The sequence below is a fragment of the Pseudomonas sp. FSL R10-2189 genome, from assembly GCF_009600325.1.
Classification (GTDB): Bacteria; Pseudomonadota; Gammaproteobacteria; order Pseudomonadales; family Pseudomonadaceae; genus Aquipseudomonas; species Aquipseudomonas helleri.
In genome coordinates this window covers 112,944-227,687 of the sequence record NZ_WIVZ01000004.1, presented here as the reverse complement: position 1 = coordinate 227,687, position 114,744 = coordinate 112,944, and the positions used below count along the sequence as shown (strand labels likewise).

Genomic DNA, 114,744 nt, shown 5'->3' with positions numbered 1-114,744 from the left:
CCGCACAAATGCTGTCGGCCTTTCTGACCTTCGGTATCGCCTTTCTCGCTCGCCCGCTGGGCTCATTCCTGTTTGGCCACTTTGGGGACCGGGTCGGGCGCAAATCCACGCTGGTGGCGTCCCTGCTGCTGATGGGCGTGTGTACCACTTTGATCGGCGTGTTGCCGGGCTACGCCACCATTGGCGCCTGGGCCCCGATCCTGCTGTGCGTGCTGCGCTTCGGCCAAGGCCTGGGGTTAGGCGGCGAATGGGGCGGCGCGGCCTTGCTGGCTACCGAAAACGCGCCAAAAGGCAAGCGCGCCTGGTTCGGCATGTTCCCGCAATTAGGCCCGTCGATTGGCTTTCTGGCCGCTAACGGCCTGTTCCTGATACTGGCCATGTCCCTCAGCGACGAGCAGTTCCGCTCGTGGGGCTGGCGGATTCCGTTCCTGTTGAGCGCCGCACTGGTGATGGTCGGCCTGTATGTGCGCCTGAAGCTGGAAGAAACCCCGGTGTTCGCCAAAGCCGTGGCGCAACACGAACGGGTGAAAATGCCGATCGTCGAGCTCTTTGCGCAGTATTGGGCACCGATGCTGCTGGGCGCCGCCTCGATGGTGGTGTGTTATGCGCTGTTTTACATCTCCACGGTGTTTTCGCTGAGCTATGGCGTGGCAACCCTGGGCTACACCCGCGAAACGTTCCTGGGCCTGCTGTGCTTTGCCGTGCTGTTTATGGCCGCCGCGACGCCGCTGTCGGCCTGGGCCAGCGATCGTTACGGGCGCAAGCCGGTGTTGGTGGTCGGTGGCGTGCTGGCGATTCTGTCCGGCTTTTTGATGGAACCGCTGCTCACCCACGGCACTACGTGGGGCGTGGCGCTGTTCTTGTGCATTGAGCTGTTTTTGATGGGCGTGACCTTTGCTCCCATGGGCGCCCTGCTTCCGGAACTGTTTCCGACCCGCGTGCGTTACACCGGCGCATCTGCGGCCTATAACCTTGGCGGGATTGTCGGCGCATCGGCCGCACCGTTCTTCGCCCAGAAGCTGGTGGCGATGGGCGGTTTGAGCTGGGTGGGCGGGTATGTCTCGGGCGCAGCGGTGCTCAGCTTGATCGCTGTGCTGTGCCTGAAGGAAACCAGAGAAGCGGACCTGAACAAGGTCGCATAACGACTGTAGGAGCGAGCTTGCCTCGCGATCTTTTAAAGCTCAAAAGATCGCGAGACGAGCTCGCTCCTACAGGTCGGGTTACAGCTCTACAACAACCGCTTGGGCGGCGCGGGTGGCTTTGGCGCGGGCCGCTTCAATCGACTCGTCACGGGCCAGGGCAACGCCCATGCGGCGCTGGCCATTGACTTGCGGCTTGCCAAACAAACGCAGCGCGGTGTCCGGCTCGCTCAGGGCGGCGCCGAGGTTGGCGAATGCGGTCTGGGTCGACTGGCCTTCTACCAGAATCACGGCCGACGCCGATGGGCCGAATTGACGGATCAACGGAATCGGCAAGCCCAGAATGGCGCGGGCGTGCAGTGCAAACTGCGACAAGTCTTGCGAGATCAGGGTCACCAGACCGGTGTCATGGGGGCGCGGCGACACTTCGCTGAACCACACCTGATCGCCTTTGATAAACAGCTCAACGCCAAACAGACCACGCCCGCCCAGTGCTTCAGTCACCGCTTTGGCGACGCGCTCGGACTCAGCCAGAGCGATCGGGCTCATGGCCTGTGGCTGCCAGGATTCCTGATAATCGCCCTTCTCTTGACGATGGCCGACCGGCGCACAGAAAGTTGTGCCGCCTACGTGACGCACGGTAAGCAAGGTGATTTCGTAATCGAAGTCGATGAAGCCTTCGATAATGACCCGGCCTTTGCCCGCCCGACCGCCTTCTTGCGCGTAGTCCCAGGCCTTTTGCACGTCGTCAGCGCTGCGCAGCAGGCTTTGGCCTTTGCCCGACGAACTCATCACCGGTTTGACAACGCACGGGAAGCCCAAGTCTTCGACCGCTTTGCTGTAGTCCTCGAAGGTGTCAGCGAAGTGGTACGGCGAGGTAGGCAAGTCCAGCTCTTCAGCGGCCAGGCGGCGGATGCCTTCGCGGTTCATGGTCAGCGAGGTGGCACGCGCGGTTGGGATCACGGTAAAGCCTTCGGCTTCCAGCTCGACCAGCGTCGCAGTGGCGATGGCTTCGATTTCCGGAACGATGAAGTGCGGCTTTTCCAGCTCGATGACGGCACGCAGCGCGGCGCCGTCGAGCATGTTGATCACGTGGCTGCGGTGCGCAACCTGCATGGCCGGGGCATTGGCATAGCGATCAACGGCGATCACTTCAACGCCCAAGCGCTGCAATTCGATGACGACTTCTTTACCCAGCTCGCCGCAGCCACACAGCAATACGCGGGTCGCGGTCGGCGACAGTGGAGTTCCGATACGGGTCATTTCAGGTCCTCAAGGAAGCAAATCATCGAAGGCGCGTGCAACGCTCGCGCCTGCCGGGAAGAAAGGCCAGCATTTTACATGATCCAGCGTGTCAGGCTTTAGCTTGGTTGGCTTTGCGCAACCGCCAGGCCATGGCCAGCCAGACACAGGTCACACCGGCAAATTTTGAAGCCATCGCGGTGATGATCACGCCGGGGGTAAAGGCGTCGATCATGCCGAAGAAGATAAAGGTATCAATCGGGATGCTCAGCGCCGAGCTGATCCACAGGCGATCATGCAGCGGGCGCTTGGTGATGCTGAACACCAGCCAGTCTATGCATTCGGACACCGCAAAGGCGGTGGCACTGGCCAGGGCAATCGAGGGATCGGAGGTGATATAGGACAACACCAGCGCGACCAGCATGGCTATCAACGCGCCATGACCGAAGCGCGTTTGCACCATGTCGCGCAACACAAAGACCAGCCCACCCCAGGCTGACCAGATGATGTCCAGGTGCGGCGCCGAGGAGAACGCGTAGTTGATCAGCACAACGCTGGCGATGTAAGCGATTAGAAACAGCATGGTTGCGGGTGGCACCTCAAATTAAGGCGCACAGGGTACTTGAGTCATGCATTTTTTTGTAGGAGCGAGCTTGCCTCGCGATCTTTTAGACGATCAAAAGATCGCGAGGCAAGCTCGCTCCTACACGTTCAGGATTGGTTGCCCAACACCCACATCACGCCGCTGGATTTGGCCCGCTCATGACACAAGGCCAGCACTTCGCGGCGCTCGGGGTTGGTCATGCGGCTCCAACGGGTGATTTCAGCCACGGTGCGCTGGCAGCCGGTGCAGATGTCATCGTCGTCCAGTGCGCAAATGCTCACGCACGGTGAGGCGACCGGGCGCTCGGCGTCACTCATCGTCTTGCACCGCCAGGTCGCGGGCATAGCGCTGGCCGTTTTTCACATAGCTGGCCGCGCTGGCTTCGAGCATTTTTTTCTGTTCTTCGGTCAGCTCACGCACCACTTTGCCCGGTGAGCCCATGACCAGCGAACCGTCCGGGATCTCCTTGCCCTCGCCGATCAGCGAGTTGGCGCCGATGATGCAGTGTTTGCCGATTTTAGCGCCGTTGAGGATGACCGCATTAATGCCAATCAGGCTGTAATCGCCCACGGTGCAGCCGTGCAACATGGCGTTATGGCCAATGGTCACGCCGGTGCCCAAGGTCAGCGGGTAGCCCATGTCGGTGTGCATCACCGCGCCGTCCTGCACGTTGCTGTGCTTGCCAATCAGGATGAGTTCGTTATCGCCGCGCAACACAGCGTTAAACCAGACACTGGCGCCCTCTTCCAGACGGACCTTGCCGATCAGGGTGGCATTGGGGGCCGCCCAACTGTCGGGATGTGTGTCGACACGGGAATCGCCCAAGCGATATTTCATACTGATGTCCTCAAGGCAGGCGTGGCTGTCTGCAGACAGCTCTATACATTGATAAAACGTTCAGGCGGGGTGTGCAGACTGATGTTGACGTCGTCGTACAGCAGGTTCATCAACTCAACGATCATGATCGCCGACAGGCCCCAGATCTTGTAAACACCAAAACGGTAACTGGGCACATACCAACTGCGCCCCTGGTAATCGATACGGTGGGTGTGCTCGCGCGGGTCCTGGCGGAAGAAATCCAGCGGCACGCTGAACACCGCCGCGATTTCGGCATCGTTAGCCAGATACTCGACGTAATCCGGGACCAGCCCCACATAAGGCGTGACACGGATACCGTGCAATGAGACCAAAGGGCTGAGAGGCCCGACGACCTCGACCAGCCCCGGCGGCAAACCGATTTCTTCTTCGGCTTCACGCAGGGCAGTAAACACCAGGTCCGGGTCTTCGGTGTCGCGGCGCCCACCCGGAAAAGCCACTTCACCGCCGTGAGTCGACAACCCGCTGGCACGCAGGGTCAAAATCAGTTCAGGCTTGTCACTGCGCGTCACCGGCAACAGTACCGCGGCCTCCGGAAAGCTGCGGTCTGTTTCCAGCGTCCGTGGGGTGTAGCGACTCATACGGCTAAGTAGCTCATCCAGCATAGGTCATCTCGATCCGTCACTTATCGGGCATCATGCACCAAATTGCCCAAGGCACCCAAGCCCCAGACTGTCGCAGGGCACAAAGTGGGGCTTGCCGTAAATTCGTCTCAGCCCCAAGATAGGCGCCACAGCGCGAGAGCACAGCATGAAATTTTGCAGTCAGTGCGGCAACTCTGTCAGCCAACATATCCCGCAGGGCGATTCGCGCCTGCGTTATGTCTGCGACCACTGCCACACGATTCATTACCAGAACCCGAATATTGTCGCCGGCTGCCTGCCCACCTGGGGCACGCAAGTGCTGCTGTGCCGTCGCGCCATCGAACCGCGCAAAGGCTTCTGGACACTGCCCGCAGGCTTTATGGAAAACGGCGAAACAGTCGAACAGGCCGCCCGCCGCGAAACCCTCGAAGAAGCGTGCGCCCAGGTTCAGCAGTTGGCGATCTACACGCTGATTGATGTACCCCACATTAATCAGGTGCATATTTTCTACCGCGCCCAATTGCAAAGCCCCGACTTTGCCGCCGGTGAAGAAAGCCTCGAAGTGCGGCTGTTTGATGAGGCCGATATCCCTTGGTCCGAGTTAGCTTTTCGCACTGTGAGCCGTACCCTAGAATGCTTTTTTTCTGATCGCCCGACACAGGCTTACCCTGTGCGCAGCGAGGCGGTACCGCCGCTGCCAGAGTTGATAACACCCCCACAATAATGATGTTCGCCTTGTACCTCAGGAATACCTCCCTAATGCGCTGGTTGCTTGCTGCACTTTGCCTGTCGTTTGCCGTTACTTGCCAAGCCGCTGTAGTCATGACTATCAACGGTAAGCCCGTCGACAAAGAACAGGTGCTTAAACCACCCCAAGCGTCACAACGGACCAGTGCCAGCAAATCGGTCGACAAGATCCTGGTGATCAAGTCTGCGCGCAGACTCGAGCTGATCAGCGATGGAAAAGTGATCAGAAGCTATCGCATCTCGTTGGGCAAACAGCCGAAAGGGCCAAAATTACAGGAAGGCGACAAGCGCACCCCCGAAGGGCTGTACTGGGTGGATTGGCGCAAGCGCAGCGACAAGTTCAACCTGGCCATGCACATCAACTACCCCAACATCAGCGATGCCGCCAAGGCTCGGCGTGAAGGGGTGAATCCGGGTTCGATGATCATGATTCACGGCACGCCAGACTCGGAAGACAACCCCGAAGAGCTGTTCCACACGCTGGACTGGACCGATGGCTGCATCGCCATGAAAAACTACGAAATGCGCGAAGTCTGGAACATGGTCAAAGACGGCACGATGGTTGAGATACGCCCTTAACCTGCAAAAACGCCGCGCACTAAAAAGCCCGCTGCCCCCCATAAGGGCCAGCGGGCTTTTTACTGCAGCGCCGGGTTAGATATCAGCCAGGCGCCACACGTCGTATGCAGGTGTTTCATACGGGTGGCTGTGCTTGAGCGCAGCCACCACGGCTTGAATCAACTCATCTGCCACGACCAGCTCAACTTTCCATTCGCCGACATACTCGACCTGACCGGTTTGCCCGATAAACGGCTGACTGCCGTCCAGCGCTCGAAACTGGCCCTGCCCCATGGTCTGCCAGGCGCAGTGGTCATAGCTGCCGATGCGACCGCCACCGGCGGCGAATACGGCATCTTTGACCACGTCAACATGGCTTGGCGGAACGAAAAAGCTGAGCTTGTACATAAGCGAACACTCTGTTGAACATGCCTGGAAACCTGTGGGAGCCTGGCTTGCCAGCGATGTAGTCAACACGGTTTCTGTTAAACCGCGTCGATGCCATCGCGAGCAAGCCCGCTCCCACAAGGGATATGCGTCTAGCGGGCATTGAACTTCAAAATGCCTTAATCGACCCAGACGCGAGCGTTACGGAACATGCGCAACCATGGCGCATCTTCGTTCCACTCTTCAGGACGCCACGAGTTCTGTACGGCGCGGAACACACGCTCAGGGTGCGGCATCATGATCGTCACACGGCCATCACGGCTGGTGAGGCCGGTAATACCGCGCGGCGAGCCGTTCGGGTTGGCCGGGTAGTTCTCGGTGACCTTGCCGTGGTTGTCGACGAAACGCAGGGCAACGGTGCCCGACAGATCGGCTTGCAACAGCGCTTCAGGGCTGGCGAACTCCGCGTGGCCTTCACCGTGAGCGATGGCGATTGGCATGCGCGAACCGGCCATGCCCTGCAGGAAGATCGAGTTCGACTCTTGCACTTGAACCATGGCAACACGGGCTTCGAACTGCTCGGAGCGGTTACGCACGAAGTGCGGCCACAACTCGCTGCCCGGAATCAGTTCGCTGAGGTTGGACATCATCTGGCAACCGTTGCACACACCCAGGCTGAAGCTGTCGGTACGCTCGAAGAAGCCCTGGAACGCATCACGTGCGCGGGCGTTGAACAAGGCCGACTTGGCCCAGCCTTCGCCGGCACCCAGTACGTCGCCGTAAGAGAAACCACCGCACGCTACCAGACCCTTGAACTCGTTCAGGTCGACACGGCCGGCCAGAATGTCGCTCATGTGCACGTCGATCGCGTTGAAACCGGCACGGTCAAACGCCGCTGCCATTTCAACCTGACCGTTAACGCCCTGCTCACGCAGAACGGCAACTTGTGGGCGAATGCCTTTTTTGATGTACGGCGCGCTGATGTTGGCGTTGACGTCAAAGCTCAACTGAGCGGTCAGGCCCGGGTTGTCTTCTTCCAGCAGCACGTCGAATTCTTGCTGTGCGCAGTCTGCGTTGTCACGCATACGCTGGATCTGGAAGCTGGTTTCAGCCCACTGGCGCTGCAATTCTCCGCGCTGGCCAACAAACACTTTGTCACCGTGGAAGCTGATGGTGACTTCGCTGTTATTCAGCGGCTGACCAATCACGTCCACGCATTCACCCAGACCGGCCGCGCTGAACTGTGCGAGCACGTCAGCGGTAGCGTCCTGGCGAACCTGGATCACGGCACCCAGCTCTTCGTTGAACAGCACGGCCGGCAATTGACCAACGCTGTCGGCCAGGCAATCGAGGATCAGGTTCAGACCGCAGTGACCGGCAAACGCCATTTCCATCACAGTGGTCAGCAAACCACCGTCAGAACGGTCGTGGTAAGCCAGCAGGTGGCCATCAGCGTTCAGACCTTGAATTACGGCGAAGAAGGCCTTGAGGTCTTCTGCGTCATCAACGTCCGGGGCCTGCTTACCAAGCTTGCCGTAGGTCTGGGCCAGGATCGAAGCGCCCATACGGTTTTGGCCACGGCCCAGGTCGATCAGGATCAGATCGGTCAGGCCTTTGTCCATGCGCAGTTCTGGGGTCAGGGTGCGGCGAACATCGAGCACCGGGGCGAAACCGGTGACGATCAGCGACAGCGGCGAGGTCACGCTCTTGTCGGTGCCTTCATCGTTCCAGCGGGTTTGCATCGACATCGAGTCTTTGCCCACCGGAATGGTGATGCCCAGCTCAGGGCACAGCTCCATGCCAACCGCTTTCACGGTGTCGTACAGACGCGCGTCTTCACCTGGGTGGCCAGCCGCCGACATCCAGTTAGCGGACAGTTTGATGTCAGAGATTTTGCCAATTCGCGAGGCCGCGATGTTGGTCAGGGTTTCACCGATGGCCATGCGGCCCGATGCCGGAGCATCCAGCAGTGCCAGCGGAGTCCGCTCGCCCATGGCCATGGCTTCGCCGGTGTACACGTCAAAGCTGGTCGCGGTAACGGCAACGTCTGCCACCGGCACCTGCCACGGGCCGACCATTTGATCACGGGCAACCAGGCCGGTGATGGTACGGTCACCGATGGTGATCAGGAAGCTCTTGCTGGCGACTGCCGGGTGGTGCAGAACGCGCTCGATGCACTCGCCCACGTTCAGCGCCGCCGGATCGAAGTCATCGCCCAGTTCAGCTTCACGTACCACCGAACGGTGCATGCGTGGCGCCTTGCCCAGCAACACTTCCAGTGGCATGTCTACCGGGCTGTTGCCGAAATGGCTGTCGGTAACGGTCAGTTGTGGTTCGGCAGTTGCCTCGCCCACCACGGCAAACGGGCAACGCTCACGCTCGCAGATGGCCTGGAAGCGCTCGAAGTCTTCAGCGCTGACTGCCAGAACGTAACGTTCCTGGGATTCGTTACTCCAGATTTCGTGCGGGGCCATGCCCGGCTCGTCGTTTGGAATGTTGCGCAGTTCGAAACGGCCACCACGGTCGCCGTCGTTGACCAGCTCAGGGAAGGCGTTGGACAAACCGCCCGCACCCACGTCGTGGATGAAGCTGATCGGGTTTTTGTCACCCAGTTGCCAGCAACGGTCGATCACTTCCTGGCAGCGGCGTTCCATTTCCGGGTTTTCGCGCTGTACCGAAGCGAAGTCCAGGTCGGCCGAGCTTGCGCCAGTAGCCATAGACGAGGCAGCACCGCCGCCCAGGCCGATCAACATGGCCGGGCCACCCAGCACGATCAGCTTGGCGCCAACGGTGATTTCGGCTTTTTGTACGTGTTCGGCGCGGATGTTGCCCATACCGCCCGCCAACATGATCGGCTTGTGGTAACCGCGCACTTCATCACCGTGCGGGGTGGTGATGGACTGCTCGAAGGTACGGAAGTAACCGGTCAGGGCCGGACGGCCGAACTCGTTGTTGAACGCCGCGCCACCCAGCGGGCCTTCAATCATGATGTCCAGCGCCGTCACGATGCGCTCTGGCTTGCCATACGGCACTTCCCACGGCTGGGTAAAGCCCGGGATTTGCAGGTTGGACACAGTAAAGCCGGTCAGGCCTGCCTTTGGCTTGGCACCACGGCCGGTTGCACCTTCGTCACGAATTTCGCCACCGGAACCGGTCGCTGCACCCGGGAACGGGGCAATGGCGGTTGGGTGGTTGTGCGTTTCAACCTTCATCAGGATGTGCACAGGCTCCTGCACCGCGCCGTACTGGCGGGTTTCAGGGTTCGGGAAGAAACGCCCGCCAACGCTACCGACGATCACCGATGCGTTGTCTTTATAAGCCGACAGAACGCCTTCGCTGTGCATCACGTAGGTGTTTTTGATCATGCCAAACAGGCTTTTTTCCTGGCTTTGGCCGTCGATGTCCCAGCTGGCGTTGAAGATCTTGTGGCGGCAATGCTCGGAGTTCGCCTGGGCAAACATCATCAGTTCGATGTCGTGCGGGTTGCGGCCCAGACCATTGAACGCATTGACCAGGTAGTCGATTTCGTCTTCAGCCAGCGCCAGGCCCAACTCGACGTTGGCTTTTTCCAGCGCGGCGCGACCGCCACCCAGCACATCAATGGCGGTCAGCGGCTTTGGCTCGGCATGGCTGAACAGACCGGCGGCCTGCTCCAGGTCGCCCAGTACGATTTGGGTCATGCGGTCATGCAGAACCGATGCAATCAGCTCGGCATCGGCGTCGCTGAACTGACCGGCCACATAGAAAGCAATACCGCGTTCCAGGCGCTGGATTTTCGCCAGGCCACAGTTACGGGCAATATCGCTGGCCTTGCTCGACCAAGGAGAAATGGTGCCAAACCGCGGCAACACCAAAAACAGTCGGCCATTTGGCTCTTGGACCGGCACGCTTGGGCCGTACTTCAGGAGACGAGCCAGTACCTGCTGTTCATCGCTGGTCAGATCACCGGTGACATCGGCAAAGTGGGCGAACTCAGCATACAAACCACTGACAGCCGGAACCTTGAGGCTCAGTTGTGCAAGGAGTTTGCTGTGGCGAAAGGCAGAAAGGGCAGGAGCGCCGCGCAGGATCAACATCTTCGGGACAGCCTCGGGAGGGGTGTGCTTTGAGGCCCGGCATTCTAGCCTAAACCTTCGGTCACGGCACCCGAAACGGCACACTAGACGTACGCCAAACGTCGTTAATCGACCAAATCCTTATTCTTTATGGCTATCAGTGGCTAAACAGATGGTCGGTAATGATCTTTAAACCCTGGCGCAACCCCCATTCCATAAGGGTTGCAGCGTTTTTGAAGGCTGTTATCAGAATGCCCACAGATTGTCGAGATATGGCACCCGTGCCGCTTTGCGTATACTGCGCGCATGTTTTCTCTAACTGCATTCCGCCAGCGTGGGGCCAAGTGGCTGCTCGTAACCGGACTCTTCCTGATGCTCGGTGCCTGCGTTGAAAAACCCAGCACCCTTGAGCGCGTAAAGGAGGATGGGGTACTGCGGGTGATCACCCGTAACAGCCCGGCCACCTATTTTGAAGATCGGAACGGTGAAACCGGCTTTGAATACGAGCTGGTCAAACGCTTTGCCGACGATCTGGGCGTCAAGCTGGAAATCGAAACGGCTGACAACCTCGATGACCTTTTCAACAAGCTGGGCCAACCTGACGGCCCGGTTTTAGCTGCTGCCGGTCTGGTCAGCAGCGATAACCGCCTCGCACAAGCCAAGTTTTCTCACCCGTACCTCGAAGTCACGCCGCAGATCATTTACCGCAACGGGCAATCACGCCCTACCACGGCGGCCGATCTGGTCGGCAAGCGCATTACCGTACTCAAGGGCAGTTCCCACGCCGAACAGCTTGCCGAACTTAAGAAGCAATATCCCGGTATCGAATATGACGAGTCCGACGCCGTTGAAGTCGTCGACTTGCTGCGCATGGTCGATGAAGGGCAAATCGACCTGACCCTGGTCGACTCCAACGAAATGGCCATGAACCAGGTGTACTTCCCCAACGTGCGCGTAGCCTTTGATTTGGGCGATGCCCGCAACCAGCGCTGGGCCGTAGTCGCAGGCGAAGACAACAGCTTGCTCAACGAGATCAACACCTACCTGGACAAGGTCGAGAAAAACGGCACCCTGCAGCGCCTTAAAGACCGCTACTACGGGCACGTTGATGTATTGGGCTATGTGGGCGCCTACACCTTTGCCCAGCACTTGCAACAGCGCTTGCCCAAGTACGAAGTGTTCTTCAAGGATGCCGCGAAAAAAGAGCAGATTGACTGGCGCCTGCTGGCAGCCATGGGCTATCAGGAATCCTTATGGCAAGCCGCCGTGACCTCTAAAACCGGGGTTCGCGGGCTGATGATGCTGACCCAAAACACCGCGCAGGCCATGGGCGTGTCCAACCGGCTGGACCCCAAGCAAAGCATTATGGGGGGCGCCAAGTACCTGGCTTATATCAAGGACCAACTGGACAGTGATATCGCCGAGCCAGACCGCACCTGGTTTGCACTGGCGGCCTACAACGTGGGCACCGGGCATCTGGATGACGCACGCAAGTTAGCAGCCAAAGAAGGCCTGAACCCGAACAAGTGGCTGGACGTGAAGAAAATCCTGCCTCGCCTGGCGCAGAAGCAGTGGTACAGCAAAACCAAATATGGCTACGCCCGTGGCGGCGAGCCTGTGCACTTCGTGGCCAACATCCGTCGTTACTACGACATCCTCACCTGGGCCACACAGCCACAGCTTGAAGGCGACCAGGTGGCCGACGGCAAACTGCACATCCCCGGCATCGACAAGACCAAGCCCAAAGAAGAACCACAGCTGTAAAACACACTATCGCGTAGGACCAGATCACACTGTAGGAGCGAGCTTGCTCGCGATCTGTTGATCTTGATCTAAGAGGCCCCGTTAAACCACGCTGGCCGAACGCAGGTTTTGCGCAGAGGGTAACCCGGCAGGACGCCGGGTTAGCCGCGACACGGCCAGGGATGGCCGATCGCGGCGGGCCCACGTAGCAAGGCCTGTGGTGAGGGCATGCCGAGCCACAGCGAGGCACCGAGGGGTTGGGGCAAAAAGCGTTTGGCCACTTTGCGCTTTTCAAAGTGGCACGGCGTAAGGCCGGAACCCTAAGTGGCCGTTGCCGCAGCAACGGATATGTACAAAAAATCAAGAGCCCCTCACCCTAGCCCTCTCCCGGAGGGAGAGGGAACTAATTGGGGGATGCTGACGATTATCGGCGGCCTGTTTGCTTCGCGACAGCGCGGCGTCGAAGACAGGGAGGCCCCTCCTACAGGTTTTGAATAAGTCTTAGGCTTTTGAGGCAGCCAGAATCAAGGCTTTCATCTCGGAAACGGCCGATTTGAAGCCCACGAACAGTGCATGGGCAACCAATGCATGGCCAATGTTCAGTTCGTTGATGCCCTTGATCGCCGCCACGGCTTCAACGTTGTGGTAGTGCAGACCATGGCCGGCGTTCACAATCAGCCCCTGCCCCAGGCCAAAGGCCACGCCATCAGCCACACGCTGCAGTTCTTCAGCCACGTCAGTCGGGGTCTGGGCATCGGCATAACGACCGGTATGCAGCTCAATGGCGGGAGCGCCCACACGGCGCGACGCTTCGATCTGGCGCTCGTCTGCATCAATGAACAGCGAAACTTCACTGCCAATCTTGCTCAGGCGCTCAACGGCAGCCTTGATCCGCGCTTCTTGCCCGGCAACGTCCAGACCGCCTTCGGTGGTCAGTTCTTGACGGGTTTCAGGGACGAGGCAGATATGCGCCGGGCGAATGCGCTCGGCAAACGCCATCATCTCTTCGGTCACGCCCATTTCGAAGTTCATGCGCGTTTGCAGCACATCCTTGAGCAGCAACACATCGCGCTCTTGAATGTGACGACGGTCTTCACGCAGATGCACGGTGATGCCGTCGGCGCCCGCCTCTTCCGCGTCCAGAGCCGCTTTGACCGGGTCCGGGTAACGCGTGCCTCGCGCCTGACGCAGCGTAGCTACGTGGTCGATGTTCACGCCAAGAAGAATGCGATTGCTTGTGGTCACGAGGGCTCTCCTGAAGAGTTGAAGATTCGGCGCACAGCATACCGATCTATTCAGGGCTTGCGAAACAACTCACGACTGGCCAAGGGCTTACCGGCCAAATGAACGGCCAATGCCTGACGCATCAGGCGCTTGGCCGCTGACAAGGCGCCCGTTGCAGTCCAGTCGGCTTGCGCCATGGCCAGCAGCTCAACGCCGTTAAACAACCCCGGCTGCAACAACCAGACACGCTCAAGCCCGGCGTCCACTTGCAGGCGATACAGGCCGTCGGCCTCAATAGCACCGCCGTGGATATCTTCAGTCAGCGAGAAGCTGTAACCCAGGTCATCCAGCAGCCGCCATTCGAACGCCCGCAGCAAAGGCTCCAACGGTCGTCCTTCAGCCAAGGCCAGCAAGGTAGCAGCGTAGTGATCGAATACTGCGGGGTGCGGGTCTTCGGCAGGGAGCAGACGCACCAGCAGTTCATTGAGATAGAGCCCGCTGAACAGGGCTTCACCATTGAGCCAGGTCGAAACGCCTGCGCTTTCCATGCGCCCGACATTTTTCAGCTCGCCGCGACCATGGAACTCGATTTCCAGCGGTACAAACGGCCGGGCCAAGGTGCCCGCCTTGCCCCGCGCATTACGCAGCACGGCACGCAGACGACCTTGCGGCGTGATGAAATCCACCAGCGCACTGGTTTCACGATAAGGGCGACTGTGCAGGACGTAAGCGAGTTGAGGGACGATGGATTTGCTGGACATTGCACAAGGATCCCAAAAGATCAAAAACGCCCTCACCATGACCCTCTCCCGGAGGGTCAGGGAACCGACCGAGTCGATGAGGGGTTCCACAAAGTACTTTCAGGGTGAAGCACATTGCCGACATCCCCCGATCAGCCCCCTCTCCCTCCGGGAGAGGGTTGGGGTGAGGGCTGTTTGTTACTGGTCGCCATAGCCTAGCGAACGCAGGGCGCGTTCGTCGTCGGACCAGCCGCCTTTGACCTTGACCCACAAGTTGAGCATGACTTTGGAGTCAAACAGCAGCTCCATGTCTTTGCGTGCCTCAGTGCCGATACGCTTGATGCGCTCGCCCTTGTCGCCAATGATGATTTTTTTCTGCCCGTCACGCTCAACCAGAATCAAGGCATGAATGTGCAAGGTCTTGCCCTGCTGCTTGAATTCTTCGATCTCAACAGTGATCTGGTACGGCAGCTCTGCACCCAGCTGACGCATGATCTTTTCACGCACCAGTTCAGCGGCCAGGAAACGGCTGCTGCGGTCAGTGATCTGGTCTTCCGGGAAGAAGTGGTCGTTTTCCGGCAGATGATCAGCAATCACACGCTCAAGGGCATCGAGGTTGTGGCCGTTTTGAGCCGAGATCGGCACGATCTGGGCATTCGGCAATTGCTCCTGAAGCCAGGTCAGGTGCGGCATCAATTCGGTTTTGTCTTCGATTCGGTCAGTCTTGTTCAACGCAACAATCACCGGGCCGGTCACGTACTGGACGCGTTCAAGAACCATTTGGTCTTCTTCAGTCCACTTGGTGCGATCCACCACAAAGATCACCACATCGACGTCTTTCAACGCAGCCGACGCAGTTTTGTTCATGTAGCGGTTCAGGGCCTTTTCGCCGCCCTTGTGCATGCCCGGCGTGTCAACGTAGATGGCTTGAATATCGCCTTCGGTCTTGATGCCCAGCATGTTGTGACGGGTGGTCTGCGGCTTGCGCGAGGTGATCGCCAGCTTTTGACCGAGGATGTGGTTCAGCAGTGTGGATTTACCCACGTTTGGTCGACCAACGATGGCGACATAGCCACAGCGAGTTGCAGTTGAATCAGTCATGGCCATTCTCCACGCCAAGGGCAATCAGTGCTGCTGCGGCCGCTACCTGTTCGGCAATACGACGGCTCACACCCTGACCTCGGCTTTTTTCATTCAATAGGGCAATTTCGCACTCAACAAAGAAAGTGCGGCAATGCGGTTCGCCTTGAATATCTACCACTTCGTAGCGTGGCAGTTCACAGGCGCGCGACTGCAAGTACTCTTGCAGGCGTGTTTTTGGATCTTTATTGGTGTCGACCAGGGTCAGCGTCTCGAACTCGCCAGCCAGCCAGGCCAATACGCGATCACGGGCGGTTTCCATGCCCGCGTCGAGGTAGATGGCGCCAATCAGCGCTTCAAGGGCATCTGCCAAAATCGACTCGCGACGAAAACCGCCGCTTTTCAGTTCGCCCGAACCCAGGCGCAGGTACTCGCCCAACTCAAAGCCGCGCGCCAGTACGGCCAGGGTTTCGCCTTTGACCAAACGCGCGCGCAGGCGCGACAGCTGCCCTTCACGGGCCAACGGGAAGCGATCAAACAACGCTTCACCGGCGACAAAGTTGAGGATTGCATCGCCCAGGAACTCAAGGCGCTCGTTATTGCGCCCCGCGAAACTGCGGTGTGTCAGGGCCAGGATCATCAGTTCCTGGTCCTTGAAGGTGTAGCCGAGCTGACGCTCTAAACGACTTAAAGAAAAACTCACGATTTACCCACGCTGAGTTCGTGGCCGAATGTCACCACCGGACCGATATTAGGGATCAGTGATGCTCGTTTATCGCATAGCAAATGGACAGGGAACAGGCTGTTCGCCGCCGTCACACTTAACGCTTTGTTCAAATCCACATCCTGAATACTGTTGACCGCCCTGCCTGAGACGGCAGGCGGTCGTAAGAACCGTCAGGCGCCCGATTTATCAGGACGCCTGAAAAGCATTCGGCGCTGTTATTAACAGCGCCGTCTTGGCTACTTGATCAGCCCCACCCGCGAGAAGTTCGGCAGATGGCTCATCTTGGGTTCCGGCCAACTCATCCAAACAGCGAAGGCCTTGCCGACAATGTTCTGGTCGGGAACCATGCCCAGCTCATCTTTGGGAATGTTCGGATCATCCCAGTAACGGCTGTCGTTCGAATTGTCGCGGTTGTCGCCCATCATGAAGTAGTGCCCGGCCGGAACCGTCCACTCGTTATCAGGTGGCGCGCGATAGCGGCTCATTTCCTTGCGGATCATGTGCTCGACTTCGCCCAGCTTCTCTTTGTACAACTCGGCACTGCCCAATGTGCCCGGCTCGACACCTACCAGTTGCTCAGCAACCAGTTGGCCATTGACGTACAAATGCTTGTCGCTGGTGTAGCGAACGGTGTCGCCCGGCAGGCCCACTACACGCTTGATGTAGTTGACCGACGGATCGCTTGGGTAGCGAAACACCATCACATCCCCGCGCTGTGGATCACCCACTTCGATGATTTTCTTGTCGATCACCGGCAAGCGGATCCCGTAAGAAAATTTGTTCACCAAAATGAAGTCGCCCACATCCAGTGTCGGCTTCATCGAGCCCGACGGAATCTGGAACGGCTCAACCAGAAACGAACGCAGCACCAGCACGATGAACAACACCGGGAAGAACGACTTGCCGTACTCGACCAGCAACGGTTCCTTGTTGAGCTTCTCGATGACCTGCATATCAGCCGGCTGAACAGTGGCCTGATAGTTGGCAATGGCCTTGCGCCGGCGAGGAGCCAGGAAGACCAGATCGAGCAGCGCCAGCAAACCGCAGACGGCGACAGCAATAACCAGCAACAGCGGGAAATTTAGTGACATAGGACCTAGCTATCCAACCTGAGCACCGCAAGGAAGGCTTCTTGTGGAATTTCCACGTTACCCACTTGCTTCATGCGTTTTTTACCGGCCTTTTGCTTTTCCAACAGCTTGCGCTTACGGCTAACGTCACCACCGTAGCATTTGGCCAGTACGTTCTTTCTGAGAGCCTTGACAGTGGTTCGCGCCACAATCTGCCCGCCAATGGCGGCCTGGATTGCAACATCGAACATCTGACGCGGAATCAGTTCTTTCATTTTTTCGGTTAGCGCACGCCCTTTGTAGTGGGCGTTGTCACGGTGAACGATCAATGCCAGGGCATCGACTTTTTCGCCGTTGATCAATACATCCAGCTTCACCAGATTAGCCGACTGGTAACGGTCGAAATGGTAATCGAGCGAAGCATAGCCGCGACTGGTGGATTTGAGACGGTCGAAGAAGTCCAGAACCACTTCGTTCATCGGCAAATCGTAGGTCACTTGTACCTGAGTACCCAGGAACAACATGTCGTGTTGAACGCCACGTTTTTCGATACACAGGGTTATGACGTTGCCCAAGTGCTCTTGAGGCACAAGAATGTTGGCACGCACGATCGGCTCGCGCATGTCCTCGATGGCAGACAAGTCTGGCAGCTTGGACGGGTTATCGACGTAAATCGTTTCACCGTTCTTGAGCAGCAGCTCGAAAATTACCGTCGGCGCCGTGGTAATCAGATCCAGGTCGTATTCGCGCTCCAGGCGCTCCTGGATGATTTCCATATGCAGCATGCCCAGGAAGCCGCAACGGAAGCCGAAGCCCAGTGCGTCAGAGCTTTCTGGCGTGTATTGCAGCGAAGAGTCGTTCAGCGTCAGCTTTTGCAGCGCATCACGGAAGTCTTCGAAGTCATCGGAGCTAACCGGGAACAGGCCGGCGTACACCTGCGGCTGAATGCGTTTGAAACCTGGCAGCACTTCAACATCAGGGGTCGAGCTCAGGGTCAGGGTGTCACCTACCGGCGCACCGTGAATGTCCTTGATACCGGCGATGATGAAGCCTACTTCACCGGCCTTGAGGTCGGCAGTGGCAGTGTGTTTTGGGTTGAACACACCGACGCTGTCTACCAGATGGACCTTGCCGGTGGATTTAACCAGGATCTTGTCGCCCTTCTTCACCCGGCCATGGCGTACGCGTACCAGGGATACAACCCCCAGGTAGTTGTCGAACCAGGAGTCGATGATCAACGCTTGCAGCGGATCTTCGATATTGCCGGTAGGCGCAGGAATGGTGTGCACCAGACGCTCAAGCACTTCGTCCACGCCCAGGCCGGTTTTGGCACTGCAGGTCACGGCGTCAGTGGCATCGATGCCGATGATTTTTTCGATTTCTTCCTTCACGCGGTCAGGATCGGCCTGCGGCAGGTCGATCTTGTTCAAGACCGGCATCACCTCAAGACCCTGCTCGATAGCGGTGTAGCAGTTGGCAACGGACTGGGCTTCTACACCCTGACCCGCGTCGACAACCAGCAGCGCACCTTCACAGGCCGCCAGAGACCGGCTGACTTCATAGGTGAAGTCAACGTGGCCCGGGGTGTCAATGAAGTTCAACTGATAGGTAATGCCGTCTTTGGCCGTGTAGTACAGGGTAACGCTGTGGGCCTTGATGGTAATCCCACGCTCACGCTCCAGGTCCATGGAGTCCAGTACCTGGGCTTCCATTTCGCGGGCAGTCAGACCACCGCACATCTGAATGAAACGATCGGCCAGCGTCGACTTGCCATGGTCAATGTGGGCGATGATGGAGAAATTGCGGATATGACTCAAATCACTCACGGGTCAACACTCAAAAAAAGTCGCAGGCAGACTGCCCGCCGAAAAATAGCCGGGAATTGTACCTGATCCCTGAGCCAAGCGTCACGTTCACAAAAAAGCCCCTATCTGGCGATAGAGGCTTTTTGATCAACCCAAGGGGTATTGATCAACCGGCCCTGCGCAACAACCAGAAACCGGCCAGCGCACAAATACCGGCTGGCAACAGCACCGCGAACAGCGGCGAGAAGCCAAACACCAGACTGGCTGGCCCCAGCAGGTCTTGCGCAATCTTGAACGCAAAGCCGATCAATACACCGGTGAACACGCGCTGCCCCAAAGTAACAGAACGCAGCGGGCCGAAGATGAAAGAAATGGCCATCAATACCAGCGCAGCCGTGACAAATGGCTGCAATACCTTGACCCAAAACGCCAGCCAGTAACGGCCGTTGTTCAGACCCTGGTCTTTCAAGTAGTGGATGTAGCCCCACAGCCCGGAAATCGACAACGCATCCGGGGCCATGACCACGGTATTGAGCAGCTCGGGGCTCAGGGAAACGTCCCAGCGCTCTTCAGGCGTGTTAACGACTTCAGTGTTGCGCTCGTGGAAGACCGTGGTCGCCACATCGCTCAGTTGCCAGTGGTCCTGCGTGAAGTTGGCCTTTTTGGCGAAACTGGCCGACAGCAGGTGGTGTTCTTTATCAAAACGATAACGTGTCACGCCCAACAGCATGCCATCGGGTTGAACCGCGTTGATGTGGATGAACTCATCCCCCTCGCGGTGCCACATACCATGCTTGGAGCTTTGCGCATCACCACTGCCCTGGGCCAGTGCCCGGTTGGCCTGGGCCACCGACTCGGTCGCGGGCGCCAGGTACTCGCCAATCAGGATACCGGCCAGCATCAACACCAGCATCGGCTTCATGACCGCCCAGACAATACGACCGGTGGACACACCCGCCGCCCGCATGATGGTCAGCTCGCTGTTGCTCGCCAGGCTGCCCAGACCAATCAGACAGCCGATCAGGGCCGCCACCGGCAGCATGTCGTACAGACGACGCGGCGCTGTCAGCACCACAAAGCTGAACACATCAGCCATGGTGTAAGAGTTGGAGAGGTTCTTGACCTCATCAATGAAGGCAAACAGCGACGCCAACCCGACGATGATCCCCGACACCGCGAGGATTGCCAGCAACACACTTTTACCAATGTAGCGATCGAGCTTAACCATGAGCCAGCTCCTTCGCGCTGCGACGAGTCGCCAATTTCAAGCGCAACGGCTCCCAATAGAACAACAACAGACCAATGATCAAGAACAGACCGTGCACCCACCACAAGCCCAGCGTGGGTGAAATGTTGCCTTTTTCGAGGGCGCCACGGACCAGAATCAAGGCGGTCACGTAGCCCATATACAGAAGGATGGCTGGCAACAGCTTGAGGAAGCGGCCCTGGCGCGGGTTGACTCGCGACAGCGGAACGGCAATCAGGGTCACGATGAAGACCAGCAGCGGCATGGAAATACGCCACTGCAGCTCAGCAATCGCCTTTACGTCAGGGTTGCCGATAAGGCTGCTGGTAGGCATCGCATCGCGATCGGTGACTTCATTGCTGACATCGGGCTTGGGAAGCAGTACGCCGTAGGTGTCGTATTTGATGGCGCGGTAATCGGCCAAGCCAGGGTTGCCGTCATAACGATAGCCGTCGTCCAGAATCAACCAGCGGCTGCCATCCGGGCGCACTTCCTGGCGGCCCTTTTGCGCGACCAAAATGGAAATGCTGCGATCCTTGGCGTCCTGACCGAGGTTCTTCTGGGTGATAAACACGCCCCCCAGATTCGTCCGGTCATTGGTCAGTTGTTCGGTGTAGGTCACCCGGGAGCCATCGTTCAAGGTCTGAAAGCGGCCCGGTTCCAGGGTATCGAACTCGGTCAGGGCATCTTGCTTGTTGAGCAGCAGCTGAAACTGCGTAGCGCCCTGAGGCGCCAGGCTCAAGCTCAACCAGGCAACGATCAGCGCCACGATGGTGGCCGGCACCATACTGATGGCCAACAGGCGTTGCTGGCTCATGCCGGTGGCCGACAGGACCGTCATCTCGCTCTCGAGGTACATGCGCCCGTAAGCCAGAAGAAAGCCCAGAAACAGGCCCAGCGGCAAGATCAGCTGCAAGAAGCCAGGCAGACGAACGCCCATGATCAAGAACAACGAACTGGGGTCCATGGCGCCCGAGGCAGCCTGGGCCAGGTATTTAATGAAGCGACCGCTCATGATGATGACCAGCAGCACAGCGCTGACAGCGCTCAATGTAAGCAGGACTTCGCGGGACAGATAACGGAAGACGATCAAACCAGACACTCCAGGGGTCGTCAGGCTAAGGCGGCCAAACAAGCGGCATAGCGAATCGACACTAGCTCATATAGATGAGCCTAGTCGTTTAAAAAGATGGCGCATTATCCTGTGAATGGCCGCGCCTGTCACTGCGCATGCTCAGCCAAGGCTTTAAAGCGCTGATTTGCCTGCATTCGAGGGTTGTCAGGCGCAGCCGACGAGGTTCAAACTGCCTGCCTTGACGCCCGCCCGAAGCACAGGTGAGGCGCTGTATCTTTCAAGCACGCGAACCGCACCGTTTGTGCGCACGTTGACCATTTGATTCAGGGACCCGGACATGGAACTGGTTGTAAAAAGCGTCAGCCCAGAAACGTTGAAAACGGCCACTCTCGTGGTCGCCATCAGCGAAGGCCGCAAGCTCGGCCCTACCGCTAAAGCCATCGACGAACTCACCGGTGGTGCCATCAGCGCCGTGGTAAAGCGTGGCGACATCGCTGGCAAAACCGGCCAGAGCCTGTTGCTGCACAGCCTGCCAAACCTCAAGGCCGAGCGCGTATTGCTGCTGGGCACTGGCAAAGACGAAGCACTGGGCGACCGCCCTTTTCGCAAAATCATCAGCGGCGCGCTGAGCGTTCTTAAAGGCCTGGGCGGCAGCGATGCGGTGTTCGCACTCGACGAACTGGTGGTCAAGGGCCGTGACAGCTACAGCAAAACCCGCCTGCTGGCCGAAACCCTGCTCGACGGCGAATACATCTTCGACCGTTTCAAAAGCCAGAAAGCCGAACCTCGCGCCCTGAAAAAAATCACCCTGCTGACCATCAAGGCCGCACAGGCTGAAGTGCAGCGCGCAGTCACCCACGCGCAGGCCATTGCCAGCGGCATGTCGTTTACCCGCGACCTGGGCAACCTGCCACCGAACATTTGCCACCCGATTTTCCTGGCCGAACAAGCCAAAGACCTGGGCAAAGAATTCAAAGGCCTGAAAGTCGAGATCCTTGACGAGAAGAAAATCAAGGATTTGGGCATGGGCGCGTTCTATGCGGTCGGCCAGGGCAGCGACCAGCCGCCACGCCTGATCGTGATGAACTACGCAGGCGGGAAAAAATCCGAGAAGCCTTTTGTGCTGGTCGGCAAAGGCATCACGTTCGACACCGGCGGCATCAGCCTCAAGCCAGGTGCGGGCATGGACGAAATGAAGTACGACATGGGCGGCGCTGCCAGCGTGTTCGGTACCCTGCGGGCCGTGCTTGAGCTGAAACTGCCGATCAACCTGGTGTGCATCCTGGCCTGCGCCGAGAACATGCCAAGCGGCGGCGCTGCACGTCCGGGCGACATCGTGACGACCATGAGCGGCCAGACTGTTGAAATCCTCAACACCGACGCCGAAGGCCGTCTGGTGCTGTGCGACGCCCTGACCTACGCCGAACGCTTCAAGCCCCAGGCGGTGATCGATATCGCCACCCTGACCGGCGCGTGCATGGTGGCCTTGGGTGCTCACACCTCGGGCCTGATGGGTAACAACGACGAGTTGATCGGCCAATTGCTGGAAGCCGGCAAACAAGCCGACGACCGCGCCTGGCAGCTGCCGCTGTTCGACGAATACCAGGAGCAACTGGACAGCCCGTTTGCCGACATGGCCAACATTGGCGGCCCTAAAGGCGGTGCCATCACCGCGGGCTGCTTCCTGTCGCGCTTTGCCAAGGCCTACCACTGGGCTCACCTGGACATCGCTGGCACCGCATGGGTCAGCGGCGGCAAGGACAAAGGCGCCAGCGGCCGCCCTGTGCCTTTGCTGACGCAATACCTGCTGGATCGCGCCAACGCTTGAAGCTGACAATCGACGGTTGCGCCGCCTGATGCCGGCGCAACCTCGATTCAGGAACCGCAATGACCTCAGAACCCGATACAGAGCTGACCAAGGTCGACTTTTATATCCTGCCCAGCGCCGAACCTTCAGCGCGGCTGGATTTTGCCTGCAAACTCACTGAAAAAGCCTGGCGCCTTGGCCACCGGGTGTATCTGCATTGCAGCGACGGCGCTCAACGCCAGGACCTGGACGAGCGCCTGTGGCGCTTCAAGGGCGAAAGCTTCGTGCCCCACAGCAACACCGAAGACCAACCTGACGGCACGATTGTCATGGGCCTCACCGAAGCCCCCGCCAGCCATCAGGATTTATTGATCAACCTGGACCTCAAAGTCCCTGAATTCTTCAAACGTTTCGCCCGCGTCGCTGAAGTCGTGGTCGAAGACCCCGCAGTTCGCCTGGCTGCACGGGAGAGTTTTCGCTTCTACCGTGAACACGGCTATCCTCTGCAAGACCACAAGCTACAACGACTCTGAGCACACGATGGACACCTCCAATTCGCCGAAAAAAGCTGCACACCTGCTCGACGATCTTGAATCCATTCGCCAGTTGCTGGGCGATGACGGCCTGCAACCGCCGCTGCTGACGGAACTGGTCGGCCATGGCGGCGAGCAAATACCGTTGCTGTCGGATGTCATCGACGACACGGTCGCCCCCGAGCCAGACCCGGAGCCTGAGTCGGCGCAAATACCGTTGGTCGGCATCGCTGAAGCGCCCAAGGCCGAAAAAGCCCCGGACGCATTGCTCGTGCACCTGGACAAAGAACTGCGCACAGCGGCGCAGGCGATCATGCACGACGTCATCAACGACTTCGCCCCGCACATCGAAACCGAAATCAAACGCCGCCTCGATGCGCACATGGAGCGCTTGCTGGCGCAGCATCAGAACTGACGACACACGCAAATCCCGTAGGAGCGAGCTTGCCTCGCGATCTTTTGATCTTTGAAAGATCGCGAGGCAAGCTCGCTCCTACGTAGTTTCTCCCTCATGCAGCGCACACCTCGCCCTCAGCGTCCCGCCCCGCTATACTTGCCGGCTTTCCTGAATTAATGCCAATAGGGTCCCGCCGCGCATGGATAAGACCTACCAGCCGCACGCCATTGAAACTTCCTGGTACAAAACCTGGGAAGAAGAAAATTATTTTGCCCCGCAAGGCGCGGGCGACCCGTACACCATCATGATCCCGCCGCCGAACGTCACCGGCAGCCTGCACATGGGTCACGGTTTTAACAACGCGATCATGGACGCCCTGATCCGTTTCCGTCGCATGCAAGGTCGCAACACCTTGTGGCAGCCGGGCACCGACCACGCGGGTATCGCAACCCAGATGCTGGTTGAGCGTCAGATCGAAGCACAAGGTCTGAACCGCCACGACCTGGGCCGCGAGAAGTTCCTGGAAAAAGTCTGGGAATGGAAAGATCAATCCGGTGGCAACATCAGCCGTCAGATCCGTCGCCTGGGCTCGTCTGTAGACTGGAGCCGCGAGCGTTTCACCATGGACGACGGCCTGTCGGAAGCGGTGAAAGAAGCCTTTGTACGCCTGCACGAAGACGGCCTGATCTATCGCGGCAAGCGCCTGGTCAACTGGGACACCAAGCTGCACACGGCGATCTCCGACCTTGAAGTGGAAAACCACGACGAGAAAGGTTTCCTGTGGAACCTGCGCTACCCGCTGGCTGACGGCGCCAAGACCGCAGAAGGCCTGGACTACCTGGTCGTCGCCACCACCCGCCCGGAAACCATGCTCGGCGACTCGGCGGTTGCGGTAAACCCGGAAGACGAACGCTATAAAGCCCTGATCGGTAAATTCGTTGAGCTGCCGCTGGTTGGCCGCCGCATCCCGATCATCGCCGACGACTACTGCGATCCAGAGTTCGGCACCGGCTGCGTGAAAATCACCCCGGCCCACGATTTCAACGACTATGAAGTCGGCAAGCGCCACAACCTGCCGCTGCTGAACATCTTCGACAAAAACGCAGCCGTTCTGCCTGCTGTTCAGGTGTTCAACCTCGACGGCACGCTGAACGACTCCATCGACGGCACCCTGCCAGCCAAATACGTTGGCCTGGACCGTTTCGAGGCGCGCAAGCAAATCGTTGCCGACTTCGACGAAGCCGGCCTGCTGGTCAGCGTCGACGATCACGCCCTGAAAGTGCCGAAAGGCGACCGTTCGGGCACCGTTATCGAACCGTGGCTGACCGACCAGTGGTACGTTTCGACCAAGCCATTGGCAGAACCTGCCATCGCCGCTGTTGAAGACGGGCGCATCGCGTTCGTGCCTAAACAGTACGAAAACATGTACTTCTCGTGGATGCGTGACATCCAGGACTGGTGCATCAGCCGTCAGTTGTGGTGGGGCCACCGTATCCCGGCCTGGTACGACGAGTCGGGCAAAGTCTACGTAGGCCGCGACGAAGCCGAAGTGCGTGCCAAGCACAACCTCGGCCCGGACGTTGCGCTGCAACAGGACAACGACGTACTCGACACCTGGTTCAGTTCGGGCCTGTGGACGTTCTCCACCCTGGGCTGGCCTGAGCAGACCGACTTCCTGAAAACCTTCCACCCGACCGACGTGCTGGTCACCGGCTTCGACATCATTTTCTTCTGGGTTGCCCGGATGATCATGCTCACCATGCATTTGGTGAAGAACGAAGACGGCACCCCGCAGGTTCCGTTCAAGACTGTGTATGTACACGGCCTGGTCCGTGACGGTCAGGGCCAGAAGATGTCCAAGTCCAAAGGCAACGTCCTGGACCCGCTGGACATCATCGACGGTATCGCTCTCGAAGACCTGGTGGCCAAGCGCACCACCGGCCTGATGCAGCCAAAACTGCTGAAGAAGATCGAGAAGCAGACCCGTGACGAGTTCGCTGACGGCATCGCCAGCTACGGCACCGACGCCCTGCGCTTCACGTTCTGCTCGCTGGCCTCCACCGGTCGCGACATCAAGTTCGACATGGGCCGCGTTGAAGGCTATCGCAACTTCTGCAACAAGATCTGGAACGCCGCGCGTTACGTGCTGGACAAGGGCGAAGACTGCGGCCAGAACGGCGAAGCCTACGAACTGTCGCTGGCTGACCGCTGGATCATCTCGCAGTTGCAGCGCACCGAAGCCGAAGTGACCCGTCACCTCGACCAGTTCCGTTTCGACCTGGCCGCTCAAGCCTTGTACGAGTTCATCTGGAACCAGTATTGCGACTGGTACCTGGAACTCTCCAAGCCTGTGCTGTGGGACGAAAACGCCCCGGTTGAGCGTCAGCGCGGCACTCGCCGTACGCTGGTTCGGGTTCTGGAAGTGGCCTTGCGTCTGGCGCACCCGTTCATGCCGTTCATCACCGAAGAAATCTGGCAGCGCATCGCGCCGCTGGCGGGCGCGCAAGGCAAAACCATCATGCTGCAACCTTGGCCAGTGGCCAACGAAGCACGCATCGACCAGGCTGCCGAAGACGACATCGAATGGCTCAAGGGCTTGATGCTCGGCACGCGTAACATCCGTGGCGAAATGAACATCGGCCCGGGCAAACCGCTGCAGCTGTACCTGAAAAACGTCAGCAGCGAAGACCAGCGCCGTTTGACCGAGAACGATGCCTTGCTGAAAAAGCTGGCTAAACTCGAGTCGATCACCGTGCTGCAAGACGGTGCCGAAGCGCCTCTGTCTGCCACCGCGTTGGTGGGCGAGATGGAAGTGCTGGTGCCGATGGCCGGTCTGATCGACAAAGATGCCGAGCTGGCGCGCCTGGACAAAGAAATCCAGCGCTTGCACGGCGAAGTGGCCCGCGTTGGCGGAAAACTGTCGAATGCGGCCTTCGTTGACAAGGCTCCGGCCGAAGTCATTGACAAGGAACGCGCCAAATTGGCCGAGGCTGAACAAGCCTTGAGCAAGTTGGCAGACCAGCACGCGCGGATTTCCAGCCTGTAACAGCGCTGCGCACCTGATCGCGGGCAAGGACGCTCCCGCAGGGTTAACCCCTGCCGGGGCGGCCTTGCCCGCGATTGCTTTTGTGGAACCCAATGAACATGACCACCCCACGCACCTCCAAAGCCACACGCCACAAGCCCAAGGCTACGGGTGAGAACAAACCGGCTGCACCTCGGGTAAAGCCCAGCCTGCACCCGCGCAACCGCCACCAGGGCCACTACGACTTTGCGCAACTGATCAAGATCTGCCCGGAACTGGGCGCGTTTGTGATCATCAACCCGTACGGCAAAGAGAGCATCGACTTCGCCAACCCGAGCGCAGTGCGGGTGTTCAACCGTGCGTTGCTCAAGTCCTTCTACGGCATTGCCCACTGGGACATTCCCGCTGACTACCTGTGCCCTCCGGTGCCGGGCCGCGCCGATTACGTGCACTTTCTCGCGGACTTGCTGGCCAGCGTCAACGATGGCCAGATCCCGCAGGGCGCCAATGTGCGCGTACTGGACATCGGCACCGGCGCCAACTGCGTCTACCCGCTGATCGGCCACTGCGAATACCGCTGGCAGTTCCTCGGCACCGACGTTGATGCCACGGCGGTCAAGACCGCCAAGGCGATTGTGCAGTCCAACAGTCTGAACAAAGCCATCAGCCTGCGCCTGCAGCCAGATCCGCAGAAGATCCTGCTGGACCTTCTGGACAGCAACGAGCGTTTCGACCTGACCATGTGCAACCCGCCGTTCCACGCCTCGCTGGACGAAGCCACGCGTGGCAGCGAGCGTAAATGGCGAGCACTGGGCAAGGCAGACCCCAAGCGCAAACTGCCAGTGCTGAACTTTGGTGGCCAGGCGGCCGAATTGTGGTGCGAAGGTGGCGAGCAACGCTTTGTGACCCAACTGATCCGCGAAAGCGTGCACGTGGGCCGTCAGGTGCTGTGGTTCAGCGTGCTGGTGTCCAAGGCTTCGAACCTGCCAGCGGTTCAGACCGCGCTGAAAAAAGCCGGCGCGCGTGAAAGCCAGGTGGTTGAAATGTCCCAAGGCAACAAGCAAAGCCGCTTTGTAGCCTGGACCTTCCACGACAAAGACCAGCAGCAAGTGTGGCGCGAGAAGAACTGGAAGTAAGCCTTCCCCCACTGTAGGAGCGAGCTTGCCTCGCGATCTTTTGATCTTCTAAAAGATCGCGAGGCAAGCTCGCTCCTACACAAGATTCTCGCCCATAAAAAAACCGCGCTTCGGATCACTCCCAAGCGCGGTTTTTTAATGCGTTCTTACTTGTTAACAGCGTCAGTCAGGCCTTTAGCCACAACGAGCTTGATAACTTTCTTGGCAGCGATTTCGATGGCAGCGCCAGTCGAAGGGTTACGGCCAGTACGGGCAGGACGCTCGGTCACTTTCAGTTTGCCAATACCTGGCAGAGTGATTTCGCCGCCATTTTCCAGCTGATCAGCAACGATTTGACCCAGTTGGTCCAGCAGAGCACGCACGGTAGTTTTCGGTGCGTCTACAGCTTCAGCCAGATCAGCGATCAGTTGGTCTTTAGTAATAGCCATTGAGATGTTCCTTCCCTATCAAATTCATTTGGTTTGCAAAGTGCAAGGTCAGCTATCGAGCCAGAAATCGAGGGTCTGGCACGCCCGTTTGCTTTCACGACGAATCGCGGATGTAGAGTGCTAAAACGGAGTTTGGTTCGACCTGACACAGGCTGAATGCATGCTTTGCGCCGTTACACAGCGCAAGACCGGGCAAAACTAGCACAGAGACGGTTAAATATCCGCCTCTACCTCGCCATTTGGTCAGCTTTATCGCCTTAAAAGCGTAAAAAAACCGCTCTACACCGTCCATCCCCTCCCTAAAGGCGGTACGAAGGCTGCCCAGTGGCTCAGGTGCGGTACACTTAGCGCCTTTCCGGGCGCATGCCCTCCCCGCTCATTATTCGCCGAGAAGCCCATGCCGATCCGTCATTGCATCGTTCATTTGATTGAGAAAAAACCCGACGGTACGCCCGCTGTTCTCCACGCCCGCGACTCTGAATTGGCCGAGTCCCAGGCCATCGAGAACATGCTCGCAGACCTCAACGAAAGCTATAACGCCAAGCAAGGCAAAGCCTGGGGCTTTTTTCATGCTGAATCCGGGGCGCATCCGTTCAGCGGCTGGCTCAAGGAGTACATGGAGGGCGGTCAGGACTTCACCGCGTTTAGCCGTGTGGCCGTCGAGCACCTGCAAAAGCTGATGGAAGAATCCAACCTGTCGGTGGGCGGCCACGTGCTGTTTGCCCATTACCAGCAAGGCATGACCGACTACCTGGCCATCGCCCTGTTGCACCACAGCGACGGCGTGGCGGTGAACTCGGAACTGGACGTGACCCCGTCACGCCATCTGGACCTGGGCCAGTTGCACCTGGCCGCGCGAATCAATATTTCCGAGTGGCAGAACAACAAACAGTCCAAGCAGTACATTTCCTTCATCAAAGGCAAAAACGGCAAAAAAGTTTCTGAGTATTTCCGCGACTTTATCGGTTGCCAGGAAGGCGTCGACGGCCCCGGCGAAACCCGCACGCTGCTCAAGGCGTTCAGTGATTTCGTTGAAAGCGAAGACCTGCCCGAAGAGTCCGCCCGTGAAAAAACCAAGACCCTGGTGGACTACGCCAGCAGCCAGGCCAAAATCGGTGAACCGATGGGCCTCGAAGAGTTGTCGGAGTTGATCGACGAAGAGCGCCCAAAGGCGTTTTACGACCACATCCGCAACAAGGACTACGGCCTGTCGCCGGAAATTCCGGCAGACAAACGCACCCTGAACCAGTTCCGCCGCTTCACCGGGCGCGCTGAGGGCTTGTCTATCAGCTTTGAAGCCCACTTGCTGGGCTCCAAGGTCGAATTCGATGAAGAAGCCGGCACACTCGTTATCAAGGGCCTGCCGACCCAACTGCTCGACCAGCTCAAGCGCAACAAGTGATGTTGAACGGCATCCTCAAGAAAGTCCTGTTTGTGCTGGTGGTGGTCGTGATCTTTCAGAACTGGGGCAAGATCGAGCGGGTACTCAACCCCTCCGGTGTTGTTCCGGAACACACCCGGGCCAGCGCCCGGGTGGTGCTGTACGCCACCGAGTGGTGCGGCTACTGCAAGGCCACGCGGCGCTTTCTGGATCAGAAAGGCATCCCGTACACAGAGTTTGATATCGACAAGGATGCCGCCGCGCGCCAGACCTACGAAGCACTGGGCGGACGCGGGATTCCGATTCTGGACGTCAATGGCACCTTGCTCAGGGACTTCAACCCGGACGCAATCCTCGCGGCGTTGAAATAACCAAAAATCTGTAGGAGCGAGCTTGCCTCGCGATCTTTTGATCGTTTAAAAGATCGCGAGACAAGCTCGCTCTTACAGTGCCAACTGACTTTGCACCAGGCACTCTTTGGCGCTTTTCTTGAGCTTTTTAATCAGCCGTTCCTGACGCAAGGCTTCGCCTTTGTCTGGCCACGATTCGACATACACCAGGGCCACCGCAGGGCTTGAGGCAAAAAAGCGCGCGCCTTTACCGGTCTGATGCTGCACGAAGCGGCGCGCCGGATCATCGCTGACCCCGCAGTACAACGAACCATTGGCCGCACGCACCAAATACACAAACCAAGGTTTGGAACTCACCTTTAACGTCCGGCTTGATACGCTTTGAGGCCTTTTTTCGCTTGAGCGCGAATGGCGTTTTTCACCAGCGGTGTCCAGCCCAGCAAAACGCCCTTGGCCCCCAACGCCTGTCGCGACCAGCGCCACAGGTCAAAGTGGTCATGGTGCTCGCAGATTTTGCCGTCGCGAAACACAAACCGGGCCTGAATATCGTTAACCACCGTATTGCCGGTCTGGCTGAACAGATACGTCGCCACCCAATGTGCACTGCCACGTTGCGCATCGGCCTGAACCTGATCGAAGGTCAGGCTGAAATCCTTGGCCCGCGTGGTCAGCATGCGCCACATATCGGTGGCGTTGTGACCGCGCAGTTCACCAAAGACCGGGTCGCTGAACACTACGTCGTCGGTGTAGCACTCGCCCATCGCTTGCGCATCAAGCTGTGCAAACGCTTGGTAAAAACGCGTGATTAACGCTTGATGGTCTTGGCTCATGGCTGGGTCCGTGCAGGTAGGAATCTGTGCACGATAATCTGCAATGAGCCGAAACACTACGGGCTTTGAATTTTCTCGCTCTGCACGTTGACGTACAGCGCGCGCCCGGCCCCCAGGCCCGCGACGATGGCACACAGGCCAATCACGGCAAAAATCCAGCCCAATGCATCCCAACCACCGGTCACTTCATGCACCACGCCCACTGCCAGCGGGCCCAGTGACGCCAGGGTGTAACCCACGCCCTGGGCCATGCCCGACAGGTTGGCGGCTACATGGGAATCGCGAGAACGCAGCACAATCAAGGTCAACGCCAGGCTGAACGTCCCGCCCTGCCCCAGGCCCAGCACAACAGCCCAACTCCACAAGCTGTCCATCGGCGCATACAGACAGCCAAACAGCCCGGCCAGGGTCAGGCCCATGACCAGCACGATCGCTAGACGCTGATCCTTGCCCCGCGTCGCCAGCCAGGGCGCTGTCAGTGCTGTGGCCAACTGCACGATCACTGAACCTGACATCACCAGACCGGCATCGGTCGGGGTCAGCCCACGGCCGATCAAAATCGATGGCAACCAACCAAACACGATGTAGGACAACGACGATTGCAGGCCCATGTAGAGCGTCACTTGCCATGCCAGCGGATCGCGTAAAAGCCCCTGCACCCGGTAAGCCACGTTGTGCGCGCCTTGTCGCTTACCCACCTGCGGCAACCAGAAAATAGCCGCCAACAAGGCCGGCAAGGCCCAAAAGCCCAGACCCATTGCCCAGCTGTCGCCCAGGTAATGACTCAGCGGCACCGTTGCCCCGGCCGCCAGTGCTGCGCCGAGGCACAACGCCATGGTGTAGACCCCGGTCATGGTCCCGGCATGCCCGGCAAAATCGCGTTTGATAATCCCCGGCAGCAATACGCCGATCACACCGATACTGGCGCCTGCCAGAATGCTCCCGGCAAACAGCCCGACCTCCCCCAGGCAACTGCGCAGCACGATCCCGCCGCCCAACGTCAGAAGAATCCCGAGCACCACCCGCTCAGTGCCAAAACGCCGCGCCAGAATCGGCGCCAAGGGCGCAAATACGCCCAGACACAGCACGGGCAAGGTGGTCAATAAACCGGCCTGCGCGGCCGACAAGCCCAGGCTGTCCGACACAATACCCAGCAAGGGCGCCACGCTCGACAGCGCCGGACGCAAATTCAGCGCCACCAGCACCAGCCCCAACAGCAACAACCACGGGCGCAGCACCACCGGCGGCGTCTGTTGCAGTTGCTCGTCATCAACTTCGGCGTCGATCAGTAATTCTTCCAGTTCGTCCAGATGACGAACGGCTTCGCTGCTGGCTGACGAGGGATGGTTCATGGCCTTCTCCGGTTCAGGGTTCATTGATCAACGTCCGGCAAAGCGCCATAGCCCGTTGTGGGTCTTGTTGTTTGACGGCCTCCAACAGTTCGACATGCAGGTCGAACACCGATTGGCGGCGCGGGTAAATATCCAGCGTCTTGCGCAACTGGCTGGAAACAATGCTTGAGGTGTAGCGGTACAACTCCGTCAACGCCGGGTTATGCGCGGCATCGATCACATGCTGATGGAACTGCAAGTCACAGCAAATGTAGGTGTCGAGTTCGCCGTGATAGTGCTGGCCACTGAGATCGAGCGCTTGCTGCATCAGCCGCAAGTCCTCATCGGTACGGCGTACGGCCGCAAGGCCAACGGCCTCAACTTCAAGGATGTGGCGCATCTCGCGCACCTGGTCCATCGAACAGGCCGACAACGTGCGCAAGGTGTCCATGGGATCGACCCGCCCGCGCAAATAACTGCCGTCGCCCTGGCGGATCTCAATCAGCCCGGCAAAGGCCAGCACGCGCATGGCTTCGCGCACCGTATTGCGGCTTATGCCCAACTCCGCCGCCAATTCCGGCTCCGTCGGCAAGCGTTGGCCGACCTCCCAGGCGCCGTTGTTTATCCGCGCGCGCAGCTGTTCAAGGGCCTGATCGACCAGGGAGCGTTTTATCAGTGGGGAAGCGTATGTCATGTATTCCGTCCTTTCATCCAATCATAGGATGAATTTTCCTACATGCTAGTCAGCGCCTTCCATAAGAGCAATCAACTACAGATTACAGGGCCGCTTAATTTGAACATTAATCGTTGAATAAAAAACCCTTAAAGGGTAGTTTTGAGCGCATTGAGGCACTCTCTTATGGAAAAGAAGACACCCCACTACACCCTTCAGTACATAAAAGGCGACGTAAAACGGCTGGGAGCCGTGGCGTTTACCAAAAGTGCGCTGGATGGTGGGCGCATGCTGGGGCTAACACTTGCCCAGATGCTATGGGTGATCGCGTCTCTGGAGCGCAGGCTCTTGTACAAATCAATGTCGACTTACGCAGACCCCAAAGTCTGGCAAGACGTCTACCACGCTCAAGCCTACGGCTTGGCCCTGTATATCAAGGTGACCTATCGTCCCGGTGGAGGGCCGCCCGTCATTGCCTTCAAGGAAAAAGACTGATGAGCAAGCATGATTGCTACACCTGTGGCGCACCCAACGCGATGCACCCGTTCAAGGGCCGCGATTTCACAGTGACGTTCAAACAATTAACCCGCCACGTGCCCAATCTGGCAGGCGAGCAATGCAGTGAATGTGCTGAGGTCGAGTTCGATGCGCCCAGCGCAGAGCGTTATGCCCTGGCAGGTGATGAACTGATCGAGGATGCCAAGCGGGTCGTGGCAGACGAGATGAAACGCATCCGCCGTAAATTGCACTTCACCCAAAAAAGCGCGGTGCAGTTACTGTCCGGCGGCGGCCACAATGCCTTCAGCCGCTATGAACGGGCCGAAGTCGAGCCGCCCAAACCGCTGTTTGTGTTGATGCGCCTGCTCGATCGCCACCCGGAACTGGTCAAGGAGCTGCACGCGATCTACGAATGCGCGGATATCAATGCGCTGTTGGAGCAAAAGCAGCAACAGCGCGAAAAAACACGTTAACCCCTCGGTCGCCGCGTTTGCATCAATGCAGAATTTGATTCAGGAACAGTTTGGTCCGGTCGTTCTGCGGGTTGTCGAAGAAGTCATTCGGCGCGGCCTGCTCGACGATTTCCCCCTTGTCCATAAAGATCACCCGATTGGCCACAGTCCGGGCAAAGCCCATTTCGTGGGTCACACAGAGCATGGTCATGCCGTCTTCGGCCAGGCCGATCATGGTGTCGAGTACTTCCTTGACCATTTCCGGATCGAGCGCTGAAGTCGGTTCGTCGAACAACATGATTTTGGGCTTCATGCACAGCGCACGGGCAATCGCCACCCGCTGCTGCTGACCACCGGACAACTGCCCCGGAAACTTGTGGGCCTGCTCCGGAATACGCACGCGCTGCAAGTAATGCATGGCAATTTCTTCGGCCTGGCGCTTGGGCATTTTGCGCACCCACATCGGCGCCAACGTGCAGTTTTGCAGGATGGTCAGATGCGGGAACAAGTTGAAGTGCTGGAACACCATGCCGACTTCACGGCGCACGGTTTCGATCTGCTTGATGTCGTTGGTCAGCTCAACTCCATCCACCACAATGCGCCCTTGCTGGTGTTCTTCAAGGCGATTGAGGCAGCGAATGGTGGTCGACTTGCCCGAACCCGAAGGCCCGCACAACACGATTCGTTCACCCGGCTGCACGTTCAGGTTAATGTCTTTGAGCACGTGAAACTGGCCGTACCACTTGTTAACGTCCTGCATCTGAATAATGCCTTCAGGGCTAGCAGGCTTTTTAATTGCTTCACTCATATCCAACTCCTACTAACGCTTGTGGCCAGTGTCCAGCTTGCGCTCCAGATGTATGGAGTAGCGGGACATACCGAAACAGAAAATCCAGAACACCAGGGCGGCAAACACATAACCCTCGGTCGCCATACCCAGCCAAGTCGGGTCGGCGGCGGCTTGTTTGACGCTGTTGAGCAGGTCAAACAGGCCGATGATGATCACCAGGCTGGTGTCCTTGAACAGGGCAATAAAGGTGTTCACGATGCCGGGAATAACCAGCTTCAGGGCTTGCGGCAAGATCACCAGGCCCATGCTGCGCCAATAACCCAGGCCCATGGCTGCCGACGCTTCGTACTGACCTTTGGGAATGGCCTGCAGGCCGCCGCGCACCACTTCGGCCACGTACGCCGACTGGAACAGGATCACCCCGATCAGCGCCCGCAGCAGCTTGTCGAAGTTCATGCCTTCAGGCAGAAACAACGGCAGCATCACCGATGACATGAACAGCACGGTGATCAACGGCACGCCACGCCAGAACTCGATGAACGTCACGCACACCACGCGAATCGCCGGCATGTCCGAGCGACGGCCCAACGCCAGTAAAATGCCCAATGGCAGTGCCCCGGCAATGCCCACGGTGGCAATTACCAGCGTAAGCATCAGACCGCCCCATTGGCTGGTGGCAACGGTGGTCAGGCCCCAATGCCCACCGTGCAGCAGGCTGTAGGCGAGGATCGGGTAGATCACCAAAAAGCTCAGCCCGTAAACCGCCTTGTGCTTGAAGCGCGAAATAAACAACGGCGCAGCACCAAAGATGGCCAACAACACCGTCGTATCGACGCGCCAGCGCAACGCGGCCGGGTAATAGCCATACATGAACTGGCTAAAACGCTGCTCGATAAACACCCAGCAGGCACCGCTTTTGGTGCAATCAGCCCGGGTCGTGCCCACCCAATTGGCGTCAAAGAGCGTCCAGCTCAGCAACGGCGGCACTATCAACCAGACCAGGTAGAGCGCAAACAGCGTAAGCAAGGTGTTGAGCCAACTGGAAAACAGGTTCGCCCGTGCCCAAGCAACCACGCCAATCCGGTTGCCCGGTGGCGGCATATCAGGTTTGAAAACATGCGTCGTCATGGTCGCGCCCTCACCGTTCGATCAGCGCAATGCGCGTGTTGTACCAGTTCATCAGGAGCGAAATGCTGATGCTGATCGCCAGATAAACGCTCATGGTGATGGCAATCACTTCAATCGCTTGCCCGGTCTGGTTCAGCACCGTACCGGCAAACAGCGAAACCATTTCCGGGTAGCCGATACCTGCCGCCAACGATGAGTTTTTCACCAGGTTGAGGTATTGACTGGTCAGCGGCGGAATGATCACTCGCAGCGCCTGCGGGATGATCACCTTGCGCAGCGTCGGCCCGGGGCGCAAGCCCAGCGAGGCCGCAGCTTCGGTCTGGCCATGGCTGACTGATTTGATGCCCGAACGCACGATCTCGGCAATAAAGGCTGCGGTGTACACCGTGAGGGCGATGGTCAGCGCCAGCAGTTCCGGGATCAGCACCCAGCCACCGACAAAATTGAAGCCCTTGAGCTCGGGCATTTCCCAATGCACCGGCGCGCCTATGACCAGCGCGCTCAGCCCTGGAATCACCAGTAACAGGCCCAGCGCGGCCCAAAAGGTGTGAAACGCAACGCCGGTGGCTTCAAAGCGTTTTTTCGCCCAGCGCAGCATCACCACCACGGCCACAATCGCCAGCAGCACACTGATCACAAACGGCCAGAACGCGGGTGTCGCAATGGCGGCCGGCATGTTCAGGCCACGGCTGCTCATGTAAAACGTGTCGGCAAAATTGTGGCTGTTACGCGGCCCCGGCATGGTCAAAAAGACCGCGAAGTACCAGAACAGGATTTGTAGCAACGGCGGGATATTGCGAAAAACCTCGACGTAGACCGTCGCCAGCTTGTTGATCATCCAGTTCGGAGACAAACGCGCGACGCCGACAATAAAGCCCAGAATGGTCGCCAGGACCACGCCGATCACCGACACCAGCAGCGTATTCAGCAAGCCGATCACAAAGACCCGGGCGTAGCTGTCGGACTCGGTGTAATCAATTAAATGCTGCGCAATACCAAACCCGGCACTGCGTTCCAAAAAGTCGAAACCCGAGGTAATCCCTCGGTGTTGCAGGTTGGTCTGAGTGTTGTTGAACAAGTACCAACCCATGAAGACCACCAACGCAACGGTGATGATCTGAAATACCCACGCACGCACACGTGGATCGCCAAGGCTGAGCCTGGGCTTGGGTGCGCCGACTTTTGTCTGCATGAAATGCCCCAGTAAAAAATGGATCAAAAACAACACCCGGTGGTTGGCCCACCGGGTGACAGGGCTTATCAGCGCACAGGCGGTGCGTATTGAATGCCGCCGTTGTTCCACAAGGCGTTCAGCCCGCGGTCGATGGCCAGAGGGGTGCTTTTACCGAGGTTTTTCTCGAACACTTCGCCGTAGTTACCGACCTGGCTGACGATCTGTACAACCCAGTCCTTCGGCAGTTTCAGGTCTTTGCCGTATTCGCCATCCGCACCCAGCAAACGGGCAACGTCCGGGTTTTTGGTCGACTTGGCTTCAGCCACGACGTTTTTAGAGGTGATGCCGGCTTCTTCAGCGTTGAGCATGGCAAACAGGGTCCAACGCACGATGCTGAACCAGTCTTCATCACCCTTGCGCACGACCGGGCCCAATGGCTCCTTGGAAATGGTTTCTGGCAAGACGATGTAGTCGTTCGGGTTGGCCAGCTTGCTGCGCTGTGCATACAGCTGGGATTTGTCCGAAGTCAGCACGTCGCAACGGCCGCTCTCGAGGGACTTGGCGCTTTCGTCAGAGGTATCGAAGGTGATCGGGGTGTATTTCAGGTTATTCGCCCGGAAGTAATCCGACACGTTGAGCTCAGTGGTGGTCCCGGCCTGAATGCAGATGGTCGCACCGTCCAGCTCTTTGGCACTTTTCACGCCCAGCTTGTTGTTGACCAAAAAGCCAACGCCGTCGTAATAGGTTACGCCGGTAAACAGCATGCCCATGCCCGCATCACGGGAACTGGTCCAGGTGGTGTTGCGCGACAGCACATCCACTTCGCCCGATTGCAGGGCAGTGAAGCGCTCCTTGGCGTTCAACTGGCTGAATTTGACCTTGGTGGCGTCGCCAAATACCGCAGCAGCGACGGCGCGGCAGACATCGGCATCGATCCCCAGAATCTTGCCGTCTTTGTCAGGCACCGAGAAACCCGGCAAACCGTCGCTGACACCGCATTGCACGAAGCCTTTCTTTTTAACGCCATCCAGTGTTGCGCCGGCATGAGCGAAACCCGTGACACTCAACACCACAGCGGCGGTGGCCAGGGCCAGGGTGGATTTCAACTGCTTCATTCAAACCTCCAGTCTTGCTTTGTTGTGTTTGAACAAGACCCGCCGCCCCCTTGTGAGGCATTGTTGACCCGTGTTGGCTTTTTATGGGGCCAAGCGGCATAAGCCTTGAGCGATGGATATATCGCACTCGCCTTCAAACTGAAGCGCTCACTTGAGCCGTTGAATTCCTTGTCTAACTTCACCCGTCAGGAGTTTTGCTGCCCCACCCTCGCCTGTAGCCTGTTAGTGTTACCCGCGAAGATGCTTCAGCTAACGTCCCTGTGCTCATAGCAAGGCCCGTACCACTGTGGAGATTTATGCATCTCGATATGTTTCTTTAGGTAAAACGTTCAAGCAGGCGACATCTTCTTTAAATTTGAATCGAACACGCACTCTTCTTGCGCACGCTTTTTGCGCGAGCGCCCAATAATGGAGCAGCCATGACCGAACCTCTGATCCTTCAACCGCAAAAGCCCGCAGACGCTTGTGTGATCTGGCTTCACGGCCTAGGTGCCGACCGCTACGACTTCCTCCCGGTGGCCGAAGCACTGCAAGAAACGCTGCTGACCACGCGGTTTGTTTTGCCACAGGCGCCGACCCGTGCAGTGACGATCAATGGCGGATATGCCATGCCCAGCTGGTACGACATCAAGGCCATGAGCCCGGCCCGTTCGATCAGTGAGCAAGAACTGAACGAATCGGCAGACACTGTGGTTGCGCTGATCGAAGCACAGAAAAGTGCCGGAATAGACGCCAGCCGAATTTTCCTCGCCGGTTTTTCCCAAGGCGGCGCCGTGGTCTTCCATACCGCCTATCTAAAATGGCAGGGCGCATTGGGTGGCGTACTTGCCCTCTCCACCTATGCCCCAACCTTCAGTAATGAGATGGAACTGTCCGCCAGCCAGCAACGCACGCCGGCTTTGTGCCTGCATGGCCAATATGACGAGGTCGTCCAGAATTCCATGGGCCGTACCGCGTATGAACACTTGAAGCGTTTGGGTGTGAGCGTTACATGGCAGGAGTACCCGATGGGGCACGAAGTGTTACCAGAAGAAATTCGCGACATCGGTGCCTGGCTGACCGAGCGCCTGCGCTAAAAACGAAACATCCAGTCGTTTACTACGCCGAGCACGCGACTTGCATTACACTGCCCGGCGTACACTCCTTAACCAACTGATGAGATGACCGTGCTCAAAGCACTCAAAAAAATATTCGGCAAAAGCGAGGCTGAGCCGCTCGCGCCAGCGTCCATGACTCCCCCCAGCAGCCCCAGCCCGCGAACCGACGCGCAACAGCCTGGCCGTTCTGCACCTGCACCCGCCGCGGTGTCCACGCCCGCAGCCACGCCCGCACCTGAACCTGCGCGCACAGAAAAACCCAAAGCGGCCAAACCACGGCGTACACCGGCGCCAAAGCCTGTGGTCATCCCGTGGAAACTCGAAGACTTCGTGGTTGAGCCACAAGAAGGCAAAACCCGCTTTCATGACTTCAAACTCACCCCTGAACTGATGCACGCCATCCAGGACCTGGGTTTCCCGTACTGCACGCCGATCCAGGCGCAAGTGCTGGGCTACACCTTGAGTGGCCGCGACGCCATTGGCCGCGCCCAGACCGGCACCGGCAAAACCGCAGCGTTTCTGGTCTCGATCATCAGCCAACTGACCCAGACCCCGCCGCCCAAAGAGCGTTACATGGGCGAGCCGCGCGCGCTGATCATTGCGCCGACCCGCGAACTGGTCGTGCAAATCGCTAAAGACGCCGCCGACCTGACCAAATACACCAACCTCAACGTCATGAGTTTCGTGGGCGGCATGGACTTCGACAAACAGCTCAAGCAGCTGGAAGCCCGTCACTGCGACATTCTGGTGGCCACACCGGGCCGTCTGCTGGACTTCAACCAGCGCGGCGAAGTGCACCTGGACATGGTTGAGGTCATGGTGCTCGATGAAGCTGACCGCATGCTCGACATGGGCTTCATCCCGCAAGTACGCCAGATCATTCGCCAGACGCCGCCGAAGGCTGAGCGTCAGACCTTGCTGTTCTCCGCGACCTTCACCGAAGACGTGATGAACCTGGCCAAACAGTGGACCACCGACCCTGCGATCGTTGAAATCGAAGCGCAGAACGTGGCCAACGAATTGGTTGAGCAACACGTGTACGCGGTGGCGGGTGCTGACAAATACAAACTGTTATTCAACCTGGTGAACGACAACGGCTGGGAACGCGTGATCGTATTTGCCAACCGCAAAGACGAAGTGCGACGCATCGAAGAACGCCTGGTGCGCGACGGCATCAATGCTGCGCAACTGTCGGGTGACGTGCCCCAGCACAAACGCATCAAGACCCTCGAAGGCTTTCGCGAAGGCAAAATCCGCGTCTTGGTGGCCACCGACGTCGCGGGTCGCGGCATCCACATCGACGGCATCAGCCACGTGATCAACTTTACCCTGCCCGAAGTGCCGGACGACTACGTGCACCGTATTGGCCGTACAGGTCGTGCGGGTGCAGCGGGTGTCTCCATCAGCTTTGCCGGTGAAGACGACTCGTACCAGTTGCCGTCCATCGAAGAAAAGCTGGGCCGCAAAATCAGCTGCGAAACACCGCCGACTGAACTGCTGCGCCCTGTGGTCAGAGCGGTGCGCAAGCCGCATGATCCGAGTGAAACGGCTTAAAACGTCAGCCCCGACGTCTGCATAGGGGGCGGGTTTTCGCGATCTTTTAAGCCAAAAGATCGCGAGGCGAGCTCGCTCCTACAGTGGTTTTTTGAGCATTTCGCACTGCGGGCACACTGATTTGCCTTCGCTCAACGCCAGCATTTGCGTTGAAGGCGCTAGCGACACGCCTTGCATGGGCGCCACTTCCCCCGGCAACAATGGCACCGCAGGCAGGCCCGGCACGGGCAAGCCGCCCAGCAATATCGGGCAACTGGCGTAGATGCCCGCCGCACCAATCAATACATGCTGCCCGCCCGCCATCAGGGTGATGTTGGCCCCGGCCTGCAGGACTACCCGCGCCCCGGCCTTGATATGCACTTGCATCCCTGCTTCAGCCACTAGCGCGCCGCCCACCACGGTGTGGCTGCTGACGGCCACGGCCAGGTGATCGTTGGCCTTGAGCTGGACCTTGCGATCCAGGCTGACGGTGCGCTGTTCTTGCGCCTTGAGCACCGAAACGCTGTTGCCGGTGACGGTTTCTTCGCGCTTGCCCTCGATCTGCAAGCGGCTGTCGTTTTTGATGTGTTGTTGCAGATCGCGCTGGGCGTGGAGGTAGATATGTTCCAGGCCTTTGCGGTCTTCGATGCGCAGTTCGTTGTAGCCGCTCCCGCCTGGAGTGCTGCGGCTGCGTAATACGCTTTGAGTTTTGTTGGCGGGCAGTGCGAGCGGGGTCGGGTTGAGGCTGTTGGCCAGGCAACCGTTGATGATGGGCTGGTCCGGGTCACCATTGAGGTAACCCACCAGCACTTCCATGCCCACACGCGGGATGGTCACCGCGCCGTGGTTGTCCCCCGCCCAACTCGACGAGACGCGCAACCAGCAGCTGCTTTGGTCGTCATCCGCAGCGCTGCGGTCCCAATGAAATTTAACCCGCACCCGGCCGTACTCATCGCAATGGATCTCTTCCCCCACCGGCCCGGTGACGCGAGCCGTTTGGCTGCCGATCAGGCGTGGCTTGGGGAAGACGGTTTGCGGGCGGTAGGTCACCGCCTCTGGCGTCGCCTGGAAGGTGTTGCGATAGCCTTGGCTAAAGCCGCCTGCGTCGGCCTGCGCCGTGTTGGCGCCATACTCTTCCAGCACTTGCGGCTGCTTGCCTTCGTGCTGAACGCCAATCAACAGCCAGCCGCTATTGAACGTCGCATTGGGGTGCCCGGTCATCGGCAAAAAGTGCCCCGTGCTCAGGCTCGGTTGATTGCTGCTGCCGCTGGCCTGGCAGTAGCCGGTTTGATGATGCTCAAGTGTGCGCTGGCTTTGCAGTTGGCCTAGGGCCGTTTCAGTGAAGCGCCCCGGATAGCTGTAGTTTTCAAGGGCGCGCTCGTTATGTTCAGCGCTGCTGCCTGCCTCCAGCGTGCGGCTGGCCTGCTGAAAGTCATAATCGCGGCGAAACGTACGGTTGGTGCTGGCCTGCAAGCGCAGTCCAAAGTGATCGATGGACGGCTGCGAAGCAACCATGCCCGCACGGTGTACGTAGGGCGTCGGTTGGTTGAGCGAGGTAAACGCTTGCTGCTTGTCGCCGAACACCAGGTGATGGCCGTCTGGCGAGTGCCGAAAGTGGTAGTGGAAGCCCTCTTCGAAACACAGACGCTGAATAAAGCGCAAATCGGACTCGCCGTATTGCACGCAATAATCCCGTGGCGTGTAAGACGAGAACGAATTGAAGGTGTAGGCGTTGCCGAGAATGCCGTGCTCTTCGAGCAGGGTCTCGATGATTTGCTGCACGGTTAAATGCTGAAAAATACGGTGGTTGGTGCGATGGGCCAGGTAGGCCAGTTGCGGTTCCAGTGTCAGGCGATAGTGCGTCAAGCGCGTGCCGGGGCTGCTGCGACCCATGCTGGAAATATGCCCGTGGATCCCCAGCCCTTGGCCGTCAAATGCGAGGAACGCAGGCTGATGCAGCCATGCCTCGAGGTCCAGGTCAGCGCGTGCGCTGACCAGTTCAAGTTCAAAGGCATAAGGCGTGCTGATGGCTCCATTGCCCGTGAAGGCCAACACCTGAAGCTCATGGTCGACGCCCTTGATGCTCAGGTTAAAACGGTTGTTACGGGCTGAAATGGCCATCCGTGAATCCTTCCCGACAGAGAGGCAGGCACGCTAACGGATGAACAGGAATCGACGCTGTAGGAGACTTCTGAAAAAAATAAAAGAAATCACGCTGTGTCCTGGCTGCGATATTTTGTTCCCTAAAAGATCGCAGCCTTCGTGCCTCGCCAGCTCCTACAATTCGGAGGATGAACGCTGCCAGCGCTTAGCGGCGGCGTCGTCGCTGGACCGGCCTTCGACCCAGCGCGGGCCGTCGGCGGTGTGTTCTTTCTTCCAGAAGGGTGCGCGGGTTTTCAGGTAGTCCATCACGAACGCGCAGGCATCAAAAGCCGCCTGACGATGGGCGCTGGCCACGCCGACAAAAACGATGGGCTCACCCGGCTCCAGCGCCCCCACCCGGTGCAGCACTTCGAGGCTGAGCAGCGGCCAGCGCTGTTGCGCTTCGACCACGATTTTGGCCAAGGCCTTTTCGGTCATGCCGGGGTAATGCTCGAGAAACATCCCCGCTACATCGCGCCCGTCATTGAAGTCGCGCACGTACCCCACAAAACTCACCACCGCGCCCACACCCAGGTTGGCCGCGTGCAGTGCGTTGACTTCTGCGCCCGGATCAAAGGCAGCTGCTTGCACCCGAATGGCCATGGCTCAGCCTCCGGTCACGGGCGGGAAAAAAGCCACGGTGTCGCCGTCTGTCAGCGGCTCGTCGAGCTTGCACAGTTCTTCATCGCGCGCACACATCAGGTTGGCTTCGGCCAAGACCTGCCACGCATCGCCCTGTTGCAGCAGGTGCTGGCGCAATTGATCAACAGAGGTGAATTGGCCTTCGACTGAGACGTTGTCCAACCCCAGCGCTTCACGGTAGCGGGCAAAGAAATGCACGTGGAATGTCATGACGCGTCTGCCTGAAAGTGGCCGCTCTTGCCGCCGAGCTTTTCGAGCACGCGCACATTTTCGATGGTCATGCCACGGTCGACTGCCTTGCACATGTCATAAATGGTCAGGGCTGCCACGCTGGCAGCGGTGAGGGCTTCCATCTCAACCCCGGTCTGCCCGGACAGTTTGCAGCGCGCGACGATCAACACCGCGTCGGTGCCCTGGGCGCTGAGTTCAACCTTGACGCTGGTGAGCATCAACGGATGGCACAGCGGGATTAAATCCGAGGTTTTCTTCGCCGCTTGAATCCCGGCAATTCGCGCCACGGCGAACACGTCGCCTTTGGGGTGGCCGCCGTTGACGATCATGTCCAGGGTTTCAGCACGCATGCGTACCACGGCTTGTGCCACCGCCTCACGGGACGTCACCGCTTTATCGGTGACATCAACCATATTGGCGCGGCCTTGGGCATCTAAATGAGTCAGCACAGGGAGTTCTCCAGACAAGAGCTGCCAGTGTAAGCCCGAGGTTGCGTTTTGCCCACGTATGCGAGGGCCATCGACCTCGCGAATACCGCGCATCCGAACATCGAATTGGCCGCCTGGCGGGTTTGCACGTACAACATGCACATCGTTCAGAGAGGTCAAATCCATGCCATTTTTTATAGCCATTGCCCTGAGTTTACTGGCCGGCGCCGCTGTGCCGATGCAAGCCGGCAGCAACGCCCGACTCGGTGCCGTGCTCGGTCACCCGTTCTGGGCCACGGTCATTTCCCTGATGGTCAGCGGCGCCGCAATCGCCGTGGTGATGCTGCTGGTCAAAGTGCCCCGCCCCAACCTTGGCGCACTGCTGGGCGGCCCTTGGTGGATGTGGCTCGGAGGCCTGGCCGGGGTTTTTTACATCACCGTGGCGCTGATTACCGTGCCGCGTCTGGGCGCGCTCAACTTCATCATGGCGGTGGTGGTGGGCCAGTTGATCATCTCGCTGGCGATTGATTACTTCGGCTTGCTTGGGCTACCAAAAAACACCCCCAGTCTGCAAAAACTGTTGGGTGTGAGTGTGGTGCTGGCTGGATTTTTGATCGCTTCGCGCGGCTGATTATGTGTGTAGGAGCGAGCTTGCCTCGCGATCTTTTGATTTTTTAAAAGATCGCGAGACAAGCTCGCTCCTACAGTGAAACCTGGCGAAGCACACCCCGCAGCCAGCGATGCCCCGGATCGTCGCTGAAACGCTGATGCCAGACCTGCACGTAGTTAAACGGCGCCACATTTAAAGGCGGCGGCAATCTGACCAGTGAATCGGCCAATGGCAGGCTGCCCAGGGTGCGGGTGGCAACCGTCAGAATCAGGTCCGTATCGCCAATCACGCTTGGGGCTGCGCTCCAATGAGGCACGTTCACCGCGACATGGCGCTGCAAGCCCTGGGCGCGCAATACGTTGTCGACTTCGCCCTGGGTGTTGCCGTCCATCGACACCAGCACGTGGGGCCGTTGCAGATAGGTATCGAGGTCCAGCACGCCATTCTCGGGCAGGACGTTGCGGTTGAGCAGGCAGGTAAAGGTTTCTTCGAACAACACCTCGCTGCAGAGGAACTCGGGCAGCGTGGCAAAAACACCCAGCGCGAGGTCTATCTTGCCGTGTTCGAGTTGTTCGAGCATGCCCAGGCGGCTGTCCTGGACCACCACCAGCGAGATGCCGGGCGCCAGCTCGCGCAATTGCTCCACCAACTTGGGCAACACGATGGCCGCGCCGTAATCGGACATCGCCACGCGGAATGTGCGTTGCGATTCCCCCGGCACAAAGTCGACCGACTGACCGAGCAAGGTTTCGATCTGCCCCAAAATCACCTTGAGCGGCGCCTGAATGTTTTGCGCCAGCGTACTGAGCACCACTTCGTTGCCCTGCCGAATCAGCAGCGGGTCATTGAGCAATAACCGCAGCTTGCTCAGCGAATGGCTGATGGCCGGCTGGCTCAAGTGCAAACGCACACCGGTGCGGGTCACGTGCTTTTCCGTGAGCAGCGCATCAAGCACCACCAGTAGGTTCAAATCGATAGTGCGCAGTAACACCTTGGCAGCTCCTGATTAAACATGGCTGGCGCCACAACGAAACCGGGCGGCTCTAGGCCGCCCGGATCAAGGTTATGTCAGAAGTGTTAGAGATGCGACTCTGCGTACTCGGCCAGGATCGAACGAGGGACGCCTTGCAGGGCGATGTGCACACCGTTGGGGAAGTCTTTGAAACGCTCCGTCAGGTAGGTCAGCCCCGAACTGGTGGCCGACAGGTAAGGCGTATCGATCTGCGCCAGGTTGCCCAGGCACACCACTTTAGAGCCCGCGCCCGCCCGGGTGATGATGGTTTTCATCTGGTGCGGCGTGAGGTTCTGGCACTCGTCAATCAAGATCAGGCTTTGCTGGAAACTACGCCCCCGGATGTAGTTAAGCGATTTGAACTGCAAAGGCACTTTGCTGAGGATGTAATCCACGCTGCCGTGGGTGTTTTCGTCATCCATGTGCAGGGCTTCAAGGTTGTCGGTGATGGCCCCCAGCCACGGCTCCATCTTCTCGGCCTCGGTGCCCGGCAGGAAGCCGATTTCCTGATCCAGCCCTTGCACGCTGCGGGTACAGATAATGCGCCGGTAGCGCTTGCTGACCATGGTTTGTTCAATGGCGGCCGCCAGCGCCAGAATGGTTTTGCCCGAACCCGCCGCACCCGACAGGTTAACCAGATGAATATCCGGATCGAGCAAGGCGAACAGCGCCAGCCCCTGGTAAATATCCCGCGGTTTCAAGCCCCAGGCTTCCTGGTGCAGCAACGGTTCCTGGTGCATGTCGAGAATCAGCAGGTGGTCCTTGCGCACCTCTTTGATCCAGCCCACAAACCCTTGCTCATCAATGATGAATTCGTTGATGTGCACCGATGGCAGGTTTTCGTTCATTTGCACCTGATGCCAGGTGCGGCCGTGCCCTTGACGGGTTTCGACCTTGCTCACGCGGTCCCAGAACGAACCGGTCATGGTGTGGTAGCCGCGTGACAGCATCGACACGTCGTCAACCAGTTGGTCAGTGCTGTAGTCCTCGGACTCGACCCCACAGGCGCGAGCCTTGAGCCGCATGTTGATGTCTTTGGTCACCAGCACCACGTGCAGGTTCGGTTCACGGGCGTGCAGGTCAATCAGTTGATTGATGATGATGTTGTCGTTGAGGTTTTCGGGGAGCAGCGCATTAGGCTCTCTGCGCTTGTTCATCAGGATTGACAGAAAGCCCTTGGGCCCGCTTTTGCCTCGCTGGATCGGCACGCCCTTTTCAACGTCTTCTGGCGAAGCCACGCCCAGGGTCTGATCGATCAAACGAATTGCCTGGCGACACTCCGCTGCCACCAATAGCTTGCCGGTTTTGAGTTTGTCGAGCTCTTCAAGCACCGTCATCGGGATAGCGACGTGGTGTTCCTCGAAGTTGAGCAAAGCATTTGGATCGTGAATCAGAACATTGGTATCGAGTACATAAAGGATTGGCTGGTTGGAAGAAGGAGTGCGTCCGTGATCATCCATACTCGGTCACCTTTGTGGGAGCCATTCGACGCAATACCGCAACAGTGCTGCGCCTCGAGTGACTGCCGAATTCATCTGTTTCTGTCAGATGAATGCCCTGCCCGATGGGTCTTGGAAGACGCCACCTGTGTTGCAGGTTTCGGCGGTCTGTCTTGGTAATACTCCAAATCATGTGACAAAAAAAAGTATTTTTACTGTTTGGCAGTTTTATTTTTCTGACTGACGAATAGCCTTGGCGACCTGCAAAATTGCTACTAGGCTCAGTAGTTACCTGACACAACCTGCGGCATTTAATCCAGTATTCGCCTGCTTCGGCGCGCCGAAAATACCGCCTCGAAATCTCTCCCCACAAGGCCGGACGGCTCTTACAAAACGCCGGGATGCCCCCTACTCGTCTTTCTCTTTGGCAGCACTAAGCTTCGTGACGCACCGGTTCATTAAGGCCTGCGCTCACATTTTTTATGCCAAAGGAATCCGTATGACCCCTATTTCCAAAACCCTGGAGCAAATGCTGCTCGAGATTTACCAGGACGGCAGCGTGTCTGTTACTGAATACCGCCAGCTGCGCGACAACGCTGACGAACGCATGGCGGCGGTCATCAATGAGTTTGGCCAGCACAACAACATCACCGCTTTTCAAAAAGCCATGGACGTTGCCATGCAACTGCTACAGCTGTCGGTCATTGATGCAAAAAAAGCCCAACTGACGGATACCGGGGAAGCCATCGTCAAAGATGCCGTGGTCTCGCAAGTTGAATACCTTCGTGTCGGTGCCGACCTGGCCTTGCGCCTTTTGTAAGGGCTACAGCAAAGCGCTCGCCCAATCGGGCGGGCGCCCAGATTACTGCGCCCCCAAGGCTTCGCACTCCTCCCAGCCCAACCCGCTCTGCACCGTCGCCTTGAGCAGCCAGGGCAATGCGCTGCGGACTTTGTCCTGGGTGTCATGGAAGGCAATCAGGCCATGGCGCCACAACAGCATCAAGGTCAATACGCGGTGTGCCGACTGCTCGGCCGTGAGGCTGCCGGCCAGGTCTTGCGAGTCAATGTTCCACAACGCCACCTGCAAGCCCTGGGAGTCAAAAAACGCCCCGCTATCAGCCCTGCGCTGGCCGTAAGGCGGCCGGAACAACGGCACGTAGTGTTGCGGCAACACCTGTTTCACCAGCGCGGTACTGCGCAGCACCGAGTCCTGCCAGTTTTGCCAATGACTGTGGGCCCGATATTCCCACCCTTGCACGCCTACACATTGACCTTTGTACAGCGCCCTCAGGGCCTGATCGGAGCTTTTGTCGAGGCGAGCTTTCAAGCTGTTGCCCAAGACAAAAAACGTCGCGCTCATGGACTGTTTGCGCAGATAGTCAGTAAGCCAGTCGGTGGTGCCGCCGATGACCGTCGGGCCGCTGTCGAAGGTCAGCATGAACAGCCGGTCGTGCATGTTTTCACCATTGAACTCCTGATCGCCCAGCAGAGCGATTTCGCTGCTGATTTGTGGCGACAGCGCGGCCAGGCGCAACTGTTCATCCAGGTAACGACGGTGAAATCCGGCACTCGGTTCGGCCCATTTCACGTAGAAAGAATCATCGGCCACTTCGAACTTGCCCGCCTGTTCACGCAGGCTGGCCATGTCTTCGACGTAATAACAGAACGAAGCATCCTGATCACAGCTTTGCTGGGCAAAGGTGTAATTGGCCAACAGGCGTTGCCACAGGCGCTGACGGACTTTATCAATCGCATCCATATTGATGACCTTGAGGCCCAGTCGCTCTTTAAGGCCGTTCTCATCCAGCCCTTCGCTGACCAGCAAGGCATGGGCGAACGTCAGGATCTCGGCACGCGAGGCGACATCAAACAGGACCGGACTGCTCAATGGCTCTGGCCAGGTCGTACGGTCCAGCGTCGCCGGATCATTGGGCGCCGCCACTGCCCCCAGACACACCAGCCAGGCCGACAAAAAAAGAGCAATGCGCACAGAGCCATCTCCGTCTAAAAACTGCCAGCACTATAACCGCTAACCCATTCCCCCGTAGGAGCGAGCTTGCCTCGCGATCTTTTGATCTGCCCCCTATCGCAGCCTTCGTGCCTCGTCAGCGACTACAAACGCCTTGTTTTTCGGGGCCTATCACCACCATAGGTGGAGTCAAACCGCTCAACCCCCTAGAATCGTCCGGACGCTAACAGGAGACGACCTCATGCTGATGGTGATTTCACCCGCTAAAACCCTCGACTACGAGACGCCGCCAGCCACTGCGCGTTTCACCTTGCCGCAATACCTGGATCACTCCCAGGAGTTGATCGAACAACTGCGCACATTAAGCCCGCAACAGATTGGCGAGCTGATGCATTTGTCCGACAAACTCTCGGGCCTCAACGCGGCCCGTTTCGGCAGCTGGACCCCCGACTTCACCCCTGACAACGCTAAACAGGCGCTGCTGGCGTTTAAAGGCGATGTGTATACCGGCCTGAACGCGGTGGACTTCAGCGAGGCCGATTTCGACTACGCTCAAGCGCATCTGCGCATGCTCTCCGGACTTTACGGTTTGTTGCGCCCGCTGGACTTGATGCAACCTTACCGCCTGGAAATGGGCACCAAGCTGGCCAATGCCCGGGGCAAGGATTTGTACGCGTTCTGGGGCACCCGTATCAGTGAATGGCTGAATGAGGCGCTGGCTGAGCAAGGCGATGATGTGTTGCTGAATCTGGCCTCCAACGAGTACTTCTCGGCGGTAAAAAAGTCAGCCCTGAACGCTCGCATCATCAATACTGAATTCAAGGACCTGAAAAACGGTCAGCACAAAATCATCAGCTTCTACGCTAAAAAAGCGCGCGGCATGATGAGCCGTTTTGTGATCAAGGAACGCATTAACAACCCGGCCGATCTCAAGCAGTTTGACGCTCAGGGCTATCGTTACAGCGCTGAACAGTCAAAGCCCGATCTGCTGGTTTTCTTGCGCGACGAAGCTCCCGAGTAGAGGCGTAGCCATGTTTGTCGGCGTTTTACTCATCATTGCCTGGCTCGTACTGTTGCTGCGCTACCCGCGCAAGGCGTTTCCGGTGTCGCTGGCAGCGCTGGTCGGGTTGGCGATAGTGGCTGCCTGCGTGGCCTGGCAAGACAGCCGGGAGGCCGATCAATTGGCCCGGCTGGATCTGCGCATTGTCTACGACCCGGCACAATGCCCCGCAGACCGCCCGCTGCAGTTAACCCTGACCAACAGCAATGACGTGCCGCTGAGCGAGCTGTCCTGGCGGATCGCGGCGTACGCGCCGGGTGACACGGTCAACCTCGCTGACAACCAGTACACAGCCCCGCATTATCGTGGCCCCGGTGAGTTGCAGGCAGGCGCCTCGTGGCAAGACTGTTTGCCAATGCCGCCGTTGCGCACCGGGTATCGCGCGCCAAGCCTGGAATTTCGCGCTGAGCGCCTGCAAGGCAGCTTCTCCAATTAAGGATATTTCGATGCGCCGTGTTTTGATTACCGGGTGCTCCAGCGGCATCGGCCGCGCCATGGCCGATGCGTTCAAGGCAGCCGGCCATGAAGTGTGGGCCAGCGCCCGCAAACCGCACGATGTCGAGCACTTGGCAGCCGCCGGATTTATCGCTCTGCAACTGGACGTCAATGATCCGGCAGCGCTGGCGCAACTGGCTGAGCGTCTGAGCCAGGAGACCGACGGGCTGGATGTACTGATCAACAACGCTGGCTACGGCGCCATGGGCCCGGTGCTCGACGGGGGTGTTGACGGCCTGCAGCAGCAGTTTGAAACCAATGTGTTTTCAGTGGTTGGCGTCACCCGCGCATTGTTTGCCCAACTGCGTCGCAAGCAAGGGCTGGTGGTGAACATCGGCAGCGTGTCCGGTGTACTCGTCACCCCGTTCGCCGGGGCGTACTGCGCCTCGAAAGCAGCGGTCCATGCACTGAGCGACGCCTTGCGCATGGAGTTGGCGCCGTTCGGTATCCGCGTGCTGGAAGTCCAGCCTGGCGCCATCAACACCCAGTTTGCGAAAAATGCCAGCGATCAGGCTGAGCACTTGATCAGCGAAAACTCCCCGTGGTGGCCGATGCGTGAAGGCATTCGTGCACGGGCCAAAGCTTCGCAAGACAACCCCACCCCCGCCACCGCGTTCGCCACAGCCGTACTTAACGCCGTAGACCGCCCAAAACCACCCCACCTGCTGAGGTACGGTAATGGCAGCCGCGCACTGCCGCTGCTAGCCGCGCTGGTGCCGGCCGGGCTGCTGCAAAATATTCTGATGAAGCGATTTGGCTTGAATCGTTAACAGTCGCCCAACACATCAAAGTGCCGGAATTTATAGGGCTTATATCGAAAGAGCATGAAGCCCTATGACGGCTGGCGCGCGTTTTAAACCCACGTTAAACATCCACTTAAACAACGCCCTCTCCCGCTCACGCACAGCCGACAAGTTCTTTATTGACGGCTTATTCAATAAAACAAAATTGTTTGAATCGACACTTCAGAAGTGATATTAAATCGCCAATAGACTATGTTCAGTCTCGATCAGTATTCATATTGCTGCACGCGGCAGTCGATACCGCGTACGACACAAGGAGTCAGAAAATGCCTGATAAAACAACGCGCCTCACCATTCTTATTGACTCTTCGACCAAGCAAAAGCTGGAGATCCTGTCTGAAGAAACAGACCTGACCATCTCGCAAGTCATCAGAAAGCTAATAAGAGACCACCTTCATCAGTATGAGAACAAAACGATTAACTTGCCGAGCAATCGAGAAAAATTAGATTCGTCAACCCATGCTTAATATATAAATAGGACTAATACTTTAGCATTAACTCATTAATACTCTTTACACGGGTTAATAGTATTACTTATTTAAAAGACTGTTTTACCGATTGAACCAGGAATGCCCCATATCATTGGGGCACCCGTGGTCACAGTACGATTCCCTACCGCTCACGCAGCGCCTCGCGCGCGCGATTCATTGGCTTGATCAAGTAGTCGAGCACGGTTTTTCGCCCGGTCTTGATATCAACCGAGGCGATCATCCCCGGCACGATCGAGAACGTTTTCCCGGCCTTGTTCTTCAACACATCGGCATCGGTACGGATAAACACGCGGTAGTAGAAGACCTCGGGTTTGGCTTCGTCCTGAATCGTGTCCGGGGAGATGGTCACGACTTTGCCGTCCATCCCGCCGTAGATCGAGTAGTCGTAGGCGGTGATTTTGACCTTGGCCACTTGGTCCGGATGGATAAAGGCGATGTCCCGTGGCGAGATGCGCGCTTCGATGAGTAGCTGTTCATCCATCGGCACGATTTGCATCAGGCGGCCGTTGGGCGGGATGACGCCGCCGATGGTCGTTACCTCGATGTCTTTGACGATGCCGCGGACCGGCGAGCGCAAGGTCAGGCGGGTCACGGAGTCGGAGCGCCCGCGCATTACCGACGACAGGGTCTCGACGTCGGCGTTGGCTTTGGCCATCTCCTCTCCGGCGTGCACCATGTATTCAGAGCGCGCCTGGGTCAGTTTTAACTCCAGCTCGGCCTTCTGACGCTTCAGGCGCAGCACTTCGACGTTGCTGGCCGCGCCAACCTTGGCCAGGTTCTCGGTAATTTCAAGCTCGCTGCGCACCAGCGCCAACGAAGAGCGCACCCCCGCCAGCGATTCATCCAGGCCCTTGCGCCGCGTGGTGTACAAGTCGGTTTCGGCACGGATCAAGGCCGGGTAGCCCTGCAATTCATCGGGGAACACCAGCGGTTTGTTGTTCACCTCGGCCTGCAAGCGCACCACGCTGGCCAGGGCTGCCCGGTACTTGGCCGCACTTTCATCGAAGTTGGATTCACTTTTGGTCGGGTCGAGCTTGGCCAGGGTTTGCCCGCTCGCCACGATATCGCCCTCGCTGACGTTCAATTCGGTGACGATCCCGCCTTCCAGTGACTGAATAATCTGCTCGCGGGAGGTCGGAATGACTTTGCCGGTGCCGTTCGACACTTCGTCGACTTCAAAAAAGTAAGCCCACACGCCAAACGCGATCAACATGAGGCACACGTAACCGACCACCCGTGTCGCCCGCACCACGGTGCTGTCATCGACGCCATCGTGATACGGCCGGGTGCTGTCGTCTTCGCTGGCCAGCAGCGGGATTTTCTTCGGCACTTTTGGCCCGTGGGACGTTTTATTGTTCATGTGAAGGTCCTTGAGCGCGACGCTATCCGTGGCTGCGGGTTCATTGCGCGGCTTTCTGTGGTTTGGACAGTCGCGCTATCGCGTTGTCTTTGCTGTCATCAACGACGATCCGCCCGTTGTCCACGACAATGATCCGGTTGACCAGGCTCAAGACGCTCATGCGATGGGTGGCAATGATCAAGGTGCGATGACCGGCCCACTTGCTCAGGTTCTGGATCAGGTTGCGCTCGCTCGCTTCATCCAATGACGCCGTGGGTTCGTCCAGCAGGACGATATGCGGCTGGCGAATAAACAGACGCGACAGCAACAAGGCCTGGCGCTGCCCGCCTGAAAGTCCCAAGCCGCCCTCAAGGATCAAGTGGTCCATGCCATCGGCAAATTTGCTGACGAACTCTGCGGCGCCGGTGAGCGCCAGCGCGTTGAGGATTTCGCTGTCGGTGGCGTGAGGCGCGCCGAGGATCAAGTTGTCGCGCAGGGTGCCGTGAAACAGCCGGGAATTTTGTGTGAGCAGCCCGACGTCGCGACGCACGTCCGCCGGGTCAATGTGCCCGAGGGCAACGCCGTCCAGGCTGATGCTGCCCTCCTTCAGATCGAGCATCCCGGCCAGGGCCTGAAGCAATGTCGATTTGCCCGCACCATTGCGCCCCAGCACGGCGATACGTTCACCCGGCTGGATCTTCAGGTCCTCCACAGTCAACGCGGGTGCAGGAGAATCGCTGGAGTACTGGAACGCCGCCTGATTGAGCGCGTAATCGCCGCGCACCACGGGCAAATGCACCCGCTTGCTGCCATCGGCATGATCCACCGGCAACTGCATGATCTGGTTGAGGCTTTGCAGGGCAACTTTGGCTTGCTGCCAGCGCGTCAGTACGTGGGTGAGCTGCGCCATAGGCGCCATCATGCGGGACGACAGAATCGACGCGGCCACCAGGCTACCGGTGGTCATGTCACTGGCCATGACCATCGGCGCACCGAACACCACGACCACGGCAAACACCGAACCCTGGACCGTGTTGCTCCAGGACACCAAAGAGTTGGTCAGCATGCGCAACCGCAGGTTGGCGTCGGCACAACTGGCGTTGTAGTGGTTCCACTGCTGCTGGAAGCGCTGCTCGGCTTGCAGCGACTTGATATCGTCCAGCCCCTGAATCGTCTCTACCAGCATGGCGCTGCGCAACGAGCTTTCGCGCATCGACTCGTTGGCCATGCGCGCCAGTTTCTTTTGTGACATCAGGCCCGGCACCACCATCAACACCACCGCGAGGATGGGGATCGCCACCAAGGGCCCGGCGATAAACCAGAAGATCACCAAAAACAGCAAAAAGAACGGTAAATCTGCCAACGCCGTGGCGGTGCTGGAGGTGATCAGGTCGCGCACCTGTTCCAGTTCTTTGATCTGCGAAATAAACGAGCCAGTGGATTTGGGCCGCACGCTGTTACGCAAGCGGATGGCGTGGCCGAACACCAAATCAGACACGCGCAGGTCGGCGCGTTTGCCGAGCATGTCGGTGATGCGTACGCGGGTCAGGCGCATCATCAAATCGAACACCAGCGCCAGCACCACGCCGCCAAACAGCACGTACAAGGTGGGCATCGACTCGGCCGGAATCACCCGGTCGTACACCTGCATCGAGAACAGCACCCCGGCCAGCCCCAGCACGCTGGTGACCAGCGACGCCAACATCACGTAGCTGTACGGGCGCAAGTCCCTCAGCACGATGTTTCGGAACCAGTCCTTCTCGTAGGTTTTTATATAGTCATCGATCCGCGCATCGCGCACCGCACGCATGGGGCGCAGCACCACGATTTTGCTGGCGTGTTCGATCAGTTCCTGACGCGAGATACGGCTTTGCAGGCCCGCATCACCGCTGTAGGTGATGCCCAAATCGTCATCGTCACCCAGGGTTTGCAGGACCCCGACCTGCCCATCATCAAACTGCAGCACCAACGGCATTTGCCGCTGCATGAGGGTGGTTGCGGTGAAGTCGACAATCACACAGTTGAGCCCCGCCTGGCGTGCCATCAGCCGCACCACCTCCTCGACGGTCTTGCCTTCGGTCCATTGCACGGCGAGGCGCACGCTTTGTGCGGAACACTCCAGACGGTAGTGCCGGGCAACGAGCAAAACCGCATCCAGCCACACTTCATAATCCAGCGGGGCGGAGTGGTTCGGCGCCGTTTCAGCGGGTTGTTCGGCAGCTTGCGTGTCGGCCTCAAGCATCACGGTATCGTTCATGGTCGGATCTCCACGCCTTGGATCGAGCTGTTATCCAGATGGAAGGCTGTGCGCAATCCGCCGGTGTTGTAGAGGCAATCAATCTTCAGGCGGCGCAGGTCGGACGCGGTGTTTTCACGATCCATGCGCGCCTGGTGGATTTCCTGCTCGGCATTGAGTAAATCAAGCAGCGGCCGGGTCCCCAGTTCCAGGTATTGCTGGCGATACAGGTCGCGGGTTTCAGAGATGCTGCGCTCACGAAAATCCAGAGTCGAAAGACGCTGGGTGAGGCTGGAGATTTGATCCCGCGCCTCCAGCAGCCCTTGGCGCACTGAAAGCCGTGCGGCGTCGTTTGCGTATTGCGCCGTGCGCAGGGCTTGTTCGGCAGAGGCTTTGCGGGCGTTGATCGCACCGCCCTGATAGATCGGCATTTTCACGTTCAGAAACACCCCGTAGCGTGTTCTGTCGCGGCCGTTTTGAACGTTGTTGTCGTTGCTGTCCAGGTACTGGGTCAGCTCCGGGTCCAAAGACAACGTGGGCAGCGCTTCGGCCCGCGCATTGGCGATTTGCGCCACGGCATCGACCTGCTGCGCCTGGGCGATCAACAACGAAGGGGTGACGGCTTCATCGGGCACCACGCCTTGGCAAGAGTGCTCCAGGCTGTCAGGAAAGCCCGGCGTGACGCTGACTGGCGCCTGCGAGCCAAGCAAGCTGCTCAATGCTCCGCGCCAGCGGTTCAATTGCGCCGTGAATTGCAGTTGAGTCGCCATCGCCGCTTCGACCCGTGAGCGCGCCTGAATCAAGTCAGAACGCGTACTGGCGCCCATGTCGCTGCGTTTTTTGGCCAGGTCGGCAATCGCCGCCAGGCCATCCACTTGTTCGCGGGCCAGCCTCTGCAAGGTTTGCGCGCGCTGCAACTCAATCACCGAGAACGAGGTTTCCCGGGTCACCTGATCGACCGCCAGCAACACCGCGGCCTGGCTGCCGTTGACACGGGCAAGGGCGCTGTCGACAGTGCTCGACACCTTGCCGAAGTCATACAGCATCTGTGACATCGACAAGGTAAACGCCTGGCTTTCGCCGCTGCCGTTCAAGCCACTGTCGTAACCCGAGCGCAACCCGCCGCTGATTTGCGGGTAGTAACCGGAGCGAGCAATGGTCACGTTCTGTTGTTGCTGATACAGCTTGCCGATCGACTCGGCGATAGCCGGGTGCCACGCCACGACCATTTGTACCGCGCGGGTCAGGTCGAGGGTGCCCGGTATGACGCGTTGCGGGGGGGCCGACGCACTGACGCCCATTGGCCCTCCCGGTAAATTCGTGCCCAATTGACTCGGGCTGATAGTACTGACGCTTTCGGCGTCGTCATACATCGATTTGGCCATGACCCGTTCAAGCAACAGCGGGGTTAACGCAACGGCACAAACCACAACCGACAACTGTTTAACCAGCGTTCTATGCCTCAAATCCAGCCCCCAGATGAGTGTTGACCTGTAATAAAGGCGCACTCAGCGAAACAGCATTGGGGTATCACATGCACGCCCTGGCTCAGGTGTGCACGCAACAATGGATCGTTACTCGCAGCCCGCAACGATCCATCATTGCAATACCGTTAGTACACAAAACCGGGCCTTTGAAGGCCCGGCGCAAACGTTGTGGGTTAAACCACGCTGATTCCGTTCTGCACCCACAGTTGGTGGGTTTTATCTTCCTCGCTAGTGTAGATCACGTATTCAAGACCGTTCTCAACCTGAGCCACTCCCGATGACCAATTGCCGGTCAAATGCACACTGTCGTGGTCATCGCCCTGAATCACCAACCGGTCCCCTTCAGGCCCGGTGATAGACACCAGATCTTCGAGGCTCAGTGTCAGGTCAACAGCGCTGACGTGGTTGAGGTCGATGGCATCGATGCCGCTGACCTTGCCAATCAGGCTCGCCAGATTGATCGCGGCATCGCCCCCTTCCCACAGCAACCCATCAATCCCGGCAACGTTGTCGACGTGGGTGAAATCGGTGTCGGCAACGACGGCATGATCCCCGTGTTCACCCGTGGCATGCCCCTCGGTTGCAGCCACGTGGTCGACGGCGGCGACATGCTCCTCCACGGCCAGTGCGGCGAACGACGTGGCGGTCTTGGCCGGTGCGCCCGGGTTGGCATCGTCCCAGACCTGAGGACGGTCTGGAGAGTCGAGACGGATGTACAGCTCAGCCGTGTCGGAATTACCTGTTGGCGAGGTGAGTTTGTAGGTGAAGTGATCCACCTGCCCCACGTTGCTCGCCGTCAGACCGGCATTCGGCGTGTAGGTGTATTTACCATCGGCGAACAGGGTCAACGTTCCGTATGCCCCCGCAACCACCTTGCCCTCGCCCCCGGCATTCACGAACACACCCTTGTCCAGCACACTTATTACCGTGAGCACAGAACCCAGCTTGTCGGGGCCGGTCAAGGTACTGGACAGCACATTGCCGGTGGCCGGAGTGACCGTGCCCACAACAAACTTGTCCAGGTAAGTGGGCGTAAGTTTTTGGTCGATGGTCACTTTACTGCCCAGTGAGAGCAAGACAGAGGTCGACGCGGTTACCCGATAAGTGCCCTCACCCAGGTCTCTAAAGGTATGGGAAATCGCTGAGAAGCTCTGTTCTGGTACTGCAGTCCACGCCCCGTTGATGAATTTTTCCAGGGTCAAGGTTGTGCCACCCAGCCCCTGTGCTCCCGATGAGAATGTCGCAGAGACAGCTAGATCGCCCTTGGTATTGGCAGCAATTGTGATGCCTGCCCCCGAATTGGATCCTGTGCCAGTGATAAGGCCTTTCAGATCATACGTAAAGACCCCAGCCGAAACCTGTGGCCCGACTTCAGGTGACAACCGTATCGCTGCAGAACCCACATCATCATTCGCAACCGGAACGATAACGCCGGATGCCGAAGGGTCGGTCGTGCTCCACGTGAAATTGGAGTCTGCACTGTCAATGCGCACATACAGGTTGGCTGTTGAGGAACCCGCCGCATTGACCAGGTGATACTCAAACGAATCAACCTTGCCAAGATTGGCCGCATTGCCATTTGCCACGTACGAGTAATTGCCGTTGGCAAAGATCGTCAGTTGACCATATTGGCCCTGCAACACGGTCCCAGGCCCGGTCGGGATGTCCGCATCGACAAGCTTGCCGTCGACCATAACCTGTACCTTCGCAGGCCCGGCTGTGCCCGTAACGTCGGTTTTGCCATCAAAGCCCAGGTCGGTGATCACGTTACCTTTGACCGCTGGCCCGGCGTCAGCCGTGAAATCGGTCAGGCTTTCTTGGGTAACGCTCAACTTGGCCGTTGCACTGGACAACACCTTGACCAACGCCAGATCAAGCTCGAACGTGAAGCGATAATTTCCAGCAGACAGGCCTGTAACTTTCCCGCTGCCACTGGACCCGAATATCCCTAGCAAATCGAGTAAACCGCTCCCCAGGGAACCCTGCTGTACCGGCAGCCATCCGCCCTTGCCGTCACTCACCTCAAGCGTCGCCTTAACCCCGCCCCCCAGCAATTTCAGGAAGTCAGCAGAACCCGAACTCAAGTTCAAGGTTCCGGTCGTACCACTGGCAACAGTAAAGAGCTGCGTATCTTTGACGACACCGCCAATGATAATTCCGCCTACGCTGAGTAGCGTATTGACCGTCATGTCCTTCAACCCGGTGTTGGTCGTCACCGGCTTGATCACTATCTCAGCAGTTGCCAGGTCGTTGGAGGCTTTAGGGGTCAGTGTTCCCGGCAGGCCGGGGTCAATCGCCAGATAGGTTGCCGGCTGAGAGACGTTCTGCGCGGCATCCTTGAGGGTGACGTTGAGGGTTTCACCGGTGCTGCGTGGCTGATTCAGGATCACCGTGAAGTTACCCTGCCCGTTGACAGTGCCCGTCCCGATGGTCTGCCCCAGGTAGTCTTTAACCGTCACCTGGCTACCCGCTTCACCCTTGCCGCTGAACGTCACGCCATCTGCGTTCAATGCAAGGTCGGTCGCAATGGCCGGTGGCGTGGTGTCGCCTGCAAGCACTGGCGCAGGCACCGAAACGTTGCCGGCCTTGTCGGTCAGGGTGACGGTGAGGCTTTCACCGTTTTTATGCGGCCCAACCAACAGCGCTGTAAACGAGCCATCAGCCGCGACAAGGCCGGTACCGATTTGCACACCGGCCGCGTTTTTCACGGTAACGATGCTGCCCACCTCGCCTTTACCGGTGAGCGTCAAACCATCGAGGCTGACTTTAAGCTCAGTCGGCGCTGCCGGTGCCGTGGTATCGCCCGCCAACACCGGGGTCGGCAGCGAGACGTTGCCAGCCTTGTCGGTGAGGGTGACGTTGAGGCTTTCACCATTCTTTTGTGCAGGGCTGAGGGTCGCGGTAAACGAACCGTCAGCGCCAACAAGGCCGGTGCCCACCGCCACGCCCGCCGCGTTTTTCACGGTGACGGTACTGCCCGCCTCGCCTTTACCCGTCAGGGTCAGACCATTGACGCTGACGACCAGGTTGGTTGGCGCCACTGGTGCAGTGGTGTCCCCGGCAACCACTGGCGCGGCCACAGACACGTTGCCTGCCTTGTCCGTCAGGGTGACGTTGAGGGTCTCGCCATTTTTTTGCGGTGTTAAGAGGACGGCGGCAAAGTTGCCGTCGATGCCAACCACTACGGTGCTGATTTGCTGGCCTGCGGCGTTTTTCACGATGACTGTGCTACCCGCCTCACCTTTACCCGTCAGCAACAAGCCATCGAGGCTGACTTTAAGGTCTGTCGCAGCAGCCGGTGCGGTGGTGTCACCCGCCACAACCGGAGTCGGCAGCGAGACGTTGCCTGCCTTGTCCGTCAGGGTGACGTTGAGGCTTTCGCCATTCTTTTGTGCAGGGCTGAGGGTCGCAGTAAACGAGCCATCCGCCGCGACGACACCGGTGCCGATTTGCGTACCGGCGGCGTTTTTCACGACAACCGTGCTGCCCGCTTCGCCTTTACCCGTGAGCGACAGACCATCGGCGCTCACAGCCAGGGTGTTCGGAGCCGCAGGCGCCGTGGTGTCGCCCGCCGTCACAGTACCCGGCAAGGACACGTTGCCCGCCTTATCGGTCAGCGTGACGTTGAGGCTCTCGCCATTTTTTTGCGGTGTTAACAGGACGGCGGCAAAGTTGCCGTCGATGCCAACCACAACAGTGCCGATTTGCTGGCCCGCCGCGTTTTTCACGATAACCGTGCTGCCCGCCTCGCCTTTACCCGTCAGCAACAAGCCATCGAGGCTGACTTTAAGGTCAGTCGGTGCCGCTGGAGCCGTGGTGTCACCCGCCGTCACGGTGCCCGGCAAGGACACGTTGCCCGCCTTGTCGGTCAGGGTGACGTTGAGGCTTTCGCCATTTTTTTGTGCAGGGCTGAGGGTCGCAGTAAACGAACCATCCGCCCCGACGACGCCGGTGCCGATTTGCGTACCGGCGGCATTTTTCACGACGACCGTGCTGCCCGCTTCACCTTTGCCTGTGAGCGACAGACCATCGGCGCTCACAGCCAGGGTGTTCGGAGTCGCCGGCGCCGTGGTGTCGCCCGCCGTCACAGTACCCGGCAAGGACACGTTACCCGCCTTGTCGGTGAGGGTGACGTTAAGGGTCTCGCCATTTTTTTGCGGTGTTAACAGGACGGCGGCAAAGTTGCCGTCGATCCCGACCACAACGGTACTGATTTGCTTGCCTGCGGCGTTTTTCACGATGACCGTGCTGCCTGCCTCGCCTTTACCCGTCAGCAACAAGCCATCGAGGCTGACTTTAAGCTCAGTCGGTGCCGCCGGTGCCGTGGTATCACCCGCCGTCACATCACCCGCCACCGACACGTTGCCTGCCTTGTCGGCCAGGGTCACGTTGAGGTTTTCGCCATTTTTCTGTGGAGGGTTCAGGACCGCGGTAAACGAGCCATCAACCCCGACAACACCGGTGCCCACTTGCGCACCTGCGGCGTTTTTCACGGTGACAATGCTGCCTGCTTCACCTTTACCCGTCAGCGCCAGGCCATCGAGGCTGACTTTAAGTTCAGTCGGCGCCGCCGGTGCCGTGGTGTCGCCTGCAATCACTGGCGTGGCCACCGACACGTTGCCTGCCTTGTCGGTCAGGGTAACGTTGAGGGTCTCGCCATTTTTTTGTGGCGAGGTGAGCACAGCGTTAAACGAGCCATCCAGCCCGACGATGCCAGTGCCAATCTGCACACCTGCGGCGTTTTTCACCGTGACGATGCTACCCGCTTCGCCTTTACCGGTGAGTGCCAGACCATTGAGGCTCACTGCCAGATCGGTCGGCGCGGCCGGTGCGGTGGTATCGCCCGCCACCACCGGTGCCGCCACCGACACGTTGCCCGCCACATCGGTCTGGGTGACGCTGAGGGTTTCGCCATTTTTTTGTGGCAGCGTGAGGACTGCGGCAAACGAGCCATCCAGCCCGACAAGACCGCCACCGATCACCACACCCGCCGCATTTTTGACCGTTACCGTTGAGCCTGGCTCGCCTTTACCGTTAAGCACCAGACCATCGACGCTCACAGACAGGTTGGTTGGCGCCGCTGGCGCCGTGGTATCACCCGCCAGCACAGGGGCTGGCAGCGAGACGTTACCGGCCTTGTCGGTCAGAGTGACGTTAAGCAACTCGCCATTTTTTTGCGGCGTGTTGAGCGTCGCATTGAACGAACCATCCGCCCCGACAACGCCAGTACCAATGGCCACGCCCGCCGCGTTTTTCACGGTGACGGTGCTGCCCGCTTCGCCCTTGCCGGTCAGCGCCAAACCATCAGCGCTGACTTTAAGCTCAGTCGGGGCTGCCGGTGCCGTGGTGTCGCCCGCCACAACCGGGGTGACCACCGAGACGTTGCCTGCCTTGTCGGTGAGGGTAACGTTAAGGGTCTCGCCATTTTTTTGCGCTGGCGTGAGGACGGCGGCAAACGAGCCATCTATCCCTACCACAACGGTGCTGATTTGCTGGCCTGCAGCATTTTTTACGATGACCGTACTGCCCGCCTCGCCTTTACCGGTCAGCAACAAGCCATCCAGGCTGACTTTAAGCTCGGTAGGTGCCGCCGGTGCCGTGGTGTCGCCCGCCACAACCGGGGTTGGCAGCGAGACGTTGCCCGCCTTGTCGGTGAGGGTGACGTTGAGGCTTTCGCCATTTTTTTGTGCTGGGCTGAGGGTCGCAGTCAGCAAGCCTTCAGCCCCCACGGTGCCGGTACCGACTTGCACACCCGCCGCGTTTTTAACCGTGACGGTGCTGCCAGCTTCGCCTTTGCCGGTCAGGGTCAAGCCATCTGCGCTGACGTTAAGCTCAGTTGGCGCCGCCGGTGCCGTGGTGTCACCCGCAACAACCGGGGTGGCCACCGAGACGTTGCCCGCCTTGTCGGTGAGGGTGACGTTGAGGGTTTCGCCATTTGTTTGCGGGGTATCGAGGATCGCGCTGAACGCGCCATCAATACCCACCACGCCCGTACCAATGGTCACACCGGCCGCGTTTTTCACGGTGACGATGCTGCCTGCTTCACCTTTACCGGTCAGCAACAAGCCATCAAGGCTGACCGCCAGACCGGTTGGCGCTGCAGGTGCCGTGGTGTCGCCCGCCACCACGCTGACAGACGGAGATGAAAGGTCCAGGCTATTGGTCAAGGTGACGCCAAGGGTTTCACCGTTCTTTTGCGCAGTGTCGAGGGTGACGGCAAAGTTGCCGTCCACACCCACGTTGCCCGTACCGATCACCGCGCCCGCAGCGTTTTTGATCGTCACCGACAACCCTGCTTCGCCCTTGCCACTCAAGGTCAGGCCATCCGGGCTCACCACCAGATCGGTTGGCGCTTCCGGTGCCAGCGCGCCCCCCACAATCACAGTGCCAATCGGAGATTCGTTACCCGCAGCATCCTTGAGTTGGACATCCAGGGTTTGGCCATTGCCTTGAGCCGGGACCAGCACAATCGCAAAACCGCCATCAGCTCCGACAAACCCTGTACCGACGGTTACCCCACCAAGACCTTTAACGGTCACGGCAGCACCAGGCTCGCCTTTACCCGTCAGCACCAGACCGCCAAGGCTGACTGCCAGGTTAGTCGGGGCATCCGGATTGGTGGTGTCACCGGCAGTGACCGGGGCCGCCAGCGACACGTTGCCGGCCTTGTCGGTCAGGGTGACGTTAAGCAGCTCGCCATTTTTTTGCGGCGATGTGAGTACCGCACTAAACGAGCCATCTTCACCCACGGTGCCAGCACCCACTTGCACACCCGCAGCGTTTTTAACGATAACCGTGCTGCCCGCCTCACCTTTACCGGTCAGCGACAAGCCATCAACACTGACTTTAAGCTCGGTAGGCGCCGCCGGTGCGGTGGTATCACCCGCTACTACCGGAGTGCTCACGGACACGTTGCCCGCCTTGTCGGTGAGGGTAACGTTGAGGCTCTCGCCATTTTTTTGTGCCGGGGCCAGGACCGCGATAAACGAGCCATCCAGCCCAACGATGCCGGTGCCGACTTGCACACCTGCGGCGTTTTTCACGATGACGGTGCTGCCCGCTTCGCCTTTACCGGTCAGCGCCAGACTATCGAGGCTGACTTTAAGCTCGGTCGGCGCCGCTGGAGCCGTGGTATCACCCGCTGCCACCACACCCGGCAAGGACACGTTGCCCGCCTTGTCGGTCAAAGTGACGTTGAGGATTTCGCCATTTTTTTGCGGCGTATCGAGCGTTGCGGTTAACACGCCGTTAGCGTCAACAGTGCCGCTACCCACTTGCACGCCCAGGGCGTTTTTCACAATGACCGTGCTGCCCGCCTCGCCTTTACCGGTGAGCGACAAGCCATCAGCGCTCACTTTAAGCTCGGTCGGCGCCGCCGGTGCGGTGGTATCACCCGCTGTCACAATACCCGCCAAGGACACGTTGCCCGACTTGTCGGTCAGGGTGACGTTGAGGGTTTCGCCATTGTTTTGTGCCGGGGCCAGGATCACGGTAAACGAGCCATCAAGGCCCACGATGCCGGTGCCGACTTGCACACCTGCCGCGTTTTTCACGGTAACCGTGCTGCCCACTTCGCCTTTGCCCGTCAGCGCCAGGCCATCGACACGTACTTCAAGGTCAGTCGGCGCCGCCGGTGCCGTGGTGTCGCCCGCCACAACCGGGGTCGGCAGCGAGACGTTGCCCGCCTTGTCCGTCAGGGTGACGCTAAGCAGCTCACCATTTTTCTGCGGCGTATCGAGCACTGCGCTAAACGAGCCATCAGCACCAACGGTGCCGGTGCCGACTTGCACACCCAGGGCGTTTTTCACAATGACGGTGCTGCCCGCTTCACCTTTACCGGTCAGCGACAGGCCATCAACACTCACTTTAAGCTCAGTCGGCGCTGCCGGTGCCGTGGTGTCACCCGCAATCACCGGAGTGACCGCCGACACGTTGCCCGACTTATCGGTCAAGGTGACGTTGAGGGTTTCGCCATTTTTCTGCGGGGTATCAAGGACGGCGGTAAACGAGCCATCAGCGCCAACGATACCGGTGCCGATTTGCACACCCGCGGCGTTTTTCACGATGACGATGCTGCCCGCTTCGCCTTTGCCCGTCAGCGCCAGGCCATCGACACTCACTTTAAGCTCAGTCGGCGCCGCTGGTGCGGTGGTGTCACCGGCAATCACTGGCGTAACTGCCGACACGTTGCCCGACTTATCGGTCAAGGTGACATTGAGGGTTTCGCCATTTTTCTGCGGGGTATCAAGAACGGCAGTAAACGAGCCGTCCGGGCCAACGGTGCCGGTGCCGACCTGCACACCCAGGGCGTTTTTCACGGTGACCGTGCTGCCCGCTTCACCTTTGCCCGTCAGCGCCAGGCCATCGACACTCACTTTAAGGTCCGTCGGCGCCGCCGGTGCGGTGGTATCACCCGCAATCACTGGCGTGACCGCCGACACGTTGCCCGCCTTGTCGGTCAGGGTGACGTTGAGGGTTTCGCCATTTTTCTGCGGGGTATCGAGGATCGCGGTAAACGAACCGTCAGGCCCAACGATAGCCGTGCCGATTTGCACGCCCGCGGCGTTTTTCACGGTGACGACGCTGCCCGCTTCGCCTTTGCCCGTCAGTTCCAGACCATCGACGCTGACTTTAAGCTCAGTCAGCGCTGCCGGTGCCGTGGTGTCGCCCGCAATCACTGGCGTGACTGCCGATACGTTGCCGGCCTTGTCGGTCAGGGTGACGTTGAGGGTTTCGCCATTGGTTTGCGCAGTATCGAGGGTAATGTCGAAACTGCCATCAGCGCCCACAGGCCCGCTACCTATCACTGTGCCCGCAGCGTCTTTGACCGTCACTGTGCTGCCGACTTCGCCTTTACCGCTCAAGGTCAGGCCATCAACGCTCACTTTAAGCTCAGTCGGGGCTGCCGGTGCCGTCGTGTCTCCGGCTATCACAGGGGCGGCCGCTGACACGTTGCCTGCCTTGTCAGTCAGGGTAACGTTGAGAGTCTCGCCATTTTTCTGCGGGGTATCGAGGATCGCGGTGAACGAGCCGTCAGGGCCAACAATACCGGCACCGATTTGCACACCCGCCGCGTTTTTCACGGTGACCACACTGCCCGCTTCGCCTTTACCGGTCAGTTCCAAGCCATCGAGGCTCACTTTAAGCTCAGTCGGCGCGTCGGGTGCCGTGGTATCACCCGCTATTACCGGGGTCGCCGTCGACACGTTGCCCGCCTTGTCGGTCAGGGTAACGCTGAGGGTCTCGCCATTTTTTTGCGCCGTGTTGAGGGTGACGGCAAAAGTACCGTCAGCGCTGACGACACCCGTGCCGATTTGCACACCCAAGGCGTTTTTAACGGTCACCGTGCTGCCCGCCTCACCTTTACCGTCCAGGGTCAGGCCATCAGCGCTGACTTTAAGCTCGGTCGGGGCTGCAGGTGCCGTGGTGTCGCCCGCTGTCACTGGGGCAGACGCCGACACGTTACCGGCCTTGTCAGTCAGGGTGACGTTGAGGGTCTCGCCATTTTTTTGCGGGGTATCGAGGATCGCCGTAAACGCGCCGTCAGCGTCAACGAGGCCAGTACCGATTTGCTCACCGGCGGCATTTTTCACAATAACAGTGCTGCCTGCTTCACCTTTACCGCTCAGGGTCAGGCCATCCGCGCTGACCGCCAGTTCAGTCGGTGCCTCTGGCGCGGTGGTATCGCCGGCGATAACAGGCGTCACCACCGACACGTTGCCGGCTTTGTCTGTCAGCGTGACGTTAAGGGTTTCGCCATTGGTTTGTGCCGTGTTGAGGGCGATGGCAAAGGAGCCATCCAGCGCCACAGGTCCGCTGCCGATCACAGCGCCGGCGGCATTTTTAACGGTGACGGTTGAGCCCGGCTCACCTTTACCATTCAAGGTCAGGCCATCAACGCTGACGGCCAGCTCGGTCGGGGCATCAGGCGCCGTTGTATCGCCCGCCACCACGCTGACGGACGGTGAGGTCAACCCACCGACGCTGCTCAGGGTGACGCCCAGGGTTTCGCCGTTGGTTTGAGGGGTGTCCAGCGCCACGCTGAAGTTACCGTCAAGGCCCACGACACCGCTGCCGATCACCACACCCGCTGCCGTTTTGACGGTGATGATGGCGCCAGGCTCGCCTTTGCCATCCAGTACCAGACCATCAAGGCTCACGCTCAGGTCGGTAGGCGCATCCGGCGCGACGGCATCACCGACCACCACAGGGCTGGCGGTCGAAATGTTGCCGGCCTTGTCGGTCAGGGTGACTTGAAGCGTAGAGCCATTGCTTTGGCCCGGGTCAAGAGCCACCTCAAAATTGCCACCCGCACCGACGACGCCCGTACCGACTTGCACGCCCGCTGCGTCTTTGACGATCACGGTGCTGCCAACTTCGCCTTTACCGGTCAGGATCAGACCATTGCCGCTCACCGCCAGGTTGGTCGGTGCATCAGGCGCCGTGGTGTCGCCGGCAATCACTGGAGTGGCCACGGACACATTGCCCGCCTTGTCGGTCAGGGTGACGTTAAGGGCCTCGCCATTCTTTTGCGCGCTGTCGAGGGTGATAGTGAAGCTGCCGTCAGCCGCAACCGGCCCGGTACCAATCACCGCGCCCAACGCATCTTTGACCGTGACTGTGCTGCCCGCTTCGCCTTTACCGGTCAGGGTCAGGCCATCAACGCTCACTTTAAGCTCTGTCGGGGCATCAGGTGCGGTGGTATCACCCGCGGTCACTGGCGTGGCCGCCGAGATGTTGCCTGCCTTGTCAGTCAGCGTGACGTTGAGGGTCTCGCCGTTGGTTTGAGCCTTATCGAGGGTGATGGTAAAGGTACCGTCAGCCTCTACCGGCCCGGTGCCAATCACTGCGCCCGCTGCATCTTTGACAGTGACCGTGCTGCCGACTTCACCTTTACCGCTCAGGGTCAGGCCATCAACGCTCACCGCAAGCTCTGTCGGTGCATCAGGCGCGGTGGTGTCGCCCGCGATCACTGGCGTGACCGCCGACACGTTGCCCGCCTTGTCGGTCAGCGTGACGTTAAGGGTTTCGCCATTTTTTTGCGCCGAATCGAGGGTGATGGTGAAGCTGCCATCAGCCGCTACCGGCCCGGTGCCAATCACCGCGCCCAACGCATCTTTGACAGTGACGGTGCTGCCCGCTTCGCCTTTACCGGTCAGAGACAGGCCATCTGCGCTGACTTTAAGCTCTGTCGGGGCATCAGGTGCGGTGGTATCGCCCGCAACCACTGGCGTAACCGCCGAGATGTTGCCTGCCTTGTCAGTCAGCGTGACGTTAAGGGTTTCGCCATTGGTTTGAGCCGTGTCGAGGGCGATGGTGAAGGTGCCGTCAGCCTCTACAGGCCCGAAACCAATCACTGCGCCCGCTGCGTCTTTAACAGTGACCGTGCTGCCGACTTCACCTTTACCGCTCAGGGTCAGGCCATCAACGCTCACCGCAAGCTCTGTCGGTGCATCAGGCGCGGTGGTGTCGCCCGCGATCACTGGCGTGACCGCCGAGATATTGCCCGCCTTGTCGGTCAGGGTGACGTTAAGGGTTTCGCCATTTTTTTGCGCCGAATCGAGGGTGATGGTGAAGCTGCCATCAGCCGCTACCGGCCCGGTGCCGATCACCGCGCCCGCTGCGTCTTTCACAGTCACCGTGCTGCCCGCCTCGCCTTTACCGGTCAGCGCCAGACCATCCGCGCTCACCACCAGGTCCGTCGGGGCATCAGGCGCCGTCGTGTCGCCCGCCACCACACTGTTCGATGGCGAAGTCAGGCCTCCGGCATTGGTCAAAGTGACGCCTAAGGTTTCGCCGTTGGTTTGCGCGGTGCCCAGAGCGACCGAGAAATTACCGTCAGCATCTACGACCCCGGTGCCAATCACGTTGCCCGCCGGGCCTTTCACCGTCACGGTGCTGCCAATCTCGCCTTTACCGGTCACTGTCAGACCATCTGCGCTCACCACCAGACCGGTTGGCGCCTCAGGTGCTACCGCATCACCGACCAGCACAGGCGTCGGGTCAGACACGTTGCCAGCCTTGTCGGTCAAGGTGACTTCCAGGACGGTGCCATTACCTTGCGCGGTGTCTAGGGTGACTTCAAAACTGCCGTCAGCGCCAACAACCGCCGTACCCACGGGGTCACCGGCCGCATTTTTAACGGTGACCGTGCTGCCCGCCTCGCCTTTACCGGTGAGGATCAGGCCGTCCGCGCTCACCGCGATATTGGTCGGCGCATCAGGAGCCGTGGTGTCGCCCGCCACCACGCTGCCAACTTGCGAAACGTTGCCCGCCGCGTCGGTCAGAGTAACGTTGAGGGTTTCACCGTTGGTTTGCGCGCTGTCGAGGGTGATCGAGAAATTGCCATCAGCGTCCACAACCCCCACGCCGATTTGCCCACCGACTGCGTTCTTGACGATGACCGTGCTGTTGATTTCACCTTTACCGGTGAGGGTCAGGCCATCAGCACTGACAGCCAAATCCGTTGGCGCGGCAGGTGCCGTGGTATCGCCCGCAATCACAGGCGTAGCTGCCGAGACGTTGCCCGCCTTATCGGTCAGGGTGACGTCGAGGGTTTGGCCATTGGTCTGCGCCGCATCCAGGGTGATTTCGAAGTTACCATCAGCCCCGACAGGCCCGGAGCCAATCACCGTGCCCTCTGCGTTTTTGACCGTAACAGTGCTGCCCACTTCGCCTTTACCCGTCAGGGTCAAGCCATCCGCGTTAAGGACCAAGCCGGTTGGCGCGTCAGGTGCAGTGGTGTCGCCGGCAACCACGCTGCCCACTTGCGAGACGTTGCCCGCTTTGTCGGTCAGGGTGACGTTAAGGGTTTCGCCGTTGGTTTGAGCAGCATCCAGGATGATTTCGAAGCTGCCATCAGCCCCGACAACCCCAGCGCCGATTTGTAAGCCTTCTGCATCTTTGACGATAACGGTGCTGCCGATTTCGCCTTTACCGGTGAGGGTCAGGCCATCAGCGCTTACCGCCAGCTCAGTTGGAGCCGCCGGCGCTGTGGTGTCACCTGCAACCACACTGCCACCCGCAGAGATATTGCCTGCCGCATCGGTTTGGGTAACCGCCAGTGTTTGGCCGTTGGTTTGTGCTGGGGCAAGAGTGATTTCGAAGCTGCCGTCAGCGCCCACAGGGCCGGAGCCGATCACATTGCCTGCTGCATCCTTCACGGTGACGGTGCTGCCCACTTCGCCTTTACCGCTCAGGGTCAAGCCATCTGCGCTAACACCCAAGCCGGTCGGGGCTTCAGGGGCAGTGGTGTCGCCTGCTATCACGCTGCCAACTTGCGAGATATTGCCCGCTTTGTCGGTCAGGGTGACGTTAATGGTTTGCCCGTTGGTTTGCGCGCTGTCGAGGATGATCGAGAAATCACCCTCAGCGTCCACAACGCCTGCGCCAATTTGCAAGCCAGCCGCGTCTTTGACGATAACCGTGCTGCCAGCCTCACCTTTACCCGTCAATGCCAGACCATCATCGCTCACAGCCAGATTGGTCGGAGCGTCAGGGGCAGTCGTGTCGCCTGCGATCACGCTGATCGATGGCGAAGTCAGGCCACCGGCATTGGTCAAAGTGACGCCCAGGGTTTCACCGTTGGTTTGCGCTTTATCGAGCGTTATTTCGAAGCTGCCATCAGCACCGACAATCCCTGTGCCGATTGGCAAGCCAGCCGCATCTTTGACAGTAACGGTGGAGCCCGGCTCGCCTTTACCGGTCACCGACAGGCCATCAGCGCTGACAACCAGACCGGTAGGCGCCTCAGGCGCAACAGCTTCGCCGACAACCACTGGCGTCGCCGTCGAGATGTTGCCGGCCTTGTCAGTCAAGGTCACTTCAAGGGTGGTGCCATTGCCTTGAGCGGCATCCAGGGTGACTTCGAAACTGCCATCAGCCCCCACAACCGCCGTACCGACTTGCTCCCCGTCAGCGTTTTTAACGATAACCGTGCTGCCCGCTTCACCTTTACCGGTGAGAATCATGCCATCGGCGCTGACTGCGATATTGGTTGGCGCATCGGGGGCCGTGGTGTCGCCTGCTACCACGCTACCGACTTGCGAGATGTTGCCCGCTTTGTCGGTCAGGGTGACGCCCAGGGTTTCGCCGTTGGTTTGTGCTTTGTCGAGAATGATGGAGAAATTGCCTTCCGCATCCACAACGCCGTTGCCGATCTCCAAACCTGCCGCGTCTTTGACGATAACGGTGCTACCGATTTCGCCTTTACCGGTCAAGGTCAGGCCATCTGCGCTTACCGTCAGGTCAGTTGGAGCCGCTGGCGCGGTGGTATCGCCTGCAACCACGCTGCCACCCTCAGAGACATTGCCAGCCGCATCGGTTTGAGTGACAGCCAGTGTTTCGCCGTTGGTTTGTGCTGGCGCAAGAGTGATTTCGAAGCTGCCGTCAGCGCCCACAGGGCCGGAGCCGATCACATTACCTGCCGCATCCTTCACGGTGACGGTGCTGCCCACTTCGCCTTTACCGCTCAGGGTCAAGCCATCTGCGCTAACACCCAAGCCGGTCGGGGCTTCAGGGGCAGTGGTGTCGCCTGCTACCACGCTACCGACTTGCGAGATGTTGCCCGCTTTATCGGTCAGGGTGACGTTGAGGGTTTCGCCGTTGGTTTGTGCTGTTTCGAGGGTGATCGAGAAGGTGCCATCTGCACCGACTGTCCCCGTGCCAATCACGTTGCCCGCTGGATCTTTGATAGTGACGGTGGAACCCGGCTCGCCTTTACCCGTCAGCGCCAGACCATCGTCGCTAACGGCCAAATTAGTTGGTGCTTCAGGAGCGGTGGTGTCGCCTGCTACTACGCTGATCGATGGCGAAGTCAGGCCACCAGGGCTGGTGAGGGTCACGCCCAGGGTTTCGCCGTTGGTTTGTGCGGTGCCCAGGGTGACGTCAAAGTTGCCGTCATTTCCAACAGTGCCGGTGCCGATCACATTGCCCGCAGAGTCTTTGATCGTCACGGTAGAACCAGGCTCGCCTTTACCCGTCACCGACAGGCCATCAGCGCTAACAACCAGACCGGTTGGCGCCTCAGGCGCAACCGCTTCACCCACAACTACCGGCGTCGCCGTCGATACGTTGCCGGCCTTGTCAGTCAGGGTCACTTCAAGGGTGGTGCCATTGCCTTGAGCGGCGTCGAGGGTGACTTCAAAACTGCCGTCAGCCCCAACAACCGTTGTACCGACTTGCTCACCGTCGGCGTTTTTAACAATAACCGTGCTGCCCGCCTCGCCTTTACCGGTGAGGGTCAGGCCATCGGGGCTCACAGCCAGATTGGTTGGCGCATCAGGCGCTGTGATGTCGGTGTACACAACGCTGCTGACGGGCGATACCTGGCCTTTGCTGTCAGTTAACGTGACATCTACGCTGGCGCCGCTGATCAGGGCCGTGTCGAAGGACAGGTTGAAATTGCCATCGGCATCCACCGTCCCGCTGCCGATAATATTGCCCGCCGCATCCTTGACCGTAATCTTGTTATTGGCCTGCCCCTTGCCGCTGATCGAGAGGCCGTTCTGGCTGACGACCAAGTCAGTGGCCGCGAGCGGTTGGCCTCCTGAGCCCAAATCGGTGTCAGTCACAATAAATTTGCCTGGCAACGATTCGTTCTGAGCCGCGTCAGTCAGTGTGGTGTTCAACTGCTGACCCACGCTTTGCGGTGAGGTCAGTGTGATCAAGAAATTACCGTCGGCACCGACTGTGCCGCTGCCCACCACATTGTTGGCGGAGTCTTTGACCGTGACGTGGGAGCCCGGCTCACCTTTACCGCTGAATGTCACACCGTCTGTGGCCAAAAACAGGCTGGTGGGTGCATCAGGAGCGGTGGTGTCAGGCGCCACCACGCTGCCGACCGGCGACTGATTGCCCGCCGGGTCGGTCAAGGTGACGTCGAGGTTTTGGCCGTTGTTTTGCGGGGTGCCGAGGGTAATGTCGAAGTTGCCATCAGCCCCTACGGTGCCCGAGCCGATCACATTGCCCGCAGAATCTTTAACCGTCACCGTCGAGCCAGGCTCGCCCTTGCCGCTGATGGTTTGGCCATCCGGGCTGACCGTGAGGCCGGTCGGGGTTTCTGGGGCGGTGGTGTCTGGCGCCACCACGCTACCGGCCGGCGACTGGTTGCCTGACGGGTCAGTCAAGGTCACATCGAGTTTTTCGCCGTTGGTCTTGGAAGAGTCCAAAGGCACCTTGAAGTTGCCATCAGCCCCGACCGTGCCGGTGCCGACCACGTTGCCGGCCGCATCCTTGACCGTCACTTTGGAACCGGCCTCGCCCTTGCCGATGACGCTCAGGCCGTCGTTGCTCACCGAAATACCGGTTGGGGCACCGGGCGCGGTGGTATCGCCATCACCGCCATGATGGCCGCCGCCACCGCCGCCACCGCTCAACGCAGCCGCCGCGCCACCCACAGCCAGAAGGCCAAGGCCCCACAGGACCCAATTAGGGATGTCTGCACTGCCGCCGGCCGCAGCCAGTGTCAGGTCGTCAAGGCTGGAAATCTGGGTGAAAGTAAAGCCGGAGTAAGGTGAAGAATACTGACCCAGAAGCAGCGTTCCATTACTGCCCTCCAGCACCAGTTGGTTAGTGGCTCCGTCGATGCCCGTCACAAAGAAGTTCTGGATCGTAACGATCTCACCGGACTTGAGTGTAATAACCAGATTATTGCCGGACTGTTGATAAGACTGAACACTCTCTTGGCCGAAGGGCAGTTTTACAATGCTCGTGCCTTTAAGGCTGAGCGAACCCAACGCCTGTTCCGACTTAGCCCCTGATGCCTTGTCAACAATCACAATATTCTTCATCTCACACCTACTTTATTCATCCGATAAATAAAGGGACTCGCCACTGCACTAAATGCAGGGCGCAAGTATCCCCGGCGGCGCAATTAACAACCGTTATTCGATAATGGGGTCGTGCTATTGAACGACTGTTTGGCGTAAGGCTTCAGCCCACGCCTGTTTCGTCACGTCCGTTCAGACGCCTTGCTCTGCCACTGCCAAACACCGCCAGCGGGCGATGAAACGCTGAGTCCAAGGCTGAAAAGGTCTGTGAAATACGAAGGGAAACTACAGGGCAAACGCGGGCGACCGGGCTTTGTGCCGGGCCGGGCTGGCCACGAGAAGGCAGGTTCTCGATTGACAACAGCTGGACATACGCTCTACGAATCCATTCGTTAACCATGGTGAACACACCCAGACAACGCGTAATGACTAAAACCGTCAGGTGGACGACTTCCAAGTTCTATGCCGATACAGCTCTGGCAATGCAGGGACAATACTAGCCATACAGCCGACAATTTCAAAACAGGCTAATTCCCCCTTTTGCACCCGATAAGTGCACGCACACTTAACGCACATTAAAACACCCGCCAGTGACAACTCCTGTCACATCAACGCACACAGCATGATAATAAAACGCACACAGGGTTATAACGGGACACACACTCAATGCGTTATTCAGACTTATTTATTTTTTTATAAAAAAAATAAAAACAATGGAGTTATAACTTTAGTATGAATAGGCCGCATTATCCGTGAGTCTTCATAAAATCAATAAACACGCGAACTTTCAGGGGCAGATGACGGGTGTCGGGGTACAGCGCATAGATGCCCTGGCGCGTGAGTTGCCAGCCGGGCAGCAGATGCACCAGCCTGCCGGCCTGCAAATCATCTTCGATCAGCCAGTCCGGCAAAATCGCCACGCCTTGCCCGGTCAAGGCAAACGCCTGCAGCACCGATGAATTGTCGGCTTTGATCCGCGCATTCGCCGGGTTGGGTTGATAAGGTCGAACGCTGCCGCTGCTCAACTCGGTAATGCTCAACTCACCGACCCGCCCATGTTCCAGCCAGGGAGCTTGCTCAAGGGCCTGGACGCAGTTGATCGGCTCCAGACTGGCAACAAAGCCCGGCGAGGCCACCGGCAGAATTTCAAAGGTGCGTAACTGCACGGCGCGGTGGCTGGAATCGAACACGCGGCCCAGCCGCAGGGCGACGTCAAAACGCTCTGAGATCAGGTCTGCATGGGTCGAAGAGGTGGATAGATGCACGTTCAGTTCCGGGTGCCGGGCGCGAAACAGCTCCAGCGCAGGCACCACTTTGGCCAACGCGTACTCCACTGTGGTGGTGATGCGCAGCGTGCCCTTGAGTTCGGTGTGCTCACTGCGCGCCTCGTCAATCGCCAGCCGCGCTTCTTCGAGCATGCTCAGGCAGCGCACATAGAAACGTTCGCCCGCCACGGTCAGCGCCAGCCGCCGGGTGTTGCGGATGAGCAACGTCACCCCGAGTTCAGCCTCCAGACGTTTGATGTTGAAGCTGACCACGGCCCGGGTCTGGCCCAGCAAATCAGCGGCTGCGGTCAATGAGCCAGCTTCGACCACGGCTTTGAAGGTGTCGAATCGATCGAGGCTGACCATGTTTAAACCCGCTGACTGTCAAAATATTTTTGACAATCTAGCAGGGCGCAGGCCGTTTCTCTAAAGGAAAAAGCGACTTACTGTGCAGGCTCTTTCAAGGAGCCCCACATGGCTTATCGCAACAAACTCGCGCTGATCTATGTGCTCGGCTTTGCCCTGGACCTGGTCAACATGTTCGCCGCATCGATTGCCTACCCGCAGATAGGCCAGATGCTGCACGCCTCGGTCAATCAACTGGCCTGGATCGGCAATGCCTACATGCTCGGCCTCACGTTGATCATTTTGCCCAGCGTGTGGCTGGCCTCGGTGTTTGGCGAGAAACGCCTGATCCTCGCCTCGCTGCTGGTGTTCAGTGTCGCGTCGTGGTGTGTCGCTCAAGCCGGTTCAATCGAGGCACTGATCGGCTGGCGCTTGCTCCAGGGCCTGGGCGGCGGGTTGTTGATCCCGGTCGGTCAGGCCATGGTCTACCGACATTTTCCGGTGCGTGAGCGGGCGCGCCTGACGTCGGTGATTCTGATGGTCGCGCTGCTGGTACCGGCGCTGTCACCGGCACTGGGGGGTTGGGTGGTGGAGTACGGGTCATGGCGCGGAGTGTTCTACGCCAACCTGCCGCTGGCACTGCTGGCCCTGGTGCTGGCGGGTGTATGGATCAAAGCCGAACCCCGCCCCACCGAGTTCCCGGCACTCAACCTCAACGGCCTGGCAACCGGCGCCCGCAGCATGGGCGGCTTGCTGAAAAGCCCGCTGTTGCGCGTCGCCATGCTGATGTACCTGTGTGTGGCGGGGATTTTTATCGGCACCCAACTGGTGAGTATTTTGTATTTGCACCAGTTGGGCTTGAGCCCTGCGCAGACCGGCGCCTTGATGCTGCCGTGGGCGCTGGCTTCAGCACTGGGCATTATGTTGAGCCGTTATCAATTCAACCAACTGGGGCCCAAACCCTTAATGCTGCTGGGCATGGGTGCCCAAGCGCTGGGCATTGGTTTGTTGATTCAAGTGGACAGTTCACAGCTGTGGCTGGCGATACCCCTGTACGCACTGATGGGGTTTGGCGGCAGCCTGTGCAGCAGCACCGCGCAAAACACCGCGTTTATCGACATCAGGCCCGAACGCATGGGGCACGCCAGCGCGCTGTGGAATATCAACCGTCAGTTGAGTTTTTTGCTTGGCCCGGCGCTGATGATGGCGTTGTTCGCCGCCTTGAGCACAATCACCTCGACGCCCCACGCCTTTGCCCTATGCTTTGCCATCGGTTGCGTATTAACCCTGGCGCCGCTTATCCCCGTGTTACGCCTCAATACACCCCACGTGCTGGCCTTGCTGGCGCCCTGACCTGGAAACCGTGATGACTGATTATTCAAGCTACTTCGACCTTGTAACCGAAACCCACGTTGAGATTGAAGGCTGGTTTTCCGGCCTGGGACCGGGCGTGTTGCCGGTGCTGCTCGCCCGCTTCTCAGCACAGTTTTCGATGATCACCCCGACCGGCAAAGTGCTGGATGCAAACGGTGTCGAAGCGCTGTTTGAGCAACTGCGCGGGGCCCGCCCGGGGTTAAAAATCACCCTCAGCGAATTCCAGGGCATCGCCTTGCACGCAGAAGGCGCGGTGGTCAGCTACCGGGAGCTGCAAGAAGAACACAACGGCACCCGCACCGACCGCCGGGCCACCGTGGTGTTTGAGCGCGACGCCAGTGGCAAGGTGCTGTGGCGTCATTTGCATGAGACGTTCGCCGCAAACCTGTAGCCGCTGACGAGGGACGAGGCTGCGATGCGGGCCGCAGGACCGCCGTCCGGAGTCAAGTAGAGACATGTGGGAGCGGGCTTGCTCGCGATGCCGTCAACACGGTCTACCCGTACAACCTTGTTGATCCAATCGCGAGCAAGCCCGCTCCCACAGTTGTTCAGGTTATTTATCCGTTTGATCAACAATCACGGTGCAGGTGGTGCCCGCCGCCAGCAAGAAACCGTCCGGGATTTCGTCGATGTGGATGCGCACTGGCACACGCTGGGCCAGACGCACCCAGTTGAAGGTCGGGTTGACGTCTGCCACCAGTTCGCGGCTCTCGGGGTTGTCGCGGTCGTAGATACCGCGCGAGATGCTTTCTACGTGGCCTTTCAACACTTCGCCGCTCATCATTTGCAGTTCTGCGGTGTCGCCAACGCGAATGTGCGGCAGTTTGGTTTCTTCGAAGAAGCCGTAGACCCAGAACGAATCTTTATCGATCACGGCCATTTTCGGATCGCCGACCCGTGCGTAGTCACCCGGGTGCACGTTGAGGTTGGTCACGTAGCCATCAACGGTGGCCACGACTTTGGTGCGTTTAAGGTTGAGCTTGGCCGCGTCCAGTTGCGCCTGTGCGTGCTGGTAATCAGCCAGGGCTGAATCGGCAATGTTACCGGCGTCGTCACGGTTTTCGCGGGAGATCACCAGGTTGTCCATGTCGGCCCGGCGACGGGCGTTCTGTTTGCGCATCTCCCAGGTGGCCTTGCGTGAAGCCACCAGCGACTCGGCTTGTTTGACGGCAATTTCGTAGTGCTCCGGGTCGATTTCCAGCAGCACATCGCCCTTTTTCACCAACTGGTTGTCTTTGACCGGCACGTTGACCACGTAGCCGTTGACGTCTGCGGCAACGTTGATGATGTCGGCGCGGACCCGCCCGTCGCGGGTCCACGGGGTGTTCATGTAATGCTCCCAGAGGGTGCGGCCGATCCATATCGCAAGGGCCAGAACCAGCAAGGTGGCAAGCAGGCTGAAGAACTTTTTCATCGGATCAGTCTCAACGGTAAACAGTGAGCGCCATGGCGCCAAAAAGACAAATGAACAGGCTCAGGCGCAGCAGCGCCGGGTGCCAGAAGAAGCGGTACAGGTCGTAGCCGGAAAACAGTCGGTCAAAGCCCCATGCCAACCCCGCCGCGATAAAAAACATCAGGGTCATGGTGGGCATGTAGACGCCGTGGAAGGCGATTTCACGAGGCATGTTCAAGTCCTTGCGGCTGGGCAAAATGAGCCAGCGGCGATTGCGGGTCGAGCAGGGAGGTACGAATAAAGTGCAGGTAGCTTTGCACCCGGACCAGCGCCGAGGTGTCGAAATTGCGTGCGAAGGGTTCGTCGGCGGCCTGCACCCGGCTGATGGCGTGATCGACCGCAATCAGCGCGCGCTCAAGGTTGTTTTCGCTGGGGGCAATAAACAAACGCACCAGCGAACGGCCCATCACGCGGATGGCTTGGCGCCAGGGCTGCGATTCGGCATACGCCGGGTGAATCGGCAAAATCGCCTGTTCTTTACGCAGTTCGATAATCGCGTGGCCCACTTCCAGCACCACAAACATCCAGCGCAGCAGTTCGCGTTGCACTTTGGGCTGACCGGCTGCCAGGCCATACGCCTGGTGCATCAGGTCGCGGGTACGGCTTTCGAGGCTGGAGCTCAAACCGCGCAACTTGGCGCTGATGGCATACACCACTTGTTCACGCAGGTCTTGTTCCAGACGGCTCCACAACCAGTGGCTGTTGGGCGGCAGAATGATTGCCCCGGCCGCCGCGCACACCAGCATGCCCATGACCATGGCGATGTAGTCGTTGATGAACTGGTACGGGTTGTAGATCGTCAGGTTGTCAGGGACCGAACCGGTGCTGAAAAAGATCAGCAAGCCAAGCCCGACGCCCACGTAGTTGGCCCGCGAGGTGAGGAACGAGCCGAACACAATCACCGGGGTCAAGACCAGGCACAGCAGCGGGAAGCCGTCGATGTGCGGCAGCACAAAGAACATCTCGACAAAGCCCACTATCGCGCCGATAAAGGTCCCGCAGGCCATTTGAAAGGCCATGCGTTTGGGGTTGGGCGTGGCCGCTGACAAGCCGACCGTGGCGGCGGCAATCAGGGTCATCATCGCCCCGCTCGGCCAGGCCGTCAGCACCCAGTAAGTGCCCAGTACCACCAGGATAAAGGCCGCGCGGATCCCGGAAGCGGCCGCCGACCACCAGTTGGTTTGCGAGATAAAGGGTTGGTCCCAACGCTCGCGTTCGTGGGTGTGGTCGGCCAGCGACGCATGGGTCAGCGCGTAGTTGTGCAAATCATCGACAAAGCGAAACAGCAGTTCGAAGGCGGTGTTGAAATCGAGAAACTCGGTGTCGCTGGGCTGGTTTTCCAGAAAGCTCACCCGCAGTGCGCGGACCTGGGCCGGCAAGCGAGTCTTGAACTCGGCCAATTGCTCGGCCAGCACCACGGCGTCTTTGTCGGTCAGGGAGCGGCCCGAATAGGCCTCCAGCAACTGCGCGAGCAATTCCATCTCGGGCTCGACCACCGAAATCACCGAGCCCACGCCCCGCGAGCGCAACCGCGCCAGCAGTTGATGCAAGGCGTTGAAGCGCGTGGTCACGGCCATGAATTCGCTGTTGAGGCGGCTCAAACGGCCGCTGCGCCGACGCATGTGCGGGTCTTCGAAGACCGTCACGCTGCGCATGCCTTCCAGGCCCACGCTCTCGCCGATAAAACGCACGTTGCTGGCTTCATAAGCTTCTTGGGTCGACTGGCCGCGCAGGCCTTCAGCGACAAACCCGGCAAACACACCAAAGCGCTTGTACAGCGCGTCATGCATCGCCGCCCCGGCGGTTTTCGGCAGGATCGCGGCGCTGACCACGGTTGAGCACAAAATGCCCAGCGAGATTTCCAGCACCCGCCACACGGCGGCCATAAACGCACCGTCCGGGTGCGCCAGGGCGGGCAGCCCCACCATCGCGGCGGTGTAACCGGCCAGGACGAAGCCATAGGCGCGGAAGTTACGGCAACGCGCCGCACCGGCCGAGCAGATACCCACCCAAATCGCCAGCGAACCGAGAAACAGCACGGTGTTTTGCGCAAACAACGCGATCAGCGCCACCATCACTGCCGACCCGGTCAGGGTGCCTAAAAACCGGTAAAAGCTTTTGGCGAACACTTGGCCGCTTTGCGGCTGCATCACGATAAACACGGTGATCATCGCGGTGCGCGGTTGTGGCAACTCCAGACGCATGGCCAACCACAGGGTCAGAAATGCGGCTACCAACACTTTGAAGATATGCACCCAGGTCACGCCATCGCTGCGTGCCCAGTCAAAAAAGCCTCGGCGCCATTCCAGCGAATACAGCCAGCGTACCGGGGCGGGCAAGTGGTTCATCTACATCTCCAGAAATCGCATTTAACCTGTAGGAGCGAGCTTGCTCGCGAATTTCAACGTCAAAAGATCGCGAGCAAGCTCGCTCCTACAGAGGTAGCGTCAACTTGGGTTTGTTCGGCGCATAACGGTCGTCTTTGGGGACGTCGCTGCCCGCTTCGAGGCCGCCGCCCAATGCCGTCACCAATTCTGCGTGAGCACTCAAGCGCGCCGCCTCGACTTGCTGCTGGACTTCTTGCTGATGGAACAGCAGCGTCTGCGCGTTGAGCACATTGAGGTAGTCGGTGAGGCCGCGCTGGTAGGCGATCATGGCGATGTCATAGGTTTTCTGCGCCGCTGCCACCGACTCGGCCGCGAACACTTGCTGCTTGTCCATGGACTCGCGCTTGATCAATTGGTCAGAGATGCCTTTGAGCGCGTTGACCAGGGTCTGGTTGTACCGGGCCACCGCCAGGTCATAACCGCCCGATGCCGCGCCCAACTCTGAACGCAAGCGGCCGCCATCAAAGATCGGCAAGGAGATCGCCGGGCCGACGTTGTAGCTCATTTTTTGCGCCGTCAAAAAACCCAGCGCGGTGCCGCCTGTGGCCATAAAACCAAGGCTGCCGACCAAATCCACGTTCGGGTAGAAATTGGCATGGGCAACGTCGATGCCACGGGCTTGCGCGGCCACTTCCCAACGGCTGGCAACCACGTCCGGGCGCTGGCCCAGCAACTGCGCAGGTAACGTCGATGGCAGTTTGAGCACCGTGTTCAACGCCAGGGTCGGGCGTTTGAGGCGTGCGCCCTCGCCCGGGCCTTTACCGGCCAGCGCGGCCAGTTGGTTACGCGTCAGGGCGATTTCTTCTTCCAGTGCGTCGATCTGGCGATGGGTTTCCGGTAGCGGCGCCTCAGCCTGACTGACTTCAAAATGGGTGCCGATGCCGCCGTCCAGGCGTCGTTGCGCCAGGTCGCGGATCTGCTCTTGCTGGTGCAGGGTCGATTCAACAATGTCCAGTTGCGCGTAGTGCAGCGACAACTGGATGTAGGTGCGAATCACATTGTTCTGCAGCTCCAGTTGCGCCTGACGCGCCTCGGCCACGCTCATGTGGGCCATGTCCACCGCTTGCTCGGTGGTATTGCTCTCGCGGCCCCACAAATCCAGCGCATAACTGAAGCCTAATTGGGCGTTGTTGTCCCACGTATTGGCGCTGTCCAGACCACCGGGACCATAGAACTGGTCCGACGGCCAGCCATGTCGTTTGAGCGCCGCAGTGCCATTGACTTGCAGGGACTCGGCAGACTCGGCCACACCGGCCATGGCTTTGGCCTGCCGCACACGGGCGGCGGCGATTGCCATGGTCGGGCTACCCTGTACAGCCAGGCTGATCCAGCTGTCCAATTGCGGGTCGCCATAAGCGCGCCACCATTGGGCTGTAGGCCAGTTTGCGTCTTGCGCGGCGCTTTTAATCGCCTCGTCAGTGGCCAAGGTATTGGCATTGAGCATTTCGCCCTTGGGTGCAATGCCGCCGAAACCGATACAGCCATTTAATGCCAACGATAAAGCCAGAACACTGAGGGCTTTAAGCTCTCTGCTGATGCGACGCTGCACTGCTGCAAATTCCTGACATGAGGGGAGGTTTTTCGAGATAGATAAGTCTATGGCTTGGCAGGGGCAACGATAAGCTGGCATAACTGTGATTCTTTATTACCGTTCACAGAATAATCCGTAAGTCGCATGAGATCCGCTCAGTAAATCCTGAAACTTCATGTCACAATTTGTCGCTGTCTCCTTTGTTGCTGTCCCCTATACCGCCCTGAGAGCACTTCATGGACACTTTGCAAAACATGCGCGCCTTCAGTTGTGTGGCCGAAGCCGGTAGCTTTACCGCCGCGGCCGCCATGCTGGACACCACCACCGCTAACGTCTCGCGCGCGGTCTCCAACCTTGAGGCTCACCTGCAAACCCGCTTGCTCAACCGCACCACGCGACGCATTGCCCTGACCGAAGCCGGCAAGCGTTATTTGCTGCGTTGCGAGCAAATTCTGGCGTATGTCGAAGAAGCTGAAGCCGAGGCCAGCGATGCGCACTCGCGCCCGGCCGGGCAACTGAAAGTGCACACCATGACCGGCATTGGCCATCACTTCGTGATCGACGCCATTGCCCGCTACCGCAAGACTCACCCGGACGTCACCTTCGACCTGACCCTGGCCAACCGCGTGCCGGATTTGCTCAACGAGGGCTACGACATTTCGATCGTGCTGGCCACCGAATTGCCGGACTCGGGGTTTGTGTCCCAGCGCCTGGGCATCACCTACAGCATTGTCTGCGCCTCCCCTGACTACGTGAAAGCCAACGGCAAAGCGCTCAAACCCAGCGATTTGCTCAACCACGCCTGCCTTCGCCTGGTCAGCCCGGTGATTGCCCTGGACAAGTGGGTGTTCGAAGGCCCGGAAGGCCAGGAAATGGTGTTGATCAATTCGTCGCCGTTTTTGGTCAACTCGGCCGATGCCATGCGCAACGCGATCATCAGCGGCATGGGCGTTGGCGTATTGCCGCTGTACTCCGCCATCGAAGGCCTGCGCAACGGCACGCTGGTGCGGATATTGCCGCAGTACCGTTCGCAAGAGCTCAACCTGTACGCCATCTACCCGTCGCGCCAATACCTGGATGCGAAGATCAAAACCTGGGTTGAGTTTCTGCGCGGCACGCTGCCCGATATCCTGACTGCGCATCAGGTAGAACTGGCGACGTACAGCTAAGGCGAACGGTGGGAGCGGGCTTGCTCGCGATGCAAGCAATGCGGTCTTTCTGGATACGCTCAGCGCCCCTATCGCGAGCAAGCCCGCTCCCACAAAAGCTAATCAGGGCTGCACAATTTCGGCGGGAATGTTAGCGTGCTTACATTCCCGACAGCCGACGAGCCTTGTACCGATGAGTCTTTCTAATACCAAGAAAACCGTACTTGCCTTCAGCCGCGTCACGCCAGCAATGGTTGAGCGCCTGCGAGAGGATTTCAACGTCATCGTGCCTGATCCCAAGCTGGGCGATATCAATGCCCAGTTTGAGGAAGCCTTGCCCTACGCCCATGGCTTGATCGGCGTTGGTCGCAAGCTGGGTCGCAAGCAGCTGGAAAACGCCAAGAACCTTGAAGTGGTGTCCAGCGTGTCGGTGGGTTACGACAATTACGACGTCGATTACTTCAACGAGCGCGGGCTGATGCTCACCAACACCCCGGACGTGCTGACCGAAAGCACCGCCGACCTGGGTTTTGCCTTGATCATGAGCGCCGCGCGCCGCGTGGCAGAGCTGGACGCCTGGACCAAGGCCGGTGAATGGAAAGCCAGCGTAGGGCCAGCCTTGTTCGGCACCGATGTGCATGGCAAAACCCTGGGTATCGTCGGCATGGGCAATATCGGGGCCGCCGTTGCCCGTCGTGGCCGCCTGGGTTTCGGCATGCCGATTCTGTACAGCGGCAACAGCCGCAAGACTGAACTTGAGCAAGAGTTGGGCGCACAGTTCCGCACGCTGGATCAGTTGCTGGCCGAGGCTGACTTCGTCTGCCTGGTGGTGCCACTGAGCGAGAAAACCAAACACTTGATCAGCGAGCGCGAACTGAAGCTGATGAAGAAAAGCGCGATTCTGGTGAACATCTCGCGTGGCCCGGTGGTGGACGAAGCGGCGCTGGTTCACGCCCTGCAAAACAACACCATCCGCGGTGCAGGTTTGGACGTGTACGAGAAAGAGCCGCTGGCCGAGTCACCGTTGTTTGCCCTGAAAAACGCCGTGACCTTGCCGCACATCGGCTCGGCCACTGAGGAAACCCGCGAAGCCATGGCCAACCGTGCGCTGGCCAACCTGCGCAGCGCCTTGCTCGGCGAACGCCCGCAAGATCTGGTTAACCCGCAGGTATTCAAAGGCTAACCCTGCAGGACACCGATAATCGTCAGCATCCCCCAATCGGTTCCCTCTCCTTCGGGAGAGGGTTAGGGTGAGGGGCTTTTGATCTTCAAAGGCAAAAGCCCGCCCCTGTAATTCAACATTTTCAGGCCAGTTTGGCTGTCATCGGCACGGGCTTGGGTTTGCGAAACACCAACACATTGCCCAGCATCACCAGAACCAGCCCGGCCAGCGCGGGGGCTGTCCACTGGTAGCCTTCGACAAACGCCGACACGTTCAGCGCCACCAGCGGGAACAACACCGTGCAATACGCCGCGCGCTCCGGGCCCATGCGCCCGACCAGGGTCAGGTACGCAGTAAAGCCAATCACCGAACCCGGAATCACCAGGTACAACAACGAGCCGATGTAGCGCGTGTTCCATTCCATGTCGAACGGGATGCCGTTAAACGCGCAGTACACCGCCAGCATGCCCGCGCCATACAACATGCCCCAGGCATTGGTGGTCAGCGGTTTGAGCCCGGCTTTTTGTTGCAGGCTGGAGAGCATGTTGCCCGCCGAAAAACACATCGTGCCGATCAGGGCCAGGCCCAACCCCAGCAAGGTTTGTGGTGTCGCGGTGTGCCCGCTTAATTCAGGCCAGAACAGCAGCGCCAGACCGAGCAAACCCAATGCTCCGCCGGCAATGACGTTACGGGCGATTTTCTGTTTGAAGAAGACCCGCGCATTCAAGGCGTTCCACAGGGTGGCCGTGGAGAACACCACTGCAATCAACCCCGTCGGCACCCACTGGCTGGCGGTCAAAAAGCACATGAAGTTCACGCAAAACAGGCACAACCCCTGAGCCAGGCAGATCAAGTGACCGCGCTTGTTCATCACTTGCAGCTTGCGACTGAGCAATAACACGGCAAACAACACCAGCGCCGCCAGCCCAAAGCGATAAACAATCGACACCGGAATGGCGACAACGCCCAATTGCAGTTTGAGGGCGATCCACGTGGTGCCCCAGATCAAAACCGTTAACACATACAAAAACAGATTCATGGCGCACTCCCGTCAATGGCTTGCAGTGTGTGGCCCCGGGGAGTGCGGCACTTGCAGATTCTTGCGCTTTTATTTGCCCGGGGCTGGCAGGCGGCCCGTGACGGAGTAGGATGCAAGGCGTTGGAGAATTGACCATGCACACACTGCACACACTGCACGTTTTTCAAGCCATGGGCAGCTCGCCCAATGCGCGGCTGGAGCACAGCGCCGAACTGGGTGACGGCATGGCGGCGGCGTTGTGGAGCAACCATCACGACGCGCGCAGCTACGAGGCGCCGACGCATCACACGTTGTCGTGCTACATCTCGGGCGGCACGGGCACCTTTCGTCGGGAAAAACCGGGCAGCAAAGGCTCGCCGGGCAAGCTCTGCGTGCTGCCCGCCGAACATCAATCGTCGTGGATCATCAATGGCGAAATTCGCCTGGCGCACGTGTATGTCAGCCAGGAGCAATTCGCCCTGGGTTGCATCACCCTGCTCGACCGCGAACCGCGCAGCCTGCAACTGCGCGAAATCACCTTTCAGGAGGACGAGCAACAAAGCCTGCGCTTTCATCAATTGATCAACCTGAACTGGAGCGAGCCGGGCGAACGCCTGCTGACCAGCAGCCTGGCCAGCACTCTGCTCGACCATGCGTTGCTCAATCAGGTAGGCATGCGCGACGGGCTGCAACTCAAAGGCGGGCTGGCCGCCCATCAGCGTCGCCACTTGGTTGAGAGCATTGAGCATTCATTGGCCGAGCCGCTCAGCATCGGGCAACTGGCGGCGCAATGCGCGCTGTCGCCCTACCACTTTGCGCGCATGTTCCGCGAAAGCTTCGGTGTGCCGCCGCATCAGTACGTGCTGGCCCGACGCATGGCCCGCGCGCGTGAGTTACTGCGCAACAGCTCACTGGCGCTGGGCGACATCGCCCTGGCCTGCGGCTTTGCCAGCGCCAGCCATTTCACCAATCGGTTCAAGCAAAGCATGGGCGCCACGCCGGGGGAGTACCGGGCGGCTTTCATCCCATAACCTGTGGGAGCGGGCTTGCTCGCGATTGGGTCTCTGCCCGGATATCCGCGTCGTCTGCATCGCGAGCAAGCCCGCTCCCACCCAAAGCCATAGCCTGCAGGTTTAAAACTCCAGGGTGCTGGACAGGGTGAACTGGCGCGAGTCTCCGATCGAGACGAAGGTACGGCTGGCCGCCGAGGTGTAGTAGGTGCGGTCAAACAGGTTTTTGATGTTGAACTGGAATTTGACCTTTTGCCCTTCGATACGGGTGTCGTAGGTGGCGAACGCATCGGCCACGGTGTACGACGGCAGGTCGAAGTCGTTCAGGGCATCGCCCGCCCGTTCGCCCACATAACGGGCACCCGCGCCGACCCGCAGTTTGTCACCGCCAATGATGTTGCCGAAGTCATACACTGCCGACACCGAGCCGCTGTTTTTGGCCACGTTCTGCAAGCGCATGCCTTGGTAGGTGTTGTCTTTGGTCACTTCCGCGTCGGTGTAGGCGTAGCTGCCGATCAGGCTCCAGTTGTCACTCAACTGGCCGGTGACGTCCAGTTCCAGGCCGCGTGAGCGAACCTGGCCTGCCGTGGAGTAAACGGTGTCTGCGCCCACGGTTGTCGACACCAGTACGTTGCGTTTTTTAATGTCGTACAGCGCCACCGTGCCGGTAATGCGCCCTGGAATATCAAGCTTGGCGCCCAGTTCCCACGATTTTGATTGCTCAGGGGCAATGGCCGAGTCGAGTACCACACCCCCATCCAGCGGGGCGATGCTGGAGTTGGGCTTGAATGATTCGGTGTAGCTGCCGTAGAACGACAACTCATCGGTGTAGCGGTACACCAGACCGGCACGCGGAATCCATTTAACCCCGTTGGTATCCGTACTGGCTTTGAACGGGATAGCTTTACCCGCCAATTGGTCGTACTTCTGGAAACGCGCACCGGCCACCAAAATCCATTGATCGGTGAGGTGAATGGAGTCTTGGGCAAATAAAGAATCGCTGCGCAGCAGGTCGGTCTGGTTGCTGTCCTTGGCGCTGACCGTGGTGCCCGCCACTTCATTGCCGTATACCGGATTGAGGTAGCTGAAGGTGGATTTGCTGTTTTGACGGATCAATTCAGCACGGTAGATTTTGCGGTATTCGTCATCCAGGCCAAACACCAGGTCATGCTGCATCCCTGCCGCCTGAACCTTGCCTTGCAGGCTGATTGTAGAAAAGCGGTCGGTGGTGAGGGCGCCCTTGGTGCCGTCCATGCTGCGGGTCAAGGTACCGTCCGAGTTGACCTTGGTCACGCGCACTTGGCTGGCGTCGTAGGTTTCGCGGTTCCAGCTGTAGCCAAAGTGGGCTTTCCAGTCGTCATTAAGGTCATGGTCCACTTCAAGACGGTACAGGTCCGAACGCCCTTCCATGTTGTTGAAGGGCTCATCCAGACGGCGTGTGGCCGGGATGTCCAGCGGGTGGTTGGTCTTTGGGTTGATGGCCGTGCCACGGTCAAACGGCGAGAGGAATTCGCGGTGCTCGTAGGCCAGCAACACTTGAGTGTTGTCGCCATACCAGGCCAGCGACGGCGCCACGAGGGTTTCGCGGTGCACGCCAAAGTTGCGCCAGTAATCTTCGTCTTCGTGGTCGACGATCATCCGGTAAGCCAGCCCCGAATCACCCAAAGGCCCCGTGCTGTCCAGGCTGCCACCGCTGCCGTTTTTACCCGAGCCATAGCTCGAACCGCGCACGGTCACGGCGTTGTACTGCTCCAGCAACGGTTTTTTGCTGACCACGTTGACCACCCCACCCGGGTCTTGAATGCCGTAGAGCAATGAAGCCGGGCCTTTGAGCACCTCGACCCGCTCAGCGGTGGCATTGAGCGCCCGCCCCTGCACGATGGGCATGCCGTCGCGCATGATCGAGCCGTCGCGGTTGTCACCAAAACCGCGCTTCATCACCGAGTCCTGGGTGCTGCCCAGCGTATTGCCCTGGGTGATGCCGCTGATGTTGTTCAGGGCGTCATCGAGGTTGCGCGGCGCCTGATCGCGAATCACCTGCGCGGGCACCACGTTGATGGTTTGCGGGGTTTCCATGGACGAACCCGTGCCGCGCATCACCGATGACGTGGCGGGAGGCTGATAGGTGGTGTCGTTTTGCATCTGCGAGGTAATGCTGGTCGCCCCCAGATTCAGCGCATCACCGGTCGGCTGCGGCTCAAGGGCGTAGGTGGTGGCGTCAATGCGGCGAACGTTGAAGCCCGAATGCGCCAGCAATTGCTGCAAAGCCTGATCTGCACTCAGGCGACCTTTAATGGCCGGTGCTTGCAGGCCAAAGGGCGCCTCATCGGTGTAAACCACACTGAGGCCGGTCAAGCGGCTGAAATCGTTTAATGCCTGGGGCAACGCCTTGGCCGGCAGATTGAAATCAAACAGCGCCACGGGTTGCTGCTGCGCAACGTCTTGCGCCAACGCCACGCTCAACGGGCTGAGTGCCAGACCTGCCATTACCAGCGCAGACGCGCCCATCCACTGCTTTACCGAACCGCCTGCCGCCGACCTTGCCCTGGACTTCATGCTCATGACCTGTGTATGACTTGTTACGGAATACGAATTTTTCGCATTTTCAAGCACTACACGGATGGGCTCAGGGTTTACCTCACCTGTTGTTGAAAAATAATTTTAAATCTCCTCTGCATACCCTCAAGGGTATTTCTGACGAGCATGTAGAACAGCCAAAATATCGATCTGATCCGTTACTTGGTAGATCACCAGATAATTAGGCCGCACGACGATTTCACGAGTGCCGGGCACCCGGCCAAATCGATACAGGTGAGGGTTTTCTGGCAGAGCAGAAGTCACAGCTTCAATGGCCAGGGTCAGTTCAACCGCTGCGGCAAAGTTATGGTCGGCGATGTAGTCAATAATTTTCATGAGGTCAGCCCGAGCCTCGGGCCGCCATTCAATCCGCACTGTGCGTGTTGCGCTTCAATTCAATAAGCGCCCGCATATCGGCCATTACTTGATCGTGCGGGACACCGGGGCCTGGATCATCCAGCGCGGCTTGTACCTTGGCGCGGAACCAACGGTCATAACTGGCCGCCTGCTCTTGGGTTTCGAACGTTTTAGCATCGGACTCTGCAACACAGTGCGTATGTTTGGCGCTCATGGGGGAGCCCTCCGGGTGAATGTTCGTGAGTCTAATCCGTACCTGATTCACTGTCGTTGCCGGGCCGATGAAGGGGGTGAACCAGATGTACTCAGGCTAGGCTTGCTTGTCGGCGCTCACAAGCAAGGCACGCCGCTTTGGCTTGAGAGAAAAGTCCGGTAATCAGCGCAGAACAATCACCCGACCCAACAGGTTGTGCTGTTCAAACCCGAGCACGCCTTGCAGGGAGTTAATCACTGTTTGCGGGTCCTGGCTGGGGAAGCTGCCGCTGATACGCCGTTCACCCAGTTGTGCATTCAGCAGCACAATCTGCCCGGGGTAATAACGTTTGAGGTCGGCCACGACGTCGGCCAGCGGGGTTTTGTAGTACGTCAGCCAGCCCGTGCGCCAGCCCAGTTGTGCAAGGCTGTCGACGCGGTGCACGGTGTCTGCCGTGCCTGCAGCGTAGGCCACTTGTTGATCGGCGGTAAGAATCTGCTGCGGCGCCTGTTTGTCAGCCTTGACCCCGACCCGCCCGGACAACACCGTGACCTGCGCGCCGCCGGACTGTAAGCGCACCTCAAACTCGGTGCCCAACACCCGTGCTTCGCCGCCGTCGGCATCCACCACAAATGGCTGGCCGGTGTGGATGACGTGAAAAAACGCCACACCCCGGCGCAATTCGACATGCCGCTCGTTGCCACTGAAGTTAACGGCAATGGCGCTGTCGGCCCCCAACGTCACTTCGGATTGATCGGCCAGGGTCAAGGTTCGCACTTGCCCCGGCGCGCTGACGTAATCGGCGCCCAGATCGTTTAGCCAGCGCATGGGCTGCCAACCGGCAAACACCCCCACCATCAGCAACAGGCAGGCTGCTACAGCCAGGCCACTGGACCAGCGTGCCAGGCGATGACGTCGGCTGACGTTCATCTGCGACAGGTAGCGTTGCATCACCAGCGCTTCTTCATTGGCCAAGGTGTTGCCCGCCACTTCGCTCAGTTCCCACACCACTTGCGCCTGCGCGTAGGCCTCGGCATGGGCCGGGTCGGCGTGCAGCCAGCGGCTGAAGGTGGCCTGGTCGCCGCTGTCGGGCTGGTCATGCAGCACGCTTAGCCATTGCAGCGCAGTGCGCTCCTGCTCGGGTGTCACCTGGATCTTCGAATGTTGAGTCACGATGCTGTCCCTGGCGGCTCTCGCAAGCTGGCCTTGCAGGCCTCTAGGGCGCGCATCATATGTTTTTCGACGGCACTTTGGGACACGCCGGTGACCTTGGCGATCTCGGCATAAGTGCGGCCATGGATACGATTGAGCAAAAAGATGTGCCGGGTGCGCTCTGGCAGGCTGCGCAACGCCGCCTCGACCTGGCGCAAATCATTGCCCGCCTCCAGCGCCGCCTGCGGCTCACAGCCTTGGGCGTCAGGCTCGGCCTGCCAATGCTGGTTGAGCCGGTCGCGGCTGCCTTCGCTGCGCAGATGGTCGATGGCGATGTTGCCCGCGCAACGCAGCAAATAAGTGCCGAGTTCCTCGACCTGAACCAAGGGCCGCCGCCAGAACCGCAAAAACAAATCCTGAACCAGATCGGCGGCCGTGGCCCGACAGCCCACGCGGCGGCTGACCAGCGCTTCCATTTGTGGGCGCTGGGATAAAAACACCTGCAGAAAATGCGCACGTCCATGGCGCGATTCACTGCCAGGTCCATCCTTGAGTTCGGGAGGGTTCATGGGCGTCGAGGCGGGAAGTCAAAAAGAAGGCGGATATTAATGATAAATATTCTCATAGGCAAAAGCAGATGACGGACTGTGCTGAATCCATTTATCCAGGGTGATTGCTCAATCCAATCACTCGCCACTACAATGCGAACAATTCTTGTTCTCTAAAGCGTCTTCGGCGCAGCTGGAGTGGTCGTTGCCCCCGTCAAACACCGTCGAGGTTCTCTATCAGGACCACCACAGCTGGCTCACCGCCTGGCTGCGGCGCAAGCTGGGTTGCCCGCAAGGCGCTGCCGATCTGGCGCAAGACACCTTTATGCGGCTGCTGACCGCCCGCGAAACACCGACCATTGCCGAACCCCGGGCTTTTTTGACCGTGGTCGCCAAGCGCGTGCTGTTTAACCACTATCGTCGCCAGGAGCTGGAGCGCGCCTATTTGCAGGCGCTGGCAGAGCTGCCCGAGACGCTGGTGCCGTCCGAAGAAGACAAAGCCATCATTCTGCAAACCCTCGCCGAGCTGGATCAATTGCTCGACGGCCTGCCCTCGCCGGTCAAGCGTGCCTTTTTGCTGGCACAGGTCGATGGCCTGAGCTATGCCGAGATCGGCGCGCAACTGGGTATTTCAATTGCTACGGTTAAACGCCACCTGAACAAAGCCGCCCTGCGCTGCTACTTCGCCCTGTGAACGGCGCCTTTAATCATCCGCCAGACATTACCCCGGGAGTCGCCGAGCAAGCGGTGAGCTGGCTGGTGGAAATGCAGGGTGGCGCGCTCAGCCCCCGGCGCCAGCAAGCCTGGGAGCATTGGCTCAAGGCCCACAGCGAACACCAACGCGCGTGGGAGCATATTCAGCGGGTCAACCAACGCTTACGCGGGTTGTCCTCGCCCCTGGCCCACGCCGCGTTGAACGCGCCGAAAAGCAGCAGCCGTCGCCACGCCCTCAAGCTGTTGCTGTTGTTGGGCGCGGGCTCGGCACTGACCTACAGCCTGCGCGACCAATTGCCGATCACCCCGCTGCTGGCGGATTACAGCAGCCCGGTCGGCGAGCGTCGCAAAGTGCAGTTACAAGACGGCAGCCTGATCCAGCTCAACACCGCCAGTTCGGTAGATGTGAACTTCAACGCCCAGCAGCGGGTGATTCGCCTGCTGGAGGGCGAGATGCATCTGATTGCCGCTAAAGATGCCCGGCCTTTGCAGGTGCTCACAGCCGATGGCCTGTTGCAGCCGCAGGCCGCGCGCCTGAACCTGCGTCAATTCAATAACCGCACCGAACTGGCCGTATTTGATGGCCGGGTCGCGCTGTCACCGGCCGATCACACCGGTAGCCCGTTGTGGGTAAACGCCCATCAGCAAGTGAGTTTTAACCGCTTGGCCTGGAGCACTCCGCATGCCCTGGACGCCGGCAGCGGCGCCTGGACTGACGGCATGCTGGTGGCCGCACACATGCGCCTGCAAGACTTTCTGGCCGAACTGGGCCGCTACCGTCGCGGCCAACTCAATTGCGACCCTAAAGTCGCTGAGTTGCTGATCTCCGGCACTTACCCGATAGACGACAGCGAGCGGATCCTTAGCCTGCTGGAAATCAGCCTGCCGGTGCGAGTCAGACGCTTTACCCGGTACTGGGTGACGGTAGAAGCGCGTGTCTAGCCCCCTGTAGGAGCGAGCTTGCCTCGCGATCTTTTTTAAAGATCAACAGATCGCGAGCAAGCTCGCTCCTACACGGTGTGTGCTTATTTCAAAGAACGTGAGCTGTTTTCAAATCTGGCGTGACAGAGAAGGTAAGCCACTTCGATTTATCCCTTCTTCTCAGGACTTTTTCATGCCCGCTCAGCCGTTCCGTCTTACGTCCCTGGCCAGTGTGTTACTGGGTGCCAGCCTCAGCTTCAACGCCGTTGCCGAGCCTGACGCCAAGCACTATCACATCGCGCCCTCCTCCTTGGAAAACGCGCTAAATCAGTTTGGACGTGAAGCCGGGGTGCTGATTTCGTTCAGTTCAGCCACCGCCAGTGGCCTGCAAAGCCACGGTCTTGAAGGTAACTTCAACCCGGAGCAAGGCTTGCAAACGTTGCTCGAAGGCACCGGCCTGCAAGCCCGTTCAGAAGGCGAAGGCGCATTCAGCCTGCAACCGGCACCTGCTGCTGACGCCCCGCAAAGCATCGAACTGGGCGCCTCCAGTGTGGTCGGCGACTGGCTGGGTGATGCCGAGCAAATCAATGTGTTCGAACATCCGGGCGCCCGTGACGTGATCCGCCGCGAAGAGTTCGAACGCCAGGGCGCCACGTCTGCCCGAGAGGTACTCAACCGCATCCCCGGCGTCAACGCCCCGGAAAACAACGGCACCGGCAGCCATGACATGGCCCTCAACTTCGGTATACGCGGCCTCAACCCGCGTCTGGCCACGCGCTCGACGGTGTTGATGGACGGCATTCCGGTACCGTTTGCGCCGTATGGTCAGCCTCAGTTGTCTTTTGCCCCGGTGAGCATGGGCAACATGGACGCAGTGGATGTGGTACGCGGCGGCGGTGCCGTGCGTTACGGCCCGCAAAACGTGGGCGGCATCGTCAACTTTGTGACCCGCGCGATTCCCGTCGAGCCGACGGTTAAAGTGGGCGTTCAGACCGAAACCAGCCCGTCGTCCACCCAGGACGGCTTCAAGAAAACCGCCAATCTGTTGGCAGGCGGCACGGCCGACAATGGCCTGGGCGGCGCCGTGCTTTACTCCGGAACACGTGGCAGCGACTGGCGCGAACACAGCGACACGCGCATTGATGACCTGATTCTCAAGGGCAACTACCAGCTCGACGAAGCCAACAGTTTCAACGCCATGGCCCAGTACTACGACGGCGAGGCCCAAATGCCGGGCGGCCTGAGCACCGCGGCTTACAAGGCTGATCCGTATCAATCGACCCGCCCGAACGACAAGTTCTGGGGCCGCCGCACGCTGGTCAATTTTGGTTATCGCTACCAGGAAGACCGCCGCGAATTCACGGTGAACAGCTTCTTCACCAAAACCCTGCGCAGCGGGTATCTGGATCAAGGCACTTTCCTCTCGCTGTCACCCCGCGAGTACTGGGTGCGCGGGGTTGAAACGCGCCTGGCCCAAGGCTTTGACCTGGGCAGCAGCGTGCACGAAGTGGGCGTGGGGTATCGCTACATCAACGAAGCCGGGCACGAGTTGCGCTACCGCACGCCTATCGCTGACAACCAATTGCCGACCACCAGCAGCCGCAACGACCGCGACACTCGCGGAGCCACCGAGGCGCACGCCTTTTTCATCGACGACAAAATCAACATCGGCAAGTGGACATTCACGCCCGGCATTCGCTACGAAATGATCGAACAGCAGCAAACCAACCTGCTGACCCACGTGAAATATAAAGGCGACTACAACACGCCGTTGCCAGCACTCAACGTGATGTACCACGTCACCGACAGCTGGAACATCTACGCCAACACCGAAGGCTCGTTCGGCAGTGTGCAGTACAGCCAGATGCCGAACCGGGTCACCGGCGGCGAAGTAAAACCTGAAAAAGCCCGGACTTGGGAACTGGGCACGCGCTACGACAATGGCAACCTGCGCGCGGAGATCGGCGCATTTTTGATCAACTTCAACAATCAATACGACAGCAACCAGACCACCGACACCGTGATCGCTCGGGGTAAAACCCGCCATCAAGGCATCGAAGCCAGCGTCAACTATGCGCTCGAAGGCTTGAGCCCGGAACTGGCCGGTTTCGACGTGTATGCCACCTATGCCTATGTTGACGCGACCATCCGCGAAGATGGGCCAAACAAAGGCAATCGTGTGCCGTTCTCCTCGAAAAACAAAGGCAGCGTTGGCGTTGCTTACACCCAAGGCCCGTGGAAGGCCAATCTGGACAGCACCTTCCAGAGCAACCAGTTCGCTGACAACGCCAACACCCGCACCGAAAGCGCTGACGGCAGCACCGGCCTGATCCCCGGCTACATGCTGTTCAACACCCGCGTCGGCTACGATTTCGGCCATCAATTATCTGACTTGAACGTGGCTGTCGGCGTTAAAAATATTTTCAACCACGAGTACTACACACGCTCGTTTGACGACAACAACAAGGGCAAATACGTGGGCGAACCTCGCACCGTGTACGTCCAGACCTCTGTTGCATTTTGATATAAATCGGCCATGGCCCGCCCACGCGGGCCTTTGTCCCTGTCAAAGACTGACGCGGATCAGGGCCAATGATTGTTCCTGAAAAAAGTGCTTGAAATATTTGCTCATCGGCTCAAACACTGTAGGTGAGCGCTGACGATGAACCTTTGAGTCGCGAGGCCGTCACAACTCACACGAGCACGCTAGATAAGGGAAGCATTATGCAAACTGAAGTCTTTTCCGATAAAAACATCGCTGTTGACGCACGCACCCAGAATTGGGTGACAGCTACAGTTGAAGTTACGCTCGAGCGTTACCTGTTAGACCTGACTCGAGTCATCGTGCATGTCACCGATGAGAATGGCGGCAAGTCCGGTCCAAAAGACAAACGCTGCAAAATGGAGGCTCGTCCAAAAGGTCACCAACCGATTTTGGTATCCCACGACGCTAATGAACTGACACTCGCCGTTGAAGGCGCTGCGACCAAACTGCAGCACGCTCTGGAGCATTTGTTCGGCAAGCTGCGTGGTAAACACACCGCAAAACTGCCCGTTGAGGGGTTCGGAGAGAAAGAGCACAAAACCAGTGCTGACGTTTTGCTTGAAGAAGAATTCCTGGAAAAAGAACAGGCTGCACTCAACAGCTGATTCAGCGCCAAGCGCACTAGAAAAGGGCGGGCTTACTTCGGTAAGCCCGCCCTTTTTAGTGGTGCAAAAAAGCCAGATTACAACTCGCCCTTCTCCACCTCCGGGTGCTCGCCAGAACCGGCGCCGGTCTTGCGATGGGGGTTTTCGATCTTCACTGAGGGGAACTGCGAAGACGCATAGCGCACCACCAGAATCGCAAACGCCAGCAGCAGAATCGCCCCGGTCAGGTACACCACGCCCATGTCCGGCGGGTTGTGGTGCGAAACGTTGGAAATCAGCAAGCGGGTCAGCGCCGTGATCGCCACGTAAATCAGGAAACGCACGGGCATGTGGTTAGTCTTGAAATAAATCCCGACCATCGCCCCCAGTTCCAGGTAGATAAACAGCAGCAGAATGTCGTCGATGGTGATATTGCCCTTCTCCACCATCTGCAGAAATTCCATCACCGCCGCCCAGGCAGTGACAGCACCAATGGCGAACAAGGCCAGGTAGTGGAAGGTTTCAACGAACAAATTGCCCATCGATTCGGCCAGTTCATGGACCCGGCGACGTAGCTTCTCAGCTTTGTTTACTCTCACGATGCAGCTCCTTGAGTCGATTAAAACGGATCATCCGCGATGAACGTGACGCTTTCTGCATGCAGAAAAAAGGCCAGTCACCGCCAGTGAGATGATGGCCAGCCGCGATTAGACACGTCCCCCGCCATTTGCAGCTAGAGTCAAAAAGTCGCTAGTCAAAGGGCGGTGATTGGCTTATGCTTTTTGCTGTATAAAAACACAGTATTCGTAAGACAACTTATCGTGAAGGCATATGAGGTGGTAAATGGCCGTCGAAGTGGTATACCGCAGCAGCCGAGATCTGGAGCGTTTGTTCATGGATAAAGCCGAAGCTGACCGTCATGACAAAATGCTCGAGCTGGCCGAGCTGCTGGCTGAAGTGTTGCAAAGGGCTGTGCCGTCGCTGAACGAGCAGCAAGTTGAAGAAGCCGGCATCTACATGGCGAAGAACCGCGATGTGTTCGCCAAGGCCTTCAAGAGCCAGCCCGACGCGCTGTCCGAGCTGCTGGTCGAGAGCGAGTAATCTGTCGCGCCCTCGCTTGACTCTCCCCTTTGGGGCAACGTTTACCTTGAAAGGCCTTCTTTCAGGTGAGTGTAGCGATGAGCAAGCGTGTACTGATCATTCTGGGGCATCCCTCGACCGACAGTTTCTGTGGCGCGATAGCAAATAATTATTTCGAGGCAGCAACGCACGCTGGTCACGAGGTGCGCATAGTGCAACTGGGTGCTCTGAACTTTGACCCGGTGCTGCACGAAGGTTACAACCAGATCCAGACACTGGAACAAGACCTGCTAGATGCCCAGGCAGACATCATGTGGGCCGAACACCTGGTGTTTGTGTTTCCACTGTGGTGGGGCGGCGTTCCGGCTTTGCTCAAAGGCTTTATCGACCGCACCTTCCTGCCAGGCTTTGCCTTCAAGTACCGCCAGGGCAAAGTCTTCCCTGACAAATTGCTCAAAGGCCGCACCGCCCACCTGCTGGTCGCCATGGACACTGCACCGGGGTATTACAAATGGGTTTACTGGATGCCGGGGCTTCATCAAATGCGCAAGCACACTTTGGCGTTTTGCGGCATAAAACCGCTGACCACCTTGATGTTCGGCCCAGTGTTAACCTCGACCACAACTCAACGGCAAAGGTGGCTGCAACAGGCCATGGCGCTAGCCCGTCGCTAAGTGCTTCATCGGCCGACTGCTTCTTTTAAGGACCTTTCATGTACATCGGCAAAGCGGCCCAATTGTCAGGCACGACCATAAAAAGCATTCGTCACTACGAAGCCATCGGCTTGTTGCCCTCCCCTCAACGTCAGGGCAAATACCGCATCTACTCCCAACACAGTGTTGAGTGGCTGAAGCTCATCAAGTGTGCACAGCAGTTGGGTTTCAAGCTTAAGGAAATGCTCGCGATTGTCGAGAACCACCCAGGGCAACCCTTGCCGTGGGAGGTGGTCAGCAACGCCATCGAGGTAAAGAAAAATGCTGTGGCGAGGCAGATCGAAGCATTGCAACAGGTGCAGGCACAGTTGGTTGAATTTGAAACCCGTTTCAAGGATGCCTCACAACCTGTTAATCCGGGCTGCGATCCTTAACCTGCAGAAAACCGGCCCGCTTTTAGTCCTGCCCATACAGCAGCTTCTGCGCCAGTTCGTCCGAAACCCGGGCCGGTGAACGTTTTTCGGCCTGGGCGTGGGCGTAGATGCCGGTCAGACGTTTGCTGATTTGCAGCAAATGCTGATTGATGGTTTCTGGCTGCGCTCCTTGGTGAGTCAACGCCATGTAGATCAGCCCGCCCGAATTGATGACGTAATCAGGCGCATACAAAATGCCTCGACGCTCCAACTGGTCGGCCACTTGCAAGTTGGTCAACTGATTGTTGGCGCATCCGGCCACAGCAGAGCAGCGCAATTGGGCGACGCTGTGCCAGTTCAACACGCCACCCAACCCGCACGGCGCCAGAATGTCACACGGCGTGCTGAGCAAGGCTTCGCAGGCCACCGGGTGAGCACCCAACTGCTCCATGGCCAAGCGTACTTTGCCGGGGTCGGTGTCGCACACCAGCAACTCGGCGCCAGCGGCATGCAGTTGCTCGGCCAGGGCGTAGCCAACTTTGCCCAAGCCTTGAATGGCCACGCGCAGGCCTTCGAGGTTGTCACTGCCCAGCCGCGATGAGGCGGTGCTGCGGATGCCGGCAAACACGCCCATGGCCGTGTGCGCCGAAGGATCACCGGCGGCGGTGGTGCTGGTGACGTGGCGGGTATATTGGGCGATGCAGTCCATATCGGCGGTGGAGGTGCCGCTGTCGATGGCGGTGATGTAACGGCCGTCGAGTTGCTCCACGCAGCGCCCAAATGCTTCAAACAGCGCTGAACGGCTTTCAACATGAGGCGCGCGCATGATGACCGCTTTTGCCCCACCCACTGCCAGCCCGGCCAGCGCTGCTTTATAGCTCATGTCCTGGGCCAGACGGACCGCATCGCTGACGGCACTTTCGTCGTTGGGGTACGCCAGATAACGGCACCCACCCAACGCTGGCCCCAAGCGACTGCTGTGAATGGCAATCACGGCTTTAAGCCCTGTAACGGGATCAATACTGAGGTGCAGCGACTCCACATGAGCGCTTTGCATGAGAGCAAACATTAACCAGCCCTCGATCGGTGACAGGTAAACGCCAGTATAGGCCGTCGCAAAAAAGGCGTTGAAGTGAGCAGGAATAAAGCTCAGGGATTTGCGCTGGTTGCAGGTATATGGAGAACGCCAGAACTGCCGACGGCTGCGATGGTTTGATTTTCAGGATCAAAAGATCGCAGCCTTCGGCGGCTCCTACAAGGTTTAGCGTCCGTTAGATCGGCGTATCCGGTTGCCGTGCCGGATGCGCCTGGATAAAGGCCGGGTGCTGTTCGGCCAATGCCGCCACCCTCGCAATGCGTGGATAGGCCGCCAGCGACACGTTGAACCGTTGTGCCGCGTACACCTGTGGGATCAGGTACACGTCTGCCAGGCCCGGCTCAGGGCCAAAGCAATAGCCGCTGTCACCGATCATGTGTTCGATGGCCGCCAAGCCCTGGCTGATCCACTGCTCGATCCACTGGCTCACCTGCTCTTCGTTCTGCCCCTGTTGGCGCAGTTGGTTGAGCACGCTGACGTTGTGCAACGGGTGGATATCACAGGCCACCAAAGCCGCAACGGCACGTTCGTGAGTGCGGGTGATCAGGTCTTCGGACAGTAATGGCCGCACCGGGTAGCGTTCTTCGAGGTATTCGATGATCGCCGGTGACTGGATCAATACGCTGCCGTCATCGGTGCGCAAGGCCGGTACACGGCCCTGCGGGTTGATCGCCTGGTAGATGGGCTGGCGCTGCTCGCCCTTGAGCAGGTTGATCGGCACGGCCTGGTAATCCAGGCCTTTAAGTGCCAAAGCGATGCGCACCCGGTACGACGAGGTCGAACGGTAGTAAGCAAAGAGTTCCATGGCTCGCTCCTCAGCGTGCAGCGACAACCTTGCCACGGCATTCGCCGAAACCGATTGAGGCAAAACCTTCACGCTTGCAACGGGCGCGGAAGATGATTTCGTCGCCATCTTCAAGGAATTTGCGCACTTCACCCGACGCCAATTCCACCGGATGCTTACCGCCTTCGGTGATTTCCAGCAGGCTGCCCAGTTGTGATTGGTCAGGGCCCGACAAGGTGCCCGAACCGAACAAGTCACCCGGCTGCAATTGGCAACCGTTGACGCTGTGGTGAGCCACCAACTGCGCGGCGGTCCAGTACATGTTCAGGCTGTTGCTCAAGCCCAAACGCTGCGCAGGCAGGTTTTGCTCGCGCATTGATGCGGTCAACAGCAGCACTTCCAGTTCGATGTCCAATGCACCGTGGGCCTGATCGTGGGCATCCAGCAGATACGGCAGCGGCTGCGGATCACCTTGCGGGCGCGCAGGTTGTGCACGGCGGAACGGTTCCAGGGCTTCGGCGGTCACCACCCACGGCGAAATGCTGGTGATAAAGCTTTTGGACAGGAACGGCCCCAGCGGCTGGTATTCCCACGCCTGAATGTCACGCGCCGACCAGTCGTTGAGCAGGCAGAAACCGGCAATGTGTTCGCTCGCTTCGCCGATCGCGATGGCATCGCCCATGTCGTTGCCCTGGCCGATCCAGATGCCCAACTCCAGCTCATAGTCCAGACGGGCGCAGGGGCCAAACACTGGTTCGGTCTGCCCGGCGGGCAAGGTTTGGCCTTTAGGGCGGCGCACATCGACGCCCGACGGTCGGATGGTCGAGGCACGGCCGTGGTAGCCGATTGGCACGTATTTGTAGTTGGGCAGTAACGGATTGTCGGGGCGGAACAGTTTGCCGACGTTTTTCGCGTGCTCGATACCCACATAGAAGTCGGTGTAATCACCGATTTTGGCGGGCAGGTGCAGTTCGCAATCAGCCGCCAGCGGCAGCAGTTTGGCGCCCTGGGCTTCGATCTTGCCACGCAGGGTGCTGCCTTCGCTGAGCAGTTCCAGCAAGCGTTCACGCAAGGCCACGCGAGCGCTTTTGCCCAAGGCAAAGTAGGCGTTCAAGGCGCCACCCAACGAGGCTTCTACGGCGACTTTGGCAGGCCCTTCGAACAAACCGGCAGCCAATGCGGCTTCCAGGTCAAAGATGTGCTCGCCAATCGCCACGCCGCTGCGCGGGGCTGAACCCTGAATGCTGAACACACCCAGCGGCAGGTTTTGTAACGGGAAATCGCTGTGACTATTGGCGGAGGCGATCCAGCTACGGGTTAAGGTGGACTGGGTCATGGTTATCTCCGGTTCGGGGTAAAGGTCGAGGGCAACGAAGCCCAGCAAGCGTCGTAATGAGGTTGCAACTGCGGGCACTCGAGGGCGAATTGGCTCGGACGCAGCACCTGGCTGGTCTCAAACATAAAGGCCATGGTGTTGTCGATTTTGCTCGGTTGCAGATCGGCCGCAATGGCTTTGCTGCAGGTTTCGGCATCCGGGCCGTGGGCGCTCATGCAACTGTGCAGCGAAGCACCGCCGGGCAAGAAGCCTTCGGCCTTGGCGTCATAACTGCCCTGGATCAGGCCCATGAACTCGTTCATCAAGTTGCGGTGGAACCACGGCGGCCGGAAGGTGTTCTCTGCCACCATCCAGCGCGGCGGGAAGATCACGAAGTCGAGGTTGGCCAGACCCGGCACGCTGGTCGGCGAGGTCAGCACGGTGAAGATCGACGGATCGGGATGATCAAAGCTGACGGTGCCGATGGTGTTGAAACGGCGCAGGTCATATTTGTACGGCACATTGTTGCCGTGCCACGCGACCACGTTTAGCGGTGAGTGATCCAGCTCGCAGCCCCACAGTTCACCGAGAAACTTTTGCACCAGGGTGACCGGCTGCTGCGAGTCTTCGTAGTACGCGGTCGGGCTCAGGAAGTCACGCGGATTGGCCAGGCCATTGCTGCCAATCGGCCCCAGATCGGGCAGGCGCAGCGGCGCGCCGTGGTTTTCTGCGATGTAGCCGCGGGCTTGTGCGTCGAGCAGTTCAACGCGGAACTTGAGCCCTCGCGGGATCACGGCAATTTCCAGAGGCTCCAGGTCCAGACGCCCCAACTCGGTGGCAATGCGCAAACGGCCCTGCTCCGGCACCAGCAGCAACTCGCCATCAGCATTGAAAAACACACGCTGCATCGAGGTGTTGGCGCGGTAGCTGTAGATGCTGATCCCGGCAGGTTTGTCCAGGCCAGCGTTGGCGGCCATGCCGACCAGACCGTCGATAAAATCGGTGGGCTCGGCAGGAATCGGCAGCGGGTTCCAGCGCAGGCGGTTAGGCGTCACCGGCCCCAACGGGCCACCGGCCAATTGGCGCTCAAGCTTGGTAAAGGCCGGGTGATTGGCGGACGGCTTGATCCGGTACATCCAGGTGCGCCGCGACTCGCTGCGAGCCATGGTGAATGCCGTGCCAGAGAGCAATTCGGCGTACAGGCCATAGGGGACTTTTTGCGGAGAGTTCTGCCCGACGGGCAATGCGCCCGGCAATGCTTCACTGCTGAATTCATTGCCAAACCCGGATTGATACGCGAGGTCAGACAAAGACGAGTCGAGGTTCATGGAGCCTCCAGAGTGGAGAAAACAGTGGACTCACTCAGCACTGGAACCGTGCGTGTGTCACTGCGTTATTTTTATCGTAATCGAATTACGCATAACGTAATTTGATTGGTAGTAAGCGTCAAGCTATAAAGACGCCCATTCATCCCGAGACCCGCGCCCCCATGCAAAAGCCTCCAAGCACCGCTGACAGCACCGGCAAACAGAAAGTGCGCTCTGCTGAAGTCGGCACCGACATCCTCAAGGCCTTGGCCGAGCTGTCGCCATCGACCTCGTTATCGCGTCTGGCCGAGCACGTGCAGATGCCGGCGAGCAAGGTCCATCGTTACTTACAGGCGCTGATTGCCAGCGGGTTTGCCGAGCAAAATACCGCCACCAACCATTACGCCCTGGGCCGCGAAGCATTGCGTGTGGGGTTGGCCGCGCTCAACAGCATGGACGTGCTCAAAGTCGCCGCCCTGCCGATGGCCGAGCTGCGTGATGACTTGAACGAAACCTGTTTTTTGGCCGTGTGGGGCAATCAGGGCGCGACTGTGGTGCACATCGAAGCCGCTGTTCGTGCGGTCACGGTGGTGACCAAGCTGGGTTCGGTGCTGCCGCTGCTCAGTTCATCCACAGGGCTGGTGTTCAACGCCTTTTTGCCTGATCGCGAAACCGCCGAATTGCGCGCGCTGGAACTTGCAACCGACCACCTGCACCCGCTGCAACCTGCCCAGGCCTATACCGCGATCAGCGAACAGATCCGCACCCGTGGTTTGCATTTTGTGCACGGCCTGTTGATGCCTGGCGTCGATGCGCTGTCGGCGCCGGTATTCGAAGCGACCGGCAAAGTAGCGGGCGTGCTGACCGTGGTCGGCCCTACCTCACTGTTCCATGCCGATGAACATGGCCCGGCCGCGCAGCGCTTGCTGGCAGCGGCCCACGCCGTCAGTTGGCGCATGGGCTACCAGCCCGATTGATCACGTTGCGTGTTGCACACGCAAAAGGCGTCGCACAATGAAGCCCAGTAAAACAACCTTGTTCGACCTTTATGCAGTGTTGGCCATCAGCACCCACAGAAGCTTTCGAAAAGCGGCAGATGAGCTTGAGATTTCTGCGTCTGCGCTAAGCCACGCAATTACCAACCTGGAAGCGCGGATGGGCACACGTTTGTTTAACCGCACCACTCGCTCTGTGTCGCTGTCGGAGGCTGGCAGGTTGTTTGTCGAGCGCATCAGCCCGGCGATTGAAGAAATCCAGCTTGCGGAAGAAGGCCTGAACGCCTTTCGGCAATCGCCGCAGGGAACGCTGCGCATCAGCGCTTCAGAGACGGCAGCGCGGATTGTGATGTACCCGGCGTTTACCGCGTTTTTGCAGCGTTTTCCAGACATGCAGGTCGAAATCGTCGTGCAAGAAGGCTTGGTCGATATTGTTGCGGACAACCTGGACGCGGGCATCCGCCTGCGCGATCAGGTGCCAAAAGACATGATCGCCGTGGCCTTGGGCCCGGAAGCGTTTCGCCCGCTGGTAGTCGCCTCCCCCGACTATCTGGCGCGTCACGGCACGCCCGAATCCCCCGAACAATTGAGCCAGCACAACTGCCTGGCCTATCGCTTTTCCAACGGGCAGATCTACCACTGGGAATTTGTACGCGATGAAGTACGCACCGTGGTCAAGCCACAAGGCAATTTCATCGTTAATGCCCAGACGCTGATCGTCGAAGCCGCGAAGCAGGGTGCGGGCATCGCCTACGTCGACGACTCCAGTATCCGGGCTGATATCGCTCGGGGCGAATTGGTCCCCTTGCTGCTCGACTGGTGCGAGCCCTTCCCCGGCCTGGCACTTTATTACCCGGGCCACCGGCTTGTGCCGTCCGGGTTGCGGGCGCTGATAGACAGCTTGCGCAGTGATCGCCCGCTTAAAAACTGACCTTGCTCGCGAACCTTTAAACGATCAAAAGATCGCGAGGCAAGCTCGCTCCTACAGGGTTTATCAACGTGACGGCTTGAACTGCATCAGTTCGCTCCCGGAAACTGCGCCCGCATAAAGCGTTCGTAGGCTTGATCATCCAGTTCCCGGCGCGCTTTAACCAAATGTTCGACGCCATACGGCGCGCAATAACGCAGCCGGTCTGTGCCGTCGGTGGCGGCGGCATAAATGTCTTTGGCTACCTGCTCGGGGGTGGCCACGCCTTCGGCCAGCTTGGTCATCGCCTCTTGGGTGCTGGCCAGAAATGCGTCATAAGCGGGTACGTTGCCATTGCCGTTGCTTTCACGCGCGGAGCGCTCATGGAACGGCGTCATAATGCCGCCCGGCTCGAACAGTTTGACGACGATATGCTGCGAGGCCAGTTCGTAGGCAATCGACTCGGTAAAGCCTTCGAGGGCGCACTTGGTCGAGATGTACACAGAACTGTTGGGCAGGCCGAAAATACCGCCACAGGAACCGACGTTCAAAATCATACCGCCGCCCTGCTGGCGGAGTATCGGAATGACGCGCTGGATCACATTGATAACGCCGAAAACATTCACATCATAATTTTTGCGAATCTTTTCGATGGGCATCCCTTCAATTACACCGTACTGGCCATAACCCGCGTTGTTGATGACCACGTCAATTCGGCCAAATCGTTCCAGTGCCACGGTCAGCGCGCTATCGATGCTCGCGGTGTCTTCGACATCCAGCCGTACAACCAGCAGGTTCGCAATACCGTCCAGCCCATGGGCGGCTTCGGGATTACGCACAGTGGCGACTACATTGAAGCCGTGTTCGGCAAAGTACCGGGCCGTCGCAGCCCCGACGCCGCTGGAGCTACCGGTGATCAGCATGGTTTTTTTCATGGGGTTCCCCTTTCAGAAGTGCAACCAGTCTGAGCGGGAAATGGCGTGGGTTTAAGACCGAAATCAGGGATGCCTTAGTGAGCCATTTGCATCAATCGCAACATTGCGCGTGCCGTGGTAAGCCGCGACGCAGAGCGGTGCTGGCCTGGCCGACTGTTGCCTAATTTGTAACAGAGCTTGTCGTAAACCGGCCTTACTCCCAGGCCAGCGAGCCCTTATTCTTGTCGCACTTACCGGGCACATCTGCCCGCCAGAGCATCGAGTCACAGCGATTCTGCTCACACTGTTTACCCTGACGTTGATTTGCTGCTCCTTGATGAACGTCTTCTTTGGCCGCTGTTTTACAGCGGCCTTTTTTATGCCCGGGATTTAAGCCCGGATGCGCGCTTCAAATCACCAGCATCAACAAGGGCGCGGCCAGCAGGTTGAGGATCCCGGTGAGGACCATGACCAAACCGGCCACCGAGCCTTCTTCGCTGCCCACTTCACGGGCACGGCTAACGCCCGCACCGTGAGCACCGACCGCAAACAGCGCGCCGCGCGCCAGGCTGCTGCGCAACGGCAACCATTTGAGCAGGATGCCGCCCATCATGGCGCCAAACACGCCCGTGAACATCACGAATACGGCGGTGAGTTCCGGTACGCCGCCCAGGCTTTGCGCAACGGGCATGGCGAACGGCGTGGTAATGGAGCGCGGCACCAGCGACAAGGTCAGTGATGTGTCGAGCGCCAGCACTTTGGCCAACCAGTACGAGCTGCCAATCGAGGCGACACTGCCCGCCATCATGCCGAGCAACAACGCCAGCCAATGCCGCGCCAGCAACTTGCGTTGCTGCCAAATCGGTACGGCAAACGCGACGGTCACCGGGCCAAGCACCAACATCAGCCAGTGGGTATCACGGGAATATTCGGCGTAGGCTGTGTGCAGCGGCGCGGCCACGGCCAGCAACAAGGCAGGCACCAGTATCAGCGGCGACAGCAGATAGCGCCCGGTGCGCCGGTACAACCAGCGGCTCAGACCATAAGTCCCCAGCGTGAGCACCAGCCAGAACATCGGCATCAGTTCAGCTTTCATGGCGCAGCTTCCAGCGGCACACGGCTTCAACGGTAAAGGCCGTGACGATCATCACCAACAGGGTGCTCACGCCAATCACCAACAAAATGCGCCAGCCCTCGTCACGCACCAAAGCGCCGTGATCGAGCAGGCTCATCAAGGCGGGAATAAAGAACAACAGCATTTCGGCCATCAGCACACCGGCGCCCAACTGCAAGGTGGCAGGCTTGACCCAGCCTAGGGCGAAGGCCAGCAGCAACAGGATCATGCCCATCACCCCGCCGGGGATCGGCACCTGCAACCACGCGGCAATCTGGCAGCCGACAAAATAGATGGCCAGCAATACGGCGATTTCACTGATCAGCCGACCCATACGTTTTACATCGAAGCGTTTCATAGTGGTTCCAGAGCAGACAGGCCTTCAGTTTAAAGATGCACCTTCCATACCTAAAACGAATTGTTAGACTGGCCTGCATTCCAATCTGGAATCACATTATGGAATTCAAACAACTGCGTACCTTCGTTGAGGTGGTACGCCACGGCGGCTTTACCCAGGCCGCCCAGCACCTGCACATCAGCCAATCGGCGGTGAGCAAACAAGTCGCACAACTGGAGCAAAGCCTCAGCACGACGCTGTTTGACCGGTTCGGTTCGCACGTGCGCCTCACGGCAGCCGGACAGGTGGTGCTGCAACGCGCCGAAGGCATGCTGCGGTTGCACAAAGAGTTATTGAGTGAGCTTGATGACTTGAGCCACCTGGAACGCGGGGAGTTGAAACTGGGTTTGCCGCTGCTGGGCGGTAATGCGCTGTTTGCCAACCTGTTTGCCGAGTACCGGCGTCGCTACCCGAATATTCAGGTGCAACTGCTCGAAGGCGGCAGTTTGAATATTGAACAGGCGGTGTTGAGCGGCGAACTGGAGTTGGGCGGCAGCCTGACACCCAAAAACAATCAGGCGTTTTCTTGGCAGCCCTTTTGCGACGAGCCGCTGGACGCCTTGCTGCCGGCCAATCATCCGCTGGCAGAAGGCGGCAGCGTGCGCCTGGAGCAACTGGCCGAGACACCGTTTTTGCTCTATCAACGCAGTTTTGTGCTTAACGATCGCGTGGTCCAGGCCTGTCAGCAAATGGGCTTTACCCCCAAGGAAGGCGGGCGCAGCGGCCAGTCGGACTTTTTGGTGGCGCTGGTGGCAGCCGGCCAGGGCGTGGTCTTGTTGCCCAGCGTGGTCGCGCGCGAACTGGTGCGCCCCGACGTCATACGTTTAAAGCTGATTGCCCCCGACTCCCTGCGCTGGGACATCGCCTTTATCTGGCGCGAAGGCGCGTACTTGTCACGCGCAGCTCAAGCCTGGCTGGAGCTGCTGCGTGAGCGGTCGATTACTGGGTCAGTGCTTTGATGAAGTCTTCTACCCACGGCTCGGAGTCGCCTTCAGGGTTAACGGTTTCGCTGGCATCCAGGCGCAGCATCGGCTGGACTTCACGCAGGCCCAGCTCGGCAAACAGTTCAGTGAGCAGTTGGCCACCGCCGCAGTAGGTATCGCCGTAGCTGGAGTCGCCCAATGCGATCACGGCACCCGGCAGACCACGCCAGGCGGCGGGCAGCAGGTCACGGATCTCGCTGTACAACGGGGTCAGGTTATCAGGCAGCTCGCCCATGCCGGTGGTCGAGGTCACCGCCAAAAAAGCATCCGGAGCAAAGGCCTGAATATCGGCCAGCGTGGCGCGCGGGTTAAACAGCACCTCAAAACCGGCATCGGTCAGCAGTTGTTTGGCGTTGCGGGCGACTTCTTCTGCGGTGCCGTACACCGAGCCTGAAAGGATGGCGACTTTCATCAATCTGATCCTGTAACTGACTAAAAGGCAGGGATACTAACAGGTGACGCCATGCTTTCGGTGATAGCACGTAGACAGCTTGTCGCGATGTCCTAAAATGGCTCGAACTTAACTGACTTTTGGAGTGCTGCACCATGATCAACGCCCGTTTACTGCAGCGCATGGTGGACGCGTCCCAGGACGGTATTGTGGTGGCCGAGCAGGAAGGTGAAGACAACATCCTTATCTACGTCAATAAAGCGTTTGAGGCACTGACGGGCTACAGCAGCGACGACATCCTGTATCAGGACTGCCGCTTTTTACAGTCAGGCGACCGTGACCAGATTGGTTTGCACTTGATCCGCGAGGCCATCGCCAGCGGAGAGCCGACACGACAGGTGCTGCGTAATTACCGCAAAGATGGTTCGCACTTCTGGAACGAACTGTCGATCACACCGGTGTTCAACGACGCTGATCAGTTGACCTATTTTATTGGGGTGCAAAAGGATGTCACCCAACAGGTAAAGGCCCAGCAAAAAGCCGCTCAACTGGAGATCGAGTTGGCGGCAGTAAAAGCTGAACTGGAGGCGCTCAAGGCAGCCAAGGGTGTTAGCGCGCCGCCGCTTGCTTAAGCTCAACGTCCAGGCGCTGGTTCATCAAAACGGTCTCGCTGCCCAGGCAGGCAATCGATGAACCGGCCAGTGCGTCTTGTGCCACATTGGCGGCCTCACCGGCCAGTGCCACTGAACAGTCCAGCGATTGCGCCAGGCGGATCAAGCGACGCTGATGGGCCGCGCCCACCACCTGCCGGGCGAACAGCACCACCGCCCGAGGCTGAACCTGCTCACAGATCAGCGACAGCTCATCCAGCGGCTGGCCAACGGCCAATACCCTGATCAGCCGATCATTGCGGCTCAACAGCAAACCGGTCACCAGCAGTTCCAGCTCTGTGCACAACTCGGGCAGCCCCACCAGCAACACGCAATCGTGGGCATCCATGGGTTGCAGGTGCAGGCGCTGCTGCACGCGGCCGCGTAAAAAGCGATCCAGCAGCAACCACTCGCTGGTGCGGCCAAACTCATCTTGTGCCTTCAGCAGTTGCTCCCAGAGCGGCATCAAGATGCTTTTGAACACGACTTCAAGCGGGTAGCTGGAGAAAATCTGCCCGTACAGGCGATCCAGTTCAGCTTCGTTAAAGGCGCTGAGCGCAGCTTGAACACGTGCTTGCCATTGTTGGTATTCGTCAACCAAAGCCTCTTTCGGCACGCTGACGGAGGCGGTCGGGCGTGCCAGCAATTCGGCCACTTTACTGACCGCAACGCCGCGCTCAAGCCAGCCCATAACCTGACGCACTGCCTCAATATCGCTCATTGTGTACAAGCGATGCCCTGTTTCGGTGCGTGTCGGCTGGATCAAACCATAGCGCCGCTCCCAGGCACGCAAGGTCACCGGGTTAATGCCGGTGAGCCGGGCGACTTCTCTGATCGGGTACAGGCCCGGCAGTTCTGGCTGACCTGCCGCGAGCGCAACGGGCTCAAGTTCAGTGATCACGGGCATGGTTAAGGCCTGTTACAAGAGTGAATGGAGGGATTCTACGCTTCATCTCCCTCGCTGTGGCGATCCCGTTCATCGCGTTCGGGAACAATCCTTGCTTGTTTTTCCAGACACAGCCCACCACCCCGGCGCTGTGTTTTGTGGTTGCCCTACCCGGGCAACGTCAGCCTCATGGAGATACACAATGTCTACCTCCCCTGTCACCTTGATGGTCGCGCGCCGTGTCGCGAAAGGCCGTTACCAGGAACTGATCGCCTGGCTGCACGAAGGCGAACAGTTAGCCACCGACTTTCCCGGTTACTTGGGTTCAGGCGTGCTGGCACCGCCCCCGGGCGACGATGAATTCCAGATCATTTTCCGCTTTGCCGACGAAGCCACCCTGCACGCGTGGGAACACTCGGTGTCGCGCAAAGCCTGGTTGCAGCGCGGCAGCCACCTGTTTGCCAACCCTTCAGAGCATCGCGTCAGCGGCATCGACGGCTGGTTTGGCGCCGCCGGGCAGCGCCCACCGCGCTGGAAACAGGCCGTGGCCATCTGGCTGGCGTTCTTTCCGGTGTCGTTGTTGTTCAACTTTGCGCTGGGCCCATTACTGGGCGAGTTGAGTTTATTGCCACGGGTATTTGTCAGCACCTTGGCCCTGACGCCACTGATGGTTTATCTGTTTATTCCGCTTTCGACCCATTTGCTCGCAGGCTGGCTGCACAGCACGCCCAACAAGCCCTTGCGCACAAACTCCCTCGCGCAACGCAGTTAACCGATCGCCCCGGGCTTGGCAGTCAGGTCGCGGACGCTGGTATAGTTTTGCCATTGCGCCGCGACTGTTTCCGGCTATTTCGCATAGAGCCCGTCATGCCCACGTCTTCTGCCCCGATCCTGATCACTGGTGCTGGCCAGCGCATTGGTTTGCACTGTGCCCGGCAACTGCTGGCTGACGGTTATCCCGTCATCATCAGCTATCGCAGCGAAAAGCCCGGCGTGCAGGCGTTGCGCGAGCTGGGGGCGACCACGTTGTATGCCGACTTTTCCAGTGAAGGCGGCATTCTCGACTTTATCGAGCGGCTTAAAGCCCACACCGACACGTTGCGGGCTATCGTCCATAACGCCTCGGCGTGGCTGGCAGAGACGCCTGGCACTGAAACCAGCGCCTTTGCCCAGATGTTCAGCGTGCACATGCTCGCCCCGTATCTGATTAACCTGCATTGCAGCGAATTGTTGTTGCGCTCAAGCCCGGCCGACATCGTGCATATCAGCGATGACGTGACCCGCAAAGGCAGTAGCAAGCACATTGCCTATTGCGCCACCAAAGCCGGGCTCGACAGCCTCACGCTGTCATTCGCGGCTAAACTGGCGCCCCATATCAAAGTAAACGGCATCGCCCCGGCCTTGCTGATGTTCAACCAAGACGACGACGCGGCGTACCGCACCAACGCCCTGGCCAAGTCAGCCTTGGGCATTGAGCCCGGCGCCGGGGTGATTTACCAAAGCCTGCGCTACCTGCTGGATAACCCGTACGTGACCGGCACCACCTTGACCGTCAACGGCGGACGACACGTTAAGTAAGACGTCCGCGAGGAAGTATTTCATGAGCACATCATTGCCTGAGCATTACCGCGAGATCCTGGTCGGCCTCGGTGAAAACCCTGAGCGTGAAGGCCTGCTCGACACCCCGAAACGCGCCGCCAAGGCCATGCAGTATCTGTGTCACGGCTATGCCCAGAGCGTTGAGGAAATCGTCAACGGCGCCCTGTTTGCCTCAGACAGCGATGAAATGGTGATCGTCGCTGACATCGAGCTTTACTCGTTGTGCGAGCACCACCTGCTGCCCTTTATTGGCAAGGCCCACGTGGCCTACATCCCGACCGGCAAAGTATTGGGCCTGTCGAAAGTCGCCCGCATCGTCGACATGTTCGCCCGTCGCCTGCAGATCCAGGAAAACCTCACCCGGGAAATCGCCGACGCCATTCAGAGCATTACCCAGGCGGCGGGCGTTGCCGTGGTAATCGAAGCCAAGCACATGTGCATGATGATGCGCGGTGTAGAAAAACAGAATTCGACCATGAACACCTCGGTCATGCTTGGCGCGTTCCGCGAGTCGAGCAGCACCCGCATGGAGTTCCTGCAATTGATTGGACGGAGCAAGTCGTAATGCCACAACTTCAGCCAGGAACGGCCCGCATCCGTGTCAAAGACCTGCGTCTGCGCACTTTTATCGGGATTAATGAAGACGAGATCCTCAACAAGCAGGATGTCTTGATCAACCTCACCATCCTGTATGCCGCGCAAGAAGCGGTACGGGATAACGACATCGATCACGCCCTGAATTACCGGACCATCACCAAGGCGGTGATTCAGCACGTCGAAGAGAACCGCTTCGCCCTGCTTGAGCGCCTGACCCAGGAACTGCTCGACCTGGTGATGAGCAACACCGCCGTGCAGTACGCCGAAGTCGAGGTCGACAAGCCCCACGCCCTGCGCTTTGCTGAATCGGTGTCGATTACGCTGGCGGCATGCCGCTAAGCTACAGCCCACTGAACCCAGGTAAATCTTATGACGCCCCAAGAACAACTTGAACTTGAAGCTGCCGCCTTTCGCCGCCTTGTCGCGCATCTGGACAGCCGCAAAGACGTACAAAATATTGACCTGATGAACCTCTCGGGTTTTTGCCGTAACTGCCTGTCCAAGTGGTACAAGGCCGCGGCAGATGAACGTCAGATCGAGGTCAACCTCGATGACGCCCGTGAAGTGGTCTACGGCATGCCGTACGCCGAATGGAAATCCCTTTACCAGAAAGAAGCCAGCGCCGAACAAGTAGCGGCGTTTGCCAAAGGAAAACACGAATGACTGATTTGAACACCCTGCGCGCCAGCCTCAACAGCGGCGAACACGTATTTGCCGACACGCTTGCGTTTGTCGCCGCGCAGTACGATTACCAGCCGCAGGCTTTCAACAACGGCGGCGTCGAGAACGCGGCCGGGCAAAACGAAGGTTCGTGCAAGACCTTGGGCCTGGCCCTGCTCGAAGGGTTCAGCGATCAAGAAGCGCTGCTGGCGTTCGGCGAGCACTATCGCTCGGTACTGGCGACGCCCGAAGGCACCGACCACGGCAACATCCGCGCGCTGATCAGCCACGGCCTGGGCGGGGTTACATTCCATGCCCAGCCGCTGACGCTCAAGGCGTAAAAAAGCCTTGTAGGAGCGAGCTTGCCTCGCGATCTTTTGACCGTTAAAAGATCGCGAGGCAAGCTCGCTCCTACAGGTTCTACGCCCACAAAAAAACCGGCCGAAGCCGGTTTTTTCAGGCACTACGGATTACTTGAACTCAGCGTTCTGCAGGCCGTCCAGGTAACGCTCAGTGTCCAGTGCTGCCATGCAGCCGGCACCGGCCGAGGTGATGGCTTGGCGGTAAACGTGGTCAGCCACGTCGCCTGCCGCAAACACGCCTTCGATGCTGGTCGCAGTGGCGTTGCCTTCACGGCCGCCCTTGACCACCATGTAGCCGTCTTTGAGTTCCAGCTGACCTTCGAACAGCGAGGTGTTCGGGGTGTGGCCGATGGCGATGAACACGCCGTCTACTTTGATTTCGTCAAAGCTGCCGTCGTTGTTTTTCAGGCGGGCACCGGTCACGCCCATGTTGTCACCCAGCACTTCGTCCAGGGTGGCGTTCAATTTGAACTCGATCTTGCCTTCAGCCACGCGGGCGTTCAGCTTGTCGATCAGGATCTTCTCGGCGCGGAAGGTTTCGCGGCGGTGAACCAAGGTCACTTTGCTCGCGATGTTGGCCAGGTACAGGGCTTCTTCAACGGCCGTGTTGCCGCCACCCACCACTGCTACCGGCTTGTTGCGATAGAAGAAACCGTCGCAGGTTGCACAGGCCGACACGCCCTTGCCCATAAAGGCTTCTTCAGACGGCAGGCCCAGGTAACGGGCGCTGGCGCCGGTGGCGATGATCAGCGCGTCGCAGGTGTAAGTGCCGCTGTCGCCGATCAGGCTGAACGGTTTGTTTTTCAGATCAACGGCGTTGATGTGATCAAACACGATCTCGGTTTCAAAACGCTCGGCGTGTTCACGCATGCGCTCCATCAGGACCGGGCCGGTCAGGCCGTGTACATCGCCGGGCCAGTTGTCGACTTCGGTAGTGGTGGTCAGTTGACCGCCCGCCTGCATGCCCGTGATCAGCAGTGGTTTGAGGTTAGCCCGGGCAGCGTAAACGGCAGCGCTGTAACCGGCAGGGCCAGAACCCAGAATAATCACACGCGAATGACGTACTTCAGACATGACTCACTCCTATGGCCGCCCGTGTCGAAATCGGGGCGGAACGCCGCTTTACCGGCTGGAATAAAAAGAAACCGCTCACCTGCTCAGGCCAGGTCTGTGACCCGCAGGTCCTGAAAAATGTAGGTGCAGCGTATATAGGCCGCTGAGAGTAAGGAAATACGCATTAACAATCCAGCTCATAGCAGCCCTCTATGTGCTCAAATTCATCATTGGACGTCTTTGTTACAGTTATTGTCGAATCCGCCTCCAGGCTTTCGCCCTGTGCGTAAAGCCGATAAGGTCGGCCGATTTTCCACTGCCCGGAGCCCACTATGCCCGCCCCTGTTCTATCTGGCCCGCAGTACCTGCGTGAAGGCCTGAAGCTGGTCCTGAGCCCAGGCCTGCGTTTATTTGTGCTGTTGCCGCTGCTGATCAACCTGGTGCTGTTTGTCGGGCTGATTTACTTCGCCGGGCATCAGTTCAGCCTGTGGGTCGACACGTTGATGCCGACGCTGCCCAGTTGGCTGAGCTTTCTCAACTACGTGTTATGGCCGCTGTTTGTGGTGTTGCT

The 114,744-nt window shown here is 59.0% G+C and carries 101 protein-coding genes (2 of these 101 running past the window's edge); 44 read left to right on the top strand and 57 right to left on the bottom strand.

The window, feature by feature from the left end; translation table 11 throughout:
• Positions 1 to 1,142 carry the 3' portion of an MFS transporter gene (locus GHO32_RS05455; RefSeq protein WP_153333427.1) on the top strand. 175 nt of this gene lie to the left of the window's left edge, so the window shows 1,142 of its 1,317 coding nt (coding positions 176–1,317); its start codon lies off the left edge, out of view; it ends in the stop codon at positions 1,140 to 1,142.
• Between the two features lie 78 nt (positions 1,143 to 1,220).
• Here GHO32_RS05455 and purT read toward each other — a convergent pair whose 3' ends face one another.
• From purT to GHO32_RS05430, 5 genes are all read right to left on the bottom strand, one after another.
• The gene (gene purT, locus GHO32_RS05450) at positions 1,221 to 2,402 is read right to left on the bottom strand and encodes a formate-dependent phosphoribosylglycinamide formyltransferase (protein ID WP_153333429.1); all 1,182 of its coding nucleotides are present in this window, start codon (positions 2,400 to 2,402) and stop codon (positions 1,221 to 1,223) included.
• A gap of 91 nt (positions 2,403 to 2,493) precedes the next feature.
• Complete coding sequence (locus tag GHO32_RS05445) at positions 2,494 to 2,964, bottom strand: VUT family protein (RefSeq protein ID WP_048368183.1); 471 nt, start codon at positions 2,962 to 2,964, stop codon at positions 2,494 to 2,496.
• Positions 2,965 to 3,092: 128 nt separating this feature from the next.
• Positions 3,093 to 3,302, bottom strand: a complete 210-nt coding sequence (locus GHO32_RS05440; protein WP_123749687.1) for a DUF1289 domain-containing protein — start codon at positions 3,300 to 3,302, stop codon at positions 3,093 to 3,095.
• Positions 3,295 to 3,822, bottom strand: coding sequence for a gamma carbonic anhydrase family protein (locus tag GHO32_RS05435; protein ID WP_123749686.1), 528 nt, complete (start codon positions 3,820 to 3,822; stop codon positions 3,295 to 3,297). The genes GHO32_RS05440 and GHO32_RS05435 overlap by 8 nt, the downstream gene beginning before the upstream one ends.
• 41 nt (positions 3,823 to 3,863) lie before the next feature.
• Positions 3,864 to 4,466: a CoA pyrophosphatase gene (locus GHO32_RS05430; protein ID WP_153442788.1), complete on the bottom strand. Its 603-nt coding sequence runs from the start codon at positions 4,464 to 4,466 to the stop codon at positions 3,864 to 3,866.
• A gap of 145 nt (positions 4,467 to 4,611) precedes the next feature.
• On the opposite strand from GHO32_RS05430, the gene GHO32_RS05425 reads away from it, so the two are divergent.
• The gene (locus GHO32_RS05425) at positions 4,612 to 5,169 is read left to right on the top strand and encodes an NUDIX hydrolase (protein WP_048368188.1); all 558 of its coding nucleotides are present in this window, start codon (positions 4,612 to 4,614) and stop codon (positions 5,167 to 5,169) included.
• Between the two features lie 35 nt (positions 5,170 to 5,204).
• The gene (locus GHO32_RS05420; RefSeq protein WP_153333431.1) at positions 5,205 to 5,771 is read left to right on the top strand and encodes a murein L,D-transpeptidase family protein; all 567 of its coding nucleotides are present in this window, start codon (positions 5,205 to 5,207) and stop codon (positions 5,769 to 5,771) included.
• 75 nt (positions 5,772 to 5,846) lie between these two features.
• On the opposite strand, the gene GHO32_RS05415 is transcribed toward GHO32_RS05420, so the two are convergent.
• A complete protein-coding gene (locus tag GHO32_RS05415) occupies positions 5,847 to 6,158 on the bottom strand; it encodes a YqfO family protein (RefSeq protein WP_153333433.1) in 312 nt (103 codons plus the stop codon).
• Positions 6,159 to 6,316: 158 nt separating this feature from the next.
• Entirely contained in the window at positions 6,317 to 10,213 is a 3,897-nt protein-coding gene (gene purL / locus GHO32_RS05410) for a phosphoribosylformylglycinamidine synthase (protein ID WP_048368191.1), read from the bottom strand.
• A 285-nt stretch (positions 10,214 to 10,498) separates the two neighbouring features.
• Here purL and mltF point away from each other — a divergent pair, with 285 nt between their 5' ends.
• Complete coding sequence (mltF, locus tag GHO32_RS05405) at positions 10,499 to 11,956, top strand: membrane-bound lytic murein transglycosylase MltF (RefSeq protein WP_153333435.1); 1,458 nt, start codon at positions 10,499 to 10,501, stop codon at positions 11,954 to 11,956.
• Between the two features lie 480 nt (positions 11,957 to 12,436).
• On the opposite strand, the gene pdxJ is transcribed toward mltF, so the two are convergent.
• The 8 genes from pdxJ to lptF all read right to left on the bottom strand — a co-directional run bounded on the left by pdxJ (position 12,437) and on the right by lptF (position 20,920).
• Positions 12,437 to 13,180: a pyridoxine 5'-phosphate synthase gene (gene pdxJ / locus GHO32_RS05400; protein WP_048389729.1), complete on the bottom strand. Its 744-nt coding sequence runs from the start codon at positions 13,178 to 13,180 to the stop codon at positions 12,437 to 12,439.
• A 50-nt stretch (positions 13,181 to 13,230) separates the two neighbouring features.
• Positions 13,231 to 13,920, bottom strand: coding sequence for a DNA repair protein RecO (gene recO / locus GHO32_RS05395; protein WP_048389731.1), 690 nt, complete (start codon positions 13,918 to 13,920; stop codon positions 13,231 to 13,233).
• 177 nt (positions 13,921 to 14,097) lie between these two features.
• A complete protein-coding gene (gene era / locus GHO32_RS05390) occupies positions 14,098 to 15,000 on the bottom strand; it encodes a GTPase Era (RefSeq protein WP_048389733.1) in 903 nt (300 codons plus the stop codon).
• Positions 14,993 to 15,682 (bottom strand): ribonuclease III, encoded by a 690-nt coding sequence (gene rnc, locus GHO32_RS05385; RefSeq protein WP_048389737.1) that lies wholly within the window; start codon positions 15,680 to 15,682, stop codon positions 14,993 to 14,995. Before rnc ends, era begins: the two co-directional genes overlap by 8 nt.
• Positions 15,683 to 15,942: 260 nt before the next feature.
• Positions 15,943 to 16,797 carry a signal peptidase I gene (gene lepB, locus GHO32_RS05380; protein ID WP_048368199.1) on the bottom strand — a complete coding sequence of 285 codons (855 nt, stop codon included), beginning with the start codon at positions 16,795 to 16,797 and terminating at the stop codon, positions 15,943 to 15,945.
• Positions 16,798 to 16,802: 5 nt separating this feature from the next.
• Complete coding sequence (gene lepA, locus GHO32_RS05375; protein WP_123749680.1) at positions 16,803 to 18,602, bottom strand: translation elongation factor 4; 1,800 nt, start codon at positions 18,600 to 18,602, stop codon at positions 16,803 to 16,805.
• Positions 18,603 to 18,747: 145 nt separating this feature from the next.
• Positions 18,748 to 19,809 carry an LPS export ABC transporter permease LptG gene (gene lptG, locus GHO32_RS05370; protein WP_153333439.1) on the bottom strand — a complete coding sequence of 354 codons (1,062 nt, stop codon included), beginning with the start codon at positions 19,807 to 19,809 and terminating at the stop codon, positions 18,748 to 18,750.
• Positions 19,802 to 20,920: an LPS export ABC transporter permease LptF gene (gene lptF / locus GHO32_RS05365; RefSeq protein WP_048368203.1), complete on the bottom strand. Its 1,119-nt coding sequence runs from the start codon at positions 20,918 to 20,920 to the stop codon at positions 19,802 to 19,804. Before lptF ends, lptG begins: the two co-directional genes overlap by 8 nt.
• Positions 20,921 to 21,239: 319 nt before the next feature.
• Here lptF and GHO32_RS05360 point away from each other — a divergent pair, with 319 nt between their 5' ends.
• From GHO32_RS05360 to rlmF, 5 genes are all read left to right on the top strand, one after another.
• On the top strand, positions 21,240 to 22,730 hold the full coding sequence (locus GHO32_RS05360; protein WP_153333441.1) for a leucyl aminopeptidase: 1,491 nt from the start codon (positions 21,240 to 21,242) through the stop codon (positions 22,728 to 22,730).
• Between the two features lie 83 nt (positions 22,731 to 22,813).
• On the top strand, positions 22,814 to 23,242 hold the full coding sequence (locus tag GHO32_RS05355; RefSeq protein WP_153333529.1) for a DNA polymerase III subunit chi: 429 nt from the start codon (positions 22,814 to 22,816) through the stop codon (positions 23,240 to 23,242).
• A gap of 7 nt (positions 23,243 to 23,249) precedes the next feature.
• Entirely contained in the window at positions 23,250 to 23,657 is a 408-nt protein-coding gene (locus GHO32_RS05350; RefSeq protein ID WP_153333443.1) for a DNA polymerase III subunit chi, read from the top strand.
• Between the two features lie 181 nt (positions 23,658 to 23,838).
• Entirely contained in the window at positions 23,839 to 26,685 is a 2,847-nt protein-coding gene (locus GHO32_RS05345) for a valine--tRNA ligase (RefSeq protein WP_048389763.1), read from the top strand.
• A 98-nt stretch (positions 26,686 to 26,783) separates the two neighbouring features.
• Positions 26,784 to 27,800 (top strand): 23S rRNA (adenine(1618)-N(6))-methyltransferase RlmF, encoded by a 1,017-nt coding sequence (gene rlmF / locus GHO32_RS05340; protein WP_123750133.1) that lies wholly within the window; start codon positions 26,784 to 26,786, stop codon positions 27,798 to 27,800.
• A 146-nt stretch (positions 27,801 to 27,946) separates the two neighbouring features.
• Here the strand turns inward: rlmF and GHO32_RS05335 are convergent, their stop codons facing one another.
• The gene (locus GHO32_RS05335) at positions 27,947 to 28,228 is read right to left on the bottom strand and encodes an HU family DNA-binding protein (RefSeq protein ID WP_019412143.1); all 282 of its coding nucleotides are present in this window, start codon (positions 28,226 to 28,228) and stop codon (positions 27,947 to 27,949) included.
• A 397-nt stretch (positions 28,229 to 28,625) separates the two neighbouring features.
• On the opposite strand from GHO32_RS05335, the gene yejK reads away from it, so the two are divergent.
• Entirely contained in the window at positions 28,626 to 29,630 is a 1,005-nt protein-coding gene (gene yejK, locus GHO32_RS05330; protein ID WP_048368212.1) for a nucleoid-associated protein YejK, read from the top strand.
• Positions 29,630 to 29,980: a glutaredoxin family protein gene (locus GHO32_RS05325; RefSeq protein ID WP_153333446.1), complete on the top strand. Its 351-nt coding sequence runs from the start codon at positions 29,630 to 29,632 to the stop codon at positions 29,978 to 29,980. Before yejK ends, GHO32_RS05325 begins: the two co-directional genes overlap by 1 nt.
• A gap of 72 nt (positions 29,981 to 30,052) precedes the next feature.
• Here the strand turns inward: GHO32_RS05325 and GHO32_RS05320 are convergent, their stop codons facing one another.
• Genes GHO32_RS05320 through GHO32_RS05305 form a run of 4 tightly spaced genes read right to left on the bottom strand, consistent with a single transcriptional unit; the run spans position 30,053 to position 32,814 of the window.
• Positions 30,053 to 30,316: a GIY-YIG nuclease family protein gene (locus GHO32_RS05320; protein ID WP_123749676.1), complete on the bottom strand. Its 264-nt coding sequence runs from the start codon at positions 30,314 to 30,316 to the stop codon at positions 30,053 to 30,055.
• Positions 30,317 to 30,318: 2 nt separating this feature from the next.
• Positions 30,319 to 30,789: a nuclear transport factor 2 family protein gene (locus GHO32_RS05315; protein ID WP_123749675.1), complete on the bottom strand. Its 471-nt coding sequence runs from the start codon at positions 30,787 to 30,789 to the stop codon at positions 30,319 to 30,321.
• 56 nt (positions 30,790 to 30,845) lie between these two features.
• On the bottom strand, positions 30,846 to 32,165 hold the full coding sequence (locus tag GHO32_RS05310) for a CynX/NimT family MFS transporter (RefSeq protein WP_153333448.1): 1,320 nt from the start codon (positions 32,163 to 32,165) through the stop codon (positions 30,846 to 30,848).
• A complete protein-coding gene (locus GHO32_RS05305) occupies positions 32,155 to 32,814 on the bottom strand; it encodes a FadR/GntR family transcriptional regulator (RefSeq protein ID WP_153333450.1) in 660 nt (219 codons plus the stop codon). Before GHO32_RS05305 ends, GHO32_RS05310 begins: the two co-directional genes overlap by 11 nt.
• A gap of 165 nt (positions 32,815 to 32,979) precedes the next feature.
• Here GHO32_RS05305 and GHO32_RS05300 point away from each other — a divergent pair, with 165 nt between their 5' ends.
• Both GHO32_RS05300 and GHO32_RS05295 read left to right on the top strand, forming a co-directional pair.
• Positions 32,980 to 33,288: a type II toxin-antitoxin system MqsR family toxin gene (locus GHO32_RS05300; protein ID WP_153333452.1), complete on the top strand. Its 309-nt coding sequence runs from the start codon at positions 32,980 to 32,982 to the stop codon at positions 33,286 to 33,288.
• Entirely contained in the window at positions 33,288 to 33,764 is a 477-nt protein-coding gene (locus GHO32_RS05295) for a type II toxin-antitoxin system MqsA family antitoxin (RefSeq protein ID WP_153333455.1), read from the top strand. Before GHO32_RS05300 ends, GHO32_RS05295 begins: the two co-directional genes overlap by 1 nt.
• Before the next feature lie 22 nt (positions 33,765 to 33,786).
• Here the strand turns inward: GHO32_RS05295 and GHO32_RS05290 are convergent, their stop codons facing one another.
• From GHO32_RS05290 to GHO32_RS05275, 4 genes are all read right to left on the bottom strand, one after another.
• Positions 33,787 to 34,551: an amino acid ABC transporter ATP-binding protein gene (locus tag GHO32_RS05290; RefSeq protein WP_123749670.1), complete on the bottom strand. Its 765-nt coding sequence runs from the start codon at positions 34,549 to 34,551 to the stop codon at positions 33,787 to 33,789.
• A gap of 12 nt (positions 34,552 to 34,563) precedes the next feature.
• A complete protein-coding gene (locus GHO32_RS05285) occupies positions 34,564 to 35,661 on the bottom strand; it encodes an amino acid ABC transporter permease (protein WP_048368225.1) in 1,098 nt (365 codons plus the stop codon).
• 10 nt (positions 35,662 to 35,671) lie between these two features.
• Positions 35,672 to 36,853 (bottom strand): amino acid ABC transporter permease, encoded by a 1,182-nt coding sequence (locus GHO32_RS05280; RefSeq protein ID WP_153333457.1) that lies wholly within the window; start codon positions 36,851 to 36,853, stop codon positions 35,672 to 35,674.
• A 68-nt stretch (positions 36,854 to 36,921) separates the two neighbouring features.
• The gene (locus tag GHO32_RS05275) at positions 36,922 to 37,950 is read right to left on the bottom strand and encodes an amino acid ABC transporter substrate-binding protein (protein WP_048368227.1); all 1,029 of its coding nucleotides are present in this window, start codon (positions 37,948 to 37,950) and stop codon (positions 36,922 to 36,924) included.
• Between the two features lie 419 nt (positions 37,951 to 38,369).
• Between GHO32_RS05275 and GHO32_RS05270 the strand changes: the two genes are divergently transcribed.
• Both GHO32_RS05270 and rhlB read left to right on the top strand, forming a co-directional pair.
• Complete coding sequence (locus GHO32_RS05270; RefSeq protein ID WP_153333459.1) at positions 38,370 to 39,026, top strand: alpha/beta hydrolase; 657 nt, start codon at positions 38,370 to 38,372, stop codon at positions 39,024 to 39,026.
• Positions 39,027 to 39,110: 84 nt separating this feature from the next.
• Positions 39,111 to 40,601 carry an ATP-dependent RNA helicase RhlB gene (gene rhlB, locus GHO32_RS05265; RefSeq protein ID WP_153333461.1) on the top strand — a complete coding sequence of 497 codons (1,491 nt, stop codon included), beginning with the start codon at positions 39,111 to 39,113 and terminating at the stop codon, positions 40,599 to 40,601.
• Positions 40,602 to 40,679: 78 nt separating this feature from the next.
• Here rhlB and GHO32_RS05260 read toward each other — a convergent pair whose 3' ends face one another.
• The 4 genes from GHO32_RS05260 to moaC all read right to left on the bottom strand — a co-directional run bounded on the left by GHO32_RS05260 (position 40,680) and on the right by moaC (position 44,044).
• Positions 40,680 to 42,701 (bottom strand): type VI secretion system tip protein VgrG, encoded by a 2,022-nt coding sequence (locus GHO32_RS05260; RefSeq protein WP_153442786.1) that lies wholly within the window; start codon positions 42,699 to 42,701, stop codon positions 40,680 to 40,682.
• 156 nt (positions 42,702 to 42,857) lie between these two features.
• The gene (gene moaE / locus GHO32_RS05255; RefSeq protein ID WP_153333465.1) at positions 42,858 to 43,325 is read right to left on the bottom strand and encodes a molybdopterin synthase catalytic subunit MoaE; all 468 of its coding nucleotides are present in this window, start codon (positions 43,323 to 43,325) and stop codon (positions 42,858 to 42,860) included.
• Positions 43,326 to 43,328: 3 nt separating this feature from the next.
• A complete protein-coding gene (gene moaD, locus GHO32_RS05250) occupies positions 43,329 to 43,574 on the bottom strand; it encodes a molybdopterin converting factor subunit 1 (protein WP_153333467.1) in 246 nt (81 codons plus the stop codon).
• A complete protein-coding gene (moaC, locus tag GHO32_RS05245) occupies positions 43,571 to 44,044 on the bottom strand; it encodes a cyclic pyranopterin monophosphate synthase MoaC (RefSeq protein WP_123750132.1) in 474 nt (157 codons plus the stop codon). Before moaC ends, moaD begins: the two co-directional genes overlap by 4 nt.
• A 163-nt stretch (positions 44,045 to 44,207) precedes the next feature.
• On the opposite strand from moaC, the gene GHO32_RS05240 reads away from it, so the two are divergent.
• Entirely contained in the window at positions 44,208 to 44,654 is a 447-nt protein-coding gene (locus GHO32_RS05240) for a DMT family transporter (RefSeq protein WP_048368235.1), read from the top strand.
• 70 nt (positions 44,655 to 44,724) lie between these two features.
• Here the strand turns inward: GHO32_RS05240 and GHO32_RS05235 are convergent, their stop codons facing one another.
• Both GHO32_RS05235 and GHO32_RS05230 read right to left on the bottom strand, forming a co-directional pair.
• Positions 44,725 to 45,624, bottom strand: coding sequence for a LysR family transcriptional regulator (locus GHO32_RS05235; protein ID WP_368668482.1), 900 nt, complete (start codon positions 45,622 to 45,624; stop codon positions 44,725 to 44,727).
• 86 nt (positions 45,625 to 45,710) lie between these two features.
• The gene (locus GHO32_RS05230; protein WP_123749662.1) at positions 45,711 to 47,105 is read right to left on the bottom strand and encodes a PhoH family protein; all 1,395 of its coding nucleotides are present in this window, start codon (positions 47,103 to 47,105) and stop codon (positions 45,711 to 45,713) included.
• 478 nt (positions 47,106 to 47,583) lie between these two features.
• Here GHO32_RS05230 and GHO32_RS05225 point away from each other — a divergent pair, with 478 nt between their 5' ends.
• Positions 47,584 to 47,904, top strand: a complete 321-nt coding sequence (locus GHO32_RS05225; RefSeq protein ID WP_153333471.1) for a hypothetical protein — start codon at positions 47,584 to 47,586, stop codon at positions 47,902 to 47,904.
• A 42-nt stretch (positions 47,905 to 47,946) separates the two neighbouring features.
• On the opposite strand, the gene GHO32_RS05220 is transcribed toward GHO32_RS05225, so the two are convergent.
• Positions 47,947 to 49,074 (bottom strand): polysaccharide deacetylase family protein, encoded by a 1,128-nt coding sequence (locus tag GHO32_RS05220; RefSeq protein WP_368668483.1) that lies wholly within the window; start codon positions 49,072 to 49,074, stop codon positions 47,947 to 47,949.
• Positions 49,075 to 49,294: 220 nt separating this feature from the next.
• Between GHO32_RS05220 and yaaA the strand changes: the two genes are divergently transcribed.
• The 4 genes from yaaA (at position 49,295) to GHO32_RS05200 (ending at position 51,878) form a co-directional block, all read left to right on the top strand.
• Positions 49,295 to 50,074 carry a peroxide stress protein YaaA gene (gene yaaA / locus GHO32_RS05215; RefSeq protein WP_153333473.1) on the top strand — a complete coding sequence of 260 codons (780 nt, stop codon included), beginning with the start codon at positions 49,295 to 49,297 and terminating at the stop codon, positions 50,072 to 50,074.
• 10 nt (positions 50,075 to 50,084) lie between these two features.
• A complete protein-coding gene (locus GHO32_RS05210; protein WP_048389804.1) occupies positions 50,085 to 50,549 on the top strand; it encodes a hypothetical protein in 465 nt (154 codons plus the stop codon).
• A 10-nt stretch (positions 50,550 to 50,559) separates the two neighbouring features.
• Positions 50,560 to 51,378 carry an SDR family oxidoreductase gene (locus GHO32_RS05205; protein WP_153338270.1) on the top strand — a complete coding sequence of 273 codons (819 nt, stop codon included), beginning with the start codon at positions 50,560 to 50,562 and terminating at the stop codon, positions 51,376 to 51,378.
• A 299-nt stretch (positions 51,379 to 51,677) separates the two neighbouring features.
• Positions 51,678 to 51,878 (top strand): hypothetical protein, encoded by a 201-nt coding sequence (locus GHO32_RS05200; protein WP_153333476.1) that lies wholly within the window; start codon positions 51,678 to 51,680, stop codon positions 51,876 to 51,878.
• Between the two features lie 145 nt (positions 51,879 to 52,023).
• Here the strand turns inward: GHO32_RS05200 and GHO32_RS05195 are convergent, their stop codons facing one another.
• From GHO32_RS05195 to GHO32_RS05175, 5 genes are all read right to left on the bottom strand, one after another.
• Positions 52,024 to 53,262 carry an HlyD family efflux transporter periplasmic adaptor subunit gene (locus tag GHO32_RS05195; RefSeq protein WP_153333478.1) on the bottom strand — a complete coding sequence of 413 codons (1,239 nt, stop codon included), beginning with the start codon at positions 53,260 to 53,262 and terminating at the stop codon, positions 52,024 to 52,026.
• Between the two features lie 40 nt (positions 53,263 to 53,302).
• Positions 53,303 to 55,498 carry a type I secretion system permease/ATPase gene (locus tag GHO32_RS05190; RefSeq protein ID WP_153333480.1) on the bottom strand — a complete coding sequence of 732 codons (2,196 nt, stop codon included), beginning with the start codon at positions 55,496 to 55,498 and terminating at the stop codon, positions 53,303 to 53,305.
• On the bottom strand, positions 55,495 to 56,862 hold the full coding sequence (locus GHO32_RS05185; RefSeq protein ID WP_153333537.1) for a TolC family outer membrane protein: 1,368 nt from the start codon (positions 56,860 to 56,862) through the stop codon (positions 55,495 to 55,497). Before GHO32_RS05185 ends, GHO32_RS05190 begins: the two co-directional genes overlap by 4 nt.
• Before the next feature lie 275 nt (positions 56,863 to 57,137).
• Positions 57,138 to 73,754 carry a BapA/Bap/LapF family large adhesin gene (locus GHO32_RS05180; RefSeq protein WP_153333482.1) on the bottom strand — a complete coding sequence of 5,539 codons (16,617 nt, stop codon included), beginning with the start codon at positions 73,752 to 73,754 and terminating at the stop codon, positions 57,138 to 57,140.
• A gap of 725 nt (positions 73,755 to 74,479) precedes the next feature.
• Complete coding sequence (locus tag GHO32_RS05175; protein WP_153333484.1) at positions 74,480 to 75,364, bottom strand: LysR family transcriptional regulator; 885 nt, start codon at positions 75,362 to 75,364, stop codon at positions 74,480 to 74,482.
• A gap of 108 nt (positions 75,365 to 75,472) precedes the next feature.
• Here GHO32_RS05175 and GHO32_RS05170 point away from each other — a divergent pair, with 108 nt between their 5' ends.
• A complete protein-coding gene (locus GHO32_RS05170; protein ID WP_153333486.1) occupies positions 75,473 to 76,696 on the top strand; it encodes an MFS transporter in 1,224 nt (407 codons plus the stop codon).
• 13 nt (positions 76,697 to 76,709) lie between these two features.
• Complete coding sequence (locus tag GHO32_RS05165; protein WP_153333488.1) at positions 76,710 to 77,108, top strand: DUF4440 domain-containing protein; 399 nt, start codon at positions 76,710 to 76,712, stop codon at positions 77,106 to 77,108.
• A 162-nt stretch (positions 77,109 to 77,270) separates the two neighbouring features.
• Here GHO32_RS05165 and GHO32_RS05160 read toward each other — a convergent pair whose 3' ends face one another.
• From GHO32_RS05160 to GHO32_RS05145, 4 genes are all read right to left on the bottom strand, one after another.
• Positions 77,271 to 78,131 (bottom strand): HlyD family secretion protein, encoded by an 861-nt coding sequence (locus GHO32_RS05160; protein ID WP_048368256.1) that lies wholly within the window; start codon positions 78,129 to 78,131, stop codon positions 77,271 to 77,273.
• 10 nt (positions 78,132 to 78,141) lie between these two features.
• Complete coding sequence (locus GHO32_RS05155) at positions 78,142 to 78,342, bottom strand: DUF1656 domain-containing protein (RefSeq protein ID WP_048368258.1); 201 nt, start codon at positions 78,340 to 78,342, stop codon at positions 78,142 to 78,144.
• Positions 78,332 to 80,518 (bottom strand): FUSC family protein, encoded by a 2,187-nt coding sequence (locus GHO32_RS05150; protein WP_153333490.1) that lies wholly within the window; start codon positions 80,516 to 80,518, stop codon positions 78,332 to 78,334. The genes GHO32_RS05155 and GHO32_RS05150 overlap by 11 nt, the downstream gene beginning before the upstream one ends.
• An 85-nt stretch (positions 80,519 to 80,603) precedes the next feature.
• Positions 80,604 to 82,106: an efflux transporter outer membrane subunit gene (locus GHO32_RS05145; protein WP_278939130.1), complete on the bottom strand. Its 1,503-nt coding sequence runs from the start codon at positions 82,104 to 82,106 to the stop codon at positions 80,604 to 80,606.
• A 218-nt stretch (positions 82,107 to 82,324) separates the two neighbouring features.
• On the opposite strand from GHO32_RS05145, the gene GHO32_RS05140 reads away from it, so the two are divergent.
• Together GHO32_RS05140 and GHO32_RS05135 are read left to right on the top strand one after the other, a co-directional pair.
• The gene (locus tag GHO32_RS05140) at positions 82,325 to 83,257 is read left to right on the top strand and encodes a LysR family transcriptional regulator (protein ID WP_153330432.1); all 933 of its coding nucleotides are present in this window, start codon (positions 82,325 to 82,327) and stop codon (positions 83,255 to 83,257) included.
• A 172-nt stretch (positions 83,258 to 83,429) separates the two neighbouring features.
• A complete protein-coding gene (locus GHO32_RS05135; protein WP_153333492.1) occupies positions 83,430 to 84,419 on the top strand; it encodes a D-glycerate dehydrogenase in 990 nt (329 codons plus the stop codon).
• A gap of 121 nt (positions 84,420 to 84,540) precedes the next feature.
• Here the strand turns inward: GHO32_RS05135 and GHO32_RS05130 are convergent, their stop codons facing one another.
• Positions 84,541 to 85,437, bottom strand: coding sequence for a DMT family transporter (locus GHO32_RS05130; RefSeq protein ID WP_153333494.1), 897 nt, complete (start codon positions 85,435 to 85,437; stop codon positions 84,541 to 84,543).
• A gap of 134 nt (positions 85,438 to 85,571) precedes the next feature.
• On the opposite strand from GHO32_RS05130, the gene GHO32_RS05125 reads away from it, so the two are divergent.
• A complete protein-coding gene (locus GHO32_RS05125; RefSeq protein ID WP_048368473.1) occupies positions 85,572 to 86,447 on the top strand; it encodes a helix-turn-helix domain-containing protein in 876 nt (291 codons plus the stop codon).
• 102 nt (positions 86,448 to 86,549) lie between these two features.
• On the opposite strand, the gene GHO32_RS05120 is transcribed toward GHO32_RS05125, so the two are convergent.
• From GHO32_RS05120 to GHO32_RS05100, 5 genes are all read right to left on the bottom strand, one after another.
• The gene (locus GHO32_RS05120; RefSeq protein ID WP_153333496.1) at positions 86,550 to 88,982 is read right to left on the bottom strand and encodes a TonB-dependent receptor; all 2,433 of its coding nucleotides are present in this window, start codon (positions 88,980 to 88,982) and stop codon (positions 86,550 to 86,552) included.
• A 126-nt stretch (positions 88,983 to 89,108) separates the two neighbouring features.
• Positions 89,109 to 89,378 (bottom strand): type II toxin-antitoxin system RelE/ParE family toxin, encoded by a 270-nt coding sequence (locus GHO32_RS05115; RefSeq protein ID WP_123749647.1) that lies wholly within the window; start codon positions 89,376 to 89,378, stop codon positions 89,109 to 89,111.
• Positions 89,368 to 89,574 (bottom strand): antitoxin, encoded by a 207-nt coding sequence (locus GHO32_RS05110; protein WP_123749646.1) that lies wholly within the window; start codon positions 89,572 to 89,574, stop codon positions 89,368 to 89,370. Before GHO32_RS05110 ends, GHO32_RS05115 begins: the two co-directional genes overlap by 11 nt.
• Before the next feature lie 162 nt (positions 89,575 to 89,736).
• On the bottom strand, positions 89,737 to 90,726 hold the full coding sequence (locus GHO32_RS05105) for a FecR domain-containing protein (protein WP_368668417.1): 990 nt from the start codon (positions 90,724 to 90,726) through the stop codon (positions 89,737 to 89,739).
• Positions 90,723 to 91,274 (bottom strand): RNA polymerase sigma factor, encoded by a 552-nt coding sequence (locus GHO32_RS05100; protein WP_123749644.1) that lies wholly within the window; start codon positions 91,272 to 91,274, stop codon positions 90,723 to 90,725. The genes GHO32_RS05105 and GHO32_RS05100 overlap by 4 nt, the downstream gene beginning before the upstream one ends.
• Positions 91,275 to 91,458: 184 nt before the next feature.
• Between GHO32_RS05100 and GHO32_RS05095 the strand changes: the two genes are divergently transcribed.
• From GHO32_RS05095 to GHO32_RS05080, 4 genes are all read left to right on the top strand, one after another.
• Positions 91,459 to 91,947, top strand: a complete 489-nt coding sequence (locus GHO32_RS05095; RefSeq protein WP_048368275.1) for a sigma-70 family RNA polymerase sigma factor — start codon at positions 91,459 to 91,461, stop codon at positions 91,945 to 91,947.
• Positions 91,944 to 92,909, top strand: coding sequence for a FecR domain-containing protein (locus GHO32_RS05090; protein WP_368668418.1), 966 nt, complete (start codon positions 91,944 to 91,946; stop codon positions 92,907 to 92,909). Before GHO32_RS05095 ends, GHO32_RS05090 begins: the two co-directional genes overlap by 4 nt.
• 172 nt (positions 92,910 to 93,081) lie before the next feature.
• Positions 93,082 to 95,412, top strand: coding sequence for a TonB-dependent Fe(3+) dicitrate receptor FecA (gene fecA, locus GHO32_RS05085; protein ID WP_153333504.1), 2,331 nt, complete (start codon positions 93,082 to 93,084; stop codon positions 95,410 to 95,412).
• Positions 95,413 to 95,612: 200 nt separating this feature from the next.
• Complete coding sequence (locus GHO32_RS05080) at positions 95,613 to 96,038, top strand: HPF/RaiA family ribosome-associated protein (RefSeq protein WP_048391044.1); 426 nt, start codon at positions 95,613 to 95,615, stop codon at positions 96,036 to 96,038.
• A 77-nt stretch (positions 96,039 to 96,115) separates the two neighbouring features.
• Here the strand turns inward: GHO32_RS05080 and GHO32_RS05075 are convergent, their stop codons facing one another.
• On the bottom strand, positions 96,116 to 96,616 hold the full coding sequence (locus GHO32_RS05075; RefSeq protein ID WP_048390220.1) for a phosphate-starvation-inducible protein PsiE: 501 nt from the start codon (positions 96,614 to 96,616) through the stop codon (positions 96,116 to 96,118).
• 244 nt (positions 96,617 to 96,860) lie between these two features.
• Between GHO32_RS05075 and GHO32_RS05070 the strand changes: the two genes are divergently transcribed.
• From GHO32_RS05070 to GHO32_RS05060, 3 genes are all read left to right on the top strand, one after another.
• Entirely contained in the window at positions 96,861 to 97,118 is a 258-nt protein-coding gene (locus GHO32_RS05070) for a YebG family protein (protein WP_153330464.1), read from the top strand.
• A gap of 77 nt (positions 97,119 to 97,195) precedes the next feature.
• A complete protein-coding gene (locus GHO32_RS05065) occupies positions 97,196 to 97,771 on the top strand; it encodes an NAD(P)H-dependent oxidoreductase (protein ID WP_153333273.1) in 576 nt (191 codons plus the stop codon).
• Positions 97,772 to 97,809: 38 nt separating this feature from the next.
• Positions 97,810 to 98,184: a MerR family transcriptional regulator gene (locus GHO32_RS05060; protein ID WP_153333275.1), complete on the top strand. Its 375-nt coding sequence runs from the start codon at positions 97,810 to 97,812 to the stop codon at positions 98,182 to 98,184.
• 22 nt (positions 98,185 to 98,206) lie between these two features.
• Here the strand turns inward: GHO32_RS05060 and GHO32_RS05055 are convergent, their stop codons facing one another.
• The 4 genes from GHO32_RS05055 to hmgA all read right to left on the bottom strand — a co-directional run bounded on the left by GHO32_RS05055 (position 98,207) and on the right by hmgA (position 102,686).
• Complete coding sequence (locus GHO32_RS05055; RefSeq protein WP_048368288.1) at positions 98,207 to 99,232, bottom strand: Glu/Leu/Phe/Val dehydrogenase dimerization domain-containing protein; 1,026 nt, start codon at positions 99,230 to 99,232, stop codon at positions 98,207 to 98,209.
• 202 nt (positions 99,233 to 99,434) lie between these two features.
• On the bottom strand, positions 99,435 to 100,064 hold the full coding sequence (maiA, locus tag GHO32_RS05050) for a maleylacetoacetate isomerase (protein WP_153333277.1): 630 nt from the start codon (positions 100,062 to 100,064) through the stop codon (positions 99,435 to 99,437).
• Positions 100,065 to 100,074: 10 nt separating this feature from the next.
• Entirely contained in the window at positions 100,075 to 101,379 is a 1,305-nt protein-coding gene (gene fahA / locus GHO32_RS05045) for a fumarylacetoacetase (protein ID WP_153333278.1), read from the bottom strand.
• A 2-nt stretch (positions 101,380 to 101,381) separates the two neighbouring features.
• On the bottom strand, positions 101,382 to 102,686 hold the full coding sequence (gene hmgA, locus GHO32_RS05040) for a homogentisate 1,2-dioxygenase (protein WP_153333280.1): 1,305 nt from the start codon (positions 102,684 to 102,686) through the stop codon (positions 101,382 to 101,384).
• Positions 102,687 to 102,847: 161 nt separating this feature from the next.
• Here hmgA and GHO32_RS05035 point away from each other — a divergent pair, with 161 nt between their 5' ends.
• On the top strand, positions 102,848 to 103,642 hold the full coding sequence (locus GHO32_RS05035) for an IclR family transcriptional regulator (protein ID WP_153333282.1): 795 nt from the start codon (positions 102,848 to 102,850) through the stop codon (positions 103,640 to 103,642).
• Between the two features lie 37 nt (positions 103,643 to 103,679).
• Entirely contained in the window at positions 103,680 to 104,591 is a 912-nt protein-coding gene (locus GHO32_RS05030) for a LysR family transcriptional regulator (protein WP_153333284.1), read from the top strand.
• A gap of 86 nt (positions 104,592 to 104,677) precedes the next feature.
• Here GHO32_RS05030 and GHO32_RS05025 read toward each other — a convergent pair whose 3' ends face one another.
• The 3 genes from GHO32_RS05025 to GHO32_RS05015 form a co-directional block, all read right to left on the bottom strand.
• Entirely contained in the window at positions 104,678 to 105,502 is an 825-nt protein-coding gene (locus tag GHO32_RS05025) for an SDR family oxidoreductase (RefSeq protein WP_153333286.1), read from the bottom strand.
• 388 nt (positions 105,503 to 105,890) lie between these two features.
• Positions 105,891 to 106,577 carry an LrgB family protein gene (locus GHO32_RS05020; RefSeq protein WP_153333287.1) on the bottom strand — a complete coding sequence of 229 codons (687 nt, stop codon included), beginning with the start codon at positions 106,575 to 106,577 and terminating at the stop codon, positions 105,891 to 105,893.
• Positions 106,567 to 106,953, bottom strand: a complete 387-nt coding sequence (locus tag GHO32_RS05015; protein ID WP_153333289.1) for a CidA/LrgA family protein — start codon at positions 106,951 to 106,953, stop codon at positions 106,567 to 106,569. The genes GHO32_RS05020 and GHO32_RS05015 overlap by 11 nt, the downstream gene beginning before the upstream one ends.
• Positions 106,954 to 107,051: 98 nt before the next feature.
• Here GHO32_RS05015 and GHO32_RS05010 point away from each other — a divergent pair, with 98 nt between their 5' ends.
• Positions 107,052 to 107,951, top strand: coding sequence for a LysR family transcriptional regulator (locus GHO32_RS05010; RefSeq protein WP_153333291.1), 900 nt, complete (start codon positions 107,052 to 107,054; stop codon positions 107,949 to 107,951).
• Here the strand turns inward: GHO32_RS05010 and GHO32_RS05005 are convergent.
• On the bottom strand, positions 107,932 to 108,387 hold the full coding sequence (locus GHO32_RS05005; RefSeq protein WP_153333293.1) for a flavodoxin: 456 nt from the start codon (positions 108,385 to 108,387) through the stop codon (positions 107,932 to 107,934). The two genes, GHO32_RS05010 and GHO32_RS05005, sit on opposite strands and share 20 nt — an antisense overlap.
• A gap of 134 nt (positions 108,388 to 108,521) precedes the next feature.
• Between GHO32_RS05005 and GHO32_RS05000 the strand changes: the two genes are divergently transcribed.
• Positions 108,522 to 108,998 (top strand): PAS domain S-box protein, encoded by a 477-nt coding sequence (locus GHO32_RS05000; RefSeq protein WP_153333295.1) that lies wholly within the window; start codon positions 108,522 to 108,524, stop codon positions 108,996 to 108,998.
• Here the strand turns inward: GHO32_RS05000 and GHO32_RS04995 are convergent.
• Entirely contained in the window at positions 108,976 to 109,923 is a 948-nt protein-coding gene (locus tag GHO32_RS04995; RefSeq protein ID WP_153333297.1) for a MerR family transcriptional regulator, read from the bottom strand. The genes GHO32_RS05000 and GHO32_RS04995 overlap by 23 nt on opposite strands.
• Positions 109,924 to 110,104: 181 nt before the next feature.
• Between GHO32_RS04995 and GHO32_RS04990 the strand changes: the two genes are divergently transcribed.
• The 6 genes from GHO32_RS04990 (at position 110,105) to GHO32_RS04965 (ending at position 113,099) form a co-directional block, all read left to right on the top strand.
• Positions 110,105 to 110,674: an antibiotic biosynthesis monooxygenase gene (locus GHO32_RS04990; RefSeq protein ID WP_153333299.1), complete on the top strand. Its 570-nt coding sequence runs from the start codon at positions 110,105 to 110,107 to the stop codon at positions 110,672 to 110,674.
• A 95-nt stretch (positions 110,675 to 110,769) separates the two neighbouring features.
• Positions 110,770 to 111,480 (top strand): dihydromonapterin reductase, encoded by a 711-nt coding sequence (folM, locus tag GHO32_RS04985; RefSeq protein ID WP_153333301.1) that lies wholly within the window; start codon positions 110,770 to 110,772, stop codon positions 111,478 to 111,480.
• Between the two features lie 22 nt (positions 111,481 to 111,502).
• Positions 111,503 to 112,066 carry a GTP cyclohydrolase I FolE gene (gene folE / locus GHO32_RS04980; protein WP_153333302.1) on the top strand — a complete coding sequence of 188 codons (564 nt, stop codon included), beginning with the start codon at positions 111,503 to 111,505 and terminating at the stop codon, positions 112,064 to 112,066.
• On the top strand, positions 112,066 to 112,437 hold the full coding sequence (folX, locus tag GHO32_RS04975) for a dihydroneopterin triphosphate 2'-epimerase (RefSeq protein WP_048368312.1): 372 nt from the start codon (positions 112,066 to 112,068) through the stop codon (positions 112,435 to 112,437). Before folE ends, folX begins: the two co-directional genes overlap by 1 nt.
• Positions 112,438 to 112,467: 30 nt before the next feature.
• Positions 112,468 to 112,761: a DUF1244 domain-containing protein gene (locus GHO32_RS04970; RefSeq protein WP_153333304.1), complete on the top strand. Its 294-nt coding sequence runs from the start codon at positions 112,468 to 112,470 to the stop codon at positions 112,759 to 112,761.
• Complete coding sequence (locus tag GHO32_RS04965; protein WP_153333306.1) at positions 112,758 to 113,099, top strand: HopJ type III effector protein; 342 nt, start codon at positions 112,758 to 112,760, stop codon at positions 113,097 to 113,099. The genes GHO32_RS04970 and GHO32_RS04965 overlap by 4 nt, the downstream gene beginning before the upstream one ends.
• Positions 113,100 to 113,228: 129 nt before the next feature.
• Here GHO32_RS04965 and trxB read toward each other — a convergent pair whose 3' ends face one another.
• Positions 113,229 to 114,194, bottom strand: a complete 966-nt coding sequence (gene trxB / locus GHO32_RS04960; protein ID WP_153333308.1) for a thioredoxin-disulfide reductase — start codon at positions 114,192 to 114,194, stop codon at positions 113,229 to 113,231.
• 311 nt (positions 114,195 to 114,505) lie between these two features.
• Between trxB and cysZ the strand changes: the two genes are divergently transcribed.
• Positions 114,506 to 114,744, top strand: the 5' end (the start) of a protein-coding gene (gene cysZ / locus GHO32_RS04955) for a sulfate transporter CysZ (RefSeq protein ID WP_123749624.1). It continues 517 nt past the right edge of the window; only the first 239 of its 756 coding nucleotides appear in the window; it begins with the start codon at positions 114,506 to 114,508; its stop codon lies beyond the right edge, outside the window.

What these genes read in the sequence shown, in the direction of transcription:
- GHO32_RS04965 (WP_153333306.1), top strand. Translation starts at nt 112,758, where the DNA reads ATGACTGATTTGAACACCCTGCGCGCCAGCCTCAACAGCGGCGAACAC.
- GHO32_RS05290 (WP_123749670.1), bottom strand. Translation starts at nt 34,551, where the DNA reads ATGAGTGAAGCAATTAAAAAGCCTGCTAGCCCTGAAGGCATTATTCAG.
- GHO32_RS05020 (WP_153333287.1), bottom strand. Translation starts at nt 106,577, where the DNA reads ATGAAAGCTGAACTGATGCCGATGTTCTGGCTGGTGCTCACGCTGGGG.
- folX (WP_048368312.1), top strand. Translation starts at nt 112,066, where the DNA reads ATGCCACAACTTCAGCCAGGAACGGCCCGCATCCGTGTCAAAGACCTG.
- fecA (WP_153333504.1), top strand. Translation starts at nt 93,082, where the DNA reads ATGCCCGCTCAGCCGTTCCGTCTTACGTCCCTGGCCAGTGTGTTACTG.
- yejK (WP_048368212.1), top strand. Translation starts at nt 28,626, where the DNA reads ATGCCGATCCGTCATTGCATCGTTCATTTGATTGAGAAAAAACCCGAC.
- GHO32_RS05100 (WP_123749644.1), bottom strand. Translation starts at nt 91,274, where the DNA reads ATGAACCCTCCCGAACTCAAGGATGGACCTGGCAGTGAATCGCGCCAT.
- GHO32_RS05345 (WP_048389763.1), top strand. Translation starts at nt 23,839, where the DNA reads ATGGATAAGACCTACCAGCCGCACGCCATTGAAACTTCCTGGTACAAA.
- GHO32_RS05185 (WP_153333537.1), bottom strand. Translation starts at nt 56,862, where the DNA reads ATGGCCAAATCGATGTATGACGACGCCGAAAGCGTCAGTACTATCAGC.
- mltF (WP_153333435.1), top strand. Translation starts at nt 10,499, where the DNA reads ATGTTTTCTCTAACTGCATTCCGCCAGCGTGGGGCCAAGTGGCTGCTC.
- era (WP_048389733.1), bottom strand. Translation starts at nt 15,000, where the DNA reads ATGACTGATTCAACTGCAACTCGCTGTGGCTATGTCGCCATCGTTGGT.
- GHO32_RS05125 (WP_048368473.1), top strand. Translation starts at nt 85,572, where the DNA reads ATGCACACACTGCACACACTGCACGTTTTTCAAGCCATGGGCAGCTCG.
- GHO32_RS05275 (WP_048368227.1), bottom strand. Translation starts at nt 37,950, where the DNA reads ATGAAGCAGTTGAAATCCACCCTGGCCCTGGCCACCGCCGCTGTGGTG.
- GHO32_RS05285 (WP_048368225.1), bottom strand. Translation starts at nt 35,661, where the DNA reads ATGACGACGCATGTTTTCAAACCTGATATGCCGCCACCGGGCAACCGG.
- GHO32_RS05305 (WP_153333450.1), bottom strand. Translation starts at nt 32,814, where the DNA reads ATGACATACGCTTCCCCACTGATAAAACGCTCCCTGGTCGATCAGGCC.
- GHO32_RS05055 (WP_048368288.1), bottom strand. Translation starts at nt 99,232, where the DNA reads ATGTTTGCTCTCATGCAAAGCGCTCATGTGGAGTCGCTGCACCTCAGT.
- GHO32_RS05415 (WP_153333433.1), bottom strand. Translation starts at nt 6,158, where the DNA reads ATGTACAAGCTCAGCTTTTTCGTTCCGCCAAGCCATGTTGACGTGGTC.
- GHO32_RS05025 (WP_153333286.1), bottom strand. Translation starts at nt 105,502, where the DNA reads ATGAAAAAAACCATGCTGATCACCGGTAGCTCCAGCGGCGTCGGGGCT.
- GHO32_RS05030 (WP_153333284.1), top strand. Translation starts at nt 103,680, where the DNA reads ATGAAGCCCAGTAAAACAACCTTGTTCGACCTTTATGCAGTGTTGGCC.
- GHO32_RS05430 (WP_153442788.1), bottom strand. Translation starts at nt 4,466, where the DNA reads ATGCTGGATGAGCTACTTAGCCGTATGAGTCGCTACACCCCACGGACG.
- GHO32_RS04970 (WP_153333304.1), top strand. Translation starts at nt 112,468, where the DNA reads ATGACGCCCCAAGAACAACTTGAACTTGAAGCTGCCGCCTTTCGCCGC.
- GHO32_RS05200 (WP_153333476.1), top strand. Translation starts at nt 51,678, where the DNA reads ATGCCTGATAAAACAACGCGCCTCACCATTCTTATTGACTCTTCGACC.
- GHO32_RS05165 (WP_153333488.1), top strand. Translation starts at nt 76,710, where the DNA reads ATGACTGATTATTCAAGCTACTTCGACCTTGTAACCGAAACCCACGTT.
- trxB (WP_153333308.1), bottom strand. Translation starts at nt 114,194, where the DNA reads ATGTCTGAAGTACGTCATTCGCGTGTGATTATTCTGGGTTCTGGCCCT.
- GHO32_RS05080 (WP_048391044.1), top strand. Translation starts at nt 95,613, where the DNA reads ATGCAAACTGAAGTCTTTTCCGATAAAAACATCGCTGTTGACGCACGC.
- lptG (WP_153333439.1), bottom strand. Translation starts at nt 19,809, where the DNA reads ATGGTTAAGCTCGATCGCTACATTGGTAAAAGTGTGTTGCTGGCAATC.
- GHO32_RS05240 (WP_048368235.1), top strand. Translation starts at nt 44,208, where the DNA reads ATGCCATTTTTTATAGCCATTGCCCTGAGTTTACTGGCCGGCGCCGCT.
- GHO32_RS05130 (WP_153333494.1), bottom strand. Translation starts at nt 85,437, where the DNA reads ATGAATCTGTTTTTGTATGTGTTAACGGTTTTGATCTGGGGCACCACG.
- GHO32_RS05150 (WP_153333490.1), bottom strand. Translation starts at nt 80,518, where the DNA reads ATGAACCACTTGCCCGCCCCGGTACGCTGGCTGTATTCGCTGGAATGG.
- GHO32_RS05110 (WP_123749646.1), bottom strand. Translation starts at nt 89,574, where the DNA reads ATGAGCGCCAAACATACGCACTGTGTTGCAGAGTCCGATGCTAAAACG.
- GHO32_RS05270 (WP_153333459.1), top strand. Translation starts at nt 38,370, where the DNA reads ATGACCGAACCTCTGATCCTTCAACCGCAAAAGCCCGCAGACGCTTGT.
- GHO32_RS05155 (WP_048368258.1), bottom strand. Translation starts at nt 78,342, where the DNA reads ATGCCTCGTGAAATCGCCTTCCACGGCGTCTACATGCCCACCATGACC.
- GHO32_RS05350 (WP_153333443.1), top strand. Translation starts at nt 23,250, where the DNA reads ATGGACACCTCCAATTCGCCGAAAAAAGCTGCACACCTGCTCGACGAT.
- GHO32_RS05015 (WP_153333289.1), bottom strand. Translation starts at nt 106,953, where the DNA reads ATGAAACGCTTCGATGTAAAACGTATGGGTCGGCTGATCAGTGAAATC.
- maiA (WP_153333277.1), bottom strand. Translation starts at nt 100,064, where the DNA reads ATGGAACTCTTTGCTTACTACCGTTCGACCTCGTCGTACCGGGTGCGC.
- GHO32_RS05060 (WP_153333275.1), top strand. Translation starts at nt 97,810, where the DNA reads ATGTACATCGGCAAAGCGGCCCAATTGTCAGGCACGACCATAAAAAGC.
- GHO32_RS05195 (WP_153333478.1), bottom strand. Translation starts at nt 53,262, where the DNA reads ATGAACAATAAAACGTCCCACGGGCCAAAAGTGCCGAAGAAAATCCCG.
- rhlB (WP_153333461.1), top strand. Translation starts at nt 39,111, where the DNA reads ATGACCGTGCTCAAAGCACTCAAAAAAATATTCGGCAAAAGCGAGGCT.
- GHO32_RS05300 (WP_153333452.1), top strand. Translation starts at nt 32,980, where the DNA reads ATGGAAAAGAAGACACCCCACTACACCCTTCAGTACATAAAAGGCGAC.
- folE (WP_153333302.1), top strand. Translation starts at nt 111,503, where the DNA reads ATGAGCACATCATTGCCTGAGCATTACCGCGAGATCCTGGTCGGCCTC.
- GHO32_RS05190 (WP_153333480.1), bottom strand. Translation starts at nt 55,498, where the DNA reads ATGAACGATACCGTGATGCTTGAGGCCGACACGCAAGCTGCCGAACAA.
- GHO32_RS05335 (WP_019412143.1), bottom strand. Translation starts at nt 28,228, where the DNA reads ATGGCTATTACTAAAGACCAACTGATCGCTGATCTGGCTGAAGCTGTA.
- recO (WP_048389731.1), bottom strand. Translation starts at nt 13,920, where the DNA reads ATGTCCAGCAAATCCATCGTCCCTCAACTCGCTTACGTCCTGCACAGT.
- GHO32_RS04990 (WP_153333299.1), top strand. Translation starts at nt 110,105, where the DNA reads ATGTCTACCTCCCCTGTCACCTTGATGGTCGCGCGCCGTGTCGCGAAA.
- GHO32_RS05065 (WP_153333273.1), top strand. Translation starts at nt 97,196, where the DNA reads ATGAGCAAGCGTGTACTGATCATTCTGGGGCATCCCTCGACCGACAGT.
- GHO32_RS05310 (WP_153333448.1), bottom strand. Translation starts at nt 32,165, where the DNA reads ATGAACCCTGAACCGGAGAAGGCCATGAACCATCCCTCGTCAGCCAGC.
- folM (WP_153333301.1), top strand. Translation starts at nt 110,770, where the DNA reads ATGCCCACGTCTTCTGCCCCGATCCTGATCACTGGTGCTGGCCAGCGC.
- GHO32_RS05440 (WP_123749687.1), bottom strand. Translation starts at nt 3,302, where the DNA reads ATGAGTGACGCCGAGCGCCCGGTCGCCTCACCGTGCGTGAGCATTTGC.
- GHO32_RS05280 (WP_153333457.1), bottom strand. Translation starts at nt 36,853, where the DNA reads ATGCAGACAAAAGTCGGCGCACCCAAGCCCAGGCTCAGCCTTGGCGAT.
- GHO32_RS05170 (WP_153333486.1), top strand. Translation starts at nt 75,473, where the DNA reads ATGGCTTATCGCAACAAACTCGCGCTGATCTATGTGCTCGGCTTTGCC.
- GHO32_RS04995 (WP_153333297.1), bottom strand. Translation starts at nt 109,923, where the DNA reads ATGCCCGTGATCACTGAACTTGAGCCCGTTGCGCTCGCGGCAGGTCAG.
- rlmF (WP_123750133.1), top strand. Translation starts at nt 26,784, where the DNA reads ATGACCACCCCACGCACCTCCAAAGCCACACGCCACAAGCCCAAGGCT.
- moaD (WP_153333467.1), bottom strand. Translation starts at nt 43,574, where the DNA reads ATGACATTCCACGTGCATTTCTTTGCCCGCTACCGTGAAGCGCTGGGG.
- fahA (WP_153333278.1), bottom strand. Translation starts at nt 101,379, where the DNA reads ATGACCCAGTCCACCTTAACCCGTAGCTGGATCGCCTCCGCCAATAGT.
- GHO32_RS05225 (WP_153333471.1), top strand. Translation starts at nt 47,584, where the DNA reads ATGACCCCTATTTCCAAAACCCTGGAGCAAATGCTGCTCGAGATTTAC.
- GHO32_RS05420 (WP_153333431.1), top strand. Translation starts at nt 5,205, where the DNA reads ATGCGCTGGTTGCTTGCTGCACTTTGCCTGTCGTTTGCCGTTACTTGC.
- GHO32_RS05260 (WP_153442786.1), bottom strand. Translation starts at nt 42,701, where the DNA reads ATGGCCATTTCAGCCCGTAACAACCGTTTTAACCTGAGCATCAAGGGC.
- GHO32_RS05010 (WP_153333291.1), top strand. Translation starts at nt 107,052, where the DNA reads ATGGAATTCAAACAACTGCGTACCTTCGTTGAGGTGGTACGCCACGGC.
- GHO32_RS05120 (WP_153333496.1), bottom strand. Translation starts at nt 88,982, where the DNA reads ATGAAGTCCAGGGCAAGGTCGGCGGCAGGCGGTTCGGTAAAGCAGTGG.
- hmgA (WP_153333280.1), bottom strand. Translation starts at nt 102,686, where the DNA reads ATGAACCTCGACTCGTCTTTGTCTGACCTCGCGTATCAATCCGGGTTT.
- lepB (WP_048368199.1), bottom strand. Translation starts at nt 16,797, where the DNA reads ATGTCACTAAATTTCCCGCTGTTGCTGGTTATTGCTGTCGCCGTCTGC.
- purL (WP_048368191.1), bottom strand. Translation starts at nt 10,213, where the DNA reads ATGTTGATCCTGCGCGGCGCTCCTGCCCTTTCTGCCTTTCGCCACAGC.
- purT (WP_153333429.1), bottom strand. Translation starts at nt 2,402, where the DNA reads ATGACCCGTATCGGAACTCCACTGTCGCCGACCGCGACCCGCGTATTG.
- GHO32_RS05000 (WP_153333295.1), top strand. Translation starts at nt 108,522, where the DNA reads ATGATCAACGCCCGTTTACTGCAGCGCATGGTGGACGCGTCCCAGGAC.
- GHO32_RS05445 (WP_048368183.1), bottom strand. Translation starts at nt 2,964, where the DNA reads ATGCTGTTTCTAATCGCTTACATCGCCAGCGTTGTGCTGATCAACTAC.
- GHO32_RS05435 (WP_123749686.1), bottom strand. Translation starts at nt 3,822, where the DNA reads ATGAAATATCGCTTGGGCGATTCCCGTGTCGACACACATCCCGACAGT.
- GHO32_RS05160 (WP_048368256.1), bottom strand. Translation starts at nt 78,131, where the DNA reads ATGAAAAAGTTCTTCAGCCTGCTTGCCACCTTGCTGGTTCTGGCCCTT.
- GHO32_RS05070 (WP_153330464.1), top strand. Translation starts at nt 96,861, where the DNA reads ATGGCCGTCGAAGTGGTATACCGCAGCAGCCGAGATCTGGAGCGTTTG.
- GHO32_RS05140 (WP_153330432.1), top strand. Translation starts at nt 82,325, where the DNA reads ATGGACACTTTGCAAAACATGCGCGCCTTCAGTTGTGTGGCCGAAGCC.
- GHO32_RS05035 (WP_153333282.1), top strand. Translation starts at nt 102,848, where the DNA reads ATGCAAAAGCCTCCAAGCACCGCTGACAGCACCGGCAAACAGAAAGTG.
- GHO32_RS05210 (WP_048389804.1), top strand. Translation starts at nt 50,085, where the DNA reads ATGTTTGTCGGCGTTTTACTCATCATTGCCTGGCTCGTACTGTTGCTG.
- GHO32_RS05175 (WP_153333484.1), bottom strand. Translation starts at nt 75,364, where the DNA reads ATGGTCAGCCTCGATCGATTCGACACCTTCAAAGCCGTGGTCGAAGCT.
- GHO32_RS05135 (WP_153333492.1), top strand. Translation starts at nt 83,430, where the DNA reads ATGAGTCTTTCTAATACCAAGAAAACCGTACTTGCCTTCAGCCGCGTC.
- GHO32_RS05295 (WP_153333455.1), top strand. Translation starts at nt 33,288, where the DNA reads ATGAGCAAGCATGATTGCTACACCTGTGGCGCACCCAACGCGATGCAC.
- GHO32_RS05315 (WP_123749675.1), bottom strand. Translation starts at nt 30,789, where the DNA reads ATGAGCCAAGACCATCAAGCGTTAATCACGCGTTTTTACCAAGCGTTT.
- GHO32_RS05180 (WP_153333482.1), bottom strand. Translation starts at nt 73,754, where the DNA reads ATGAAGAATATTGTGATTGTTGACAAGGCATCAGGGGCTAAGTCGGAA.
- GHO32_RS05425 (WP_048368188.1), top strand. Translation starts at nt 4,612, where the DNA reads ATGAAATTTTGCAGTCAGTGCGGCAACTCTGTCAGCCAACATATCCCG.
- GHO32_RS05360 (WP_153333441.1), top strand. Translation starts at nt 21,240, where the DNA reads ATGGAACTGGTTGTAAAAAGCGTCAGCCCAGAAACGTTGAAAACGGCC.
- GHO32_RS05205 (WP_153338270.1), top strand. Translation starts at nt 50,560, where the DNA reads ATGCGCCGTGTTTTGATTACCGGGTGCTCCAGCGGCATCGGCCGCGCC.
- GHO32_RS05325 (WP_153333446.1), top strand. Translation starts at nt 29,630, where the DNA reads ATGTTGAACGGCATCCTCAAGAAAGTCCTGTTTGTGCTGGTGGTGGTC.
- yaaA (WP_153333473.1), top strand. Translation starts at nt 49,295, where the DNA reads ATGCTGATGGTGATTTCACCCGCTAAAACCCTCGACTACGAGACGCCG.
- GHO32_RS05230 (WP_123749662.1), bottom strand. Translation starts at nt 47,105, where the DNA reads ATGGATGATCACGGACGCACTCCTTCTTCCAACCAGCCAATCCTTTAT.
- moaE (WP_153333465.1), bottom strand. Translation starts at nt 43,325, where the DNA reads ATGGCCATTCGGGTGCAAGCAGCTGCCTTTGATCCGGGCGCAGAAGTC.
- GHO32_RS05005 (WP_153333293.1), bottom strand. Translation starts at nt 108,387, where the DNA reads ATGAAAGTCGCCATCCTTTCAGGCTCGGTGTACGGCACCGCAGAAGAA.